This is a genomic window from Microbacterium sp. R1 (genome assembly GCF_015159725.1).
Taxonomy (GTDB): domain Bacteria; phylum Actinomycetota; class Actinomycetes; order Actinomycetales; family Microbacteriaceae; genus Microbacterium; species Microbacterium oxydans.
On record NZ_JADDUD010000004.1, the window covers coordinates 1 to 111,639 of the forward strand.

At 68.1% G+C, this 111,639-nt stretch carries 105 protein-coding genes, 3 rRNA genes and 1 pseudogene (1 of these 109 only partly in view); 63 read left to right on the forward strand and 46 right to left on the reverse strand.

The window, feature by feature from the left end; translation table 11 throughout:
- Positions 1-97 precede the first annotated feature (97 nt).
- The 3 genes from ILP86_RS15350 to rrf all read left to right on the forward strand — a co-directional run bounded on the left by ILP86_RS15350 (position 98) and on the right by rrf (position 5,378).
- Positions 98-1,621 (forward strand): 16S ribosomal RNA (locus ILP86_RS15350).
- 427 nt (positions 1,622-2,048) lie between these two features.
- Positions 2,049-5,153 (forward strand): 23S ribosomal RNA (locus tag ILP86_RS15355).
- A gap of 108 nt (positions 5,154-5,261) precedes the next feature.
- A 5S ribosomal RNA gene (gene rrf, locus ILP86_RS15360) occupies positions 5,262-5,378 on the forward strand.
- The 16S, 23S and 5S rRNA genes sit together here, the layout of an rRNA operon.
- Positions 5,379-5,449: 71 nt before the next feature.
- On the opposite strand, the gene ILP86_RS15365 is transcribed toward rrf, so the two are convergent.
- The gene (locus ILP86_RS15365; RefSeq protein ID WP_227751320.1) at positions 5,450-6,259 is read right to left on the reverse strand and encodes an IclR family transcriptional regulator; all 810 of its coding nucleotides are present in this window, start codon (positions 6,257-6,259) and stop codon (positions 5,450-5,452) included.
- A 76-nt stretch (positions 6,260-6,335) separates the two neighbouring features.
- Between ILP86_RS15365 and hutH the strand changes: the two genes are divergently transcribed.
- The 3 genes from hutH to hutI are packed head-to-tail and all read left to right on the forward strand — an operon-like array spanning position 6,336 to position 10,725.
- Positions 6,336-7,877 (forward strand): histidine ammonia-lyase, encoded by a 1,542-nt coding sequence (gene hutH / locus ILP86_RS15370; protein ID WP_193762366.1) that lies wholly within the window; start codon positions 6,336-6,338, stop codon positions 7,875-7,877.
- Complete coding sequence (hutU, locus tag ILP86_RS15375; RefSeq protein ID WP_193762367.1) at positions 7,870-9,549, forward strand: urocanate hydratase; 1,680 nt, start codon at positions 7,870-7,872, stop codon at positions 9,547-9,549. Before hutH ends, hutU begins: the two co-directional genes overlap by 8 nt.
- Before the next feature lie 12 nt (positions 9,550-9,561).
- On the forward strand, positions 9,562-10,725 hold the full coding sequence (hutI, locus tag ILP86_RS15380) for an imidazolonepropionase (protein WP_193762368.1): 1,164 nt from the start codon (positions 9,562-9,564) through the stop codon (positions 10,723-10,725).
- Positions 10,726-10,767: 42 nt separating this feature from the next.
- Here hutI and ILP86_RS15385 read toward each other — a convergent pair whose 3' ends face one another.
- From ILP86_RS15385 to ILP86_RS15400, 4 genes are read right to left on the reverse strand one after another with little or no spacing between them, the layout of a single operon-like run.
- A complete protein-coding gene (locus ILP86_RS15385) occupies positions 10,768-12,633 on the reverse strand; it encodes a glycogen debranching N-terminal domain-containing protein (RefSeq protein WP_193762369.1) in 1,866 nt (621 codons plus the stop codon).
- Complete coding sequence (locus ILP86_RS15390) at positions 12,630-13,472, reverse strand: carbohydrate ABC transporter permease (RefSeq protein WP_113680247.1); 843 nt, start codon at positions 13,470-13,472, stop codon at positions 12,630-12,632. The genes ILP86_RS15385 and ILP86_RS15390 overlap by 4 nt, the downstream gene beginning before the upstream one ends.
- On the reverse strand, positions 13,469-14,563 hold the full coding sequence (locus tag ILP86_RS15395) for a carbohydrate ABC transporter permease (RefSeq protein ID WP_045262335.1): 1,095 nt from the start codon (positions 14,561-14,563) through the stop codon (positions 13,469-13,471). Before ILP86_RS15395 ends, ILP86_RS15390 begins: the two co-directional genes overlap by 4 nt.
- A gap of 2 nt (positions 14,564-14,565) precedes the next feature.
- Entirely contained in the window at positions 14,566-15,816 is a 1,251-nt protein-coding gene (locus ILP86_RS15400; protein WP_193762370.1) for an extracellular solute-binding protein, read from the reverse strand.
- 166 nt (positions 15,817-15,982) lie between these two features.
- Here ILP86_RS15400 and ILP86_RS15405 point away from each other — a divergent pair, with 166 nt between their 5' ends.
- Positions 15,983-16,987 (forward strand): LacI family DNA-binding transcriptional regulator, encoded by a 1,005-nt coding sequence (locus ILP86_RS15405; protein ID WP_127011588.1) that lies wholly within the window; start codon positions 15,983-15,985, stop codon positions 16,985-16,987.
- 15 nt (positions 16,988-17,002) lie between these two features.
- Here ILP86_RS15405 and ILP86_RS15410 read toward each other — a convergent pair whose 3' ends face one another.
- The gene (locus tag ILP86_RS15410; protein WP_179516267.1) at positions 17,003-18,238 is read right to left on the reverse strand and encodes an MFS transporter; all 1,236 of its coding nucleotides are present in this window, start codon (positions 18,236-18,238) and stop codon (positions 17,003-17,005) included.
- Positions 18,239-18,320: 82 nt separating this feature from the next.
- Here ILP86_RS15410 and ILP86_RS15415 point away from each other — a divergent pair, with 82 nt between their 5' ends.
- The 7 genes from ILP86_RS15415 to ILP86_RS15445 all read left to right on the forward strand — a co-directional run bounded on the left by ILP86_RS15415 (position 18,321) and on the right by ILP86_RS15445 (position 24,870).
- Positions 18,321-18,626 (forward strand): helix-turn-helix transcriptional regulator, encoded by a 306-nt coding sequence (locus ILP86_RS15415; protein WP_045262331.1) that lies wholly within the window; start codon positions 18,321-18,323, stop codon positions 18,624-18,626.
- Positions 18,627-18,685: 59 nt separating this feature from the next.
- Positions 18,686-19,252 (forward strand): TetR/AcrR family transcriptional regulator, encoded by a 567-nt coding sequence (locus ILP86_RS15420; protein WP_193762371.1) that lies wholly within the window; start codon positions 18,686-18,688, stop codon positions 19,250-19,252.
- Positions 19,253-19,359: 107 nt separating this feature from the next.
- On the forward strand, positions 19,360-20,784 hold the full coding sequence (locus ILP86_RS15425) for a DHA2 family efflux MFS transporter permease subunit (RefSeq protein ID WP_193762372.1): 1,425 nt from the start codon (positions 19,360-19,362) through the stop codon (positions 20,782-20,784).
- A gap of 218 nt (positions 20,785-21,002) precedes the next feature.
- A complete protein-coding gene (locus tag ILP86_RS15430; RefSeq protein WP_193762373.1) occupies positions 21,003-21,779 on the forward strand; it encodes a DUF2520 domain-containing protein in 777 nt (258 codons plus the stop codon).
- Entirely contained in the window at positions 21,776-22,660 is an 885-nt protein-coding gene (gene panC / locus ILP86_RS15435; RefSeq protein ID WP_193762374.1) for a pantoate--beta-alanine ligase, read from the forward strand. The genes ILP86_RS15430 and panC overlap by 4 nt, the downstream gene beginning before the upstream one ends.
- The gene (panB, locus tag ILP86_RS15440) at positions 22,657-23,526 is read left to right on the forward strand and encodes a 3-methyl-2-oxobutanoate hydroxymethyltransferase (protein ID WP_113680252.1); all 870 of its coding nucleotides are present in this window, start codon (positions 22,657-22,659) and stop codon (positions 23,524-23,526) included. Before panC ends, panB begins: the two co-directional genes overlap by 4 nt.
- A gap of 123 nt (positions 23,527-23,649) precedes the next feature.
- A complete protein-coding gene (locus ILP86_RS15445; protein ID WP_193762375.1) occupies positions 23,650-24,870 on the forward strand; it encodes a hypothetical protein in 1,221 nt (406 codons plus the stop codon).
- A gap of 76 nt (positions 24,871-24,946) precedes the next feature.
- Here ILP86_RS15445 and ILP86_RS15450 read toward each other — a convergent pair whose 3' ends face one another.
- Complete coding sequence (locus ILP86_RS15450) at positions 24,947-26,557, reverse strand: glycosyltransferase family A protein (RefSeq protein WP_193762376.1); 1,611 nt, start codon at positions 26,555-26,557, stop codon at positions 24,947-24,949.
- Positions 26,558-26,782: 225 nt separating this feature from the next.
- Between ILP86_RS15450 and ILP86_RS15455 the strand changes: the two genes are divergently transcribed.
- The 3 genes from ILP86_RS15455 to ILP86_RS15465 all read left to right on the forward strand — a co-directional run bounded on the left by ILP86_RS15455 (position 26,783) and on the right by ILP86_RS15465 (position 31,285).
- Positions 26,783-27,418, forward strand: coding sequence for a PadR family transcriptional regulator (locus tag ILP86_RS15455; protein ID WP_174799801.1), 636 nt, complete (start codon positions 26,783-26,785; stop codon positions 27,416-27,418).
- 45 nt (positions 27,419-27,463) lie between these two features.
- Entirely contained in the window at positions 27,464-29,158 is a 1,695-nt protein-coding gene (locus ILP86_RS15460; protein WP_193762377.1) for an AarF/ABC1/UbiB kinase family protein, read from the forward strand.
- Positions 29,159-29,293: 135 nt separating this feature from the next.
- Positions 29,294-31,285: a BCCT family transporter gene (locus tag ILP86_RS15465; protein ID WP_193762378.1), complete on the forward strand. Its 1,992-nt coding sequence runs from the start codon at positions 29,294-29,296 to the stop codon at positions 31,283-31,285.
- A 39-nt stretch (positions 31,286-31,324) separates the two neighbouring features.
- Here the strand turns inward: ILP86_RS15465 and ILP86_RS15470 are convergent, their stop codons facing one another.
- Positions 31,325-33,004 (reverse strand): SDR family oxidoreductase, encoded by a 1,680-nt coding sequence (locus ILP86_RS15470; RefSeq protein ID WP_193762379.1) that lies wholly within the window; start codon positions 33,002-33,004, stop codon positions 31,325-31,327.
- Between the two features lie 150 nt (positions 33,005-33,154).
- Here ILP86_RS15470 and ILP86_RS15475 point away from each other — a divergent pair, with 150 nt between their 5' ends.
- The 3 genes from ILP86_RS15475 to ILP86_RS15485 all read left to right on the forward strand — a co-directional run bounded on the left by ILP86_RS15475 (position 33,155) and on the right by ILP86_RS15485 (position 35,467).
- A complete protein-coding gene (locus ILP86_RS15475) occupies positions 33,155-34,378 on the forward strand; it encodes an MFS transporter (protein ID WP_193762380.1) in 1,224 nt (407 codons plus the stop codon).
- Positions 34,379-34,670: 292 nt separating this feature from the next.
- Positions 34,671-35,153, forward strand: a complete 483-nt coding sequence (locus ILP86_RS15480; RefSeq protein WP_046746947.1) for an SRPBCC domain-containing protein — start codon at positions 34,671-34,673, stop codon at positions 35,151-35,153.
- Positions 35,150-35,467, forward strand: a complete 318-nt coding sequence (locus tag ILP86_RS15485; protein WP_045262318.1) for a metalloregulator ArsR/SmtB family transcription factor — start codon at positions 35,150-35,152, stop codon at positions 35,465-35,467. The genes ILP86_RS15480 and ILP86_RS15485 overlap by 4 nt, the downstream gene beginning before the upstream one ends.
- An 8-nt stretch (positions 35,468-35,475) precedes the next feature.
- On the opposite strand, the gene ILP86_RS15490 is transcribed toward ILP86_RS15485, so the two are convergent.
- Both ILP86_RS15490 and ILP86_RS15495 read right to left on the reverse strand, forming a co-directional pair.
- Positions 35,476-36,030, reverse strand: coding sequence for a MarR family winged helix-turn-helix transcriptional regulator (locus ILP86_RS15490; protein WP_046746946.1), 555 nt, complete (start codon positions 36,028-36,030; stop codon positions 35,476-35,478).
- Positions 36,030-36,269: a hypothetical protein gene (locus ILP86_RS15495; protein WP_193762381.1), complete on the reverse strand. Its 240-nt coding sequence runs from the start codon at positions 36,267-36,269 to the stop codon at positions 36,030-36,032. The genes ILP86_RS15490 and ILP86_RS15495 overlap by 1 nt, the downstream gene beginning before the upstream one ends.
- Before the next feature lie 149 nt (positions 36,270-36,418).
- Here ILP86_RS15495 and ILP86_RS15500 point away from each other — a divergent pair, with 149 nt between their 5' ends.
- Complete coding sequence (locus tag ILP86_RS15500; RefSeq protein WP_227751321.1) at positions 36,419-36,841, forward strand: MarR family winged helix-turn-helix transcriptional regulator; 423 nt, start codon at positions 36,419-36,421, stop codon at positions 36,839-36,841.
- A gap of 71 nt (positions 36,842-36,912) precedes the next feature.
- Positions 36,913-37,239 (forward strand): hypothetical protein, encoded by a 327-nt coding sequence (locus ILP86_RS15505; RefSeq protein WP_046746943.1) that lies wholly within the window; start codon positions 36,913-36,915, stop codon positions 37,237-37,239.
- 147 nt (positions 37,240-37,386) lie between these two features.
- Here the strand turns inward: ILP86_RS15505 and ILP86_RS15510 are convergent, their stop codons facing one another.
- Together ILP86_RS15510 and ILP86_RS15515 are read right to left on the reverse strand one after the other, a co-directional pair.
- Positions 37,387-38,139, reverse strand: coding sequence for an SDR family NAD(P)-dependent oxidoreductase (locus tag ILP86_RS15510; RefSeq protein WP_058632779.1), 753 nt, complete (start codon positions 38,137-38,139; stop codon positions 37,387-37,389).
- Between the two features lie 107 nt (positions 38,140-38,246).
- On the reverse strand, positions 38,247-38,753 hold the full coding sequence (locus ILP86_RS15515; RefSeq protein WP_193762382.1) for a MarR family winged helix-turn-helix transcriptional regulator: 507 nt from the start codon (positions 38,751-38,753) through the stop codon (positions 38,247-38,249).
- Between the two features lie 161 nt (positions 38,754-38,914).
- Between ILP86_RS15515 and ILP86_RS15520 the strand changes: the two genes are divergently transcribed.
- The gene (locus ILP86_RS15520) at positions 38,915-39,673 is read left to right on the forward strand and encodes an SDR family oxidoreductase (protein ID WP_308431968.1); all 759 of its coding nucleotides are present in this window, start codon (positions 38,915-38,917) and stop codon (positions 39,671-39,673) included.
- Between the two features lie 60 nt (positions 39,674-39,733).
- Here the strand turns inward: ILP86_RS15520 and ILP86_RS15525 are convergent, their stop codons facing one another.
- The 4 genes from ILP86_RS15525 to ILP86_RS15540 all read right to left on the reverse strand — a co-directional run bounded on the left by ILP86_RS15525 (position 39,734) and on the right by ILP86_RS15540 (position 43,302).
- A complete protein-coding gene (locus tag ILP86_RS15525) occupies positions 39,734-40,876 on the reverse strand; it encodes an epoxide hydrolase family protein (protein ID WP_193762383.1) in 1,143 nt (380 codons plus the stop codon).
- 120 nt (positions 40,877-40,996) lie between these two features.
- Entirely contained in the window at positions 40,997-42,232 is a 1,236-nt protein-coding gene (locus ILP86_RS15530; protein WP_193762384.1) for an RNA polymerase sigma factor, read from the reverse strand.
- Positions 42,229-42,597 (reverse strand): YciI family protein, encoded by a 369-nt coding sequence (locus ILP86_RS15535; protein WP_058632735.1) that lies wholly within the window; start codon positions 42,595-42,597, stop codon positions 42,229-42,231. The genes ILP86_RS15530 and ILP86_RS15535 overlap by 4 nt, the downstream gene beginning before the upstream one ends.
- 33 nt (positions 42,598-42,630) lie before the next feature.
- Positions 42,631-43,302, reverse strand: a complete 672-nt coding sequence (locus ILP86_RS15540) for a DUF998 domain-containing protein (protein WP_308431958.1) — start codon at positions 43,300-43,302, stop codon at positions 42,631-42,633.
- Positions 43,303-43,516: 214 nt separating this feature from the next.
- Here ILP86_RS15540 and ILP86_RS15545 point away from each other — a divergent pair, with 214 nt between their 5' ends.
- The 3 genes from ILP86_RS15545 to ILP86_RS15555 are packed head-to-tail and all read left to right on the forward strand — an operon-like array spanning position 43,517 to position 45,231.
- Positions 43,517-43,996 carry a hypothetical protein gene (locus ILP86_RS15545; protein ID WP_193762386.1) on the forward strand — a complete coding sequence of 160 codons (480 nt, stop codon included), beginning with the start codon at positions 43,517-43,519 and terminating at the stop codon, positions 43,994-43,996.
- A gap of 31 nt (positions 43,997-44,027) precedes the next feature.
- The gene (locus ILP86_RS15550; protein ID WP_193762387.1) at positions 44,028-44,870 is read left to right on the forward strand and encodes an alpha/beta fold hydrolase; all 843 of its coding nucleotides are present in this window, start codon (positions 44,028-44,030) and stop codon (positions 44,868-44,870) included.
- A gap of 34 nt (positions 44,871-44,904) precedes the next feature.
- Positions 44,905-45,231, forward strand: coding sequence for a helix-turn-helix transcriptional regulator (locus tag ILP86_RS15555; RefSeq protein WP_193762388.1), 327 nt, complete (start codon positions 44,905-44,907; stop codon positions 45,229-45,231).
- Positions 45,232-45,781: 550 nt separating this feature from the next.
- Here the strand turns inward: ILP86_RS15555 and ILP86_RS15560 are convergent.
- From ILP86_RS15560 to ILP86_RS15580, 5 genes and pseudogenes are all read right to left on the reverse strand, one after another.
- The gene (locus ILP86_RS15560; RefSeq protein ID WP_193762389.1) at positions 45,782-46,417 is read right to left on the reverse strand and encodes an RES family NAD+ phosphorylase; all 636 of its coding nucleotides are present in this window, start codon (positions 46,415-46,417) and stop codon (positions 45,782-45,784) included.
- On the reverse strand, positions 46,414-47,160 hold the full coding sequence (locus ILP86_RS15565; RefSeq protein WP_193762390.1) for a hypothetical protein: 747 nt from the start codon (positions 47,158-47,160) through the stop codon (positions 46,414-46,416). Before ILP86_RS15565 ends, ILP86_RS15560 begins: the two co-directional genes overlap by 4 nt.
- 113 nt (positions 47,161-47,273) lie before the next feature.
- A complete protein-coding gene (locus tag ILP86_RS15570; protein ID WP_193762391.1) occupies positions 47,274-47,555 on the reverse strand; it encodes a hypothetical protein in 282 nt (93 codons plus the stop codon).
- 85 nt (positions 47,556-47,640) lie between these two features.
- A pseudogene (locus ILP86_RS15575) lies at positions 47,641-47,885 on the reverse strand (DUF3039 domain-containing protein); the annotation flags it as partial.
- 76 nt (positions 47,886-47,961) lie between these two features.
- Positions 47,962-48,249, reverse strand: coding sequence for a hypothetical protein (locus ILP86_RS15580; RefSeq protein WP_193762393.1), 288 nt, complete (start codon positions 48,247-48,249; stop codon positions 47,962-47,964).
- Between the two features lie 71 nt (positions 48,250-48,320).
- On the opposite strand from ILP86_RS15580, the gene ILP86_RS15585 reads away from it, so the two are divergent.
- From ILP86_RS15585 to ILP86_RS19930, 6 genes are all read left to right on the forward strand, one after another.
- Positions 48,321-48,872: a hypothetical protein gene (locus ILP86_RS15585; RefSeq protein WP_193762394.1), complete on the forward strand. Its 552-nt coding sequence runs from the start codon at positions 48,321-48,323 to the stop codon at positions 48,870-48,872.
- Positions 48,873-49,177: 305 nt separating this feature from the next.
- The gene (locus tag ILP86_RS15590) at positions 49,178-50,140 is read left to right on the forward strand and encodes a nucleotidyltransferase domain-containing protein (protein WP_193762395.1); all 963 of its coding nucleotides are present in this window, start codon (positions 49,178-49,180) and stop codon (positions 50,138-50,140) included.
- Positions 50,137-50,655, forward strand: coding sequence for a hypothetical protein (locus ILP86_RS15595; RefSeq protein ID WP_227751322.1), 519 nt, complete (start codon positions 50,137-50,139; stop codon positions 50,653-50,655). The genes ILP86_RS15590 and ILP86_RS15595 overlap by 4 nt, the downstream gene beginning before the upstream one ends.
- A 1-nt stretch (position 50,656) precedes the next feature.
- Positions 50,657-51,949: a ThiF family adenylyltransferase gene (locus ILP86_RS15600; protein ID WP_308431959.1), complete on the forward strand. Its 1,293-nt coding sequence runs from the start codon at positions 50,657-50,659 to the stop codon at positions 51,947-51,949.
- 50 nt (positions 51,950-51,999) lie between these two features.
- A complete protein-coding gene (locus ILP86_RS20035) occupies positions 52,000-52,437 on the forward strand; it encodes a Mov34/MPN/PAD-1 family protein (protein ID WP_227751342.1) in 438 nt (145 codons plus the stop codon).
- Positions 52,434-53,732, forward strand: a complete 1,299-nt coding sequence (locus tag ILP86_RS19930; RefSeq protein ID WP_308431960.1) for an SAVED domain-containing protein — start codon at positions 52,434-52,436, stop codon at positions 53,730-53,732. Before ILP86_RS20035 ends, ILP86_RS19930 begins: the two co-directional genes overlap by 4 nt.
- A gap of 209 nt (positions 53,733-53,941) precedes the next feature.
- Here ILP86_RS19930 and ILP86_RS15615 read toward each other — a convergent pair whose 3' ends face one another.
- The gene (locus tag ILP86_RS15615) at positions 53,942-54,616 is read right to left on the reverse strand and encodes a TnsA-like heteromeric transposase endonuclease subunit (RefSeq protein ID WP_193762397.1); all 675 of its coding nucleotides are present in this window, start codon (positions 54,614-54,616) and stop codon (positions 53,942-53,944) included.
- Between the two features lie 371 nt (positions 54,617-54,987).
- Between ILP86_RS15615 and ILP86_RS15620 the strand changes: the two genes are divergently transcribed.
- The 3 genes from ILP86_RS15620 to ILP86_RS15630 all read left to right on the forward strand — a co-directional run bounded on the left by ILP86_RS15620 (position 54,988) and on the right by ILP86_RS15630 (position 57,868).
- Complete coding sequence (locus tag ILP86_RS15620) at positions 54,988-55,377, forward strand: helix-turn-helix transcriptional regulator (RefSeq protein ID WP_058632728.1); 390 nt, start codon at positions 54,988-54,990, stop codon at positions 55,375-55,377.
- A 2-nt stretch (positions 55,378-55,379) separates the two neighbouring features.
- Complete coding sequence (locus ILP86_RS15625; protein WP_193762398.1) at positions 55,380-56,357, forward strand: SRPBCC family protein; 978 nt, start codon at positions 55,380-55,382, stop codon at positions 56,355-56,357.
- Between the two features lie 158 nt (positions 56,358-56,515).
- A complete protein-coding gene (locus ILP86_RS15630) occupies positions 56,516-57,868 on the forward strand; it encodes an NAD(P)/FAD-dependent oxidoreductase (protein WP_193762399.1) in 1,353 nt (450 codons plus the stop codon).
- Here ILP86_RS15630 and ILP86_RS15635 read toward each other — a convergent pair.
- From ILP86_RS15635 to ILP86_RS15655, 5 genes are all read right to left on the reverse strand, one after another.
- On the reverse strand, positions 57,859-58,584 hold the full coding sequence (locus ILP86_RS15635; RefSeq protein ID WP_046746938.1) for a Pr6Pr family membrane protein: 726 nt from the start codon (positions 58,582-58,584) through the stop codon (positions 57,859-57,861). The two genes, ILP86_RS15630 and ILP86_RS15635, sit on opposite strands and share 10 nt — an antisense overlap.
- A gap of 80 nt (positions 58,585-58,664) precedes the next feature.
- Positions 58,665-59,054, reverse strand: a complete 390-nt coding sequence (locus tag ILP86_RS15640; protein WP_046746984.1) for a DoxX family membrane protein — start codon at positions 59,052-59,054, stop codon at positions 58,665-58,667.
- A gap of 29 nt (positions 59,055-59,083) precedes the next feature.
- A complete protein-coding gene (locus ILP86_RS15645; RefSeq protein WP_061015394.1) occupies positions 59,084-59,812 on the reverse strand; it encodes a ribonuclease H in 729 nt (242 codons plus the stop codon).
- A 34-nt stretch (positions 59,813-59,846) separates the two neighbouring features.
- Positions 59,847-60,629, reverse strand: coding sequence for an ABC transporter ATP-binding protein (locus ILP86_RS15650; RefSeq protein WP_046746936.1), 783 nt, complete (start codon positions 60,627-60,629; stop codon positions 59,847-59,849).
- A 78-nt stretch (positions 60,630-60,707) separates the two neighbouring features.
- Positions 60,708-61,661, reverse strand: a complete 954-nt coding sequence (locus tag ILP86_RS15655) for an ABC transporter substrate-binding protein (protein ID WP_058632060.1) — start codon at positions 61,659-61,661, stop codon at positions 60,708-60,710.
- A 40-nt stretch (positions 61,662-61,701) separates the two neighbouring features.
- On the opposite strand from ILP86_RS15655, the gene ILP86_RS15660 reads away from it, so the two are divergent.
- From ILP86_RS15660 to ILP86_RS19935, 3 genes are read left to right on the forward strand one after another with little or no spacing between them, the layout of a single operon-like run.
- Positions 61,702-62,751, forward strand: coding sequence for an iron ABC transporter permease (locus ILP86_RS15660; RefSeq protein ID WP_061015396.1), 1,050 nt, complete (start codon positions 61,702-61,704; stop codon positions 62,749-62,751).
- Positions 62,748-63,797, forward strand: coding sequence for an iron chelate uptake ABC transporter family permease subunit (locus ILP86_RS15665; RefSeq protein ID WP_061015397.1), 1,050 nt, complete (start codon positions 62,748-62,750; stop codon positions 63,795-63,797). Before ILP86_RS15660 ends, ILP86_RS15665 begins: the two co-directional genes overlap by 4 nt.
- Positions 63,790-64,596 (forward strand): siderophore-interacting protein, encoded by an 807-nt coding sequence (locus tag ILP86_RS19935; RefSeq protein ID WP_061015398.1) that lies wholly within the window; start codon positions 63,790-63,792, stop codon positions 64,594-64,596. The genes ILP86_RS15665 and ILP86_RS19935 overlap by 8 nt, the downstream gene beginning before the upstream one ends.
- A gap of 23 nt (positions 64,597-64,619) precedes the next feature.
- On the opposite strand, the gene ILP86_RS15675 is transcribed toward ILP86_RS19935, so the two are convergent.
- From ILP86_RS15675 to ILP86_RS15690, 4 genes are all read right to left on the reverse strand, one after another.
- The gene (locus ILP86_RS15675) at positions 64,620-64,865 is read right to left on the reverse strand and encodes a hypothetical protein (RefSeq protein ID WP_061015399.1); all 246 of its coding nucleotides are present in this window, start codon (positions 64,863-64,865) and stop codon (positions 64,620-64,622) included.
- A gap of 81 nt (positions 64,866-64,946) precedes the next feature.
- A complete protein-coding gene (locus ILP86_RS15680; RefSeq protein ID WP_193762400.1) occupies positions 64,947-65,252 on the reverse strand; it encodes a protealysin inhibitor emfourin in 306 nt (101 codons plus the stop codon).
- Positions 65,227-66,297 (reverse strand): M4 family metallopeptidase, encoded by a 1,071-nt coding sequence (locus ILP86_RS15685; RefSeq protein ID WP_227751323.1) that lies wholly within the window; start codon positions 66,295-66,297, stop codon positions 65,227-65,229. Before ILP86_RS15685 ends, ILP86_RS15680 begins: the two co-directional genes overlap by 26 nt.
- Positions 66,298-66,480: 183 nt before the next feature.
- Entirely contained in the window at positions 66,481-66,924 is a 444-nt protein-coding gene (locus tag ILP86_RS15690) for a hypothetical protein (protein ID WP_227751324.1), read from the reverse strand.
- Between the two features lie 161 nt (positions 66,925-67,085).
- Here ILP86_RS15690 and ILP86_RS15695 point away from each other — a divergent pair, with 161 nt between their 5' ends.
- Genes ILP86_RS15695 through ILP86_RS15715 form a run of 5 tightly spaced genes read left to right on the forward strand, consistent with a single transcriptional unit; the run spans position 67,086 to position 72,500 of the window.
- Positions 67,086-68,402: a sugar ABC transporter substrate-binding protein gene (locus ILP86_RS15695; RefSeq protein WP_193762401.1), complete on the forward strand. Its 1,317-nt coding sequence runs from the start codon at positions 67,086-67,088 to the stop codon at positions 68,400-68,402.
- A gap of 2 nt (positions 68,403-68,404) precedes the next feature.
- Entirely contained in the window at positions 68,405-69,367 is a 963-nt protein-coding gene (locus tag ILP86_RS15700; protein WP_061015403.1) for a carbohydrate ABC transporter permease, read from the forward strand.
- Entirely contained in the window at positions 69,364-70,308 is a 945-nt protein-coding gene (locus ILP86_RS15705) for a carbohydrate ABC transporter permease (protein ID WP_193762402.1), read from the forward strand. Before ILP86_RS15700 ends, ILP86_RS15705 begins: the two co-directional genes overlap by 4 nt.
- Entirely contained in the window at positions 70,308-71,942 is a 1,635-nt protein-coding gene (locus tag ILP86_RS15710) for an amylo-alpha-1,6-glucosidase (RefSeq protein WP_193762403.1), read from the forward strand. Before ILP86_RS15705 ends, ILP86_RS15710 begins: the two co-directional genes overlap by 1 nt.
- Positions 71,943-71,990: 48 nt before the next feature.
- Positions 71,991-72,500, forward strand: coding sequence for a GNAT family N-acetyltransferase (locus ILP86_RS15715; protein ID WP_113680296.1), 510 nt, complete (start codon positions 71,991-71,993; stop codon positions 72,498-72,500).
- A 38-nt stretch (positions 72,501-72,538) separates the two neighbouring features.
- On the opposite strand, the gene ILP86_RS15720 is transcribed toward ILP86_RS15715, so the two are convergent.
- The 4 genes from ILP86_RS15720 to ILP86_RS15735 all read right to left on the reverse strand — a co-directional run bounded on the left by ILP86_RS15720 (position 72,539) and on the right by ILP86_RS15735 (position 74,916).
- Complete coding sequence (locus tag ILP86_RS15720) at positions 72,539-72,811, reverse strand: DUF6510 family protein (RefSeq protein ID WP_113680297.1); 273 nt, start codon at positions 72,809-72,811, stop codon at positions 72,539-72,541.
- Positions 72,811-73,536, reverse strand: coding sequence for a ferredoxin reductase (locus ILP86_RS15725; RefSeq protein WP_193762404.1), 726 nt, complete (start codon positions 73,534-73,536; stop codon positions 72,811-72,813). The genes ILP86_RS15720 and ILP86_RS15725 overlap by 1 nt, the downstream gene beginning before the upstream one ends.
- Positions 73,533-74,126 carry a sulfite oxidase-like oxidoreductase gene (locus ILP86_RS15730; RefSeq protein ID WP_193762405.1) on the reverse strand — a complete coding sequence of 198 codons (594 nt, stop codon included), beginning with the start codon at positions 74,124-74,126 and terminating at the stop codon, positions 73,533-73,535. The genes ILP86_RS15725 and ILP86_RS15730 overlap by 4 nt, the downstream gene beginning before the upstream one ends.
- A 133-nt stretch (positions 74,127-74,259) precedes the next feature.
- A complete protein-coding gene (locus tag ILP86_RS15735) occupies positions 74,260-74,916 on the reverse strand; it encodes a GntR family transcriptional regulator (protein ID WP_061015407.1) in 657 nt (218 codons plus the stop codon).
- Positions 74,917-75,065: 149 nt separating this feature from the next.
- Between ILP86_RS15735 and ILP86_RS15740 the strand changes: the two genes are divergently transcribed.
- From ILP86_RS15740 to ILP86_RS15760, 5 genes are read left to right on the forward strand one after another with little or no spacing between them, the layout of a single operon-like run.
- Positions 75,066-77,165, forward strand: a complete 2,100-nt coding sequence (locus ILP86_RS15740; RefSeq protein ID WP_193762406.1) for a beta-galactosidase — start codon at positions 75,066-75,068, stop codon at positions 77,163-77,165.
- On the forward strand, positions 77,162-78,541 hold the full coding sequence (gcvPA, locus tag ILP86_RS15745; protein ID WP_193762407.1) for an aminomethyl-transferring glycine dehydrogenase subunit GcvPA: 1,380 nt from the start codon (positions 77,162-77,164) through the stop codon (positions 78,539-78,541). The genes ILP86_RS15740 and gcvPA overlap by 4 nt, the downstream gene beginning before the upstream one ends.
- On the forward strand, positions 78,538-80,124 hold the full coding sequence (gene gcvPB, locus ILP86_RS15750) for an aminomethyl-transferring glycine dehydrogenase subunit GcvPB (protein WP_061018660.1): 1,587 nt from the start codon (positions 78,538-78,540) through the stop codon (positions 80,122-80,124). Before gcvPA ends, gcvPB begins: the two co-directional genes overlap by 4 nt.
- Positions 80,125-80,129: 5 nt before the next feature.
- Entirely contained in the window at positions 80,130-81,392 is a 1,263-nt protein-coding gene (locus ILP86_RS15755; protein ID WP_179516282.1) for an ATP-NAD kinase family protein, read from the forward strand.
- 50 nt (positions 81,393-81,442) lie between these two features.
- The gene (locus ILP86_RS15760) at positions 81,443-82,201 is read left to right on the forward strand and encodes an SDR family NAD(P)-dependent oxidoreductase (protein WP_046746910.1); all 759 of its coding nucleotides are present in this window, start codon (positions 81,443-81,445) and stop codon (positions 82,199-82,201) included.
- Here the strand turns inward: ILP86_RS15760 and ILP86_RS15765 are convergent.
- Positions 82,198-82,599, reverse strand: coding sequence for a VOC family protein (locus tag ILP86_RS15765; RefSeq protein ID WP_113681689.1), 402 nt, complete (start codon positions 82,597-82,599; stop codon positions 82,198-82,200). The two genes, ILP86_RS15760 and ILP86_RS15765, sit on opposite strands and share 4 nt — an antisense overlap.
- A complete protein-coding gene (locus ILP86_RS15770) occupies positions 82,596-82,877 on the reverse strand; it encodes a helix-turn-helix transcriptional regulator (protein ID WP_171010931.1) in 282 nt (93 codons plus the stop codon). The genes ILP86_RS15765 and ILP86_RS15770 overlap by 4 nt, the downstream gene beginning before the upstream one ends.
- 70 nt (positions 82,878-82,947) lie before the next feature.
- On the opposite strand from ILP86_RS15770, the gene ILP86_RS15775 reads away from it, so the two are divergent.
- Positions 82,948-84,468 (forward strand): SDR family NAD(P)-dependent oxidoreductase, encoded by a 1,521-nt coding sequence (locus ILP86_RS15775; RefSeq protein WP_113681690.1) that lies wholly within the window; start codon positions 82,948-82,950, stop codon positions 84,466-84,468.
- 32 nt (positions 84,469-84,500) lie between these two features.
- A complete protein-coding gene (locus ILP86_RS15780) occupies positions 84,501-87,365 on the forward strand; it encodes a tetratricopeptide repeat protein (RefSeq protein WP_193762408.1) in 2,865 nt (954 codons plus the stop codon).
- 8 nt (positions 87,366-87,373) lie between these two features.
- Here the strand turns inward: ILP86_RS15780 and ILP86_RS15785 are convergent, their stop codons facing one another.
- Complete coding sequence (locus tag ILP86_RS15785; RefSeq protein ID WP_113681692.1) at positions 87,374-87,712, reverse strand: helix-turn-helix domain-containing protein; 339 nt, start codon at positions 87,710-87,712, stop codon at positions 87,374-87,376.
- Positions 87,713-87,789: 77 nt separating this feature from the next.
- Between ILP86_RS15785 and ILP86_RS15790 the strand changes: the two genes are divergently transcribed.
- Entirely contained in the window at positions 87,790-88,446 is a 657-nt protein-coding gene (locus tag ILP86_RS15790) for an FMN-dependent NADH-azoreductase (RefSeq protein ID WP_046746906.1), read from the forward strand.
- Positions 88,447-88,527: 81 nt separating this feature from the next.
- Here ILP86_RS15790 and ILP86_RS15795 read toward each other — a convergent pair whose 3' ends face one another.
- Together ILP86_RS15795 and ILP86_RS15800 are read right to left on the reverse strand one after the other, a co-directional pair.
- Positions 88,528-89,607 carry a HAMP domain-containing sensor histidine kinase gene (locus ILP86_RS15795; protein WP_046746905.1) on the reverse strand — a complete coding sequence of 360 codons (1,080 nt, stop codon included), beginning with the start codon at positions 89,605-89,607 and terminating at the stop codon, positions 88,528-88,530.
- Positions 89,608-89,617: 10 nt separating this feature from the next.
- A complete protein-coding gene (locus ILP86_RS15800) occupies positions 89,618-90,289 on the reverse strand; it encodes a response regulator transcription factor (protein ID WP_046746904.1) in 672 nt (223 codons plus the stop codon).
- Positions 90,290-90,376: 87 nt separating this feature from the next.
- On the opposite strand from ILP86_RS15800, the gene ILP86_RS15805 reads away from it, so the two are divergent.
- The 4 genes from ILP86_RS15805 to ILP86_RS15820 are packed head-to-tail and all read left to right on the forward strand — an operon-like array spanning position 90,377 to position 93,547.
- Positions 90,377-91,039 (forward strand): M15 family metallopeptidase, encoded by a 663-nt coding sequence (locus ILP86_RS15805; protein ID WP_113681694.1) that lies wholly within the window; start codon positions 90,377-90,379, stop codon positions 91,037-91,039.
- A complete protein-coding gene (alr, locus tag ILP86_RS15810; protein WP_193762409.1) occupies positions 91,036-92,160 on the forward strand; it encodes an alanine racemase in 1,125 nt (374 codons plus the stop codon). The genes ILP86_RS15805 and alr overlap by 4 nt, the downstream gene beginning before the upstream one ends.
- Complete coding sequence (locus ILP86_RS15815) at positions 92,157-93,104, forward strand: D-alanine--D-alanine ligase (protein ID WP_061018644.1); 948 nt, start codon at positions 92,157-92,159, stop codon at positions 93,102-93,104. The genes alr and ILP86_RS15815 overlap by 4 nt, the downstream gene beginning before the upstream one ends.
- Positions 93,105-93,157: 53 nt before the next feature.
- Positions 93,158-93,547 carry a VOC family protein gene (locus tag ILP86_RS15820; protein ID WP_193762410.1) on the forward strand — a complete coding sequence of 130 codons (390 nt, stop codon included), beginning with the start codon at positions 93,158-93,160 and terminating at the stop codon, positions 93,545-93,547.
- A 79-nt stretch (positions 93,548-93,626) separates the two neighbouring features.
- On the opposite strand, the gene ILP86_RS15825 is transcribed toward ILP86_RS15820, so the two are convergent.
- Genes ILP86_RS15825 through ILP86_RS15845 form a run of 5 tightly spaced genes read right to left on the reverse strand, consistent with a single transcriptional unit; the run spans position 93,627 to position 99,564 of the window.
- A complete protein-coding gene (locus ILP86_RS15825) occupies positions 93,627-94,643 on the reverse strand; it encodes an ABC transporter substrate-binding protein (RefSeq protein ID WP_046746898.1) in 1,017 nt (338 codons plus the stop codon).
- Between the two features lie 10 nt (positions 94,644-94,653).
- A complete protein-coding gene (locus ILP86_RS15830; RefSeq protein WP_193762411.1) occupies positions 94,654-95,436 on the reverse strand; it encodes an ABC transporter ATP-binding protein in 783 nt (260 codons plus the stop codon).
- Positions 95,433-96,578, reverse strand: a complete 1,146-nt coding sequence (locus ILP86_RS15835) for an iron ABC transporter permease (protein WP_197077665.1) — start codon at positions 96,576-96,578, stop codon at positions 95,433-95,435. The genes ILP86_RS15830 and ILP86_RS15835 overlap by 4 nt, the downstream gene beginning before the upstream one ends.
- A complete protein-coding gene (locus tag ILP86_RS15840) occupies positions 96,575-98,365 on the reverse strand; it encodes a prolyl oligopeptidase family serine peptidase (protein WP_193762412.1) in 1,791 nt (596 codons plus the stop codon). The genes ILP86_RS15835 and ILP86_RS15840 overlap by 4 nt, the downstream gene beginning before the upstream one ends.
- Positions 98,362-99,564 carry a hypothetical protein gene (locus tag ILP86_RS15845; RefSeq protein ID WP_193762413.1) on the reverse strand — a complete coding sequence of 401 codons (1,203 nt, stop codon included), beginning with the start codon at positions 99,562-99,564 and terminating at the stop codon, positions 98,362-98,364. Before ILP86_RS15845 ends, ILP86_RS15840 begins: the two co-directional genes overlap by 4 nt.
- 110 nt (positions 99,565-99,674) lie before the next feature.
- Between ILP86_RS15845 and amiA the strand changes: the two genes are divergently transcribed.
- From amiA to ILP86_RS15875, 7 genes are all read left to right on the forward strand, one after another.
- Positions 99,675-99,773, forward strand: a complete 99-nt coding sequence (amiA, locus tag ILP86_RS19830; protein ID WP_017831216.1) for a streptamidine family RiPP — start codon at positions 99,675-99,677, stop codon at positions 99,771-99,773.
- Between the two features lie 85 nt (positions 99,774-99,858).
- The gene (locus ILP86_RS15850; RefSeq protein ID WP_141370776.1) at positions 99,859-100,668 is read left to right on the forward strand and encodes a hypothetical protein; all 810 of its coding nucleotides are present in this window, start codon (positions 99,859-99,861) and stop codon (positions 100,666-100,668) included.
- The gene (locus ILP86_RS15855) at positions 100,665-101,654 is read left to right on the forward strand and encodes a CocE/NonD family hydrolase (protein WP_058632034.1); all 990 of its coding nucleotides are present in this window, start codon (positions 100,665-100,667) and stop codon (positions 101,652-101,654) included. The genes ILP86_RS15850 and ILP86_RS15855 overlap by 4 nt, the downstream gene beginning before the upstream one ends.
- A complete protein-coding gene (locus ILP86_RS15860; protein WP_193762414.1) occupies positions 101,651-103,054 on the forward strand; it encodes a YcaO-like family protein in 1,404 nt (467 codons plus the stop codon). Before ILP86_RS15855 ends, ILP86_RS15860 begins: the two co-directional genes overlap by 4 nt.
- A gap of 38 nt (positions 103,055-103,092) precedes the next feature.
- Positions 103,093-104,097, forward strand: coding sequence for a hypothetical protein (locus ILP86_RS15865; RefSeq protein WP_193762415.1), 1,005 nt, complete (start codon positions 103,093-103,095; stop codon positions 104,095-104,097).
- Positions 104,094-105,737 (forward strand): ATP-binding cassette domain-containing protein, encoded by a 1,644-nt coding sequence (locus ILP86_RS15870; RefSeq protein WP_193762416.1) that lies wholly within the window; start codon positions 104,094-104,096, stop codon positions 105,735-105,737. Before ILP86_RS15865 ends, ILP86_RS15870 begins: the two co-directional genes overlap by 4 nt.
- Entirely contained in the window at positions 105,734-107,452 is a 1,719-nt protein-coding gene (locus ILP86_RS15875) for an ABC transporter ATP-binding protein (protein ID WP_193762417.1), read from the forward strand. Before ILP86_RS15870 ends, ILP86_RS15875 begins: the two co-directional genes overlap by 4 nt.
- Here ILP86_RS15875 and ILP86_RS15880 read toward each other — a convergent pair.
- Positions 107,430-109,964, reverse strand: a complete 2,535-nt coding sequence (locus ILP86_RS15880; RefSeq protein ID WP_193762418.1) for an RNA helicase — start codon at positions 109,962-109,964, stop codon at positions 107,430-107,432. The genes ILP86_RS15875 and ILP86_RS15880 overlap by 23 nt on opposite strands.
- A gap of 169 nt (positions 109,965-110,133) precedes the next feature.
- Here ILP86_RS15880 and putP point away from each other — a divergent pair, with 169 nt between their 5' ends.
- A protein-coding gene (gene putP / locus ILP86_RS15885) for a sodium/proline symporter PutP (RefSeq protein WP_193762419.1) crosses the window boundary here: on the forward strand, positions 110,134-111,639 show its 5' portion. It continues 6 nt past the right edge of the window; 1,506 of the gene's 1,512 nt are visible here — the first part of the coding sequence; its start codon is at positions 110,134-110,136; its stop codon lies off the right edge, out of view.

A 111,639-nucleotide genomic window follows, 5' to 3' on the forward strand; every position in this document is an offset into this window, starting at 1 on the left:
GGGGTTGGCAATGGATGAAGTCAGCAATGAATTTGTCTCTTTGGTCAGCATCAAACTCGCTGCGTCACCGTTTTCCCGGTGGGGTATGCATTTCTTTTTTACGGAGAGTTTGATCCTGGCTCAGGATGAACGCTGGCGGCGTGCTTAACACATGCAAGTCGAACGGTGAACACGGAGCTTGCTCTGTGGGATCAGTGGCGAACGGGTGAGTAACACGTGAGCAACCTGCCCCTGACTCTGGGATAAGCGCTGGAAACGGCGTCTAATACTGGATATGTGACGTGACCGCATGGTCTGCGTCTGGAAAGAATTTCGGTTGGGGATGGGCTCGCGGCCTATCAGCTTGTTGGTGAGGTAATGGCTCACCAAGGCGTCGACGGGTAGCCGGCCTGAGAGGGTGACCGGCCACACTGGGACTGAGACACGGCCCAGACTCCTACGGGAGGCAGCAGTGGGGAATATTGCACAATGGGCGCAAGCCTGATGCAGCAACGCCGCGTGAGGGACGACGGCCTTCGGGTTGTAAACCTCTTTTAGCAGGGAAGAAGCGAAAGTGACGGTACCTGCAGAAAAAGCGCCGGCTAACTACGTGCCAGCAGCCGCGGTAATACGTAGGGCGCAAGCGTTATCCGGAATTATTGGGCGTAAAGAGCTCGTAGGCGGTTTGTCGCGTCTGCTGTGAAATCCGGAGGCTCAACCTCCGGCCTGCAGTGGGTACGGGCAGACTAGAGTGCGGTAGGGGAGATTGGAATTCCTGGTGTAGCGGTGGAATGCGCAGATATCAGGAGGAACACCGATGGCGAAGGCAGATCTCTGGGCCGTAACTGACGCTGAGGAGCGAAAGGGTGGGGAGCAAACAGGCTTAGATACCCTGGTAGTCCACCCCGTAAACGTTGGGAACTAGTTGTGGGGTCCATTCCACGGATTCCGTGACGCAGCTAACGCATTAAGTTCCCCGCCTGGGGAGTACGGCCGCAAGGCTAAAACTCAAAGGAATTGACGGGGACCCGCACAAGCGGCGGAGCATGCGGATTAATTCGATGCAACGCGAAGAACCTTACCAAGGCTTGACATATACGAGAACGGGCCAGAAATGGTCAACTCTTTGGACACTCGTAAACAGGTGGTGCATGGTTGTCGTCAGCTCGTGTCGTGAGATGTTGGGTTAAGTCCCGCAACGAGCGCAACCCTCGTTCTATGTTGCCAGCACGTAATGGTGGGAACTCATGGGATACTGCCGGGGTCAACTCGGAGGAAGGTGGGGATGACGTCAAATCATCATGCCCCTTATGTCTTGGGCTTCACGCATGCTACAATGGCCGGTACAAAGGGCTGCAATACCGCGAGGTGGAGCGAATCCCAAAAAGCCGGTCCCAGTTCGGATTGAGGTCTGCAACTCGACCTCATGAAGTCGGAGTCGCTAGTAATCGCAGATCAGCAACGCTGCGGTGAATACGTTCCCGGGTCTTGTACACACCGCCCGTCAAGTCATGAAAGTCGGTAACACCTGAAGCCGGTGGCCTAACCCTTGTGGAGGGAGCCGTCGAAGGTGGGATCGGTAATTAGGACTAAGTCGTAACAAGGTAGCCGTACCGGAAGGTGCGGCTGGATCACCTCCTTTCTAAGGAGCATCTGACACCTCAGGGTGTCCAGAACCCAGATCGAAGGCATACGTTCTTCGCTGGGAGCTCATGGGTGGAACATTTGACATGGTGCGAGGGATGTTGTTCTTCTCCAGTACGCCGCTTCGGTGGTTGGAACGGGGAGGGTGACGGATGTCGCACCTGCACGCTGTTGGGTCCTGAGGGACCGGATGCGCTTTGACCTTTCGGGGTTGGAAGCATTTGGTTACTCTGGGCCTCTTTCTGTTTCCCCCGTGTTTGTGGGGTTGTGGATTGGGGTACCGCCCGTACTTTGAGAACTACACAGTGGACGCGAGCATCTTGCAACAGCCTTCGGGTTGTTGCACAAGATGATCTTAAAGATCATTAGTCAATTTCTGATCCCGCCTTCGGGTGGGGTCGAGTTTTTGATTCAAACTCATGTGATTTCAAGTCTTTAAGAGCAAACGGTGGATGCCTTGGCATCTGGAGCCGAAGAAGGACGTAGCAATCTGCGATAAGCCTCGGGGAACTGATAAGCAAGTTTTGATCCGAGGGTGTCCGAATGGGGAAACCCCGCTGGGCGGCGTGCCGACCTAGTGACTCCCGCCTGAATATATAGGGCGGGTAGAGGGAACGTGGGGAAGTGAAACATCTCAGTACCCACAGGAAGAGAAAGCAACCGCGATTCCGTTAGTAGTGGCGAGCGAAACCGGATCAGGCTAAACCTAGCGTGTGTGATAGCCGGCAGGCGTTGCACGTTGGGGGTTGTGGGACTTTTCAGTCATCTCTGCCGAGGTGGCGGCGTTACAAGAAGGTATAGACGAACGGTCTTGAAAGGCCGGTCATAGAGGGTGCCAACCCCGTAGTCGAAATGCCTCTCTTGGCGCGAAGAGTATCCCAAGTAGCACGGGGCCCGTGAAATCCCGTGTGAATCTGTCAGGACCACCTGATAAGCCTAAATACTCCCAGATGACCGATAGCGGACAAGTACCGTGAGGGAAAGGTGAAAAGTACCCCGGGAGGGGAGTGAAATAGTACCTGAAACCGTTTGCTTACAAACCGTTGGAGCCTCCTTAGTAGGGGTGACAGCGTGCCTTTTGAAGAATGAGCCTGCGAGTTAGCGATATGTGGCGAGGTTAACCCGTGTGGGGTAGCCGTAGCGAAAGCGAGTCTGAATAGGGCGATTCAGTCGCATGTCCTAGACCCGAAGCGAAGTGATCTATCCATGGCCAGGTTGAAGCACGTGTAAGAGCGTGTGGAGGACCGAACCCACTTAGGTTGAAAACTGAGGGGATGAGCTGTGGATAGGGGTGAAAGGCCAATCAAACTTCGTGATAGCTGGTTCTCTCCGAAATGCATTTAGGTGCAGCGTTGCGTGTTTCTTGCCGGAGGTAGAGCTACTGGATGGCCGATGGGCCCTACAAGGTTACTGACGTCAGCCAAACTCCGAATGCCGGTAAGTGAGAGCGCAGCAGTGAGACTGTGGGGGATAAGCTTCATAGTCGAGAGGGAAACAACCCAGACCACCAACTAAGGTCCCAAAGCGCGTGCTAAGTGGGAAAGGATGTGGAGTTGCTGTGACAACCAGGAGGTTGGCTTAGAAGCAGCCACCCTTGAAAGAGTGCGTAATAGCTCACTGGTCAAGTGATTCCGCGCCGACAATGTAACGGGGCTCAAGCACGCCACCGAAGTTGTGGCATTGACATTATTGGTAGGCCTTCGTGGTCCAGCCGTGTTGATGGGTAGGAGAGCGTCGTGTGGCCAGCGAAGCGGCGGTGTAAACCAGCCGTGGAGGCTACACGAGTGAGAATGCAGGCATGAGTAGCGAATGACGTGTGAGAAACACGTCCTCCGAAAGACCAAGGGTTCCAGGGTCAAGCTAATCTTCCCTGGGTAAGTCGGGACCTAAGGCGAGGCCGACAGGCGTAGTCGATGGACAACGGGTTGATATTCCCGTACCGGCGAAGAACCGCCCAAGCTAATCCAGTAGTGCTAAGTGTCTGAATCCCAGTGACTGATCCCTTCGGGGTGACGCTCTGGGCCTAGCGCACGACCCCATTCTGGTGCGGTTAGCGTATTAACAGGTGTGACGCAGGAAGGTAGCCCAAGCCAGGCGATGGTTGTCCTGGTGCAAGTGCGTAGGCCGAGTCGTAGGCAAATCCGCGATTCACATAGGCTGAGACACGATGCGGATAAAAAGTGGGTGATCCTATGCTGCCAAGAAAAGCATCGACGCGAGGTTCTAGCCGCCCGTACCCCAAACCGACTCAGGTGGTCAGGTAGAGAATACCAAGGAGATCGAGAGAATCGTGGTTAAGGAACTCGGCAAAATGCCCCCGTAACTTCGGGAGAAGGGGGGCCATCCACTTATACGGATTTACTCCGAAAAGGGTGTGGTGGCCGCAGAGACTAGTGGGTAGCGACTGTTTACTAAAAACACAGGTCCGTGCCAAGTCGCAAGACGATGTATACGGACTGACGCCTGCCCGGTGCTGGAAGGTTAAGAGGACCGGTTAGCCGCAAGGCGAAGCTGAGAATTTAAGCCCCAGTAAACGGCGGTGGTAACTATAACCATCCTAAGGTAGCGAAATTCCTTGTCGGGTAAGTTCCGACCTGCACGAATGGCGTAACGACTTCCCAACTGTCTCAACCGCGAACTCGGCGAAATTGCATTACGAGTAAAGATGCTCGTTACGCGCAGCAGGACGGAAAGACCCCGTGACCTTTACTACAGCTTGGTATTGGTGTTCGGTGTGGCTTGTGTAGGATAGGTGGGAGACTTTGAAGCATGGACGCTAGTTCGTGTGGAGTCATTGTTGAAATACCACTCTGGTCACTCTGGATATCTAACTTCGAACCGTAATCCGGTTCAGGGACAGTGCCTGGTGGGTAGTTTAACTGGGGCGGTTGCCTCCCAAAAAGTAACGGAGGCGCCCAAAGGTTCCCTCAACCTGGTTGGCAATCAGGTGTCGAGTGTAAGTGCACAAGGGAGCTTGACTGTGAGACTGACAGGTCGAGCAGGGACGAAAGTCGGGACTAGTGATCCGGCAGTGGCTTGTGGAAGCGCTGTCGCTCAACGGATAAAAGGTACCTCGGGGATAACAGGCTGATCTTGCCCAAGAGTCCATATCGACGGCATGGTTTGGCACCTCGATGTCGGCTCGTCGCATCCTGGGGCTGGAGTAGGTCCCAAGGGTTGGGCTGTTCGCCCATTAAAGCGGTACGCGAGCTGGGTTTAGAACGTCGTGAGACAGTTCGGTCCCTATCCGCTGCGCGCGTAGGAAATTTGAGAGGATCTGACCCTAGTACGAGAGGACCGGGTTGGACGAACCTCTGGTGTGTCAGTTGTTCCGCCAGGAGCACCGCTGATTAGCTACGTTCGGGATGGATAACCGCTGAAAGCATCTAAGCGGGAAGCCGGCCTCAAGATGAGATTTCCATACCTTCGGGTGAGAGGCTCCCAGCCAGACTACTGGGTTGATAGGCCAGATGTGGAAGTGCAGTAATGCATGCAGCTGACTGGTACTAATAAGCCGATGACTTGATAACACACCGTTTGTTGGTGCTACGCGTCCACTGAGTGGTTCTCGATGTACGGTCGAGAACCGCATAACAACAATGACTTTGTTATGTGTTTGATTGAAACATCAATAGTGTTTCGGCGGCCATAGCGTGAGGGAAACGCCCGGTTACATTCCGAACCCGGAAGCTAAGCCTCACAGCGCCGATGGTACTGCAGGGGGGACCCTGTGGGAGAGTAGGACACCGCCGGACTCCTTTTAAGCACGAAGAGCCATCCCTCGCGGGGTGGCTCTTCTGCGTTAACGCGACCGTGGCCGCACGGCTCAGCGCTTCAAGCGCGCCTCGAGCATGGCGGCGCACTCCCGCACAACGGCAGCGAGCAGCTCCTCATCAAGATCCGCACGGCCCCACGTCACCGCCACCGCTGCAACAGGCCAGCCCGCGGCATCGAGGACCGCGGCGCCCACACTGCGCAGTCCGTCCGCGATCTCACTGTTCTCTGTCGCATACCCCCGTGCCCGGACATCCCGGAGAAGCTCACGCAGTTCGCGGGGTGTCCGCGGGCCGAGGCCGGTGCGGTCGGGGAATGCCGAGACGTCCGGGTAGAGCGCCCGCACCTGTTCCCGGGGGAGCGCTGCCAGCATCGCGCGGCCCGAAGCCGTGAGGTGCGCCGGAAGACGCACGCCCACGTCCGTCACCAACGCGGGCCTCCGAGGTGCGCGTTCCTCGACGATGTACAGCACGTCCCCGCCACTCATCACCGCCAGGTGCGCGCTCTCCCCCAGCCGGTCCGAAAGAGCAGCCACCAAAGGTCGGCCTCGTCGCGCCAGGGGCTGTTGCCGGGTGTACCCGCCGGCGAGCTCGAAAGCCGAAGTACCCAGCCCCCAGCGTCTCTCTTCGCGCAGGTGCAGCACGAAGCCGTGAGCGGCCAAGGTGGTCAGCAGGTGATAGACCGTCGACCGCGGCAGCTCGAGCTCGCGCGCGATCGCCGACGCCGCCACGGGGGCCGGCCGTCCGGCGAGATAGCTCAGGATGCGGAGCGTGTTCTCCGCCGCAGGCACCTGCGCGGTCGGCGCGTCGGACACCGGGACGTCCGCCACCCGTGCCTGCGTCCCCGGTGCCTGAGCGCTCATCGTTTTGTCTGGGATCACAGACAAAGCATCGCACGAACGGGTGTCTCACACGACGCGTCGGGTGTGGAATCGAACCATGACCGAACTCGCCCCCGTGCTGGTCGGAGCGGCCCCGCTGTCGCTCGCCGATGTCGTCGCCGTCGTCCGTCACGATGCCCCCGTGCAGCTCGACGCCGAAGCCCTCGCCCGCGTCGCCGACACCCGCCGTGTGATCGACGGCCTCGCCGCCGACCCGAACCCGCACTACGGTGTCTCCACCGGATTCGGTGCTCTGGCGACCACCTTCATCGCCCCCGACCGTCGCCTGCAGCTGCAGGCCAGTCTGATCCGCTCGCACGCCGCGGGCACCGGCGCCGAGGTCGAGCGCGAGGTCGTCCGCGGACTCCAGTTGCTGCGCCTGCAGACCCTCGCTTCCGGGCGAACCGGCGTGCGCCCGGTCGTGGTCGAGACCTACGCCGCCCTGCTCAACGAGGGCATCACCCCCGTCGTGCGCGAGTACGGCTCGCTCGGTTGCTCGGGCGACCTGGCCCCTCTCGCGCACATCGCCCTGGCCGCGATGGGCGAAGGCGACGTGCGTGACGCATCCGGCGCACTGGTTCCCGCAGCCGAGGCACTGGTCGCCGCGGGCATCGAGCCGCTCACCCTCGTCGAGAAGGAGGGGCTCGCGCTCATCAACGGCACCGACGGCATGCTGGGCATGCTGGTGCTCGCACTCCACGACCTCGAGACGCTCCTGCTCACCGCCGACATCGCCGCGGCCATGTCGGTCGAGTCGCAGCTCGGCACCGACGCCGTGTTCGCCGCTGACCTGATGGCCCTCCGCGCACAGACGGGCCAGGCCGAGTCCGCGGCCAATCTCCGCGCCTTCCTCGGCGACTCCCCCATGGTCGCGAGCCACATGGGCCCGGATGACGGCCGCGTGCAGGACGCCTACTCGCTGCGCTGCTCGCCCCAGGTGCACGGCGCCGCCCGCGACACCCTCGCCCACGCGACGCTGATCGCCGGACGCGAGCTCGCCAGCGTGATCGACAACCCCGTCATCACCTTCGACGGGCGCATCGAGTCGAACGGCAACTTCCACGGGGCTCCGGTCGCCGCTGTGCTCGACTTCCTCGCGATCTCGGTCGCCGACGTCGCCTCGGTCTCCGAGCGTCGCACCGACCGCGCACTCGACCCGGCCCGCAGCCACGGACTCCCGCCGTTCCTCGCGGACGAGGTCGGCGTCGACTCCGGCCTCATGATCGCGCAGTACGCGGCAGCCGGCATCGTCTCCGAGCTCAAGCGTCTCGCCGTCCCCGCCTCGGTCGACTCGATCCCGTCGTCCGCCATGCAGGAGGACCACGTGTCGATGGGATGGGCCGCCGCCCGCAAGCTGCGCCGCGCGATCGACGGCCTCGGCCGCGTGCTCGCCATCGAGATCCTCACCGGCGCCCGCGCCCTCGATCTGCGCGCGCCGTTGCAGGCGGGGCCCGCGACCGGAGCCGTTCGTGACCTGGTCCGCACCGTCGCCGCAGGTCCTGGACCCGACCGCTTCCTGTCCCCGGACATGGAAGCCGTCACCGCCCTCGTCCAGTCGGGCGACGTCGCCCGCATCGCAAAGGAGCACACTCATGGCTGAGAACGTCTCATCAGAAAGCACCGCTTCCGGATCGCGAGTCGTCCGCGCTGCCCGTGGCAACCAGCGCACCGCGAAGAGCTGGGGCGCCGAAGCCGCCAAGCGCATGCTCATGAACAACCTCGACCCCGAGGTCGCCGAGCACCCGGAAGACCTGGTCGTCTACGGCGGCACGGGCAAGGCCGCCCGCAGCTGGGAGGCCTACGACGCGATCGTGCGCACCCTCGACGAGCTCGAACCGGACGAGACCCTGCTCGTGCAGTCGGGCAAGCCGGTCGGCGTGTTCCGCACCCACGAGTGGGCCCCGCGCGTGCTCATCGCCAACTCGAACCTGGTCGGCGACTGGGCGACGTGGCCCGAGTTCCGCAAGCTCGAAGAGCTGGGACTCATCATGTACGGGCAGATGACCGCCGGCTCGTGGATCTACATCGGCACGCAGGGCATCCTGCAGGGCACGTACGAGACCTTCGCCGCCGTGGCCCGCTCGCTCGGCCGCGACTCGCTGCGCGGCACCCTGACCCTCACCGGCGGCGCCGGGGGAATGGGCGGCGCTCAGCCGCTCGCGGTGACCCTGAACGACGGGGCGGTTCTGATCGTCGACGTCGACGAGTCGCGCCTCGCTCGCCGCGTGGAACACGGCTACCTCGACGAGTACACGACCGATCTCGACGCGGCCGTCGCCCGCGTGGTCGCCGCCAAGGACGCCGGGGAGGCCCTCTCGGTCGGTGTCGTCGGCAACGCGGCCGAGGTGTTCCCCGAGCTGCTGCGCCGCGGGGTGCCGATCGACATCGTGACCGACCAGACCAGCGCCCACGACCCGCTCGCCTACCTCCCGCTCGGCACCTCGGTGGCGGACTGGAAGGCCGAGGCCGAGCGCGACCCGGAGGACTTCACCCGCCGCTCCCGCGCATCGATGGCAGCGCACGTGGAGGCGATGGTCGCGTTCCAGGACGCGGGCGCCGCGGTGTTCGACTACGGCAACTCGATCCGCGCCGAAGCGCAGCTGGGCGGGTTCGACCGGGCATTCGAGTTCCCCGGATTCGTGCCGGCCTACATTCGCCCGCAGTTCGAAGAGGGACGAGGGCCGTTCCGCTGGGCTGCGCTCTCGGGTGACCCGGAAGACATCTACAAGACCGACCGGGCGATCGCCGAGCTCTTCCCCGAAGACGCCGCCCTGCACCGCTGGCTCGAGAAAGCCGGGGAGAAGGTGCACTTCGAAGGGCTTCCCGCCCGCATCTGCTGGCTCGGCTACAAGGAGCGCCACCTCGCCGGACTCAAGTTCAACGAGATGGTCGCTTCGGGCGAGCTCTCGGCTCCTATCGTGATCGGTCGCGATCACCTCGACTCCGGCTCGGTCGCCTCGCCCTACCGCGAGACCGAGGCGATGAAGGACGGCTCCGACGCCATCGCCGACTGGCCCCTGCTGAACGCCCTGCTCAACACGGCGTCCGGTGCCTCCTGGGTGTCGCTGCACCACGGCGGCGGCGTCGGCATCGGCCGCTCGATCCACGCCGGTCAGGTGACGGTGGCCGACGGTTCTGACCTCGCCGCCCAGAAGCTGGAGCGCGTGCTGACGAACGACCCCGGCACCGGTGTGATGCGCCACGTCGACGCCGGCTACGAGCACGCCCGCGAGGTCGCCCGCGAGCGCGGCCTGAACGTGCCGATGCTCTGAGAGGGTGAGGACATGTCGACGCTCATCACGAACATCGCGGAACTGACGACGAACGTCGCGACAGCTGATGACCGCACCGGGACGCTGGCCGACGCAGCGGTGCTGATCGAGGGCGAGCGAATCGCCTGGGTGGGTGCCGCAGCAGAGGCACCGGAAGCCGACGAGGTCGTGGACGCCGCCGGGCGTGCGATGATTCCCGGATTCGTCGACAGCCACAGCCACCTCGTCTTCGGGGGCGACCGCGCCGTCGAGTTCGAGGCGCGCATGGCGGGGCAGAAGTACGCGGCCGGCGGCATCCGCTCGACCGTCGCGGCCACCCGCGCCGCGAGCGACGACGAGCTGCGCGCGCGACTGCGCGGCTTCCTCGACGAGATGCTCGCGCAGGGCACGACGACCGTCGAGATCAAGAGCGGCTACGGCCTGAGCGTCGCCGACGAGGAGCGACTGGTGCGCCTGGCGGCAGAGGTGACGCCCGAGGTGACCTTCCTCGGCGCACACGTCGTGCCCGCCGAGTACGCCGACCGCTCGGACGAGTACGTCGACCTGGTGACCGGGCCCATGCTCGATGCGTGCGCCCCGCGCTCGAAGTGGATCGACGTGTTCTGCGAGACCGGCGCCTTCACGGTCGCGCAGTCGCGGCGGGTACTGGAAGCCGGCATCGCGCGCGGACTCGCCCCCCGCGTGCATGCGAGCCAGCTCGGTCCAGGAGAGGGCGTGCGTCTGGCCGTCGAGCTCGGTGCGGCCTCGATCGACCACGGCACCTATCTGACGGACGCCGACATCGACGCGATCGCCGGCTCCGACACCGTGCTCACCCTGCTGCCGGGGGTGGAGTTCTCGACGCGGCAGCCGTATCCGAACGCTCGACGCCTGATCGACGCCGGAGTGACCGTGGCGCTGGCCTGCGACACGAACCCGGGGTCGAGCTTCACCTCGTCGATGCCGTTCTGCATCGCCGTGGCCGTGCGCGACATGGGGATGACCCCGGCCGAGGCCGTCTGGGCCGCGACGGCGGGCGGGGCGAAGGCACTGCGCCGCGAAGACGTCGGCGTGATCGCGTCCGGGGCCAGAGCCGACCTCGTGCTGCTGAAGGCGCCGACCCGCATCCACCTCGCCTATCGGCCGGGCGTTCCGCTCGTCGACACCGTCTGGAAGGACGGACGAGCGATCGACTGAGGCCGCGGGCGCTCAGCCGATCGCTCGTCCGATCCGTCCGGGTCAGCCCAGGGCTTGCGTCACGACGACGGCCGCGGCCGCCGACCACGCTTGCGGGCGGCACGCGGCGGGGTAGGGAAGGGGCGCGCCTCCGGGCACGCGCGCATCGCCTGCGTGCAGCTCGGGCACGCGGTAGCCGAACCCCTCCGCCAGGTCGAGCAACTGCTCGGCGACCACGCGTGCTTCGGCATCGAGCCCGGCGCGGATCATGCCGTGCACGGCGATCGCGGTGTCGTGCGCCCACACGCTGCCACCGTGATAGCTGAGCGGCCAGTATCCGGCAGCGTCGGTCGACATGGTGCGGATGCCGTAGCCGCTCGACATGCTCGGCGCGGTCAGCAGCGCGGCGCAGGCCCGCTCCTCCTCGGGGTCGAGGATGCCGGTGCCGATCAGGTGTCCGATGTTGCTGGTGAGGGTGTCGACCGGGGCGCCGTGGGCGTCGAGGGCGATCGCGGGGTAGCGGCCCTCTGGCGTGGTGATCCAGTACGCAGCGCGGAAACGTTCGCGCAGGTCGGCAGCCCACGCCCGCAGCTCAGCGCCGCCGGGTTCGCCGAACGTGTCGAGCAGATCCGCGCCGCGCACAGCAGCCTCGTACGCATAGCCCTGCACCTCGCTGAGCGCGATGGGGCCCTCGGCCAAGCGCCCGTCGCGCCACTGGATCGAGTCGCCGGAGTCCTTCCAGCCCTGGTTCGCGAGTCCGTGGCCCGACTCGTCCGCATAGTCGATGAAGCCGCTGCCCGAGGCATCGCCGTGCACCGTCATCCAGGTCAACGCGGCGCGAAGTGCCGGGAGCAGTGCCCGCACCTCTCGCTCGGGCATGCCCTCGGCGTGGGCGTCGGCGAGCAGACAGATCCAGAGCGGGGTCGCATCCACCGTGCCGTAGTAGAGCGGCGGCAGGTGCACGCCCTCGTTCGGCAACGACAGGGCGCCGCTGCGCAGCTCATGCGCGATCTTGCCCGGAGCCTCGGCCGTCGAGGCGTCGTGCCCGGTGCCCTGGAGCCGGGCCAGCACCCGCAGCGTCGAGGCCGCCATGTCGGGGTCGACCGCGAGGGCGAGGCGGGCTGCCCAGAGCGAGTCCCGACCGAAGAGAGTGAAGAACCAGGGGGCTCCTGCGGCGTAGAACGCGTCGTCCGGATGGTCGGGCAGCGCGAGGCGGAGCGCAGAGAGGTCGGCGGTCGCCTGCGCCATCCAGCGGGCAGCGCGCGAATCCGCGGGGACGGCGGGCTGCGGAGCCCGCGACGGACGGGCAGCGGTGACGACGAGCGTCGGGTCGTCGAGGTCGACCGCCCAGCCGAGGGCGACGGATCCGCGTGGCGGCACCACCGCATCCCACCGCAGCACCAGGGCCTCCCCGTCCTGCGTCACCGCGGCTTCGGGAGCGGTGAGCGTGAACGACGCCTCGCCTGCACGGCAGATGGATCCGTCCCAGCTCCACGTCGCCTCGGTACCCAGCCCCGCCTTGACCTCCTGCATCGGCGCGAAGTCCGGGAGCACCCGCACTGTCACCGCTGCGGCGACCGGTGCGTCGAGGTGGGAGGTGATCGTGATCCGCTCCGAGAACGCACCGGCGGCGACCCGGCGATCACGGTCCATCCGCACCTTCGGGTCGGCCGATTCGTCGTCGAGCCCGCGCAGCAGGTCGGTCAGCACCGTCTGCTGCGGCACCGCCGACACGCACCCGATGGACTCGAGCGCGGTGCCGTCGACGGTGATCTCGATGCTCCGGATGTGCCGGACGTCGCCGTGGTAGATCCCGTGGATCGGTGCGGTACCCATGCGGCCGATGTCGTCGGACCAGGCCTGGGTCGGCGCCTCGAGCATGATCACGGCGTCGTCCAGCAGCGGCTGGAGGGGCGGGGTGGGGGTCATTCCTTGACGGCTCCTTCTGTGGAGTTCATGATGCGGCGCTGGAAGACGAAGAACATCACGGCGACGGGGATCGTCATGATGAGCGCGGCCGCCAGCTTGAGCGGATACTGGGTGCCCTGGCTGAGTCCACCGCTGGCGAGGGACGCGACGCCCTTGGTCAGGGTGGTCAGGGCAGGGTCGTTGGTCGACACGATGAAGTGGCTGAGCTCGTTCCAGGAACCCTGGAACGACAGGATCACGATCGTCACGAGCGCGGGCGTCGCCATCGGCAGCACCACCGACCAGAACAGTCGGAACGTGCCGGCGCCGTCGATGCGCGCCTGCTCCTCGACCGACTCGGGGATGGACTCGAAGAAGTTCTTCATGATGAACACCCCTGCCGCATCGACGAGCAGCGGCAGGATCATCCCGGCGTAGGAGTTGAAGATGCCGAGCTGGTTGATCACGAGGAACTTGGGGATGAGCAGCACCACGGTGGGAACCGACATCACCGCCACGAGTGCCGCGAAGACGACACCGCGTCCACGGAAGCGCAGTCGGGCGAGTGCGTACCCGGCGAGCGAGTTGAAGAACACCCGGCCCGCGGTGACGAAGATCGTCACGATCGCGCTGTTCACGAACCACGACGGGAAGTCGGAGTTGCGGAACAGGCGCTCGTACGCCGCGAACGTCCAGACGTCGGGGATCAGCGTGATCCCGCTGGACGCGGCATCCTCATCGGTCTTGAAGCTCGTCGCGACCTGGATCAGGAACGGGTAGATGTAGATGATCGCGAGGATGATCAACAGCGCGTAGAGGGCGATCTGCCAGGTCAGCTGCTTCGACGAGAGCCGTCTCATGACGATGCTCCCTTCGACGACTGGTACGCGCGGATGCGACGCTTCGACACCGGCCGGTCGCGCAGCACCCAGCGCTGCAGGAGCGTGAAGATCACGATGATGACGAACAGGATGAACGCGATCGCCGCACCCTGCCCCCACTCCTGGTTCTGGAACGCGGTCTGGTACGAGAGGTAGGCGGGGGTGAGCGTGGTCTTGCTCGGCGCACCCCGCGTGCCCGTGTAGATCTGGTCGAACACCTGCCAGCAGCCGATGAGGCCGAGGGTCAGCACGGTGAACAGGGTCGGGCGCAGCTGCGGGAGCGTGATGCGCCAGAAGCGCTGCCAGCCGTTCGCGCCGTCCATCATGGCCGCTTCATCGACGTCGGCGCCGAGGTTCTGCAGACCGGCGAGGAAGATGAGCATGAACGTGCCGGAGGTCGTGAAGATGGCCATCAGGATGTACGCGCTCATCGCGACGGACGGACCGGCGAGCCACTCCCACCACGACACTCCGAGTGTGCCGCCCTGGGTGAGCGCCGCGGGACCGGCATCGACGCCGACCGTGCCGAGTGCCAGATGCAGGATGCCGCGCGGATCGTTGAACCAGTTGGGCCCGTTGATGCCGAACCAGGAGAGCACGTCGTTGACGGCGCCGCTGGAGGTGAAGAGGAACATCCACAGCACCGTGATCGCGACGGTGCTGGTCACGGAGGGGAAGTAGTAGGCGGTGCGGAAGAAGCCGCGGCCGCGGAGCATGGCGCGGTTGACGAGGATCGCGAGGAACAGGGCGAGCGCGGTCTGCAGCGGGACCACGAGCAGCACGTACCAGGCGTTGTTGCGCAGTGCGGTGCCGAAGTCCTTGGTCGCGAGACCGCCGTCGGTGAGGACGGCCGAGAAGTTGTCGGCGCCGACGAACGAGACCGATCCGGAGAGGGGGCTGCCGCGGCCGCCCCAGTCGGAGACGCTCACCCACAGCGCCATGAGCACCGGGATGAGGAGGAAGACACCGAGGATCACGATCACCGGCGCCGTGAACAGCCATCCGGCTGCCGCCTCGCCGCGGCGGAGCCCGGAGGCCCCACCGCGGCGAGACGCTGCCTTGACCGCCATGGTTACTCGACGACCGCTTCGAGGTTCGACTGCACGGAGTCGAGGATCGTCTTCGGGTCGGCTGTCTTCAGCGACTCGAGCTGCGAGTTGAAGTCGGCGATCACGTCGGCGGTGCCGGCCTGGTTCGGGGGGAACTGGGCATAATCCGCACCGGCGAGGAACGGGGCGAGCTCGGGGTTCGCGGCGGTCCACTCGTCGGCGGCCGACTTGATCGACGGCATCGGGCCGAACGCCTTCGAGAACGCCAGCTGGCTGTCGGCGCTCGTCAGGTACTCGACCAGTTCGAGGGCGGCCTGCTGGTTCGGGCTGTCGGCAGCCATGCCCCAGCAGTTCGTGAACTGCAGCGTGCCCTTGCCGCCCGCGCCCTCGGGGAGCTCGGCGACCGTGTACTCGAGGCTGCTGTAGTCGTTCGACAGCGCTCCGGTGATCCAGTTGCCCTCGATGACCATCGCGGCGGACTGCTTGCCCAGGGCCTCGCCGCCCCAGCCGCCCCCGACGTCCTTGGCGTAGGCGAAGGTGCCGTCGACCAGGTGCGACTTCACGTAGTCGAGGGCCTCGACGTTGGCGGCGTCGTCGGCGATGACCGTGCCGTCGTCGACGAGACCGCCACCGGCCTGGGCCATGAAGACGCCGACGCGCTGGTACTCGGCGCCGAAGGCCAGGCCCACGTGATCGGCGGTCGTGAGCTTCTGCGCCACGGCGGAGAGGTCGTCCCAGGTCTTCGGGAGGTCGGCGTCGGTGAGGCCGGCGTCGGTCCACATCTGCGTGTTGATGATGAGCGACAGCGTCGAGAAGTCCTTGGGTGCGCAGTAGAACGTGCCGTCGACCGTGAAGTTCTCGACGAGCGACGGGTAGAAGTCGTCCTTGTTGGAGAGCTGGTCGCCGTAGGCCTTGAGCGATCCGTTCGCGGCGTAGCCGGAGGCCTGGTCGGTGGAGAGGTAGAACAGGTCGGCGGGGTCGCCGGCGGCGAAGCCCTGCGACAGCTCCTGGTCGAGGTTGCTCGCGGTCTGCAGCTTCACCTTCGTGCCGGACTCGGCCGACCACGCGTCGACAGCCGACTGCACGGCCGCGGTCTCGGCGTCGCCGGAGGAGCCGATCAGCACCGTGAGCGCGTCGTCGGAGGAGGTGAGCCCCTCGCCGTCGGCCTTGGTGTCGTCTCCGGCGAAACCGGAGCCGCAGCCGGTGAGCACGAGCGCGCTCGTGAGCAGCACCGCCCCGGTGCCGAGGACTGCGCGAGTGGTGTGCCGTGTCATGGTCTCTCTCCTTTGATGAGTCACTGCGGGTTCGATGGATCTCTGGCGACGGTCTCGGGAGGACCGTGCGGGATTAGCGCAGAAATTTGAACGATCAAACTCTGCGTGGAATAGGCTAAGCGGGAGTCGCGGGAAGTGTCAACCCGGACACGGATGAGGAGGTGCGATGGCGAAGGCGCCGACCGTCGAAGACGTCGCCGAGCGCGCTGGCGTCTCGCGGCAGACCGTCTCGAACGTGCTCAACACCCCGGACATCGTCCGCCCGGCGACCAGGGAGCGCGTCCTCACGGCGATCCACGACCTCGGCTATCGCCGCCATGCGGCCGCCCGACGACTGCGGCTGCGACGCAGCTCGACCATCGGGATCCGTCTCGATCCGTATCTCGGTGGCATCTCGGGTGTCGTGCTCGACCGTTTCGTGCACGCCGTCACCGAGCGGGCGAGCGAGCGCGGCATGCGCATGCTCGTCTACGCCGCACGTACGCGGGAAGAGGAGATCCAGCGGCTGTCGGAGCTGTGGGAGGGGTCGGAGATCGACGCCGCGATCATCACCGGCACCTCGCGCGACGATCCGCGCGTGCGCAGCCTCGACCAGGACGGACTGCCCTTCATCTCGTTCGGCCGACCGTGGGGTGAAGACGACATCGCCGATCCGCGCCACCTCTGGGTCGACGTCGACGGCGCCGCGGGAACACGGGCGGCGACCGAGCACGCACTGACGCACGGCCGACGGGTGGCGTTCCTCGGATGGCCGACGGGCTCGGGAACCGGCGACGACCGTGAGCGCGGCTGGCGTGAGGCCATGGCTGCGGCCGGAGCGCAGGGCGAACGGCTCACCGCGGAGGAGGGGGTTCCCCTCGGGCGTGCCTGTGTCGACGCGGCGCTCGCCGCGGGGCATGTGCCCGACGCTCTCGTCTGCGCCAGCGACTCACTCGCGGTCGGTGCGCTGCTGGCTGTCGCCGCTGCCGGACTCTCACTTCCCGTGATCGGCTTCGACAACACGCCGACGGCCGAGGCGCTGGGCTTCTCGAGCGTCGAGCAACGGCCCGAGGATGTGGCGACGGCCGTCCTCGAACTCCTCATGGGCCCGACGGGGGAGATCGTCGCCCCGCGCACCCTTCAGGCCGGCTCTGCGCACGCGCTGATCACGCCCGAGCTCGTCGTGCGCTGACGCGCTCCTCCGCTTCTATGCCGCGCGGCGCATACGCAGCGTGAACGCGATACCTGCCAGTGCGATGACGACGATCCCGTAGCCCACGCACACCGCCTCCAAGCCGACGACTCCGACCAGCGCACCCGCGATGACGGCCGGTACGCCGAAGGCCAGATACGCCAGCAGGTAGATCACGGCGAAGGTGTCGGCGCGCTGGGTCGCCGGGATCCGCGGGGCCAGCGAGGCGACGACTCCCGAGAACGCGGTGCCGAACCCCATACCGGTCACGGCGGCCGCGACGAGGTAGAACGGCAGTGAGCCGATGCCGAGGGCTATGAGCGACAGCAGGGTTCCGGTCGCCAGGGCCGCCGTGCCGAACAGCACCATCGACCGTGCAGCGAGCTTCCGGAGAGTGAACGCGGTCAGGGCTCCGACGCCGGCGAGCAGCACCACACCGAGCCCCTGCCAGACATGCGCCTCGCCGCCGAGCTCGCCTCGGACGATGTTGGCTCCGAGCGACAGGAACAGTCCACCCGTGGCCCACCCCGCGATGACCGCCGGAGCGCCCCGCCAGAAGTCGGCCCTGATCGCGGTCGGGATCGACAACCGGAAGCTCAGTGACGCCCAGACGCCCGGCTTGCGCGGTGCGGTCTCCGGAACGAGGAAGAACAGTGCCGCGAGCACGATGTACGCCGTGCTCAGCGGCGCGAAGACATCGAGCAGGGCCTCACCGCTGACGTCGAGCATCACTCCGGAGGCGAGGGCCCCGAGCGCGAGACCGATCCCGGGGCTGAGTGCATTCCACAGCGCGGCGGTACCCGCGCGGCCGCCCGGCGCGAAGTCGAGCACCGTGGCCGAGAGGGCCGAGATGAGCAGCCCGCTCGCGATGCCCTGCAGGATGCGCGCGAGGAACAGCGTCGCCACGGCATCCGCATGCCAGAACAGGAACATGCTTCCGGCGAGCAGTAAGAACCCCGCGATCACGACGGGTCGGCGTCCGACATGGTCCGACAGGGAACCGGCGGTGAGGAGCGTGAGCAGCAGCGCCACCGCGTAGACCGCGAACACGGCACTGATCACGACGGGGGCGAAACCGATCTGCTGCGCCAGCACCGGATAGAACGGCGACGGCGCGCTCGCACCGACCATCATCAGGATCTGCGCGATGATCGCCAGCACGAACCCGAAGCGGGCGCGCGTCTGCGGGGTGGTCGTCGGCAGGGTGGTCGTCGATAGGGGGACGGCGACGATCGGCTCAGTGGTGGTCATGGCGTCTCCTCGTTCGGTTCGAGAATCATCGAACTATCGGAGCGTACGCGCGTTTCGCCAATTGTTCAACTATTATCGAACCATGCCTGGCGACCTTCCTCACCCGGAGCGCTCCGAGATCCAGCTCACCGACGTGCTCTTCGCGCTCAGCGACCCCGAGCGTCTCGCCATCACGCGACAGCTCGCGGACGGCCCTCTCGACATGGCCGCCTGTCATGCCACCGACCCCAACCTCCCGAAGTCGACCAAGTCGCACTTCATGAAGGTGCTGCGCGAAGCGGGTGTCATCCGCAACGAGCCGAACGGGCGCCGGCGGATGCTCACGCTGCGGCGTGACGACCTCGACGCCCTGTTCCCTGGGCTGCTGGACTCGGTGCTGCGCGACTGACTCTGCCTCGGATTGGAAGACTCTTGCCGACTCGAGAGAGTGAGTGTACAGTCACTCATATGTCCACGACCCGCAGCTCGATCCTCTCCACGGCAGACGCCCGCAAGCCCGTCGTCGCCGCGGCGGCACTGGCGGCCTTCGCTCGAGGCGGGTATCACGGCACGACCGTCGCCGATGTCGCACGCGAGGCCAAGATCTCGCCGGCCTACGTCTTCAAGCTCTACTCGGGTAAGGAGGCGCTGTTCGTCGTCGCCCTGGAAGCCTGCTTCGATGCGATCCTCGTCGCCCTCGAAGAAGGCGCGGATGCCGCGGGCGACACCTCGCCCGAGGGTCTGCTCGACGCGATGGGGGATGCCTACGCGCACCTGATCTCCGACCGGAAGCTGCTCATGCTGCAGGTGCATGCGCAGTCGGTGGCGGAGATCCCGGCCATCGGCGAGGCGCTTCGCGCGGGGCTCGAGCGCATCACCGTCTTCGCCCGACAGCGCTCTCGCGCCGAGGATGGCGCCGTGCAGCGGTTCATCGCCTACGGGCAGCTCTGCCACCTGATCGTCACCACGCAGCTCGACGGGCGCCCGGGGGATTGGGTCGCCCTGCTGACCAAGGGGATCACCCACCCCGATTGACGTCGGTCCCTAGAGAGGGCGCTTTCGCTTGCCGTCAACAGTGAGTGAGCAGTCACTCATTCGCGTCGCCGAACCGAATCAACCACCCACAAGAACAGGAGCATCCCATGACCTCTCCCACCGCCACCGCGACACGAGCCACCGCCGCGCCGCGCAGCTCCAGGCGTTGGCTCGCACTCAGCGTGCTCGCCCTCGCGCAGTTCCTCGTCGTGCTCGACGCCTCGATCGTGAACATCGCCCTCCCCGTGCTCGGTGCCCAGCTCCGCATGAGCACGGCCGCCCTCGCCTGGGTGATCACCGCCTATGTGCTGGCCTTCGGCGGACTCCTCCTCCTCGGCGGACGTCTCGCCGACCGTTACGGACACCGCCGCGTGTTCCTGATCGGCACGGGCGGCTTCGTCGCGGCCTCCGCGCTCGCCGGCCTCTCCATGTCGAGCGAGATGCTCCTCGGCGCGAGGGCTCTCCAGGGTGCTTCGGCCGCGCTCCTCGCCCCCGCGGCGCTCGCACTGCTCACCCATCTCTTCCCTGACGACAAGGAGCGCACGAAGGCCCTCGGCGTATGGGGAGCCGTCGCCGGGATCGGGTCGGCGGCCGGAGTCCTGCTCGGCGGTGTGCTCACGGCCACCCTCGGCTGGCAGTGGGTGTTCTTCGTCAACGTCCCTGTGGGCGCGCTCGTGCTGATCGCGATCCCGTTGCTCATCACCCGCGACGGCGCCCGCACGCCTGGGCGTCTGGATGCGGTGGGTGCCGTCACCGTCACGTCGGCTCTGGTGGCTCTGGTCGGCGCCCTCAGTGCTGTCGAGCAGCTCGGATTCGTGCACCCGCTGCCGATGATCCTGTTCGCAGCGGCGCTCGCGCTGGGTGTCGCGTTCGTCCTGATCGAGCGGCGCGCTGCAGAGCCCCTGGTGCCGCTGGCGGTCTTCCGCAACCGCAACCTGGCGCTCGGGAACATCGTGATGCTGCTCGGCGGGGCGGCGATGGTGGCGCTCTTCTTCGCTCTCTCCGTCTACATGCAGGCCGTGCTCCACTACGACGCGCTCGCTGCCGGCCTGTCGCAGCTGCCGCTCGCGGGTGTGCTCGTGCTCGTCGCGGGAGGTGCACCCGCCCTCATCGCGCGCGTCGGCACCCGCCCGGTCCTGATCGGCTCTCTGCTCGTCCTGGCCGGAGGGCTCGCCTGGCTCGCAGCCGCGCCGTCCGATGCCACGTTCCTCGCGCAGCTGCTCGGGCCGACGATCCTGGTCGGAGTCGGTCTCGGCGGGGCTGTCGTGGCGACGACCCAGCTCGCGGTGGACGGCGTCGACGGCGGGGAATCGGGTCTCGCCGGGGGTCTGATCAACACGAGTCAGCAGATCGGTGGCGCGGTCGGACTCGCCGTTCTCGGGACCGTCGCCGGTCTGCGCACCGCGGCGCTGTCCGCGGAGGGAGCCTCCGAGGCGACTGCCCTCACCGGTGGATTCTCCTGGCTCTTCCTCGGCGCGGCGGCGCTCGCCGTCATCGGAGCGGGGATCGTCGTGGTCTGGCCGCGCGACTGAGCTCGGCGGGCGGGAGGCCCCTGGGGTGCGTCCTCGCACCTCACGGTTTCGTCGATTCCGCCGGAGAGCGAATAGACCCGCAAAAGTTGACAAGAGTAACCAGAATGCCATATGTATGTGGTACTCACGTACGCACTCTGCTCTCTGATTTGGATCGTATGCGGTGCCGGGCGGATACTTCTGGCACCCGCGCCGCGTGACCCGGCCCGGCAATCGACATGCACACATCCGCCTCTCTCGCACCAGGGACGACCATCGCCATCGTCGGCGCCGGCCGTCTCGGAGGCGTACTCGCGCGGGCTCTGCGGGCAGCGGATTTCGGCGTCGTCGGACCCCTCGGGCGGGACGAGCGGATTCCGGATGTGGATGTCGTCCTCCTCAGCGTTCCGGACGCGGCCATCGCCGAGGCTGCGGCCATCGCCCGGCCCCATGCGCGCTTCCTCGGACATGTATCCGGTGCGACCGCGCTCACCGATGTGGATTTCAGCCTCCATCCGCTGCAGACCTTCACCGGCGACGAGCCCGCCGAGGTGTTCCGTGGCATCGGTGCCGCGATCGCCGGTCATACGCCCGCAGCTCGTGAGGCCGCGGAGCAGCTCGCCCTCGCTCTCGGTGCACGCCCGTTCGAGGTCGACGACGCACACCGTGCGAGCTATCACGCGGCCGCGTCGTCCGCCTCGAACTTCGTCCTCACCGTGCTCGACGCGGCGGAGGACCTGGCTTCGAATGCGGGGATTCCTCGCGACGTCGCCCGGTCGCTCCTGGCTCCGCTCGTACGTCAGACGGTCGAGAACTGGGCGAAGGACGGCGCTGCCGCTGTGCTGACCGGGCCCATCGCCCGCGGCGACGAGGAGACGGTCGCACGCCAGCGTGCTGTCGCCGAAGGGCTGGAACTCGACGACCTGTTCGACGCGCTCGCCGCAGCCACGCGCGAGGTCGCTGCCCGACCCGCCGCCACCGCATCCGCCACCGCGCTCGAGGAGCCCCCGGCATGAGAATCCTCCGCACGATCCGCGAGGTCCGCGCCGCGATCCGAGAAGCCAGAGCCGCGGGTGGGACCATCGGCCTCGTGCCCACAATGGGCGCCTTCCACGATGGCCATCTCTCCCTCATGCGCGCTGCGCGCGAGGCGTCCGACCTCGTCGTCGTGTCGCTCTTCGTCAACCCGACCCAGTTCGGCGCCAACGAAGACCTCAGCGCGTATCCGCGCGACGAGGCCCGCGACGCCGGAATCGCGGAGGCCGCGGGCGTCGACATCCTCTTCGCTCCCACCGCGTCCGAGATCTATCCCGACGGGTTCGCGACGAACATCCACGTCGCCGGTCTCACCGACGTGCTCGATGGCGCGAGTCGTGGGGCGCACCACTTCGACGGCGTCGCCACGGTCGTCACCAAGCTGTTCGCGATCGTCCGACCGGACGCCGCGTACTTCGGGCAGAAGGATGCGCAGCAGGTGCTCGTCGTCCGCCGGGTCGTGCGGGACCTCGACCTCGACGTGCGGATCGTCGTCTGTCCGATCGTGCGCGAAGCGGACGGCCTCGCCATGAGCTCCCGGAACGTCTACCTCGACGTCGAGGCGCGCGTGCAGGCCTCCGCTCTGAACCGGGCGCTCGATGCCGGGGCTGCGGTGCTTGAGGCGGGTGATCCGAACGCGGGGAGCATCCTCTCCTCGGCGAGACGAGTGCTCGCCGATGCCGGGATCGACCCCGAGTACCTCGAGCTCCGAGATGCCGAGACGCTGCGCCCCCTCGCCCGCGTCGATCGTGACGCCCTGCTCGCGGTCGCCGCACACATCGGGGCGGCCCGCCTGATCGACAACCACGTCCTGCACGTCGCCGATGCCTCGGCGACAACCGATACGGAGGTCAGCGCATGAGCGCTCATGCCGCTCCCCGCACCCAGGTCACCCTCGCCGCCCTCGGGGCGAAGAAGGCGGCCGGTGAGCCCATCGTCATGGTCACCGCGTACGACCACCCGGGCGCACAGATCGTCGAGGCCGCCGGCGTCGACGTGGTGCTCGTCGGCGACTCGGCCGCGATGACCGTCCTGGGCTACGACAGCACGGTGCCGGTCACGCTCGACGAGATGCTGATGCTGACCAAGGCGGTGCGGCGGGGGCTCACAGTGCCTCTCCTCGTCGGCGACCTGCCCTTCGGCTCGTACGAGGCCTCCGACGAGCTCGCCATCGCCACCGCGCAGCGCTTCATCAAGGAAGCCGGCTGCGACCTCGTGAAGATCGAGCGCGGCGGGACGACGGTCCAGCGCGCCAGGGCGCTCGTGCAGGCGGGCATCCCGGTCGTCGGGCATGTCGGTCTCACGCCGCAGACCGCCACCGCGCTCGGGGGCTACCGTGCGCAGGGGCGCTCCGCCGAGGCCGCGCTGGCCGTGATCGAGGATGCGCTCGCGTTGCAGGATGCCGGGTGCTCGATGATCGTCGTCGAGGCGGTGCCGTCCGAGGTGACGGCTGCGCTCATGCCGCTGCTGGACGTCCCCGTGATCGGTATCGGAGCGGGTGGCGCGGCCGACGGACAGGTGCTCGTCTTCCACGATCTGCTCGGACTCTTCGACGGGTCGGCCGCCAGGTTCGTCAAGCGGTATGCCGAGCTGCGGACGGACGCCATCGCGGGGGTCGGGGCGTACGCATCGGAGGTGCGCAGCGGCGCTTACCCCGCGCCCGAGCACGGATACGCGATGGCGCAGGGGGAGGCCGCGCGTCTCGAGGAGCTGCTCGCGCGCCGGTAGTTCGCGCCCCGCCGACGGCTCGTGTTCGCAACTCTTCTGCACCGAAGACGGCTTCATCGAGTTCTCGACAATCGGTGGCTTCGAGTCCTGGGGTGATGCCGGGGACGACCTAGCGTTGCGCGGATGGAACTCTCCGAGCACGTCCACGTCACGTGGGCACTTCATTTCGAGATGTCGGTCTCAGGATGCCCCGAGCTCACCCGCGTCATCGGTGTGCCGCGCGATGCTCCCTCCTATTGGCTGATCGAGGCCTATCGCTTGAGCCTCGGGCTCGAGCCGGAGGTGACCGAGTCCGACGCGGACGCGGATCGGTCGCTGCACATCGACCTGTGTCCCTGGCGGGCCCCGACGCAGCAGGTGTCGGTCCCCGGTGTCGCCGATGTGGTCGACGTGGTGATCAGCGGGCCCTACGCGACACGGATGGGCGACCCGCGGGTCACCGTCGTCGACGCGGAGTCCGTCCCGGTGCTCCCGTCGCCGGTGGGAAGCTGGCAGACACAGCGACCTGCATTCCGCGCAGAGCATGTGGGGTTCGAGCTCGCCCAGCGGTTCGGCCTGGTGCAGCCGCGCCTCGACCCTGCGGCTTGCGGGGTCGGCGGCGATGCTCTCCGTCCGTTCTCACCGCTGGCGGCATTGTGCCAAGGGCTCTCCCCGGTGCGTCGTCTCGCCCTCCTCGCGCACCTCGACGACGCGGAGCTCAACGACCCGGTGCCCTTCGAGGAGACCCCGGCGGGCTCGGAGTTCGCGGAGTCGGCGACGGCCGGCATCCGGATGCTCGTCGCTCGGATCGGCCCCGATGGTGTCGATCAGGATCCGACCGATGGGTGGCTGCCCCGCGCGATCGTCTCCGATGCCGTCGACGCCCTCGACTGGCCGGACACGGCGGTGCCGGGCCTTCCCGACCCTGCCGATGCTCTCGCGTCGCTCGCACGTCGGACCAAAGCGGTGCGCAGGCTGCGCGGGCATGTCGTGGTCACGAACCTCGGACGCGGGCTGGCGGACGGTGAGGTGCGGGCATTCCTACGGATCATCGACGGCGTGCGGGCGCTGGGGAGAGAGAGGTTGTTCCCCAGCGCCTGGCCGCGTGCCGTGACCCTCGCCCTCCTGGCTGTCGCCGATGGATCCGCCTCGACCTTCGACGAGCTGGTCGGCGTCGTCGCGCGCGGTGAGGCTGCGTTGGAGGAAGGGCCGGGCGACGGAAGGTTCTCCGAGTGGTCGCCTCGGTCAGGCGACGTGTCAGCGGTGCAGCGAGTGGTCGAGAGTCTGTGTGCGCTCTCGTCGCCGAGCGCGTTCGGCTCGATCACCCCCGCGATGCGCGCCGTCGCGCGGGCGGCGCTCCAGTGACACGGCGGGCGTGTGTCGACGGCAGTGGGCGCGTGCGGATGCGCGGCGTCAGCCGGTCCGTGTCAGCTCTTGCGAGTCAGCTCTTCCTCGTGAGGGCGCGCACGCGGCGGACAGCACGTCCGGCGAGGTCCTTCAGCCGGCCGCCGGGCCACTCGCGGTGCAGTTCGACCGTGCCCTGGTCGGTCGCCACGAGGGTGCAGGAGCGGCCCGCGAGGAGCGGCGACCGTCCGGCGCGGGCAAGCACGGCAGGGGAGGCTTCGAGCGGGGTCTCGAAAGTCCACCCCGCATGTCGGACCTTCACGGTCAGCGCGCCTCCGCGGGAGTCGTCGTCGGGACCGAACACCTTGACGGGGTCGATCGCCACGCGGGCGGAGTCGAGCTTGCGGGGAAGTCGACCTCCGAGACGGCGCTCGGCACCGGTGTCGCGGTCGCGGAGGAAGAGGTCAACCCGGTCGTTGCGCAGCTCGCGGTTGGCGACCACGAGGTTCTCCGGGAGTCCCTCGGTCGTCGAGGCCGGGAGCGAGATGAGTCGCGTCACCTTCTTGGGGCGTGCGGATCCGGACTCGGCGTCCGCCGACTCTTCGACCGCGGATGCGAAGACGAACGCGTCCTGGCCGCTCCTCGTGAGGGTCACGCGGATCGTGAAGTGCAGACCGCCACCGCGAGACCAGTTCACCTCGGTCACGACGGCGCGACAGGTGATCTCGGATTCGAAACGCGCGAGCTCCAACAGGTCGTCACGTCGCCCGGCGCGCAGCAGAGCGGCGCGGATCCGATGCGGGAATCCCAGGCCGGCATCGACGCCGGGGCCGAAATGCTCCTGGGTCAGGGGCGTGACCACATCGAGCAGGCGTTCACGATAGTCGTCGGGGTACCTGGCCATCTGTCGGCCCGAGAGCCGCTTGAGGATCTTGCCTCGGAACCAGTGCCGCAGAAGACGATCGCGCAGCTTTCCCGGCTCGGTGTGAGCTTCGACGAGATCGAGCACCGTTTCGAGGTGCGGGAAGTACGACTCGGGGTCGATGCGCGAAGAGCTCGCGCTGCCCGGCTCCTTCACCCAGGCGTAGCACGGCTCGCTCGCCAGGACCGAGATCCTCGACGCCGCGAAGTACGCCTGCATCACGAAGAGATGGTCTTCCAGCCGCACCTTGCCCTCGGGGAAGCGGATGCCGTTGGCCCGAAGGAAAGAGGTGCGGAACATCTTGTGCGGTGTCAGCATCTCGAGCAGCGGGTCGGTTCCGAGGACCGCATCCGGGATGTCGTGGCTGAAGATCCGACTCGGAAGGCGGCGGCCGATGCCCACCTCCTTGCCGATGATCACATCGGAGGAGTGCAGGTCGGCGTAGTCGCACAGCTTCTCGAGTGCACGGTCGAACAGATAGTCGTCCTGATCGACGAACTGCACGTACGTCCCGCGAGCCGCATCGACGCCGTGGTTGCGCGGCATGCCGGGCCACCCGGAGTGCGCCAGCGACAGCACGCGTACGTGGGGGCGGTCGCGGGCGATGTCGGCCAGCCGAGCAGAGGTGGGCTCGCCGGATCCGTCGTCGCACAGAAGCACTTCGAACGACGCAGTGCCAAGACTCTGGCGATCGAGTGACGCGATGAGATCGTCGAACGAGGGGCCAGGTCGCCACACCGGTACGATCACGCTCACACGGATGGTGCCCGCGTCGCTGCTGCTCATCTCCGGTCGATCACTCTGTGACAAACGTCTCACTCCCCCAAGTCGACAACTCCCAGAGCTAACCACGTCTTCCTGTGTGCGTCACCGGGCTTGCGCGACGGCCGGGCGTGTGGTGCGCAACAGGTGGAAGTCATCCACGGGTCGAACGATCGAAGACTCCCACCCCACGCCCAGGGTTAACGATATATCGTTGAGTATCGTTCACACCTACAGCAGGAGGTCATCATGAGCAACGCATTCCCCTCCAACCCGTTCGGCGGCAACGGCGGTTCCGGCAGCAGCGGCGGATCCGGCGGGTTGTTCGGCGGACCCGGCTTCGGCGCCGGCTCCGGTGGCCCGGCATCCGCGATCTTCGAGGCGATGGATCAGCTCCGTAAGTCCTTCGAGTCCCGCCCCTCCGGTGGTTCGCGCATGGCCCGCGGTGACGTCCGCACTGCCGTGCTCTCCCTGCTGGCCGAGAAGCCGATGCACGGTTACCAGATCATCAACGAGATCGCCGAGCGCAGCGGCGGCACGTGGAAGCCGAGCGCCGGTTCCGTGTACCCGACGCTGCAGCTGCTCGCCGACGAAGGGCTGATCGAGGCGGAGGAGCAGAACGGCCGCAAGACCTACTCGCTCACCGAAGCCGGCCGCGCGGTCGCCGACGAGAGCTCGGAGACCCCAGCCCCCTGGGTCTCGTCGAACGGCAAGGACGGTCAGCGCGACAACGCCCGCTTCCACGCGCTGCCGAAGGCGGGCGTCGACCTCGCCGCCGCGGCCGCCCAGGTGGGTCGCAGCGGGTCCGCCGAGCAGGTGCAGCAGACGATCGAGGTCCTCGACGAGGCCCGCCGTAAGCTGTACACGATCCTCGCGCAGGACTGACCGCGCAGTGCGGCATCGGGTGGGGGTCTGCGAAGGGACCACGCGATGACGGATGCTGCGGCACACGGCGTGCACCGCGCCAGGTACCGTCGCATCCTGTCGTTCGCCGGTCGCGAGTTCTTCAAGATCTGGTGGTTCGAACTCGTCCTGCCCCGCTTCGGCATGAGCCGAATCGCGGAGCGGACACGCGGTCAGCGGATGCAGACGTTCGCTCGTCGGTTCCATGTGCTCGCCGTGGAACTCGGCGGACTCATGATCAAGGTGGGACAGTTCATGTCGTCGCGCCTCGACGTGCTGCCGCCGGAGATCACGAAGGAGCTCGAGGGGCTGCAGGACGAGGTTCCGCCCGTGCCCACGCCGGCGATCCGTGCGCTCGCCGAAGCCGAGCTCGGGATCCCGCTCGAACGTGCCTATGCCTGGTTCGATGAGAACCCCGTCGCGGCGGCTTCCCTCGGGCAGGTGCATCGCGCCCGACTGTCGGCGCTCGATGCGGCGGACACCGGGCTCGGCGAGGTCGTGGTCAAGGTCCAGCGCCCCGGCATCGATGAGATCGTGGCGGTCGACCTCGCGGCGCTCCGCCGGGTCGCGCGGTGGCTGACGCGCGTGCGCATCGTCGCCGACCGGGTGGATGCGCCCGCGCTCGTGGAGGAGTTCGCCGCGACCAGCCTCGAGGAGATCGACTACCTGTACGAGGCCGCGAGCGCGGAACGCTTCCGCGAGAACTTCGCCGCCGATCCCCGCGTCGACACCCCGGAGATCGTCTGGGAGCGCTCGACCCGTCGGGTGCTGACTCTCTCGGACGTCACGGCCATCAAGATCAACGACATCGAGGCCCTCCGCGCCGCAGGAATCGATCCGTCCGAGGTCGCCGCGGTGTTCGCCGAGGTCATGTTCGATCAGGTGTTCACGCACAGTTTCGTGCATGCCGACCCCCACCCCGGCAACATCTTCGTCACGCCTTCGCCGGTGGTCGAGGGCGGCACGGGGCGCGGTTTCCGCCTCACGTTCATCGACTTCGGCATGATGGCCGAGATCCCCGCGAGCCTCCGCGACGGATTGCGCACACTCCTGATCGCGGTGGCCGGCCGAGACAGTCGTGGCCTCGTCGCCGCCGCGCAGGAGATCGGCGTGCTGCTGCCTTCCGCCGACACGGCCGAGCTCGAGCGCGCGCTCACCACGTTGTTCGCCCGTTTCGGCGGCATGGGGTTCGCTGAGTTGAGCAAGGTCGATCCGCGCGAGTTCCGTGACTTCGCCGAGGAGTTCGGCGACATGGTGCGCTCGCTCCCGCTCCAGCTGCCCGAGAACATGCTGCTGCTCATCCGTGCCGTCTCACTGACCTCCGGCATGTGCAGCGGCCTCGATCCCGCGTTCAACGTGTGGGATGCGGCAGAGCCCTACGCCGGCCGTCTGCTTCGCGACGAGAGCGGCAACATCGTGCAGGCCTTCGCGAACCAGGCGATGGGCACGATGTCCACGACCTGGGCGTTGCCCGGCCGCATCGACAAGATCATCACGCGCCTCGACGACGGCAACGTCACCTTCGACACCTCACGACTCGAACGTCGCCTGGACCGGCTCGAGGGCATCGCGCGCCGCATCGGCTCCGGCGTCCTGTTCGCGGCGTTCCTGGTCGGCGGTGCGCTGCTCGTGCCGTCGGTGCCGCCCCTGGGAATCACCCTGGTCTGTGTCTCCGCCCTCCCGCTGCTGCACTCGCTGTTCGGGGGGCGCCGCTCGCGCTAGCTGCGACGCGCCCGAAAACCCAGAGCAGGCAGCGTCCGCCCGGCGCGTCGCTGCCCTACGCGCCGCGGTTCGCGCGGACCCCCTGGGTTTCGGCCCCGACACGGTCGGACACCTCGCATGACAAAATGGACTCTCATGGACACTCCTGACGAGAAGCCCGACGAACGCTCCGCAGGATCGAACCCTCCGCGTCCGCGCACGGACACAGTCGGAACCGGTGCCAACCGCCTCCCGGCCAAGGCTTCGGAGACTGCCCGCAAGATCGTCCGCGACATCACGACCGTCCCGCCGCGCAGCGTGCACCCGGCGCTCGTTCCCGGTGTCTCGGTCGAGGAGACGGGGCGCACCTACCGCACCGACCCGCTCGTCTTCGGTGTCGCCGCCGCGTTCGCCCTCGGCTTCATCGCCTGGGGTGTGTTCGCGGGCGACAACCTCGCCGGCACCACGAGCACGGTCCTCGCCTGGGTGGTGGAGTACTTCGGCTTCTTCTTCACGACGATCGCCACGATCATCCTCGTGTTCATGCTGTTCGTCGGCTTCAGCAAGTACGGGCGCATCCCGCTCGGCCGTGACGACGAGGAGCCCGAGTTCTCGATGTTCTCGTGGATCTCCATGCTCTTCGCGGCCGGCATGGGCATCGGCCTGGTGTTCTGGGGTGCCGCTGAGCCGCTGACGTTCTTCGAGAACCCGCCGCCCGGCACCGTCGAGGCGAACACCCTCGAGGCCATGCACACCGCGCAGACCCAGGTGCTCTATCACTGGGGTCCGCAGGCCTGGGCGTTCTACGCGCTCGTCGGTGGAGCCATCGCGTACGGCGCCTACCGCCGCGGCCGCACGCCGCTGATCTCGTCGATCTTCGCTCCGCTGCTCGGCGAGAACCGCACCACGGGTCCGGTAGGCCGCACGATCGACATCTTCTCCATCATCGTGACGTTGTTCGGCACGGCAGCCTCCCTCGGACTCGGAGCGCTGCAGATCGGTCACGGTGTCGAGCTCGTCAGCGGCATCGGCCCACTCGGCAACGGCATCCTCATCGCGGTGATCGCGGTGCTCACGGCCTGCTTCATCGCCTCCGCGGTGTCCGGAGTCTCGAAGGGCATCCGCGCACTGTCGAACATCAACGCCGTGGTCGCGATCCTGCTCGCCTTCTTCGTGTTCTTCGTCGGTCCGACGCTGCTGATCCTCAACGTGATCCCGTCGGTCGCCGTGCAGTTCATCGGCGATCTGCCGACCATGATCGGCCGCTCCGCGTCGCAGGGTGAGACCGCGCAGGCCTTCCTGTCGAGCTGGACGATCTTCTACTGGGCGTGGTGGATCTCCTGGTCGCCGTTCGTCGGCATGTTCATCGCGAAGATCTCCCGCGGGCGCACGCTCCGTCAGTTCGTGTCGGTCGTCATCGTGGTGCCTTCCGCCATCTCGCTCGTGTGGTTCGCGATCTTCGGCACGACGGCGATCCAGCAGCAGATGGACGGCGCAGGCCTCACCGTCGACCCGCCGGAGGAGGTGCTGTTCGGGGTGCTGGAGAACCTGCCGTTCCCGCTCATCACCAGCATCGTGCTCATCCTCCTCATCGCGATCTTCTTCATCACCGGGGCTGATTCCGCCTCACTCGTCATGGGCACGCTGTCCCAGCAGGGCCGCCCGGAGCCGTCGCGGTGGGTCGCGGTGGTGTGGGGAGTGCTGGTCGGCGTGATCGCCGCGGTGCTGCTCGTGAGCGGATCGGAGGGCAGCGGGCTGCAGTCGCTGCAGAACGCGACGATCATCGCGGCGCTGCCGTTCGCGATCATCATGACGTTCATGATGATCGCGTTCATGAAGGACCTGCGGCGGGATCCGCTGATCCTGCGCGACCGGTATGCCCGCGCCGCCGTCCGCCACAGCGTCATGGCCGGGCTCGAGGAGTACGGCGACGACTTCGCCCTCGTGCCTGTCGAGTACGACCACTCGGAGGACGACCTCGCCTGGATCGACGAGGACACCGTCGACGACACGTTGGCCGAGGTATATGAGGCTGCGACCGAGGCGATCGACATCATCCCTCCCGCGGAAGTGGATGCCGTTGTCGATGCCGCGTTGGAAGACGGCCCGAACGACCCGGAACCCGCCCCGCAGCCGCGCGCGGATTGAGGGTACCCCGGCATCGTCTGGGGGCGTCGGGTTAGGCGTTCACGCGGGATCAGGCGACTTCGCGGTGAAGTCGCCTGATCCGGCGGGTTCGCCTGGGACGGCGGGTTCGCCTGGGACGGTGAGTTCGCCTGGGACGGCGGGGTCGCTGGTCTCCGCGGGGTGGGGCGGCGCCGATGGAGAGGTCTCGAGGTCCTCGGCGGCGGCCGTGATGCGTGCTGCCATGCCCGCGAAGATCGCGCCGTGGAAGGGCAGCACGGCGAGCCAGTAGAGGCGTCCGGTGAGACCGCGCGGGAAGAAGATCGCGCGCTGCTCGTAGCGGGCGCCCTTCGCATCGGGCACGGCACGCAACTCGAGCCATGCCTCTCCCGGCACCTTCATCTCGGCGCGGAGGCGCAGCAGCGATCCGGCATCCGTGGTCTCCACCGCTTCGACGCGCCAGAAGTCGATCGCGTCGCCCACGCGTGCGGCGGTACGGCTGCGGCGCCCGCGGCTGAGGCCTACGCCGCCCACGATGCGGTCCATCCAACCGCGCACCGCCCACAACAGGGGCGAGGAGTACCAGCCGTTCTCTCCGCCGATGCCGAGGATCACGCGCCACAGCTCTGTGGGTGACGCGGTCGTCGTGACCGAACGGGAGTCGGTGAACACGGTGCGTCCCGCCCAGTCGGGATCGCTCGGCAGCGGGTCGCTCGGAGCGCCCGAGACCTCGGAGTCCTGCCAACTGGTCTCGATGGTGTCGCCTCGCACACGGCCGAGCGCCAGGTCGACCGCGCGCCGATACGGGGTCAGACCGCCTTCGGGCTGGGGGATCAGCTCGTCGATGGCGTGATCCTTCATGATGCACTCGTTCTGCAGCGACGCCACGAGCGGGCGGGCGATCGACCGCGGGACCGGCGTCACGAGATTCACCCAGTGCGAAGCGAGGCCCGGAGTCAGCACGGGGAGGGCGGCGATGGCCCGCTGGCGCAGTCCCGCCTCCACCGCGTAGCCGTTCATCATCTGGCCGTAGCGCAGCACGTCGGGGCCGCCGATATCGACAGCGCGGTTCACGTCGGAAGCCACCTGCGCTGCCCCGAGGAGGTAATGCAGCACGTCGCGCACAGCGATGGGCTGGATCCGGTTGCGCACCCACTTCGGCGCCGGCATGTACGGCAGCACGTCGGTGAGGTGGCGGATCATCTCGAACGACGCCGATCCCGACCCGATCACGACGCCCGCCTGCAGCACGAGTGTCGGCACTCCCGAGTCCAGGAAGATCTCGCCGACCCGCACACGCGAGCGCAGATGCGGGGAGAGCTGTGCATCATCCGGATGCAGACCGCCGAGGTAGACGATCCGCCGCACACCCGCTCGCGCAGCCGCCTCTGCCACCGTCTGCGCCGCGCGCTCGTCGCTCTCCTCGAAGCCCTTGCCGGCCGACATCGAGTGGATCAGGTAGTAGACGACGTCGACGTCGTCCATGGCCGCGGCGACGGCATCCGCATCATCCGCCGACCCCTCGACGATCTCGCAGTCGGCGCCCCACGGGAACGACGCCGCCCGCGCCGCGTCCCGTGCCAGCACACGCACGCGGTATCCGGCGTTCAGCAGCCGCGGAGTCAGTCGACCGCCGATGTAGCCGGTCGCCCCGAGCACCAGAGCACGCGGGGGAGTCCCGTCGTCGCGGGGGATGGCGCGCAGAGCCTCTTCACGACCGGTGGGCTGGGTGAGTTCGGACATGGCACGAGCGTAGGCCCGAGGATGCGCGCGCGGAAACGGGGTTGCGGCCTGCGTCGGGGATGAGTAGAGCTGCGGCGGAGGGAGCACTGTCGGGGGGCACATGCGTGATCGTGTCGGTCGCGGCCTGCTGTGCACCGTACGATCGTAGACATGGCCTCCATCGAATCGATTCGACGACCTGTGCCCGACCAGGCATCCCGCCGCGCGCGCATCGCCGTCTCCGCGCTCTTCCTGACCAATGGGGCGCTGTTCGCGAACATCCTCCCGCGGTACCCGGAGATCAAGTCCGCTCTGGGGCTGGACAACCTCGGGTACGGATTCGCGATCGCGGCATTCCCCGCCGGAGCCATCGCCGCCGGCCTTCTGGCCGCAGTACTCATCCGTCGGTTCGGTTCCGCTCGCATCGCCGTGATCGGCACCGTGTTGACGAGCTTGGGTCTACTGTCGGCGGCCCTCGCTCCGTCGGGACTGCTGTTCGCGGTCGCCCTGTTCCTCGGCGGAGCGTCCGACGCGATCACCGATGTCGCCCAGAACGCCCACGGCCTGCGGGTGCAGCGTCGCTACGGGCGGTCGATCATCAACGGCTTCCACGCCATCTGGTCGATCGGCGCGGTGCTGGGTGGGGCGATGGCTGCAGTGGCGATCGCGCTGGAGCTGCCGCTGGCCGTGCACCTGGGCATCTCGACGGCCGTGTTCGCCACGGTCGCGCTCGTCGCCCTGCGCTTCTGCCTCCCCGGCCGTGACGACGAGGTCGACGAGGAGGCCACGGCCGAGCCGGCCGAGCTCGCCGGAACACTCCGCCGCGGAGTGACGCCGTGTACCGTCATCGCGATCATCGCCCTGACTCTCATCGCCATGGCCGGCGCCGTCGCCGAGGATGCGGGCAACTCCTGGGCGACTCTGTATCTCGCCGACTCGCTCGGAGCCGCTGCGGCGATCGCTCCTCTCGGTTTCATCGCCCTGGTCGGTGCGCAGTTCATCGGTCGGATCATCGGCGATCCGCTCACGGACCGCTTCGGACAGAGGTGGGTCGCGCGGGTCGGCGGCGCCATCGCGGCGGTCGGCATGACGCTGGCGCTCGCGTATCCGTCGGTGCCCGGCACGATCCTGGGGTTCGCGGCCGCCGGCTTCGGCATCGCCACGCTCATCCCCGCAGCGATGCATGCCGCGGACGAACTGCCGGGACTGCGGCCGGGCGTGGGGCTCACGGTCGTGTCGTGGCTGCTGCGCCTCGGGTTCCTGCTGTCTCCGCCGTTCGTGGGGTACATCGCCGAGAACGAGAGCTTGCGGGCGGGGCTCCTCGTCGCGCCGGTGGCCGCCCTCGTCGCCGTGGTGCTGGCGGGCTTCCTCGAGAAGCGGCGTCCCCGCGTCTGAGTCCGGCACGGGGTGCTGCGGCTGGGGTGCCGGTGTGCCCTTGCGTTCCGCGGGTTCCGGATGGCGGAAGAAAACACGGATGCCGGGCGGTCTTCCTGCGATTCCTCATGCATTCGTGATTTCCTCCGACAGGTGACGCCGACGTGAGGCGCGATGCAGAGTGAGCGATATGGGGTGAGCAGTGGCGTACTGCAACTCTAGGTTTGCGCATGGAGTCGAGAGGTGCAACTCTGGAGTTGCAGTCGGCTGATCCGGCCGGCGGGACATGCAGGAAATCCCGAAAGGACCCATCATGGTGAACATGACCCACAACGAGGCATCCGTCGTCGACGAGGAGACATTCTCGGTGCGGCGGAGCATCCAGATCGCGGCACCCGTCGACAAGGTGTGGCGAGCCGTGGCAGAGCCGCAGCACATCTCGCGCTGGTTCGGGCGCACGGTGCTCGAGGGCAGCGGCGTCGGAGCGATCGGCACGATGACGTTCCCCGACTACGACGTGATCCCCCTCCGGGTCGAGGAATTCGACGAGCCGCGGCGCATCACGTACCGATGGAACAATGACGATGCCCTCGGCGCGCTGCCGGACAGCATCGACGAGTCGACCTCGACCGTCTTCACCTTCACGCTCGAGGAGGCGGATGGCGGCACGCGGCTCACGGTCGTCGAGAGCGGGTTCGAGCGCACCTCCGACCCCAGGGCCAACCTCGAGTCGCACCGTACCGGCTGGGATCTGGAGCTCGACAAGATGGTCGCGCTCGTGGAAGGCGAAGCGTGACGACCGAGACACTGCTTCCCGTGTTCGCGGCACTCGCGGACGAGACGCGCTGGAGCATCCTGACGGCACTCGGCGAGGGGGATGCCTCGGCATCCGCCCTCGCCGGGCGCCTTCCGGTGTCCCGTCAGGCGATCGCCAAGCACCTCGCCGTGCTGCAGGAGGTGGGACTCGTCGAGCCGGTTCGGGTGGGGCGCGAGGTGCGCTTCCGCGTCGTCGGTGCCGAGCTCTCCGCGACGGCCGCAAAGCTCGACGTGATCGGACGCGAGTGGGACCGCCGCCTCGCTGCGATCAAGGAGATCGCGGAAGGGCTGTAGCGCGGGGATCACTCCGCCGCGTGGGGGCCCTTCTCGTCCCGGATCACATTCCGGAGCTCCTGGTCGAGGTCGGATGCCTCTTCGATCGACGCGGTCATACCGGCGAGGAACCGTGTGACCACGGCCCGCTCCTGGTCGGAGAGCTCGTCGACCAGGGTGAGCATGCGGCGATGCATGGCACCGAGGGTGGCCCTGACCTCCTCGTCGCTGCTCACGCTCGGAACCACGACTCCGGCGCGGCGGTCCGTCGGATGCGCCTCGCGACGGACGTGTCCGCCCTTCTCGAGGCGGTCGATGAGAGTGGTCGTCGAAGCGGTGGAGATGTCGAGCATCCTGGCGATGTCGATCGGACGGACGATGCGGCCCGCGCGCTGCTCGCGCAGCAGGAAGCGCAGCGCCATCAGGTCGGTCTCGTTCATGCCCATCGAAGCGCGGGTGCGCGCACGCATCGCGGTCTCGGCCGCGCGGTAACGCCGCAGCATGTTCAGGACATCGACGGTGCTGGCGCTCTCGGCGTCGGGGTACCAGTACCCCGAGCGTGCGTACTCCTGGGGCTCGGTCATCAGGCCACCGCCTCTCCGTCTGCCACGGGAGAGGACTCCCGCGTCAGCATCTCGATCGCACCTGTCGCGACCCCGGCGGGGACGATCAGGAGGAAGCCGCCCGTGATCGCGTCGTTCTCGGCCACGATGATCTGCTCGATCCGATCGCGCGGGACGGTGGGGAACTCTCGTTCCAGGCGCTCGAGGAGAGCGGCGTAGTCGATGTACTTCTCGTCATCGAGTGCGGATCGCTCGACCATGACGTCCTTTCTTGCGGTGTATCCATCCTCTCACCCGTGCGACAGTGTGATGCACGCAGGATTTTGCTAGTCAGACAGATAAAAAGACTTCCGAGCTAAGATGGGTTTCGGAATCGATGAGGGGTGTGATGGGGAACAGTCTGGGGGTCATGGCGTCTCGGCTCGACCGCGACGTCGATGAACTGCTGCGCGTGGAGGCGCGGCTCGCGCGGCGCCTCGTGGCGGGGCGCCAGCCCAACGAGACCGACCGCTCGGCCCTTCGCTTCATCGCAGCGGCCCCGGTCGATGCGCCCGTGACTCCGAGTGATCTCGCCGCTCACCTGGGGGTCAGTACTGCGGCGATCACCTCCGTGATCAGGCGTCTGTCCGATCGCGCCCAGATCGTGGTGACGGCGCATCCGGACGACAGGCGCTCGAAGGTGATCCGTCCTTCACTCCGCGACATCAACTCGCCCGCGGACGAGGTCTCGCGGCGGGTGGCGCGGGTGGAAGAGGAGTTCACCTCCGCCGAGCTCGCCGTGATCTCGAGGTTCCTGCGGCGGCTCACGGCGGAGATCGATGCGATCGAATAGTCCCGTTTGCCATTTAGCTAGCTAAACTAGTAATCTAATTCCTGTACAAAACGCACAGGAATGAGGGACTCATGGGCCAGCTCAGTTACGCCGGGGAATCGCAGATCGTGGAGATCGACGATGCGACACTCGCCCACCTTCGACTCGTCACCGTGACCAAGCTCCGCCGAGGAGAGTCGTTCCCGCTCACCCTGCGCACGTCGCGATCGGGCACGGAGACGCTGTGGATGCACGCCTCGATTCCCGTGCGCTTCGCCGTCGCGGAGGAGATCGAGCTTCAGCGCCCGCTGCTGGTCAAGATGATGGCCGCAGCGAGTTCTGCGCACGGTCTGGACCTGACGGACATGGAGCTGGCGCCGCTCCTCTCTCCGGCGCCTGCGATGCACGCGGTCGCCTGATAACTCGCCTCCGCCGCCGACGTGCTCCTGGGCAAGGCGTGCGCGACGACGGCCGAGGCTCGCAGCGACGACATCGGGGGGTGTCTGCGTCGCTGCTGATGGCATCTGACCACCGGGAATCGGGTCCCGGGGTCGGATGCCATTCGTTCAGAGGGCGGTGTAGCCGCCGTCGACCAGGTGGTAGCTGCCGGTGATGAAGCTCGCGGCGTCGCTGGCGAGGAACGCGATGAGGTTCGCGACCTCGTCGGCCTGCCCCAGGCGTCCGATCGGGTGCTTCGAAACGAGGAAGTCCTTCGCCTCGGGTCCCATGTTCGCGAGCAGCGGGGTGTCGATGAACCCGGGGCCTACGGAGTTCACGCGCACGCCCTGTGCCGAGTACTCGAGTGCCGCCGACTTGGTCATGCCGACGACGCCGTGCTTGGCGGTGACGTAGGCGGGGGAGTTGGCGAACCCGACGCTGCCGAGGATCGACGCGATGTTCACGACCGAGCCCCCGCCGTTCGCGAGGATCGAGGGGATCTGCGCCTTCATGTTGCGGAAGACCGCGTTGAGGTTGATCGCGATGACCTTGTCCCAGGCCTCGTCCTCGTACTCGGCCGTCGGAGCGGACGCTCCACCGATGCCGGCGTTGTTGACGCCGATGCGCAGCGGGGCGAGGGAGTTCGCCAGCTCGATCGAAGAAGCGATCCACGAGGCATCGGTTGCATCGCCGACCGAGGCCTCGGCCGTGCCGCCGGCGGCGCGGATCTCCTGGACGACCGCGTTCGCGTGATCCGCGTTCAGGTCGTTGACCACGACGGATGCACCGTTCTTCGCCAGCAGGAGGGCGGTCGAGCGACCGATTCCGCTGCCTGCTCCCGTCACGATCGCCGAGCGGTTCGAGACGTCGTACTGAGCCACGAGAGACTCCACTTCCGGGCGGGCACGGTGCCGGGAGATCTTCTCGGACGGTCCGTCCTTCACTCCAGCCTACGCCTGAAACGCGGGGGTGGATTCACGTGAATGGACTAGTCGCGCCCGGAATCGCCCGCTCCCGGTGTCCAGATCGGATCAGGACTGATCGCCGCGGAGATACGGGTGCTGATCGACCCCAGCTGTCGCGCCTGCGCGGCGGTGAGCGTGTCGAAGACGAGGCGCTGCACCAGCCCCTGATGGCCCGGCGTGGACTCGGCGACCTTCGCGTGGCCTTCGTCCGTCAGTATGCCGAGGGTGAATCGCCCGTCGGTCGCGTCGATCTCCCGTCGCACCCATCCCTTGGATTCCAGTCGCGAGATCGCGCGCGACAGGCGTGACAGTGTGCAGCTCGCATAGGTGGCGAGGGTGCTCAGGCGAAGGCGACGATCCGGTGCGGAATCGAGCGCGAAGAGGATGCCGTGCTCGAAGTGCGTGAGGCCGCTGTCGCGCTGCAGCTGCGCATCGAGAGCTGTGGGGAGGCGCTCCAACAGCGTGGCGACGGAGGACCAGATCGCCAGCTGATCGTCGCTCAGGTGCGGGGCATTCGGCCGCTCGGACATGCCTTCAGGATAGGGCATTCGGGCTCGGGTCTCCGCGGACCTTCACTTTCCCAAGCAAGCAAAAAGACGTAGAGTGACTTTCCTGAGCAAGTAAAGCGACGTCTTCGGCGTCGGAAGGAGGAAGCGGAGTGGATCTGTAACTGCAGGGCAGGACGGCGTTCATCAGTGGCTCGAGTCGAGGGATCGGATATGCGATCGCCGATGCGCTCGCCGTCGAGGGCGTGCGAGTGATCCTGAACGGACGCGACGCCGCGGCAGTCGATGCGGCCGTCGGGCGGCTGCGAGCCGCGCACCCAGGGGTGACCGCGTCGGGGATCGTCGCGGACTTCGCGAATGCGGAGGACATCGCGAGACTCCTCGATGAATTGGGAGACGTCGACATCCTCGTCAACAACGTGGGCCTGTTCGGGCTCGCGGAGTTCGAGGCCGTCGACGACGCCGGGTGGCAGCGCTACTTCGAGGTCAACGTGATGAGCGGAGTCCGGCTTGCACGACACCTGCTGGGCGGGATGATCGAGCGAGGATGGGGCCGGATGATCTTCGTCAGCAGCGAGTCGGGGGTGAATGTCCCCGCGGACATGGTGCATTACGGCGTGACCAAGGCGGCGATGATCGCTCTCGGCAACGGTCTGTCGAAGCTCACCCGCGGCACCTCGGTCACGGTGAACACGGTCCTGGGTGGGCCGACCTATTCCGATGGGGTCGCTGCGGCGGTCGAGGCTGTGGCGCAGGTGCAGGATCTGTCGCCGGAGGCCATGAAGCAGGTCATCATCGGCCAGAACCGCACCACTCTGCTGGAGCGGTTCCTCGACCCGACCGAGGTGGCCGACCTGGTCGCATACCTTGCGAGTCCCCGCGCGTCGGCCACGAACGGGGCGGCTGTGCGCGCGGACGGCGGGGTGCTCACGTCGATGCTGTGACCAGTCGATGCGGTGGTCGACGGCCGCGGCTCCGGGTGCACGGCGGTGGCGGAGGTGGATTCACGCGGGGGATGCGTGCGGCAGTGAGCGTGCGAATGCGGAGATGTCATCGGCGAGCAGGGCCGGCTCCTCGTGTGGTGCGAAATGACCCCCGCGTGGCATCCGGGTGTAGCGGACGAGGTTGTACGTGCGTTCGATCCAGCTCCGCGGCGGCGACGCCAGGTCGTGCGGGAACAGGGCGACGGCGGTCGGCACCTCCACCCGTTCTATGCGTGAGGTCAATCCCGCGGCGTGCTCGTAGTAGGGGCGGAACGACGTGCCGATCGAGTTCGTGAACCAGTACACGGACGCCAGCGTCAGCAGGTAGTCGTCGCTGAAGCGGGAGGAGATGTCGCCGCCGCAGTCGCTCCAGGATCGATGCTTCTCCAGGATCCACGACAGCAATCCGACAGGGGAGTCCGAGACGGCTGGCGCCAGTGTGAGCGGCCGCGTCTGCTGCTGATGCTGATATCCGCCTTCGGACGCCGACCACTCCTGTACCCGGTCGAGGTGAGCCTGCTCTTCGGCGGTGATCGACTCCTCGTCCACGTGTGCGGGAGCGGCTGTGGACAGCAAGTGGATGCCGACCACCTCGTCGGGGTATGCCTGCGCGAGACGAGAGGTGATCCCCGCTCCCAGGTCGCCGCCGTGCGCGAGGTATCGGGGGAAGGCGAGATGATCCGTCATCAGCAGGTGCCACAGGTCGTGCGTCTGCACGCCGAGTCGGGGGCGTTGCGGTGAGAACGGCAGTCCGGGAAGCGCGGGCACGATCACCGTGGCGGCGTGGGCAGGATCGCCCCCGAAACGCGACGGCGTCGCGAGGCCCCGAGCAACATCCACGAGTTCGAGTGCTGTGCTCGGCCAGCCGTTGGTGAGCAGAACGGGAACCCCGGTCCCTCCCTGCTCGGCATCGAAGCGGAGATAAGCGACAGGCGTCCCGTCGATGTCTGCGTGCCGCCAGGGCAGCTCCTCGATCTGTTGTTGCTGCGCGCGCCAGTCGAAGCCGTTCAGCCACACGTCGACGAGCCGGCGAAGCTCCGCCTGCTCGGTGCCCGCCTCCCAGCCCTCCACGGGCCACGGCTCGGCCCAGCGCGTGTTGCGCAGCCGCCGGCGCAGATCCTCGAGGTCATGCTCGCCGACGTCGAGGAGGGAGTGTCGGGACACGGGAGACCTCTTCCGGGACGGCGTGGGCTGTGATGCGACGCTATCGCGGGGCACCGACACCGAGGCGCGATTCACGAAACCCCCGGGAGCGTATTGAGATGGCACCGAATGCGGTCGGCGTCAGTCGCCGAGGGCCTTCCGGAAGAGGTAGCGGGACTCGGGTTCGTTCGTCGTCATCTCGGCGGCGGCGAGGAAGTCCCCTTTCGCCTTCGGATCACCCTCCGCTTCACGCAGGTGGGCACGGATCGCATGGGCCCGGTGCCGGGTCAAGGGGTGCTGGAGGAGTCCATGCTCGCGATCCAGTTCCTCGAGCAAGGCGCTGGCGCGCGCGTGCCCGAAGGCATGGGCTACGGCGACGACCCGTGCAAGCATGACCAGACCGCTCGGTTCGACCTGCTCGAGCGCCAGATACAGAGCGGCGATCTGTGCCCAGTCCGTCTGCTCGGCGACCGCTGCGGACGCATGCACGGCGGCTATCGCGGCTTGCAGTCGGTACGTCCCCACGTTCCCCCTCGACCATGCGGCACGGATGAGATCCGATCCCTCTCGGATGCACTCCTGATCCCACCGAGTGCGGTCCTGATCCGGAAGAGGGATGAGCTCGCCATCCGCGCCGGCTCGCGTGGCCCGACGCGAATCGATCAGCAGCATGAGGGCGAGGAGGCCCGTCGGTTCCGGGTCATCGGGGACGAGTGCGTGGAGCAGCCGGGTGAGTCGGATAGCCTCGCCGGTCAGGTCGGTTCGGGTGAGATCGGTGCCGGTGGTCACCGTGTATCCCTCGTTGAAGATCAGATACAGCACCCGCATGACCGCGGAGAGGCGGCCGGGGAAGTCCTCATCGGGCCCCCACTCGAATCGGGCACCGCTCTTGCGGATCTGCTGCTTCGAACGGCTGATCCGCACCGCCATCGTCTGCTCGGTCACCCCGTAGGCATGTGCGATCTCGGCGGTGGTCAACCCGCCCACGGCTCGCAGGGTCAACGCGACACGGGAGGCGGACGACAGGGCGGGGTGACAACACAGCAGCAGGAGATTCAGGCTGTCGTCGTGGTCCGCCGGGGCCAGGTGCGACGAGGGCGGGTTCGGTTCGGAGGCCACGTACTGCTCCTCGCGCCGGCGGTCAGCCGATTCGGCGCGCAGCGCATCGATCATGCGGCGGTAGGCGACACGGATCAGCCAGGATCGGGGCTGATCGGGGATCGCGTCCGGGCGCCACTGCCGGCTTGCGGCGAGCAGTGCGTCCTGAGTGGCTTCCTCGGCGATGTCGAAGTGACCGAAGCGACGCACCAGGGCCCCGAGGACCTGCGGTGCCTCCGTGCGCAGCAGGTCCTCGATGGCGTCAGGCCGGGCGGTCACGCGAAGTCGTCACCCATGATGGGACGGATCTCCATCGGTTCGCCGAGCATGTCGACCATCCGCGCGACGATGTCCTGCGCACGCTCCACGCCCGACACGTCGATGACGGCGAACGACGCGAGGACCTCCTTGAGCTCCGCGAAGGGACCGTCGGTCATGACGATCCCTCCGTCGACCTTGCGGACGGTCGTCGACATGGCGGGGTGCCCGAGCCCCTCGGTGCTGACGAACTCCCCGCTGGCACGCAGCTCGGCTTCGAACTGCTGATACGCGGCGAAGGCGGCAAGCGCGTCCTCGGTGGGGGCATCCGCGGTGGCGGCGTCCCAGCTGCTGCTCGGCGTGTAGCCGAGAATGAGGAACTTCACGATCTCATCTCCTCGAGTCGGTGGCAGTCCAGGCTAGCGAGGAGCACGCGGCGACCGCAGCAGGGAGACGGCGGTCGCGGAGCACCAACCGAAGGCGAAGAGTCCCGCGACCGCCACCTGGATACTCGCGGTCTCGGGAACGACGGGAGCAAGCAGGGCGATCGCCACGATCCCGCTCCCGATCGCTGCGGCCACACGCCGTTCGCGGATGGCGCGGATGAGCGCGACGATGGCCGCCACCGCCAGGGCGGTGAACGCGATGATCGCCGCCGCCATGTGGATGACGGCAGTCGCCGTGGGCTCGGCCGCGGGGCCGTCGGCGACCCCGAGGGGAAAGCCGTTAGCGGGGTCCTGCCGAAAGAGGCCGGCGGCGATGAAGCCCACCCCACTGATCGCGATGAGGATCGGGATGGCAGCGCGACCGAGCCCGTCGGTCACGATCCGCCGGTGACCGATCGCGAGGCAGATCAAGCCCAGTCCCGCCAGAACGAAAGTGAGGACCTGGATCCAGCCGAGGTCTCCGGTGGAGAGCTGGCTGATCGGGTGGATGCGGATATCGAAGCCGGGACGCGTCAGCATCTGAGCGAGTGCGGACACGTAGAACAGCGGTCCCGCGAGGGCTCCTGCGAGGAGGATGAGGCGGGTCGAACGCGGAAGGGTCTGGACCTCTCTGTGTGCGCGGTGGGTCGTCGAGTTCGTGATCACTGGGCGTGCTCCTCTTCTGGGTCTTCTGCGGCGAGTGCTTCTGCACTGATACCTCGGAGCCGCGCGGCGAACTTTGACATCACACTGTCGCGCCGTCCACTGGGCGCGCCCGAGGTGGAATCCGGCGAGGTCACGCGCGGATGTCAATGTGCAGGATTCGGTTCCGAGGTATCTGAGAACGCGGCCCGCCGGGCTGCCGGAGAAAGGACGTCTCATGAACGAGAACCCGCTGGAGAACATCACTGCCGAGCAGATCGACGCCTACGGGCTCGGAGAGCAGGCCACGCCTGGCAGTGCCGTCGCGGCGCTCGACCGGCTCGTCGGCGAGTGGAAGGTCACTGGTGGCGCCGAGGGCGTCATCCGCTACGAGTGGATGGGCGGACGGTTCTTCCTGCTCCAGCACGTCGAGCTCGAACAGTTCGGCCAGGCGATCACCGGTCTCGAGGTCATCGGTCAACTACGTCCGTTCGGCGAGCCCGCCGGCACCGACGTCGTCTCCCGGTTCTACGACTCGCTGGGCAACACACTCGACTACGTCTACGAACTCGAGGAAGACACGCTGACCATCTGGGCGGGATCGAAGGGGAGCCCTGCGTACTTCTCCGGCACATTCAGTGACGACGATCGTGTGCTCGACGGTGCCTGGGTATACCCGGGCGACGGCGGCTATCCGTCCACGATGACCCGCCGTTGAGTCGTCTCCTTCCGAAGAGAGCGGAACCAGCATGCCGAAGAAGTCCTCCTCCGATCGTTCGCTGCACCAGGTCGTCTCTGCGGATGGCACGGAGATCTCGTATGAACGGCACGGGGAGGGCCCGGTGGTCATCCTGGTCGCGCAGGCCCTCTCCGATCTCCGGGACAATCGTCGCCTCGCCGGGCTGCTCGCCGACGATCACACGGTCGTGAACCACGACCGTCGTGGCCGCGGCGGCAGCGGCGACGCCGGAGCATGGAGTGTGGCTCGCGAGATCGGAGACATCGAGGCGCTCATCGACGCCCACGGTGGCAGAGCGTCACTTCTCGGCACCTCATCCGGCGCGGTCCTCGCGTTGGATGCTGCCGCCGCTCTTCCTGACAAGGTCGAGGCCGTGATCGCCTTCGAGCCGCCGGTGATCGTGGACGATCGCCGCCCACCCGTGCCTCGCGACCTCGCCGACCGTCTCGGGAAGCTCGTCGATGAGGGGAGGGGCTCGGATGCCGTTCGCGAGTTCACCCGCGTCGCCCTGGGCGCATCCCCACTCATGATCGGTGCGATGCGCCTCATGATCGGCCCCTGGCGGAGCATGGTCGCGATGGCCAGGACGACGGTGTACGACACGCGTCTCTGCGCGGGCCTGCAGGACGGAGAACCTCTGACCGGCGAACGGTGGAGCCGGCTCCGGGCACCCTCTCTCGTGCTCGTCGGGAGCAGGAGCGAACCGTTCGTGCAGAGCGGCACCCGGGAGCTGTCGTCGCTGATCGGAGCCCGCTACGAGTCGATCGAAGGGGCGCACCACGCGACGCCGATGATGAAGCCGGCCGCCCTGATCCCGTCCATGGTGTCGTTCCTCGGTGAGGTCCGCTCTTGATCATCTCCGGGGCTGAGCCCGTCGCGAAGTGTCGATGTCCGTGATTCCCGACGGGCTCGGCCCCGGAGACGCGGACAGGGTCTTCCGAGCCCTGGGCGATGCCACACGTCGCGACATCCTCGCACGCACGGTTCTCGAGGAGCAGTCGGTGACGGAGCTCGCGCGCCGCTACGACATGAGTCATACGGCGGTGCAGAAGCATGTCGCTGTGCTCGAACGCGCGGGACTCATCGTCAGGCACGCGCGTGGGCGGGAGCGCGTCGTGCGCGCAGACCAGGAGAGGATCCGGAGCGTGTCTCGGGTTCTCGTCAGTCTGGGCTGCTGTCGGAATCGCGGTGAAATCGGACTAAGTCCGATGTAAAGCGACACCTCTGCTCGATCTGAGGCCGGGTGCGTGGTCAGACGAGTATATGAGTAGGGTCTGACATCGCTGCCGCGCACGGAACTGCGTGCCGTCGCGCACCCGTTCCACTGACCTGCGCCGGTTGCAGCAGCCGAAACACAGGGCGAACCATCACCCGGTCACGGGGAAGGAAGACGGGGCACTAGCTGCTGACACGAGAAGCCTCCGTGTAATCGTGCTGCAGCTAGACCTCGCGGAGGGTTCCGCTTTGTCGGCAACGACCCGTCGAAGCTCGCTCAATCACTCAGTCGATAACCGCGTACGGCGCCCTTACCCGTGCGGCCTCGAGCAGTTGTGCTCGAAGGTGCTCGTCAGATGTTGCGTCGATCACCATGCCGGCGACCGCAGCGCGGCTGCAGACGCACTCGTGCTCACCCCCGCGCAGGGCCGCAACGGCGTGCTGGTGGGCTTCGACATGACGAACACGGGCGACAAGCCCGGCAGCTCCAGCGAAAACGAAACCCCCGCCAGCCGAAGGCTGCGGGGGTTTCGTCGTAGAGGGTGCGCCCTATCGACCGACGCGATAGTTCAGCCGCTTGATCGCCTTCGTGAGGTACACATTCGCACCAGGGCTATCCAAACGCGTATGCACGCTCGGCAGCGCAGGAAAGGAGTCGGCAGCCGGCGTGAAGAGGGTGATCATCGGGGCGCTGTTGATCGACGACAGGTGGTACAGGCCGTCGACCTGGTCACCCAGCTGCTCATGGATCTCGTGTGCCCAGTTTCGCGTGTGACGCTTCGCGCCCATCTGGATCGCGGCCGTCGTTCCGTTCACCACCGGCCAGTCACCACTGAGGTCGAGGAGCGTCAGCTCCCGAGTAGGTATCCAGCCGGCGAGGGTGTTCCCGCGAGCAGTCCGGCTCACCACTCGACGACCCTGGAACACCTCGCCGAAGGCAGTGTGCGAATTCAGCGCCGTGTACATGACGCTGTAGTCGTCATGCTCGCGTTTCGGAGGTGGATGCGGATCGAATCGCATAGTCGCGATCGGCCCCACGTGACGCATCTGGTCCCACACCTGCGGGTGGGCACCCTTCGTGCCGAAGATGCGCCAGAGCACACCTTGATACTGCTTCAGGTGGCTCGAATCGAGCGTCAGCGGCGCTGGTGGCTTGGCGGGGATCTTCGCGTACCTCGGACTCACGCGAACTCGTCCTCTTCAAGGATGGAAACGACCGCGGCCGGGTCCTTCAGCGCTGCGAGCCATTCGATCGGCGTCAGCCACTCATCTGGCTCAACGGCCTCGTCGGACGGCCGAAGGTCGTCTTGCGGCGTGGTCATGAAGCCTTCCACGTCAGCGGGTCCCCAATCCTTGGGGATTGCAGGAACGACATCCACGAGGTTCGGAACCAGCATGACCTTCTCATCGCTCGGGATGAACTGCCACTTCGGATACAGCCGATTCCGTCCAGCCATGAAGCTGTAGAGCTTGCTCTTCCCCTGACGAGGGCGTAGTGACGACGCATCCATCTTGAGCAGACTTGCGGCCTCGGCGGAGGTGTACGTGTCCGCGATAGCGCGCAAGTGCGTGTGGTGCTCCATCCGCTCGAGACCGCCACTGGTGATGAAGTCCGCGGCCTCCTTCAACTCGTCCTGCGTGAACTCACCCGATTCGAGGAGGAAGTCCGCCTCGGACGCAGTGAGACCGACGTCGCGTGACTGACGGTTCTCGAGCAGATCGACGACGTCCAGGACGATGGCTTCGTACACGTCTCGAGCGATGTTCGAGGTCTTGGCAGCCTCCGTGATTCTGGACGCGCCCGCCGACAGTTCCTTTTCAGAAGGCATGGCGAGGGCGCTTTTGATCTGACGGTCGCGTGCGATGAGAAACTGCTGCTTTGACACCCGGGCGGACCGAGCAGCGACGCTCCTCTTCTTCAGGACCATGGTGCCTCCGTCGGTAAGGTGATGGTTAGTGCGTACACGCATAATACTACGCGCGTTTTTGCGTGTACGCGCTATCGAATCCCTCAGAACTGATGGGACGTACGGCATTCGGGCTACGCCGACGCCTCACTGCGCACGAGGTTCGCGATGGCCTGCCCGTATCCCTGCAGCGCCTGCTTGACGTCGGCCTGCTCCTGCAGATGGTGCCGGCCGGGGACGTCTTCAGCCTCGTCCATCGCGATGATCGCGGCGACGAGATCGAGTCGCGCCATCGACGAGGCGTGCTTCAGTTCGGGGGACTGCTCGCCCGAGTTCACGAGACGGAACGCGGCGCCGACGCGGGCGGCTTCCACCCCGAGGTCGACGACGGGTGCGGTGGGGGTCTGGCTGGTCATGGCGCCTCCTCGGCGGGTGATGTGTCGATGTCGGAAGAGTGGAAGGGGCGGCCGAAGCCGCCTCCTTGACACTCAGCTGGCTGGTCATTGCCTCGTAGCGCTCCTTGCACTCGGGCAGACCGGGAACTTCTCGGGGTCACGACCCGGCATCCACTTCTTGCCGCAGAGCGCCTTCACGGGGATGCCGCTGACGGCGGACTCGAGGATCTTGGTCTTGTTCACGTGGTGCGAGAAGCGCTCGTGGTCGCCGTCTTCGATGAAGTGCTGGTTGTTCAGCGACGTCGTCTCGTCCAGCGTGGTGGTCGGTTCTTCCAGCAGCGTCGGTGCCATGTCGGATGCTCCCTCAGGGTGACGATCGTGGTCTTGGGAAGACTCCCGCGGCGGCGGATGCCGCCGGTACTGCAGGTCAGCTCTCTGGAACCTCAGCTGGCTCTCCGTCGCCGAGCCAGGCGGTGAGCGCGTCGCGGAGTGCCCGCAACTGCTCCTCGCCGAGATGGGCGCGATTCATCAGCATCGGCTCCTCGTTCGGCGTGAGCGGGACGTACAGCTCGTCAGGACCGATCCAGAGCTTGCGTGCCGACGCGATGCTCGACTCCTGGACTTCCATGTTCCGCTCGGGCGTGTGGCTGTAGTCCCGGAACGGGATTGTCACCTTCGCGAATCCGCGATGGGTGGTGGTGCGTACTGCGGCCATGAAAGGGCCCTTCTGTGGAGAGAGGTACGGACGTGCGTATGCGCGGCCGGATCGGGCGTTACGGTGATGCCATGAATCTGGATCTGCTTTGGCCGGCACTTCTCACCGGTACCGTCATCGGTGCGATCGTGACCGGCCTGTTCTCCCTGGCGAAGCCATGGATCGACTACTGGGTCTCCAATCTGTCTCGCCGAGTCGACAAGAAGGAGCAGCGCAAGGTTGTCGTCGAAGGCGTGGCCGAGCGGCTCCGCGAGCTGCGGATCGAGCACCAGCTCGCCTCGCGTGAAAGTCGCTCGATGGATTTCGGTATGGTCCTCGAGGCGTCCGACTCCGCACTGCTGATCCACGACCGGGGCTTCGCGAAGTACCTCGCTCTGGATATCGAGAACGTCCAGGGCTTCGACCACCTCAACGACTGGTACGAGCAGAACTCGGCCGAGACCCCAAAAGGTGGCGCACGGGCAGCGGCACGTGACCAGCGCTACGAGCACCTCAAGCGGCTCGTGGCGCGCGCTTCCGAGTACGCCGTGACTGGCAAGTGGGAGAAGACGTGGATGGAGGAGGCCGAGAAGCTCGCCGCGGAGATGAAGCTTGCGGATGACGAGCTATACCCGGCCTCCTGAGTTCTTAGTCGGAGCGAGCAGCCGTCGGAGGCTTGCCAGTCTCAGCACGCTGCGCTGGATTATGAGGATGCGGCCGAGCCAGTTGTCGGCAACATGCGATGTTCTACAGTGCGAAGTTCCTCAGTCACGATCGTCCGCCGACTTCGCTGATGCATCCGTGCCGAAGGCGGACCTCCCAGAGTCTTGATTCTGACCATGCTCCTACGCCATGACGACCGCAATGTCGGAGGCCGAAAGTATCGTGGTACTGCACATCGGAACACCGGTGGGCTACTGGGGTAGGGCCAACTAGGGGATGGGGATCCATGAGCGTTCTAGATGCATTCAGCGACTTCCAGAAGGTCGTGAATGCCGATGCTGACGCGGTCGCGGAAGCACGGCGCCGTCGAGACATCTTCCGAGGTGCCTTCGGGGCAGAGCACGATGTCGTGGAAGTAATCCCGTCTGGCTCTTTGGCCCGCGGGACGCAGAAGGATCCGATCCATGATGTCGATCTGGTCATCGTCTACAACGCCGAGGATCACCCCGAATGGGGTGAGCGCGGGCAGTCTGCCAGCGACGCCCTGGACTACGTTCGCGGGCGCGTCAATGCTCTGCTAGGTGCCACGAACGGCAGCGTTGAGCAGGTGGTGCGACTTGCGCGTTGGCGCAACCATGCGGTCAAGTGCTTCCTCGATGATCCGGATGACCCGAACGCATTCACTGTTGATGCGATGCCGGCACTGCGCCGCGGTGATCACCTCCTGATCCCGGAGGTCCTTTCGGAGGACTGGGTGGAATGCGATCCAGAGTCTCTTATCGCATCGGTCGCCGAGAAGCATTCTGACTGGAACAAGTTCGCCGGCACTGTGCGCATGCTGAAGAGATGGGCTTCAGATCAGGACATCAAGGTCAAGTCACTCGTCATGGAAGTGCTTGCGCTGGAGCACCTTCCCACCCACTTGAATCAGCCCGCTGCGCTGAAGCAGTTCTTCGTTGCAGCAACCTACGCTGTTGAGGGCGGCGAGGTCGTGACTGACCCGGCGGGTTACTGCGGCCCGATCCAAGACGAGCTGGACTACGAGAAGTTCGCTGAACGTCTGCGGGACGCGCGGGACAATGCCAGCCGGGCTACACAGGCTTCGATCAACAATGACGCTGCGGGCGCGTTGTGGCATTGGGGTCAAGTGTTCGGGGCGGAGTTCCCGCACGACCCAGATCCGAGCAACAAGCCGACACCCGCCGCCGCTCCCGAACCGCGCAAAGTGAAGGACACCCCGCAGGGATGAGCGCCCGCAGTCAACCCATCTCTTGGTTCATTCAGGACCCTGCACGTCTGCAGCGAGACAAGGATGAGGTTGGTGTCTTCGCTCCGGATCTCACGTTCGTTGAGCCCGGCGCGGAACTCGAAGACGGTGGTTGGGCGGGCACTCTCCCACTGTGGCCCTTCGATCGTGAGCGCCCTACGGGCCTCGACGACGTGGTTCCGCGAGGCCTGGAGATTGTCGTCGAGTACACGGCGGCTTATCCGATGGTGCCGCCCAAAGTGCATCCGATAAGCCCCAGGCCCGAGATTTACGAGCGCAGTCAGTCGGACTGGCATGTGTTGCCAAGCGGTCCGCTGTGTCTGTTTCAGAGCACCGGGCAGTGGCGCCCTGAGGCGAGTTTGACGGAGCTTCTTCTCAAGGCCGCGGGGTGGAACCTCGAGTACTTCCTGATGAAAGCAGAGCTGATTCCTCGCATGACAGAGAGTGGGATCGTGAGTTCGGCAGAACTGGACCCTCTGCTATCGGGGGCGGCGTAGCGTGACGACCAAAGGTGACATCTTCGTCCCAGTAGACGCCCTAGCCAAGATCGCGTCTTCCAACGAAGTCCACGGCAAGCTTGTGCTGAGGTACGTGGCTTCCGATGAGATCTTCGTCGTCCACGGTGTCGAGACATCTCGTGGGGTGCGGCGCCAGGTCGATATCGCACGCGAGTATCACGCGCTGCGTGCGGGCAATGGATCCTACGAGGGACGGTGGATCGAAAGTCCTAATGGCGCTCTACATGTGGTGCATGCGGAACTGAGGCGAAGGCCAGGAGCGATGATGACTCCCGCGGATTTCAAAGAACTCTCGGGTGTTCGCCTCGACGCCGGAATGAAGACTCTCATCGTCGTCACGCATGATGCGGGTGTGTCTGCAGACCTGCGAGCCGGAGGAGTGGAGACCTATGCGGGGTGGCATCTCACGCGCGAAGGCGCAACGCCCGCCTCGATAGCTATCGAACCGGCAACTCATGGACTGAGTCAGCTCGAGGGTCGGTGGCCCCTCTCGGAACTTAGCGACATGAACATTGCCGTCGTAGGCTGCGGGAGCATTGGTAGTGCAGCGGCCGAAGCGCTGGCGGGCTACGGCGTGGGTTCTCTGCAACTCATTGACCCCGACAGGTTGCAGTGGCACAACCTGGTGAGGCATTCCCTCGATCGAGGAAGCGTCGGAAGAAGCAAGGCTATTGCCCTTGCGGAGAGCCTCACGCAACGTTGGCAGCGGAAGTCGTACTTCGCTCACGACCTGGACGTAGTTCGTGACGCTGGAGTTTTCCGTGCTCTGACGTCTGACGCCGATCTCGTCTTGTGTACGGCCGATGGGATCGCTCCTCGGAGGGTGGTCAGTCACGTAGCACGTCGCGCGAAGATTCCAGCAATCGTCGCTTGCGTCCTGGATGGTGGCGCCATCGGAGAAGTCCTCAGGCTGCGCCCGACTCCCCGATTCGGTTGCCTCTTGTGCGTGCGAGCGCATATGGAGGAGCAGGGAGCCATCGACGCGGAAGCCGATCAAGAGCTGGCATACGGCACGGGCACGTCTCATCTACCTATGACCGCTGTACCGAGCGACTTGAAGTTCGTCGGCGTTCTGGCAGCGAAGGCAGCGGTAGCGACTCTCCTCGAATCTCGCTTCGGGGATGCGGCTCAACGCCTTCCCAGCGAGCACGCGGTCATCGGTCTTCGCCCCGCGGGCGATCTCAGCGCGCCCTTCGATGTGAATCACGCCGCGGATGTCGTCTGGCGCTCAATACCGGCACCTCGCCCGGAATGCGTCACGTGCAACCCATGACCGATGTTGCAACGACGCCAACCATTATTCTCGCGGCCACAGCGCTACGGATGATCAGTGCTGAGGCGATAATCTCGCTGGACGGAGCGGAAACGGGCGGTATCTTGCTCGGCCCCACACCCTCAGATGACTCCGAGGTCGTCGTTCAGCACGCCGGTGGGCCGGGTCCGGACGCATTCCGAGCACCCACCCGATTCGATCGAGACCTGCGCTACGCGCAGCGTCTCGCAGACTATGCGTGGCACGTAGATGGAAGCCAATGGGTTGGGGAATGGCATACCCACCCAACCGGCCCGATGACGCCCAGCGACCGTGACCTTGCGTCGTACTACGCCCATCTCTCTGATGCCGAGCTCGGATTTCGACAGTTCGTGTGTGTGATCGTGGCAATCCGGGACGACCGCAGCGCGACTCTGTCCGGCTGGATCGTGCGGCCGGCTGGGGTCCTCGCCGCTAGATTGATCGCAGGAGGGACATCGTCGACGTGAACGCAGCCCAAGATGTAAAGCCGAGGGATCCGGTGTTCGTGTCATACCGCCATTCCGACGGGTTCGAGATTGCAACGATGCTGGCATGGTCGCTCCGCGCTGCCGGCATCCCGGTCTGGCGTGATGTCGACGACCTTCCGCCTGGAGACACCGACGCACGGCTTGAACAGGCCATCGATGAGGGCATATCCGGCGCGGTCATCGTGGTGACGCCGGACGTCGCGAAGAGCCGAGTCGTGCGTGAGGTGGAAGCGCCTCGTCTCCTTCGGCTTCATCGTGACTATCCCGCCTTCGCGCTGGCGATCGTCAACGCCGTCACATTGCCGAACGGTCATATCGACTACGCCGCGCCAGACCGAGTGCTCGATCTCGCCCAACCAGAGCTCGTTGGAGTGGATCAGCGCAGTGCCGATGGCGAAGGGCTTCAGGCGACTACGCGTCAAATACTCTGGCACCGAATCGCAGCCATCCGGCGTGAGATGTCCGGACCTGAGGGCGAGTTGCGAGTTTCAATTCAGACTCGGAACACGCCCCAGGTATACGACAGGACAGACGCTGACCTCGACGTTCGGCTCCGGCCGTCCGCGCATGAGAAGCTGCCGAGCGCTCAGGGTCTGAAGGAACTCGGTAAGGCATTGCGCCTGCTGCCCGACGCGGTCACCAGGGCGGGTGTCACTGCGGTGAGAATCGAAGGTGGCGCGCACCTCTCAGTCGCACTCGCTGTCGGAGCTGGCATCCCATCAACCCGAGCTGGTCGGATGGTGGTTGTCGACGGTCGGGGATCGCGCTGGCAGAGCACATCGGAGGCGCAGCTGTTCGAACCGCCGCGACTACGTGTCTTGCGAGAGGAAGTCAGCGATGCGACGCCACGCACTGAGCGAACTGAAGTGGCCGTCTATGTTGATCTGCAACTTCCGCGCAGCGATACCGCATTCGATCACTTCATCGAAGCGAATGGCGGCCGTCTTGTCGCCTGGCAGCATCTCACCTCTACGTCGACTGGACTGCTGGACGCCGAGGACGGCGGAAATCTGGCGGCCGAAGCGGCCGCTCGGGTTCGCGATCTTTCAATGAGCCATGCAAATGCTCTCATTCACCTCATCTATCGCGGCCCCTTCGGCGTAGCGGTACTTATCGGGCGCTTGACTAACAGTCTGCGATTCATCGCCTACGAGTGGACAGACTCAGACGCGGATGATGGCACTTACCTCGGCCCGCGATACGAGGCGGTTGGCATGGTTCGAGCCTCGACGCCGACGGGCGCGCTCGAGAAGGTGATCCTCGAACCAGCCTGACTTGACACCTTCCGTCGGGTCGCAGAGAGACCGCGCTGTCGCGATGAGCCGTACCCGCGTGGCTGAGGAACTCGTCGACGGACATGATCAGCTGTCGATCCGGCGTGCTCTCGGACCGGAGCTTCACCCCCAGCCCAGGGACGATGTGGTCCCAGATCCACACCTCGCCATCGATCTCGAAGGAGTCGCCGAGCTTGAGCTTGCGTTCGTCAGGCATGGATTCTCCCTGTCGGCGTGTGGCGAGCCGTCGTCAAGAGCGCGTTGCTGCTGAAGACGGCCGACAGATCGAGTTTGAGTAGTCCGCGCCACGCAAGGTTGTCTACCCAAGCGCAGGCCAGAGGCGGGCACCCCGGTGATGCTAACTCGCACAGTTCCAAGCGTGTTCTGCCCTGAGTTGCCGCGTCGAGGATCTTGTTCTCGATGTCAGCTGGAGGTCGGCAGCGGTCATGGCGCGAGGCCGACAACCACTCGATGACGCGAGTAGCGTGGACACTGTGTCCGGAGAGCGCCTGATAAGACCAGCCGAGATTCGCTGAGACTCGCGCCGTCTCATCGAACATCAACTGGGCGTAGTCGTCGATCCGTTCCCGGGGTTTCACGTCTCGAAGGGTGTAGGAGACGTCCACCATCTGCAGCAAGAAATCGGGCACGTGCCAGTGGCCCGCGAGCGGCGAGCGTACGCCGAACACAACACCGAAGGGCTGCGACCACACCCTGCGCACCTGGCCGCCAAAGTCGAGCCACATCAACTCGTCTCGCTCGAACTGAGATTCACACCAGACGTGGGAGCCGGTGCGACTCCAGAAGTACTCGCACCCCGTATAGAAGTGACTGGCGCCCTTCGACACCCGAACCTTCATAGGGTCAATGACCGACCACTCCATGCGCCCCAAGCTTCTGTCAACCGGAGCGAAGGTAGTGCTATCGGAGTATCCCGACGGCGAACCGTGATCGCGTGGTACCCAATGAAGCTCCGAATCCTTCGAGAAGTGTCGTCGAGCAATCAACCGTGCGATCTCAGCTGGCTTCATTACCACTCCAAGCGGAGGCGGAGGGCCCAAACAGGCACATCGTTGTCGCCTACAGCGAGGGTCACGCCGTCAAGGCTCGATGGTGGCGCGACACTCCGCCTTGCATCGGATTTTGTCCGGTTTCGCCGTGGGAAATCCGATGTAAAGCGTGCAATCCGATTTGAAGACGCAAACCACAGCTGCCCCCTTGACACACCCGCCGCACAGGCATAACGTACAACCAAATGGTTGCACAAAGAGAACTGAGCGAAGCGGAGGTCGACCGTGTCTTCCACGCACTGGCGACGTCGACCCGGCGCGACATCCTGCGCCGGACGATCGAGCGGGAGCAGTCGGTCTCGACCCTCGCCTCCGAATACGAGATGTCGTTCGCCGCGGTGCAGAAGCACGTCGCCGTGCTCGAGGCCGCGAACCTCATCGTCAAGCGCGCCGAGGGACGCGAGCGGCTCGTCCGCGCGAACCCCGAGATGATCGCCCGCGCCAGGGCGCTCCTCGCCCGATACGAAGAGCTGTGGCGGTCGCGCATCGCCCGACTCGACGATCTGCTGGCCGAGACTGCTCGGTCCAACTCGTCCGACAACAGCGACAGCACGAACACTGAACAAGGAGACTGAACATGCCTGTCACCGACGTCATCACCGATGCCGACAACCTGACCATGACCGTGGTCGCCGACTTCGCCGCCCCCATCGAGAGGGTGTGGAGCGCCTACTCCGACCCGCGGCAGCTCGAGCGCTTCTGGGGCCCTCCCGGATGGCCGGCCACCTTCACCGCGTGGGACCACACCGTCGGCGGTCGTGCGCAGTACTCGATGAACGGTCCGCGCGGGGAGAAGTCGTCCGGGTCGTGGGAGTTCATCTCGATCGATGCGCCGAACGCGTTCGAGGTCATCGACTCGTTCGTCGACGAGAACGGCACACCGCTCGACGGCTTCCCCGCCCAGCGGATGACCTTCGCCTTCGAGTCCACCGCCGACGGCACCCGCATGATCACAACGAGCCACTTCGACTCGGTCGACGCCCTCGAGCAGGTCGTCGAGATGGGCCAGGTCGAGGGGATCAAGATGGCGATGGCGCAGCTCGACACCGTGCTGCAGGACCTCCGCGACTACGCGCAGGGCAAGGGCACGCGACTGGAACTGCTCGACGACACGCACGTGCGCATCACCCGCCTGGTCGATGGGCCGCGCGAGCTGGTGTGGCGCGCGCACTTCGAGCCCGATCTCATCCGCAAGTGGATGCTCGGGCCCGACGGGTGGGAGATGACGGAGTGCGTCGCCGCCACCGAGGTCGGCCAGTCGTACCGGAACTCGTGGACGCCGGTCGGCGACACCGAGGGGCAGCCGTTCGGATTCGAGGGGGAGGCGCTCCTGATCGATGCTCCGCGCCGCGCAGTGACCACCGAGCGGATGCAGGGCCTGCCGACCGAGACCCTCAACGATCTGAACCTGTATGAGGAGGACGGCGCGACCCTCGTCACTCTGCTCATCGAGTACCCCGACAAGGAGACGCGCGACATGATCCTCGCCACCGGCATGGTGGACGGCATGGAGTCGTCGTTCGCCCGTCTGGAGCGGGAGCTGCTCGCCGTCTGAGTGTGAACAACTCCTCAGGACCGGCCGGACCCCCGCGGTCCGGCCGGTTCTCCGGCTCTCGGCGCACTGTTCTTGAGGAGTTGTCCACGCGCCGCCTGCCGCACCCGACGCGGAGTCGGCAGGCGGAACCCGATGAGGCGGGATAGGGTGGCGTCACGATGAGGATCACGCGCCGCACTCTGCTCCTCGGCGCCGGAGCCGGTGTCGCTTCGGTGCTGCTCGTCTCCTGTACCCCCGAACCTGCGCCCACGCCCACCCCCACCCGCACGCGTGAGCCGGAGCCTCCGCCCGGGGTTCCCGCCGCGGCAGGGAGCGTGCGCAGCACCTGGACAACGGACCCGTACTCTCTCGGCGCCGTCAGCTTCACCCCGGTCGGTGTGCTGTCCGATACCCGCTCCGCCTTGGCGCGACCCGTCGGCAAGCGGCTGTTCTTCGCGGGCGAGGCGACAGACGTCGACGCTCCCGGCTCGGTGCGCGGAGCCATCGCCTCGGGCACCCGCGCCGCCGAAGAAGTCATGGTCCCGGCGACCTCGGGCGAACGCATCGCGGTGGTGGGCGCAGGACTCGCCGGCGCGACGGTCGCCGCGCTCCTCGCCGAGGGCGGCATGGAGGTCACGGTCTTCGAGGCACGAGACCGTGTCGGCGGGAGGATCCACTCGCGCCTCGACGACTCCTGGCCCGTACCGGCGCAGCTCGGGGCCTGGCTTTTCAACGCGGACGACAGCGAGGTGCTCGATCGCCTGAGCAGCGGGGAGGTCGGGATCGTCGATCTCTCCGGCGAACTCTGGCGTGGAGCCGACGGCGACATCGACCCGGTCGACCCGCAGCCTTTCGACGCCGCGATCACGACGGCCCAGGCTGCTCCCGAAGACACCTCCGTGGCCGACGCGCTGACCGCCGCGGGTATCGACCCTGCTGACCCCGCGACCGCCGCATTGCTCGCGATCCTCGCCGCCCGCACCGGAGCCGGCGCCGACGAACTCTCGAGCTGGTTCGCGCCGCCGTTGCCCACAGGAGACCCGAAGGCGGCGACGGGCGACCTCACGCCGTTCATCGAGAAGACGCTCGACGGCGTCACCGTCGGCCTCAACTCGCCCGTCGCGAGACTGGCGTACGACGACTCGGGGGTGAGCGTGCGTCTCGGTACCGGGGAGGCGCTGTCGTTCGACCGGGTCGTCGTCACCGTGCCGCTCGGGGTGCTGCAGGACCGGAGCATCGAGTTCGACCCGCCCCTGCCCTTCTCCAACCGCGGCGCGGTCTCCGCTCTCGGCATGGGCGCGATCGAGACGGTGTGGCTGCGCTGGGACGAGGCGTTCTGGGACAGCGAGGAGGCGATCTGGCACTCTGTCGGTGCCGACGTGGCGATCCCGACCTGGATCAACCTGCGACCCGCGACCGGGGAGAACGTGCTCGTGGGGATCGTGGGCGGAGCGGCTGCCGCCGACTTCGCGCAACTCGACGAGGACGAGGCCATCGAAGCCGCCCTCGCCTCGCTCTCCCTCTACGTCTGACCGACGCGCTCGTCTATCGAGGCCTGCACGACCGTCGGAGTCTCCGCGCTCTGCTCGCCCTCCCTGCGCAGCGTTCGCGGCAGCGGCATGCGGCTGATGAGCACGAGCACCGAGGCGACCAGGGCGAACGTCGCGAGGGCGATCGCGGACGACACGAGGAACTCCAGCGGCCCGCTCACCTGTCGCGGGTCGAGGAAGTAGTAGGGGTACCAGCCGATCAGTGGCCCACGGATCATCGTGAACACGCCCCAGAGCACGGGATAGGCGAGCGTCACCGGCACCACCCGCCATGGGACGGAACGGTGCCCGGGGGCGAGTGCCCATGCCGCCACCGTCACTGCGGGCAGCCAGAAGTGGAGCACCTGATCCGACCACGGGACGTCGATGCGGATACCGCGGACCCCGGCCTGCCAGACGAGGATGGCGAACACGAGTCCAGCCGTGATCGTCCAGGTCAGCACGAGAGCCAGCGCGACCGTGAGCCAGCGCGGATCGCGTGCCGTGCGCAGGGCGATCACGCCCGCGATGCTCAACAGCACCACGAACGCGATGTTCGACTGGTTGGTCAGATAGGCGAAGAAGTTCTGGCTGGCGATGGTGTTCGACGCCAGGCCCCAGGCGAGTCGATGGATGAGCGCCACGAGGCAGACGGCGGCGGCGCCGAGGCGGAGCAGGCCGAAGACGGTGCGGGCCTTCACCGCTGCGTCACCACCCATTCCGTCATCCGCCGAGTCTACGGACCGCTCCTCGGAGGAGCCGCCGTGCCGCAGCGGGCGCCCTCACCCGCGACGGTCGCTCAGCGCCGCGGCTCCCGGGTCGACCACAGCGCCAGAGCGACGAGCACGGGCTGGAAGAACAGTCTGACGAAGCGCTTCATGTCGGTGTCGAGACCGAATCCGTCGCGGTGGTGCATCCACTGCGCCACGTTGCCGGGGAACACGGCGACGAAGAACAGGGCGGCGATCGTGCCGACGGTGCGCCGACGGCGGCGTGCCAGCAGCAGAGCGGAACCGAGCGCGACCTCGGCCACGCCGGAGGCCAGCACCGTGGTGTCGGGGTCGAGGGGCAGCGACTCCGGCACCTGCGCCTGGAACTCCTCGCGCGCCACCGTGAGGTGGGAGACGCCGGCGAAGACGAGCGATGCGCCGAGGAAGATACGGCCGATGGTGCGGGCAGGAGTCGACATGGTGCGAGTGTACGCCTCCGCCACTGCGCTCAGATCAGCCGGCGGAGCGCCTCTTCGAGCGAGACGCCCTGAGCCTCTGCACGGTCTCGCAGCCTCGCGTGCTCGTCGGACGACAGCGGGATGCGCAGCTCGATCGGGTCGTCCTCCGGCGCATCCAGCCCGTCGAGGAGATCGGAGGCCTCGGCCCACAGGGTCTCTGCGCCGGGCGCCGGTGTTGTGGGAGTGGAGGCCGGAGCCGAGGGGGCGGACGCGGCGACCGCAGCTGAGGCGGCGACCGCAGCTCCGGCATCCGTCGCCATCGTGAAGCCCGGTCCTCGCCGCGGTTCCTGCTCGGCCTGGTACGCCTTCGCTGCCGCGTTCGCCCGCTCGTCGGCGGCCTCGTTCAGGGGGTGACCTGCGTGGCCCTTGACCCAGGAGAACTCGACGTCACGGCCGCGGATGGCTTCGTCGATGCCCTCCAGCAGGTCGCGGTTCAGCACCGGTCCGCCGTCGGACTTGCGCCAGCCCTTGCGCTTCCACCCCGGCATCCACTTGGTCACGGAGTCGATCACGTACCGGCTGTCGCACTCGATCAGCAGCTTCTCGTCGGTGCCGGCCGTCGCGCGCAGCAGTTCCAGCACGGCGCGCAGCTCGCCCTGGTTGTTGGTGCCGTGTGGCGAACCGCCGGCCGCCCAGTTCGCGTCGTCGATGTACCAGGCCCAGCCGTTGGGGCCGGGGTTGCCCAGGGCGGAGCCGTCTGCGGCGGCGGTGATCGTCATCCTTCAACCGTAACGGTGGGGGACGACGCGGAACTCACCGCCGGACCACCATCGGGGTGCCGGTGACCGGATCGGGTGTCACCACCGCGTCGATGCCGAAGACGTCGCCGACGCGCTCTGCCGTGATGAGTTCGGACGGGGTGCCGGTGGCGATCACGTGCCCCTCCTTCATGAGCACGAGGTTGTCCGCATACCGAGCCGCCTGGTTGAGGTCGTGCAGCACCGCGATGACGGTCTTGCCCTGCGTGTTGAGGTCCCGCAGCAGATCGAGCAGCTCGTACTGGTGCGCGATGTCGAGGAAGGTCGTCGGCTCGTCGAGCAGCATCACCGGTGTCTGCTGGGCGAGCAGGAGCGCGACCCAGACGCGTTGCCGCTGCCCACCGGACAGCTGGTCCACGTAGCGCTCGGCGAGGTCGGTGGTGTTGGTCGCGGCGAGAGCCTCGCGCGTGGCGGTGTCATCGGTGGACGTCCACCGCTGCAGTGCGGAGTGGTGCGGATACCTGCCGCGCGAGACCAGGTCGGCGACGCGCATCCCCTCGGGGGCGATGGCGTCCTGCGGCAGGAGTCCCATCCTGCGGGCGAGCTCCTTGGAGCCGTACTCGCCGAGCGCGCGGCCGTCGAACAGTACGTCGCCTGATTCGGGCTTCAGCACCCGGGCGAGGGCGCGCAGCACGGTGGACTTGCCCGAGGCGTTCGGCCCGAGGATCACGGTGAACGACCCCTCCGGCAGCGCCAGATCGACGCCGTCTACGACGACCTTGCCGTCGTAGGCGACGACGAGTCCACGGGCTTCGAGTGCCGGGTGCGGCGTGGTCATTGTTCCTCCGGGTGTTCGAATCGCCCGAATGGTTCCGTTTCCGGGTGGAATGGAACCAATCGAGCGATTCGAAAGGGGTCAGCCGAGCAGGTCTTCGACCTGGTCGATGACAAGGTTGGCACCGATCACGCCGATGCCCACCATCCAGGTGTCGTCCTCCACCTCGAAGGCCTTGTCGCCGGAGGGGCCGGGCTGGGCGCCCCACAGTCCGGTGATCCGCTCCTGCGTGGTCGCGGTGGGGTCTCCGCCGGGGCTCATGTAGAACACCACGTCGCCATCGATCTGCTCGTAGAGCTCGGGGCTGAGCTCCATCATCGAGTACTCGTTCCAGTCGCGGTCGGCTCCCAGGTCGAACCCCATGTCGGTGAGCAGCGAGCCCGAGAACGTGCCGGGCCCGTACAGGCGGAAGTTGTCGGCGCGGAAGCGCACGATCGATGCGGTGGTGCCGTCGGCTTCGACCGCCGAGCCGACCTCGGATGCGCGGTCCTCGACGCCCTTGATGAGCTCGTCCATCTTGTCGCTCTGGTCCACGGCGGCGGCGGTCAGCACGGCCTGCTCGGTCCAGTTGGTGCCGGTGTCCTCCGAGAAGACGGTGGGCGCGATGGCCGACAGCTCCTCGTAGAGCGCCTCGTGCCGCACCTTCGAGCCGATGATCAGGTCGGGGGCGAGGTTCGCGATCGCGTCGACGTCGGGCTCGGCGATGAAGCCGATCGATTCGGTGCCGTCGAGATCATCGGCGAGGTAGGCCGGGAAACCGCGTCCGGCCCCGATCTCCGGTGCGCCGACCGGAGTGATGCCCAGGGCGACCAGCGCGTCCATCTGCGGGGAGTCGAGCACGACGATCCGCTCGGGTACCGACTCGAACTCCGTCTCGCCCATCGCGTGCTCCACGGTATAGCTCGTGTCCGTGGCGGGAGCGGATTCCTCCGCTGCGGGGGTGCTCGAGCATCCTGTGGCGATCAGGGTGATCGCGGCCAGAGAGGCGACAGCGGTGGCGAGCGGACGGAAGCGCGTTCGATGAGGTCTGTTCACGTCTCACAACCCTAGTGATGTTTGGTTAGGCTATCCAAATATGAGTTCCGAACCGGTCGTCGTCGCGCGTCGTCGTGCCCCGCTCGCGGCATCCCGCTTCCCCGTGTGGTTCGGCATCGCCCTGGTCGTGGCCGTGCTGGCGATCTCGCTGGCATTGAGCCTCGCCGTCGGTGCGCGGTTCGTGCCCCTCGGTGAGGTGGTGCTCTCGCTGTTCGGCACGGGGGACCAGAACGTCCTGAACATCGTCGGCGAGCTGCGCGTGACCCGCACCGTCAACGCGGTCATCTGCGGCGTCGCGCTGGGTGCTGCCGGTGTGCTGATGCAGGCGCTCACCCGCAACCCGATCGCGGACCCCGGGATGCTGGGGGTCAGCGCCGGCGCCTCGTTCGGCGTGGTCGCCGGCATGAGCGTGCTGGGCGCCCTCGGCGTCGGCGGCACGATCTGGCTCGCGCTCGCCGGAGCCGCTCTCGCTTCTGCGGTGATCTTCTGGTTCTCGGGCACCCGGTTCGCCTCCGGTTCGCCCGTGCGACTGATCCTCGCCGGCGTCGCGTTCTCGGCCATCCTGGCCGGGCTCTCGCAAGCGATCGTGCTGACGGATGAGACGGTGCTCGACGCGTTCCGCTTCTGGCGAGTCGGCTCCCTCACCGCCCGACCTGTGGAAGAAGCGCTGCCGCTGGTCGTCTTCATCATCGTCGGCGTGATCCTCGCTCTGCTGCTCGGGCCCGCACTGAACCTGATGGCACTCGGCGACGACAGCGCGATCGCCCTCGGGGTGAAGCCCGGTGTCGTGCGCGCGCTCGTGCTCCTCGCCGTCACGCTGCTGTGCGGCACGGCGACCGCGATCGCCGGTCCCATCGCGTTCGTCGGTCTCGTCATCCCGCATCTGCTCCGTCGCCTCGTCGGACCCGACCTCCGCATCGTGCTGCCGCTGTCGCTGCTCGCGGCCCCGGCGATGCTGCTTCTGGCCGACACCCTCGGCCGCGTGATCGGCGGAGGCGGCGAGGTGCAGGTCGGCATCGTCACGGCTCTGATCGGCGGCCCGCTGCTCATCGCCTTCGTGGTCGGCAGGCGGACGGCGGGGATCTCATGAGCCTGCGCACCGTCGCGCTGACGTCCGACGACCGTGTCCTCCGCGGAGAGCGCTGGTCCTTCCGGTTCAGCCATCGCACGGCCCTCGTGTGCGGCATCCTCGCCGGCGTCCTGCTGGTGCTGCTGGTCGCCGCGCTCATGATCGGCGAGTACATCGTCACCCCGGCCGCACTGATCGAGACGCTCCTCGGTCGCCCGCCGGAGCGACTCGACGAGTTCTTCGTCCTCGGGCGCCGCCTGCCGCGAAGCCTCGTCGCGATCGTCGTCGGCGCGAGCCTGGCCGTCGCCGGGGCCGTGTTCCAGAGCCTGACCCGCAACCCGCTCGCCAGCCCCGACGTGATCGGCATCAGCAGCGGTGCCTCGGTCGGCGCGGTGGTCGTGATGCTCGTGCTGGGCGGATCCCTGGCGCAGGCGGCCCTCGGAGCGGTCATCGGTTCCCTCGTGATCGCGGGCGTGATCGTCGTGTTCACCGCGCGTTCCGGGCTCCACGGCGTGCAGCTGATCCTCACCGGTGTCGCGCTGTCGGCCACCGCCATGGCCGTGGTCGACTACGTGCTGACGCAGGTGTTCGTCGCGAGCGCGACCACGGCGCAGACCTGGTTGATCGGATCGCTGCAGGGCCGGGGATGGGGTGATCTGCTGCCTGCGCTGATCGCGTTGCTCCTGATCATCCCGCTCCTCGTCTGGGCGGCGCCGGCTGCGCGGATGATGGCACTCGGCGACAGTGTCTCGACCGCACTGGGCGTGCGGACGGTGCGGGCGCGATGGATCCTGCTCGTCGCCGCGACCCTGCTCGTGGCGGTCGCCGTCGCCACGGCCGGGCCGATCTCGTTCGTCGCGCTGATCGCCCCGCACATCGCCCGGCGTCTGACCGGTGCGACGAGCTTCCTCGCCTCGGGGCTCGTGGGGGCGCTGCTGCTGCTCACGAGCGACCTGCTCGCGCAGAACATCTTCCCGGCGCCGATCCCGGTCGGCGTCGTCACCATCACCGTCGGCGGCGCATTCTTCCTGTGGCTGCTCTGGAGAGAGGGGGCTCGGCGTGGCTGAGCACACCATCGACCGCGTCCGTCCTCCACAGCGTCCTCGCCGTTCCGGAGCTCGCGTCTTCGCCGCCCGCGTCACGGCCGTGCGCGATCTCACCCCGCACATGCGGCGGCTCACCATCTCCGCGGCGGAGTTCGCCGACTACGCGCCCGCGGGACCGGACGAGTACCTCGGTCTGCTGCTGCCCCGCGACGAGAGCGTTCCGCTCGTGCTGCCCGCGAACGATGGGACGGAGAACATCCGTGCGGCTGTCGCGGCCATCCCCGACGAGGAGCGGCCGGATCTGCGGTGGTACACGTTGCGCGACCACCGCCCCGAGGCTCGCGAGATCGACGTCGACTTCGTCGTGCACGGCGACGAGGGCCCAGGAACCCGATTCGCCGGACGAGCGCGCGCCGGGTCGGCCCTCGGCATCCGCGAGTGCACGGCCTTGTATGCCCCACTGCCCGAGACCCGCGCCCGAGTGATCATCGGCGACGAGTCGTCACTACCCGCGATCGCCCGCATCCTCGAGGCGACGGAAGCTGCGGAGACGCATGTCTTCATCGAGATCGCGGATGCCGCGGAGAAACAGGATCTCGCGGGCGCCGTCACCTGGGTCGAGCGCCGGGGTGAGCTGCCCGGTGCGCGACTGCAGCAGGCGGTACGGGCTGCTGCGCTGCCCGAGGTGATCGACTATGCGTGGGTGTGCGGAGAGCGACTCGCGGTGCAGGAGCTGCGCCGTCACCTGGTCGACCGTGGCGTCTCGAAGGACCGGATCACGTTCTCGGGCTACTGGCGGCTGGGTGAGGCGCGGGGCTGAGGTCGGCGGCTCCGGCCGGTCTGTCAGTCCTTCTCCGGGTCGTCGTCCTGGGGCTCCCGGTTCTCGGTCGCGGTGGCTTCCGGCACGGGAGGGGCGACCGGGAAAAGGACCGAGCTCAGGTCACCGCTGGTCTCTGCGCCGAGTCCGATCGACAGCGGATCGACGACGGGTGCCGTGTCGAGGACTTCCGATTCGGAGCGCTCGAGCGGTTCCGAGGGCAGCACCCACTGGTTCTCTTCTTCTTCAGGCTTCTGCTGGAACAGTCCCATGGGGTCCATTGTGACCCCGTGCGGCCGAGACAGGGCCGGATTCACACGCGATTGATCGGATGCCGCCGCGCGCCGGGCGTGTCAGGTGGAGGCCGCGCGCACGGCGTCGACGAGCGCGCGCCAGGGGCCGTCGAGCGCGGAGTCCGGCAGCTCGCGTTCGCGTCTCTCGGACGGCGTGCGCGCTCGGATGCTCCACATGAACCGGTCGGCACCGACGCTGCCGTCCGGTTCCTGGTCCCACGGGCAGCGGTCGATCAGATCGATCCACTCCACGGCGTCGTCGGGTTCCGCTTCCACCCGCCATTGGCGACGGATACCGGCGATGCCGCCGGTGCGCACCACCGCGATGACGACCTGTGCGTCAGTCGGTGGAGGGGACTCGCTCATCCCCATAGACTCCCACGGTCGTCCACGCCCGTCGAGCGGCTGCGGCTGTGGCGGCGTCGATGGTCGTGGCCGCGGCGACGGTGGCGTCGGCGAACTGCGTGAAGTTCGCGGTGCTCGACAGGCCTCCGGTGAGGGCGCGATACCAGACGGTTCCCGCGCGCTCCCAGGCGTTGCCGCCGAGGTCGGTGGCGAAGAGGGCGAACGCACGGTTGGGGATGCCGGAATTGATGTGCACCCCGCCGTTGTCTTCGGTGGTGCGGACGAAGCCGCTCATGTGGTCGGGCTGCGGATCGCGGCCGAGTTCGTCGTCGTCGTAGGCGGTGCCGGGCGCGATCATCGAGCGCAGCGCCGCGCCTTCGACCGCATCGGTGAAGATCTCGGCGCCGATGAGCCAGGTCGCCTGGTCGGCCGTCTGGCCGAGGGCGTACTGCTCGGTCAGGGCGCCGAACACGTCGGCGATCGACTCGTTCAGGGCGCCGGGCTGCCCCTGGTACTCGAGGTCGGCGGTGTGCTGCACCACGCCGTGGGCGAGCTCGTGGCCGATGACGGTGAGCGAGCCGGTGAAGTGCTGGAACACCTCGCCGTCTCCGTCGCCGAAGACCATGCGCTCGCCGTCCCAGAACGCGTTGTCATAATCGACGCCGTAGTGCACGGTCGCATCCAGCGGGGCTCCAGCGTCGTCGAGGGAGTTGCGACCGAACGCTGCCAGGAGCATCTCGAAGGTGGCCCCGAGCCCGTCGTAGGCCTCGTTCACCGCGGTGTCTTCGACCGGGGCGTCGTCTTCGCCGCGCACGACAGCGCCGGGCAGCTGCTGAGTGTTGCCCGCGTCGCTGATGGTGCGGTTGGGGGCGTCGGACAGCTGCGCGACGAGATCGCCGTTCTCGTCGATCGACAGGTCGATGCGGGCGCGGAACGGCGGACGCCCGGCGGTCAGGGTCTGTCGCGCGGCAGCTGCGGCCTTCGGGAAGCGGCCAGACTCGGCCAGACGCGCGAGCAGATAGGAGGGGACCACTCCATGACGTTCTCCGGATGCTGTGCTGCTCATGGTGCGACCCTACGCCGGGGTGCCGACGTTCGGGAGCGTCCCACTCCCGGCGCGGTCAGTCGCGAGCGGGATCAGGCAGACGCGTCGAAACAGGCAGTTCCGACGCAGGACGGCCAGTTCTCGCGTGTTGGCCTGTGTTCGCGAGAGCCCTGCGGGCAGCGCTCGCCCCTCGCGGTCCTCGTCTCAGTCGCGCTCGATGCTCAGCACTGTCGTGCGCAGGCCGTCGGATTCGAACTGCACCGGCATGCCGGGGTGGTCGACCGAGAACCAGAAGACACCGTCGACGGTGTCGTACCTGCGGCAGGTGAGAGCGCCGAGGGGAGTCGTCAGGCTCACCGTCGACACACTCGTGGTCTCGGGATCGAACGCGGAGTGGCCCTGGAGTTCGAGCCAGGTCACCCGGTTCGAGACGACCGCCTTCGGGTCCTCGATCGACCAGCGGTCGAGCGTCGCGCCCTCGTCGTCCACGTCGTGATAGCGGTTGACGTGCTCGCCGAGCGGGCCGTCCGGACCTTCCAGGAGCAGGTGGATCGTCGTGCCGTTTCCGATGGCGTCGCGGATCTCCGCGGCGGTGAACGGCGTCGGAAGGAGCGCGGGGTCGATCAGGTGCGGATCAGGATCGGTCATGGAGCCAGTCTGCGTCATGCCCCGCTCGTTCGTCACGGGATGGTCTCGATGGCGCGGTCCCCACCACCATTCCTTGACAGGATTGCGTTCTGTATACAGAATACCAGTACGCCCGAAGGGTGTTCCCGACCTGATCTTCCAATGATGAAAGAGGTAGCGAGATGGCACGTGCGAACGTGACGCGGTTTCTGGCACTGGGGGCCGCCGGCGCTCTGGCACTCGGACTCGCCGCGTGCAGCGGTGGAGGTGGAGGAGGCGGTGGGGGCGTCAACGCCGACGGCAACGCCACCGTCGTCTGGTCGACCTGGGGCACGGCCGACGAGCTCACGCGCTATGAGGAGTTCAACAAGGACTTCATGGAGCGCCACCCCGACATCAAGGTCAAGCTGCAGCCCGTGGCGGACTACGGCGACTACCACTCCAAGCTGCTCGCTCAGCTCACCAGCAACACCGCCCCCGACGTGTTCTACGTGGGCGACGACAAGATCGGCCAGTTCGTCGACTCGAACCGGCTCATGCCGCTCAGCGACCTGATGGACTCGAAGGAGAGCAAGACGAAGAAGGACGACTTCTTCCCCGGGCTCTTCGGCGCTGCCGAGAACGACGGCGAGGTGTACGCCGCCCCGAACGACTCGAACCCCGACGTGTTCTGGTACGACAAGCAGGCGCTCGCCGCCGCCGGCATCACCGAAGACCCGGCGACCCTGGCCGAGAACGGCGAGTGGACGACCGACAAGTTCCTCGAGATGAACAAGAAGCTCCACGACGCGGGCCTGACGGGAACGATGTACTGGAACTACTGGGCGACGCACTGGAGCTGGCTGTCTTCACAGGGCCTCGACGCCCCGTACGACGACTCCGGTGCGTTCGTCGCGAACAAGGATGCCGACACCGTCGAGTCCGTGCAGCAGCTCGGCGACCTGTTCGAAGACGGCACCTTCGTCGTCGCGGACACCCTGCCGGACGGTGCCGGGGCCGACAGCGTGTTCGTGACGCACAAGGCCGGCTTCTTCGTGCAGGGCCGCTACACGATCGGCACGGTGAGCGCGACGGGCGAGCAGGACAGCTACGACATCGTGCAGTGGCCGACTCCCGACGGCGAAGCCGCTCCGACCGGAGTCGCGACCAGCTTCCTCGCCATCAACGGCAAGACCAAGGTGAAGGACGCCGCGTTCACGTTCTGGACCGAGTTCCTCTCGGCGGAGGGGCAGACCTTCCGTCTGCAGGGCGGCGGCAATGCCGTCCCGTCGATCAAGGGCGCCGATGATGTGGTGCTCGAGGGCGACTACCCCGCGCATGCGCAGACCTTCCTCGACATGCGTGACATCGGATTCGAGGACTACCCCGCCGAGGCGCGCGTGCCTGGCCTGCCGACCGCGATCGCGGACGAGTTCCTGAAGCTCTACCAGGGCAAGACCGACGCGCAGGCCACACTCGACACGATCGCCGACGTGGTCAAGGACCGGTCGGAGAAGTAGGCGTGAGCACTGTCACCGAGAACGGGCGGATGCCGCAGGCCACCCCTGCGGCATCCGCCCCGCCCCTGCGCAAGGAGGCGCTCTGGCGCCGCCGTGATCGGCGGTGGGGGTACGTCTTCGTCGGCCCGCAGCTGATCGGCATGGGCCTGTTCGTCGTCCTGCCGTTCGCCGCCAGCCTGGTGCTGGCGTTCGCCGACTGGGACGGTCTGTCCGACCTCACGTGGGTGGGGTTCGCGAACTTCGCCGACCAGTTGACGGATCCGCTGCTGTGGCGAGCGATCATCAACACGCTCATCATCGCGATCGTCACGGTCCCCATCGGTCTCGGCCTCTCGGTGATCGTCGCGGTCGCGCTCGAGAAGCTCAAGACGCGCACGCTCTACCTGATCCTGTTCTTCGCGCCCGTGGTGACCTCGACGGTTGCCGTGGCGATGATCTGGCAGCAGATGTTCCGCTCCGACGGCCTGCTCTCCACGACGATCTCGAAGGTCTTCGGGGTCACCCCGCCCGACTGGCTGCAGGATCCGAAGCTCGCCCTCCTCGCCGTCTGCATCGTCACGATCTGGTCGTCGATGGGCCTGAACGTCGTGATCTTCCTCGCCGGGCTGCAGAACATCTCGCCCTCGGTGATCGAGGCCGCGCGCATCGACGGCGCCGGTCCCTGGCGGTTGTTCACCAGCATCCGTCTGCCGCTGCTCTCGCCGATCGTGTTCTTCTCGTCGGTCGTCGCGTTCATCTCCTCCCTGCAGACATTCGACACGGTCTACGTGCTCGTGCAGGACGCGGGCCCCGACAACGCGACCCGCACGATCGTCTACCACATCTTCGATCTGGGCTTCGGGCGGTTCGAGTTCGGTCCGTCCAGTGCCGCGAGCATCATCCTGCTCGTGCTGACCCTCGTCATCACCGCGGTGCAGTTCGGCGCGCAGAAGAAGTTCGTCCACTACGAGGATGACCCCGCATGAGCATCCAGACGCCTCCCCTCACCGGCCCCGCTCCGGCGACCGACTCCACCGTCGCGATCACCGCGCCCGGCTACCGTTCGCGTGGCCATGGTGGTCCTGCCGCCGATCGCGCGCGCCGCCGGCTCGGGTCGACCGCGTTGCACGTCGTGCTCGTCATCGCCGGGATCGCGATGGTGTTCCCGTTCATCTGGATGCTGCTGACCTCGTTCAAGACGCTGCCGCAGCTGCTGAAGAACCCCCTGCAGTTCCTGCCAGACCCCTGGACCTTCGACAACTACACCGAGGCGTGGAACGCGGTGCCGTTCGGACAGGCCTACCTGAACAGCGGCTACATCGCGATCCTCGTGGTGGTGGGCACCCTGCTCACGGCCTCGATGGCCGGCTACGCGTTCGCGCGCATCCGATTCCGCGGCAGCAAGGTGCTCTTCATTGTCTTCCTGGCGACGCAGATGATCCCGAAGCAGGTGACGCTGATCCCGTTCTACCTGCTGATGTCGAACCTCGGCTGGGTCGACTCGCATCTCGCGCTGATCGTGCCGGGGATCATGGCGAACCCGTTCGCGGTGTTCCTGATGCGTCAGTTCGTGCTGGCGCTGCCGCGCGAACTCGAAGAGGCGGCCATCGTCGACGGCGCCGGCCGCTGGCGCATCTTCTGGAGCGTCGTGCTCCCGAACCTCAAGCCCGGTCTCGCAGCCCTCAGCATCATCGTGGCGCTCGACGTGTGGAATGCCTTCCTGTTCCCGCTGGTGCTGCTGAACTCGCCCGACCTGTTCACGGTGCCGCTGCTGCTGAACGCGTTCGAGAGCCAGCAGGGGTCGGTCAACTACGGACTCGTGATGGCGGCCTCCGCGATCGCCACCGTGCCGATGCTGATCGTGTTCGTGATCGGCCAGCGCAAGATCCTCAACAGCATGGCCGCGTCGGGTCTCGGAGGACGATGATGACGGATGCCGCAGCGCTCGCCGGGCGTCACCTCGACCTCGTCACCGCCCCCTTCACGCTGCCCCGCTCGCGGGTGCTCGTGTTTCGCGCGGAACACGGGGAGGGCGTGCGCGTGCACACCTCGGAGTACGAGAGGCGGCTGTCGGAGTGCCGGGTGCTGGACGCGCTCGTTGTGGTGGATGCCGCGGGAGCGGTGCTTCCGGTGACCGACGTGCACCCGGCGCGGGTGACGTTCGGTGATGCGGCGGCGACGCTGACGTTCGCCGACCCGTCGACGCTGAGCCTCGGGGGAGAACCCGGGTTGCGGGTGCGGTTGCGGCGACCGGACGGGCGTGTGGATGAGCATCCGCTCGGTGACGGGCTTCGACTCCGCATCGATGCCGATCGTGCCGTCGTCGTCGAGCCCGGCGACCATGCTGCCGCGCTCGCCGCGACGGAGGAGATCTGGGCCGACTGGTTCGCGAAGTGCCCGACCGTCCGCGACGACCTGCAGGAGATGACCGCGTTCTGCTGGTGGGTGCTCGGGGCGAACGTCGTCGAGCTGCCCTCTCTCGGCGACGCCAGGGCGATCGTCCCGTCGAAGATCGGATATGTCGGCCTGTGGCAGTGGGATGCGTACTTCATCGCCGTCGGGTTGCGACACGGCGACCCGGAGCTCGCGCGCGAACAGCTCGACCTCGCCTTCCGGTTCGCCCAGTCAGACGGGCAGCTGCCCGACGTGGTGCACGAGCTCGGGGTGCTGGCCACCAGCGATGACCTGCCCGAGAGTGACCGCGCCAACCTGCGTCGCGCCGGCTCGCAGATCGCCGATCCGAGTGCCCCGGTGCCGCTGACGAAGCCGCCGCTCGCCGCCTGGGCGCTGCGCAAGGTGCTCGAGGCCGAGGACGCCCCCGACTACGCGAGGACGCAGCTGGCGCGCATCGCCCGCTCGCAGGACTGGTGGTTCGCGGGAAGCGACCTCGACCACGACGGGATGCCCGAGTACGGTCACCCGTACTCCTCCGGCCTCGACGACAGCCCGATCTTCGACGGTCCGTTGCCGACCGCGGCCCCCGACCTCGGGGCGTACCTCGTGCGCCAGGATCGGGAACTCGCGTCGCTGCTGGAGAGGTACGAGCCGGATGCCGACGTGTCGCGGTACCGGGAGCGGGCTGTCGCCACGCAGGAGCTGCTGCTGCGCATGTGGGATCCCGAGCGTGCTCGCTTCCTCGCGTTCGGCGGAGGGGAGGTGCAGCTCAGCGACACCGTCGTCGGGTTGATGCCGCTGCTCACGGGCACGCTGCCGACGTCGATCGCCGAGGCGTTGCGCGCAGCCGTCGACGACCCCGAACGCTTCCGCCTGCCCTGGGGTCTGCCCACGGTCGCGGCCTCTGACCCGGACTTCTCGGACGAGCGCATGTGGCGTGGCCCGGTGTGGGTCAACACGAGCACGCTCATCGCGGAAGGGCTCGAGGCTTCGGGCTACGCCGATCGGGCGCGGGAGCTGCGGGAGCAGACCGTGGCGCTCGTGATCCACGGCGGTGGTCCGCACGAGTACTTCAACCCGCGCACAGGTCAGAAGGCGCGCACGGCCACCACCGCGTTCGGCTGGTCGGCTGCGCTCTTCATCGACCTCGCCGTGCAGCTCAGCTGAGCGCCTTCGGCGTCGTTCCGCCACGCCGGGGCCTGGTTAGCTGTTGTGATGCACGAACCGCGCACGATCACGCTCGAAGACCCGCGCTCGCCGGAAGGTCGAGGGATCCTGGAGTCCTTCTTCGCGGAAGTCATCGGGCGGTACTGGGATCGGCCGGCCACGGCGGCGGAGGTGGAGCAGGAGATGGAGAGCGACCCGAGCGACGACCTCCGGGATGACACCGGGTTCCTGCTCGTCGTTCGAGACGGCGCGCAGGCGGTCGGCTGCGGAGGCGTTCGATTCGTCGGACCGGGAGCAGGCGAGATCACGCGGGTGTACATCGCCCCCGCCGCGCGCGGGCGTGGTGTCGGCCGCTCCCTGATCCGCGAACTCGAATCGATGAGTGCCGAGCGCGGCCTGCACACTCTCCGGCTGACCGTGCGCCGCGACCTCGCCGAGGCACACCGGCTCTACCAGCGACTCGGATATGAACCGGTCGCGCCCTTCTCCGACTCGCCCTACGCCCACCACCAGTTGGCGAAGAAGCTGGATGCGCCGTCCCCGTCGGGAGATCGATGACGGGCTCCCGTCATCGGGAGCGGGGTGCCCCGGGGGTGCTAACCGGAGGAGTGGACCGCGTGCAACAGTCCGACGCGCATCGACGTGCCGTCGGAGGACTGCAGCACGGTGAAGAGCGTGCGGGTGCACGTGCGGCACCGCACGATGGCGGCGTGACGATCGAGCTCGACCACGGTCTCGGCGAGGGGCGCGAGCGCGCCGCAACCGCCGCAGGTGCCGACCAGCGCGGTGACGTCGGCGCCGAAGAGGTCCCAGAGCATGCCGGCGATCGCGTTTCCGTCGACGGTCTGTGCGGGGGCGGCAGCATCCATCACTTTCCTCCGAATCGTTCGGTGCGCACACGTTCCGGCGCATGCCCGAGGCCGACCAGCAGGTCGGCCACATGTTCGACGAACCCGGTCGGCCCGCACACGAAGACCAGGGGAGCGCGTTCCGCTGGCCAGGTGGCATCTCGGAGCACCTCTTCGGTGACGCGCCCGACAGCGCCCGCCCATCCGTCAGGACCAGAACGGGTGAACGCCCATCGCACATCCGCGGCGGCCCCTGCGGGTGCTGCCTCGAGCTCACTGCGGTAGAGGGCTTCGTGCGGAGCCCTCACCGAGTAGAGCAACCTCACCGAGTCGGTCGCCCCTGCGGCCTGAGCCGCCCGCACCATCGACATCAGCGGCACGATGCCGGATCCGCCGGCGATGAGCTGCACAGGGCCGGGAGTCTCCGGACGCCACACGAAGTATCTCCCCAGTGGGCCCTTCACCTCGAGCTCATCGCCGACGCGGACGTCCCGCACCAGGTACGGGGAGACCTCCCCGTCGGGGATCTCGTCGACCGCGAGTTCGATCGTCTCGCTGTCGCCGAAAGAGGCGAGCGAGTAGGAGCGGACCGCCTGGTAGCCGTCTTCGGCGGTGAGCCGGATATCGACGTGCTGTCCTGGATCGCTCCCCGGCCAGCCCGGCACGCTGAGTCGGATCGTGCGGGCCGAATCGGTCTCCGCGTGCGCGCCCGTCACCCGCGCCTCACGCCAGCCGCCGACCGTCACCAATAGCGTTCCTCCGTCCACGGATCGCCGTGCATGTTGTAGCCGTTCTGCTCCCAGAAGCCCGGGGCGTCCTCCTCCATCAGGGTGAGTGCCCTGAGCCACTTCGCGCTCTTCCAGAAATAGAGGTGCGGCACGATCAGCCGAGCGGGGCCGCCGTGCTCCGGGGCGAGCGGCTCACCCTCGAACTCGAATGCGATCCAAGACTGCCCGCCCAGCAGATCGTCGAGGGGGATGTTCGTCGTGTATCCGCCGTAGGAATGGGCCATCGCGAAGGAGGCGGCGGTGTCGATCCCCTCGAAGAGCGTGTCGAGAGAGACTCCGCGCCAGGAGGTGCCGAGCTTCGACCATCGCGTCACGCAGTGGATATCGGTGTGCACGTCTTCGATGGGCAGCTCGTGCAGTTGATCCCACGTCCAGGAGACGACCTCGCCGGCCTCGTTGCAGATGCCGAAGCTCCACTCCGACATGTGGATGTTCGGTGTCGGCCCGGCGGAGAGCACGGGGAAGTCCTCGGTGAGGTACTGCCCTGGCGGGAGTTCCGGGGTGCTCTCCCTGCGTCGAGCACCGAAACCTCGGGAAATCACGGCCATGATCTTGCTCCTGTCGGTGGATGCGACCCTGCGCGTCAGGCGTAGTGGTTCAGACGGTACTCCGCGGAGGGTGCCCAGGGCGAGGAAGAGTCGCGTCCGGACGGGAACAGAAGGACGTGCGGGTGGAGCAGGACTACGCCGTGAAGTAAGAGCTCGTGGCGTTGTCGAGGATGCGCTGCATGCCGTGCATCCAGTTGAGCTTGAGCGCTTCGACCGCCCCAGGGATATCGCCGTCGGCGAGGTGCCGGGCGATCTCGGCGTGCTCGGCAGCGACGCGTTCGACCTTGACGTCTTCGGGCACGAGGAGCGACTCGTAGCGGTGGAACGAGCTGCGCACGTTGTCGATGACGGCGAGCAGGCGGGCATTCGGGCAGGCCGACAGCATCATGCTGTGCCACTCGTCGTCTTTGGTGATGACGAGCTGATGCTCGACGAGCTCGTCGGCGAAGGCGTCGGCCATCTCCTTGAGCTGCGCGCCGATGCGACGCAGCTCGTCGGGCGGACTCAGCTCGAGTGCGAGGCTCTCGAGGGCCGCCATCACAGGGGCGAGGTCGCGGAACTCCGAGGCGCTGAGCGGGACGAAGCGGAAGCCCTTGCCGTTCTCGCTCTCGATCTGTCCTTCGGATTCGAGGGCGATGAGCGCCTCGCGGAGCGGGGTGCGGCTGACGCCGAGCTCGGTGGCGAGCTGCACCTCATTGATGCCCTCGCCGGGCTGCACGAGTCCGGCGCGCATGCGGGTCAGCAGCTCCTGCCGAACCTGCGAGCGCAGGTTCTTGCGTTCGATCGCCATGCATCCCCTCTTCTGCCGCCTGCCCGTCAGCCTATGGGTTGACGGGCCTCTGACGACGTCTTAGTGTGTGTATACAGAATACAGCCGATCCCGGATTTGCACCAGTGCCCGGCCGGGATCAGCCGGTGATGACTCAGAGAGGAGACTTCGTGCCCGCACCCGGTGGCGACCAGCCCACCCGACGCGTCCGCCTCGACGCCCTCGCCTACGGCGGCGACTACAACCCCGACCAGTGGTCGGAAGCGACCTGGCACGAAGACATCCGTCTGATGCGTGAAGCCGGCGTGAACATGGTGAGCCTGCCGATCTTCAGCTGGCCGCAGCTGGAGCCGGAGCCCGGCATCTTCGACTGGGCCTGGCTCGACCGCATCATCGACCTGCTGTGGGAAGCGGGCATCGCGATCGACCTCGCCACCGCCACCGCGACCCCGCCGTCGTGGCTGCTGCGCGCGCACCCCGAGATGGCGCCGTGGGACGCGGACGGCCACCGGCTCGAGTTCGGATCCCGCCAGACGTACTGTCCCTCATCCCCGATCTGGCGCGAGAACGTCGCCCGTATGGCCAGAGCCATGGCCGAGCGCTACGGCGAGCACCCCGGGCTCGCGATGTGGCACATCTCGAACGAATACGGCGACCACACCTCGCGCTGCTGGTGCCCCGAGTCGGCCCGTCACTTCCGCCGCTGGCTGCGGGACCGCTACGGCGACCTCGACGGCCTGAACGAGGCCTGGGGCGTGAACGTGTGGGGTCAGCGCTACACCTCGTGGGAGCACATCGAGACGCCGAAGAAGGCTCCGGGCCCGGTCAACCCCACCAAGCTGCTCGACTTCGAGCGCTTCTCGTCGGATGCGCTGCTGGAGCTGTTCCAGGTGGAGATCGACGTGCTGCGCGAGGTCACACCCGACATCGCGGTGACCACGAACTTCATGAGCATGTTCCGCGATCTGAACTATTGGGACTTCGCCGCCGTCGAAGACGTCGTGACCGATGACGCCTACCCCGAGCCGGCCGACCCGACCTCGCACGTCGGCGCCGCGCTCAACTACGGGCTGATGCGCTCGCTCAAGGACGGGCAGCCGTGGCTGCTGCTGGAGTCGTCCGCGAGCGCCACGAGCTGGCGCGACGTGAACGTGCCCAAGGCTCCTGGCAAGATCCGCGTCGAGAGCCTGCAGGCCGTCGCCCACGGCTCCGACGCCGTGATGTTCTTCCAGTGGCGTCAGGCGAAGTACGGCCAGGAGAAGTTCCACTCCTCGATGCTCGGCCACAGAGGCGAGCGTTCGCGCAGCTTCCAGGAGACCAAGGCGCTGGGCAATGAGCTCAAGAAGCTCGAGCCGGTGCGTGGGACCCGCGTGCGCTCGCGTGTCGCCCTCGTCGTGGACTGGGACTCGTGGTGGGGCACCGGCGCTGCGGAATCGCTGCCCTCGCAGCGGTTGCAGTGGGCACAGCAGGCCCGCGCCTGGCACCGGGCGCTGTACACGCTCGGCCAGCCGGTGGATGCGGTGCGTGCGACGGGACCGTTCGACCGCTACGACGTGGTCGTGGTGCCGAACCTCTACATCGTGGAGCAGCCGCAGGCCGAGGCGCTGCAGGCGTTCGTCGAACGCGGAGGGCACCTCGTGGTCGGGCCGTTCTCGGGAGTGGTGGATGCCACCGAGAAGGTGCACGACGGCGGAGCGCCAGGACTGCTGCGCGACCTGCTCGGCATCGAGGTCGACGAGCAGTGGCCGATCGCCGACGGGCTGACCGAGAGCATCGACTTCGCGGGCGAGCTCCTGACGGTGCCCTCCTGGAGCGAATGGCTCGAAGCGGATGACGACGTCGAGGCGCGTGCCACGTATGCGAGTGGTGAGCTCGACGGCCTGCCGGCGGTGACCCGTCGCGCGGCGGGGGAAGGGTCGGCCTGGTACGTCAGTGCGATGTTCGAACCGGACGGTCTGCTCACGGTGTTCCGCGACGTGCTGCGCACTGCCGGCCTTCCCGCTCGCGAGCGGACGGACGTCGACGTCGAAGTCGTCACCCGAGCAGACGACGCCACCGACTACACGTTCTATCTGAATCACGGGCGCTCGCCCGTCGCGTTCGAGATCCCGTCGCCGGGCGTTGACCTGCTCACCGGCGTGCGTCATGCGGGCCGTCTGGAGCTCGAACGCTTCGGCGTGGCGGTGCTCGCCGCTCCCCGCGCCGACACCCTCTCTCTTGCCACCCTGACCCCGCCTTCGGGCGCTGATGATGTGAAGGAGGACGCATGACCACTCCGTTCGTGCATCCGTACATCCCCAACACCGCCCCCGAGTCGAGGGCGGCGATGCTCGCGGCCGTCGGCGCCGCGTCGGTCGACGAGTTCTACGCCGATGTGCCGGAGACGCTGCGACTCGGCCGGGCGCTCGACCTGCCGGCACCGTTCGCGGCCGAGCAGGACCTCGCCCGTCACGTGCGCGGACTGCTCGCCAGGAACCGCTCGACAGAGGAACGGCTGAGCTTCCTCGGCGCGGGCACCTACAACCACTACGTGCCCGCCGTGGTGGATGAGGTCATCGGCCGCAGCGAGTTCCTGACCGCCTACGCCGGCGAACCCTACGAGGACCACGGCCGCTTCCAGGCCCTGTTCCAGTACCAGTCGCTGATGGCGGAGCTGTTGGAGATGGACGTCGTGAACGTGCCGGTCTACGACGGTTACCAGGCGACGGCGACCGGTCTCACCATGTCGGGGCGTCTCACCGGCCGCGGGCGCGTGCTGGTGGTCAGCGACGTGCTGCCGGCGAAGCTCGCGAAGGTGCACGACTACGTGCGGGCCCACCTGACGCTCGAGCACGTGCCGCCCGTGAACGGCACGGCGGACGTGGAGGGGATCAGGACCGCACTCGGCGACGATGTCGCCGCCGTGTGGGTCGAGACGCCCAGTGCCACCGGCGCAGTGGAGGCGGCGCTGCAGGAGATCGCGGATGCCGCGCACGCTGCCGGCGCCGTGCTCGTGGTCGGCACCGATCCCATCGGCTACGGGGTGCTCACCCCGCCCTCGGTCTCCGGTGCCGACATCGTCACCGGAGACATCCAGTCCCTCGGCCTGCATCAGTGGTTCGGCGGAGCCCACGGTGGCTTCATCGCCGTGCACGACGACCCCGCTTTCGTGATGGAGATGCCCTCGCGCCTGTTCGGGCTCGCCACCACCGACGTGCCCGGCGAGTACGGCTTCGGCGACGTGGCCTACGACCGCACCTCGTTCGCACACCGCGAGGAGGGGAAGGAATGGGTCGGCACGGCCGCGGCCCTGTGGGGCATCGCCGCCGGTGTCTACCTGGCCCTCATGGGTCCCACCGGCATGGCAGAGCTCGGCGAGGTGCTGCTCGCCCGCACCCGGTACGCGCAGCAGGCGCTCGCCGCCGTTCCCGGTGTCTCTCTCGATGACGACGCCGTGCATCTCCGCGAATTCACGGTGACCCTTCCAGTACCAGCGGCGGAGGTCGTCACGGCGCTCCGCGCCCGGGGTATCGAACCCGGCGTGGTCGTGGGCGAGCACCGCCTGCTCGTCTGCGTCACCGAACTGGTCTCCCAATCCGACATCGACGTCCTGGCCGGCGCGCTCGCCGCAGTCGTCGCCCCCGAACTCGCAGAGGAGCAGAAGTGAGCCTCCCCGTCGCGCCCAAGCCGGCGCTCCGCCGATTCCAGCAGGCCCGCTGGGACGAGCCGATCATCTTCGAGCTGACCACACCAGGTGAACGCGGCGTGCTGGTGTCGCAGGTCGAGCCGGGCGTGCGCGAGGTGGTGGGCGATGTGGTCGCCGCGCTGCCGGACTCCCTGCGTCGCCCGTCTCGTCCCGCGCTGCCCGAGATGGGGCAGATGCGCGTGCTCAAGCACTACCTGCGTCTGTCGCAGGAGAACCTCGGTGCCGATTTCAACGTCGACATCGGACAGGGCACCTGCACCATGAAGTACGCCCCGAAGATCAACGACCAGCTCGCGAACACCCCGCAGCTCACCGCGATGCATCCGCACCAGGATCCGGCCGATGCGCAGGGCGTGCTCGAGATCGTCTGGCAGTTGGAACGGGTGCTCGCCGAGATCTCCGGCATGGACGAGGTGTCGCTGCACACGCAGGGCGGCTCGGCGGCGATCTGGTCGAACATCGCCATGATCCGGGCCTTCCATGAGGCGAACGGCGAAGGCGAGCAGCGCCGCGAGGTCATCACCACGATCTTCAGCCACCCCTCGAACGCGGCCGCGGCGAAGGCGGCAGGCTATGAGGTCATCACGGTCTACCCCGACGCCGAGGGCTATCCGTCGCTCGACGCGTTGAAGGCCGCCCTGTCGCCCCGCACCGCGGCGATCATGGTCACGAACCCGGAGGACACCGGCATCTACAATCCGGCGATCCGGGAGTGGGTCGACGCCGCGCACGCGGTCGGAGCCCTCGCCTCGTACGACCAGGCCAACGCGAACGGCATCCTCGGGGTCACGCGCGCCCGCGACGCCGGCTTCGACGTGTGCCACTTCAACCTGCACAAGACCTTCGGCACCCCGCACGGCTCCGGTGGACCCGGCTCTGGCGCGAACGCCGTGAGCGCGGCGCTCGCCCCGTTCCTGCCGGGACCGCGCGTGGTGCGGGCGGATGACGGGACCTTCGGGGTGGTGGAGGCCGGAGAGCTGTCGATCGGCGCGGTCGGCCCGTTCTTCGGCGTCATCCCCGCGCTCGTGAAGGCCTACTCCTGGATCATGGCACTGGGGGCTCCGGGGCTGCTCGCCGCCGCGGAGACCGCCGTGCTGAACAACAACTACCTGATGGCTCGTGTGCTCGCGATCCCCGGGGCCTCGGCGCCGTACGCCACCGGACGCCGCCGCATCGAGCAGGTGCGCTACTCGTGGGAGGAGCTGTACCAGGAGACCGGCATCTCGTCGGAGGAGATCGGCGTGCGGATGTCCGACTTCGGGATGCACTACTGGACGAGTCACCACCCCTACGTGGTGCCGCAGCCGTTCACGCTGGAGCCCACCGAGTCGTACTCCATGGCGGAGCTCGATGAGTATGCGGCGACCCTCGCCGAGGTGGCACGTGAGGCGCGGGAGACCCCCGAGGTGGTGCGCACCGCCCCGCACAACCAGACCGTGCACCACACGCACCATGACGATCTGGACGACCCGGAGCGGTGGGCGATCACCTGGCGCGCATACCAGCGGAAGTACGCGGTGGAGCTGGCCGCACTGGCGGACTGACCGCGATGCTCGGACTCGTCGTCAACCCTGTCGCCGGAGTCGGAGGGCCCGCGGGGCTCGCCGGCTCCGACGGTGCGGACGTGCAGCGCCTCGCCCTCGCGCGCGGCGCCCGTTCGCGCGTGCAGGAACGGGCGGTCCTCGCCCTGACGACGCTCGCCGAACGGCATCCGGGACTCGTGGTCGCGACGGTGCCCGGTGCCATGGGCGCCGATGCGGTGCGCGCCGCAGGTCTCGTGCCGTGCGTCGTCGGGGCCGGCTCGAGCGATGCGGGCTCGATCGATGCGGGCTCGCGCGGGGCGGGTGTGACCGAGGTGACGCAGGCGGCGGATACCTCGCGTGCGATCGCAGCGTTGGCCGCGGCGGGGGTCGATCTGATCCTCGTCGTGGGAGGCGACGGCACCCTTCGCGACGCGGTCACGGGGCTCGGCGCCGTGGCACGTCCGTCGGGTGAAAAGCCCGATGGCGGAAGGTGCGACGACGGATCCGCGCTCGACGCCGAAAGCTGTCGAGAGGTGCACGGTCTGCCGGCCGTGCTCGGAGTTCCGGCAGGCGTGAAGATGTACTCGCCCGTGTTCGCGGTCAGTCCGCGGGCGGCGGGATCGATCGCCGCGGACTGGATCGAGCACGACGGACTCCCGACCGAGGAGCGTGAGGTGCTCGACATCGACGAGGCCGCGATGCGGCGCGCCCGCGTCGACCCCACGCTGTACGGAATGCTCCGGGTGCCGCATCGTGCGGGCCGCACTCAGGCACGCAAGGCGCCGACGCCGGTCACCGAGGCGGCTGCGGTCGAAGCTGCGGCCCGCGGGGCTGTCTCCCGCATGCGACCGGGCGTGCGCTATCTGCTCGGCCCCGGCGGTACGACCGCGGAGATCGCTCGGCAGCTCGGCGTCGAAGGATCGCCACTCGGCGTCGACGTCGTTCTCGACGGTGCCGTCCTCGTCCACGGTGCGAGTGAGCAGGAGCTGCTCGCCCAGATCGCCGAGGGCCCGGCGCGGGCCGTCGTCACCGTGATCGGCGGGCAGGGGTTCCTGCTCGGGCGCGGCAACCAACAGCTCTCGGCACCCGTTCTTCGTGCGCTCGGCGACGACCCGCTCCTCGTCGTCGCCCCCGAGCAGAAGCTCATCGACCTGCAGGGTCGGCCGCTCCTCGTCGACACCGGCGACCCGGAACTCGATGCGAGACTCGCCGGGCATGTCCGCATCATCACCGGCGTCGGCACCACGAGTCTCTATGCCGTGACCGCACCCGAACTCTCCCTCACCTGACACATCCCGACCCCGACAGACCCGTCTGCACGTACCCGAAAGGACACCCCATGCGTCTCGAGAACAAAAAGGCCATCGTCACCGGAGGTGCCGGCGGCATCGGTCGCGCCACGTCACTCGCACTCGCTGCCGAGGGCGCGGCGGTCGCCGTCGTCGACCTGAACACGGAGGCGGCCGAAGCCGTCGCGGAGGAGATCCGTGCGGCCGGTGGCATGGCCATCGCGATCGCGGCGGATGTGGCGAGCGAGTCCGACATCGAACGGGTGATCGCCACGTCGGTGGCCGAACTCGGCGGAGTGAACGTCGTCTTCAACAACGCCGGGATCATCCGTCGCACCACCGCCGTCGAGACGACCGTCGAGGAGTGGGACCGCGTCTTCGGCGTGAACGTGCGCTCGATCTTCCTGATGTGCAAGCACATCGTTCCGGTCATGGAGGCTGCGGGTGGAGGCTCGATCATCAACACCGGGTCGGGCTGGGGCCTCAAGGGCGGTGGCCAGGCCATCTCCTACTGCGCCTCGAAGGGCGCGGTCGTGAACATGACGCGCGCGCTCGCGATCGACCACGGTCCCGCCGGCATCCGCGTGAACTCGGTCAACCCCGGCGATGTGAACACCGGGATGCTGCGGGAGGAAGCGCGTCAGCTGGCGCAGGACACCAACGCGTTCCTCGCCGAAGCCGCCGATCGCCCGCTGCGCCGCATGGGCGAGCCGAGCGAGGTCGCACAGGCGGTCGTCTGGCTGGCGAGCGACGACTCCTCGTACGTCACCGGCTCGGCCCTCGTCGTGGACGGCGGCGGGATCGCCTAGCCCTGTCCGTCGGCCTTCATCTGGATCAGCTGGATCAGGTTGCCGCACGTGTCGTCGAGAACCGCGACCCAGGCGGCACCGATGTCGGTCGGCGGCTGGGTGAACACGACGCCGAGCCCGGTCAGGCGTGCGTGTTCGGCGGCGAGGCCGTCGACGGCGAACTGCGCGAGTGGGATGCCGTCTTCGACGAGCGCGTCGCGGTAGGGCTTGACCGCGGGGTGCTCCGAAGGCTCGAGCAGGAGCTCGGGTCCGCCGGGCGCTTCGGGCGAGGTCACCGTGAGCCAGGCGGCATCGCCGAGGGGGATGTCATGGTGCTTCGTGAAGCCGAGCACGTCGGTGTAGAAGGAGAGGGCCTTGCGCTGGTCATCGACGAAGATGCTGGTCAGTTCGATTCTCATGGGGTGCTCCGTGTGGTCGGCCACCGCTCGGCGATGCGGGCGATGGGTTCCGGATGGAAGAAGTGGAACTTGGAACGGCCTTGTCGTTCCGTGGAGATCAGTCCGGCGGATTCGAGTACCGCGAGGTGCTGGGAGACCGCCTGCCGGGTCAGCGTCACACCGTGCTGCATCGTCAACGTCGAGCAGATCTCGAAGAGCGTCTGTCCGTCCCGCCGCGACAGCTCATCGAGGATGAGTCGCCTCGTCTCGTCGTCGAGCGCGTGGAACAGATCGGCCATGGGATCACGATAGGCAAGTGGATGCTTGCATATCAAGCCTGTCCCAGGACACTCGCGTAAAATCGGGACAATGACCGACGCCCCCTCCGACGCTGCACCCGACCTCGGACCGGGCGTCGACCCCGAAGATCTCGCCACCACGCTGCGCGTGCTGCGCGAGCTGCACCGGATCGACAACGAGCACCCCGATTTCATCGCGGTACGCCAGGCCACCGCGGCGATGTTCAAAGACGTGAAGCGGGTGCGCCGCAAGCAGATCCGTGACGCGATCGCCGAGGCCGACAAGGCCGTGGTGGCCCGCACCGCCACGGGTGCCCCCGACCGCATCGACGATGAGACCCGTGGCAACGATCTCGCCACCAGCGTCGTCGACGCCCCGATCGCGGGCGAGCTGCTGAAGCCTCGCAACTGCTACATCTGCAAGCAGCCGTACACACAGGTCGACGCTTTCTACCACCAGCTCTGCCCGGACTGCGCCCGCTTCAGCCACGGCAAGCGCAACGCCCGCACCGACCTCACCGGCAAGCGCGCCCTGCTCACGGGTGGCCGCGCGAAGATCGGCATGCACATCGCGCTGCGGCTGCTGCGTGACGGCGCGCACACCACGATCACGACCCGCTTCCCGCGAGACGCCGTGCGGCGCTTCTCGGCCCTGCCCGACTCGGCCGACTGGCTGCACCGCCTGCGCGTGGTCGGCATCGACCTGCGCGACCCTGCTCAGGTGATCGGCTTGGCGGACTCGGTCGCCGCTCAGGGCCCGCTCGACATCCTCATCAACAACGCCGCACAGACCGTACGCCGCTCGCCGGGTGCTTACTCCCTGTTGGCGGATGCCGAGCTGCAGCCCCTCCCCGACGGGCCCCTGCCCGAGATGGAGACCTTCGGGCACACGGCCGACCCGCACCCGCAGGCGCTGCAGGCCTCGGTCGACGCGCATCCGCTGCTCTCGGTCGCGGCCCTCGGCGGCACGGTCGCCGAGCAGGGTGGTCAGGCACTCACGGCCGAAGATCTCGCGCGCCTCGCGATGGCGCCCGGATCGTCGTCGCTCGAGAAGCATGCCGACGGCACCGCGATCGACGCCGGCGGCCTCGTGCCCGACGTGAACCGCGTCAACAGCTGGGTGCAGTCGATCGAGCAGGTCGATCCGCTCGAGATGCTCGAGGTGCAGCTCGCCAACACGACAGCGCCGTTCCTGCTGATCAGCCGTCTGCGCGCTTCGATGGCCGCGTCCGATGCGCACCGCAAGTACGTGGTCAACGTCTCGGCGATGGAGGGACAGTTCTCCCGCCGCTACAAGGGCCCTGGCCACCCGCACACGAACATGGCCAAGGCTGCGCTCAACATGCTCACCCGCACGAGCGCGGGGGAGATGCTCGAGAAGGACGGCATTCTGATGACCGCCGTCGACACCGGATGGATCACCGACGAGCGCCCGCACTACACGAAGGTGCGCCTCGCCGAGGAGGGCTTCCACGCCCCGCTCGACCTGGTCGACGGTGCCGCCCGCGTGTACGACCCGATCGTGCGCGGTGAGGCCGGGGAGGACATCCACGGCGTGTTCCTGAAGGACTACGAGCCCAGCCCCTGGTGACTCCGAAGGTGCGCGCTCGATAGCATCGACCCGTGGATCTGATCTCGGGCGCGGCCAACGTCGTCGGCATCGCCGGCGCTGCTGCGCCCCTCATGCGTCGTGGAGCAGTCGAGCGCGAGGTTCACGAATGTCTCACCCGGGCGCTGACGCAGGGCTTCGCCGAACAGGGTCTCGACAACGACCGAGGCGCGAGCGCCTCCCTCGTCGCTGATGCGGTCAAACCGAAGCGGGCATACTCGCTCCTCGCTCAGCACGACGAGCAGCTCGCGGCGCCCGACCGCGTGGAACGGTGGTCTCGGGTGCTGCAGGAGGTCATCCCCGCCCTCGACGTGCTCGATGATCGAGCGGTCGACATCCCCCGTCTCGCGCGGCAGACCGCGCGTCTGCTGGCGACCGAGATCGACGTGGCGGCCCGACGGCCGGGGAGCGACCTCGCGATGGTACTGCTGCTCGCTCGGTCGGCCCAGACCGCGGCGACGCCGGCGGACACGCGATCCGGTGCGCCGGAGGAGCAGTCGACGTTCGTCCGGTCTTCTTCTGGTGCGGTCTCCAACATCGCGACGCTCCCGTTGAGCGAGCAACCGGTGCCGCGCCCGGAGCAGGGCATCGTGGAGAAGCGCCTCTCCGAACATCGCATCGCCGTCATCGCGGGCGGGCCGGGCGCCGGCAAGAGCGTCCTCGCGGAGATGACCGCGCACGCGCAGGGCACGCGCGACCCGCGTGACCTGCTGTGGTGGGTGAACGCGAAGACCCCGCAACATCTCATCGAGTCATGTGAGGAGATGCTGCTGGAGTTCGGCGAGCAGCCGACGGGAGACCTTCCGATGCAGGTCAGGGCGGTGCTCGCCCGCGTCGAGACGTGGCTCGTCGTCGTCGACGATGCACCGGAGTTCGACGCCATCCGCACGATGATCCCCGCGGAGCATGCGGGCGGCGTGGTTCTGGTGACGACGCGCTCGGCCGCGTCGTTCCCCCGGTACGCGGTCGTGCAGCTCGACACAGCGGAAGACGCCACGCTGCGCGAGATCGCCCGCCGGCGACTTCCGGAGGTGGTGTCGGAAAGGGACATGGACGAGCTGCTCGGTGCCTGTGCCGAGAACCCCCTGATCGTGTCCACGGCGTGCGGGTACCTGGCGGAGACGGGCATCTCCATTCCTTCGATGGTCGCCCTGATGCGATCGAGCCCTACACGCGTCCTTGCTGGAGGGTCGGCGCACTCCGGCTTCGTCGGCGTCCTGTCGGCGGTGCGGGACAATGCCCGCGAACCGCTCAGCTGGGACCTGCTCGTCGCGGTGGCCGTCAGCGGCGGCACCGGTGTGCCCAGGCAGCTGTTCGAGGAGGCGTTCGGAGGGGGCGCCGATGCCTCGACGCGGGTCGACGGCGCCTTCCGCGAGCTCATCGGTATCGGTGTCGTGCGCATTCGCGATTCGCTCGTCCAGAGTCATGCCCTCACGGCTACGGTCGTGGTCGACCTCGCCGAACCGGTGCTGCGGGCCGAATCTGCCGGTCTGCTCATCGAGGCGATTCTGAGCCTCGTCGAGGTCCCCGGCCGGCGGCTGCTCCCCGGCCTTGCCGCAGTGATCGATGCTGTGGAGTCTTCGTTGCCGCCCGCGCATCCGTCCCGTGTCCTGGCGAGGATCCTGCTCGCCGAACGTCTCGCGGAGCAGGGGCTGAGTCAGAGCGCCTACCGGCAGATGGAGATCGCGCGAGCGGTTCCGTTCGTGAGCGGGAGTCCGGATGTTCAGCAAGTCATCCTGCAATCGGAGGCGCGCGTGCATCTGCTCGCCGGCGATTCCGTCGGGGCGAAGCGCGCTGCGGAACGTGTCGCGGCGGATTCGACTGCGCCACGCGCGCTCCGGGCGGCAGCGCACGTGACCCTGGCCTGGGCTGCGGATGCACTCGGAGACCGTGCGGGAGCCCAGGCCAGCATCGCTGAGACGCTGCGTCTCGTGCCGGATGAGCCCGGCGTGCAGGCGTTGCACGATCACTTCTTCATCCTGGACGCTCCCGCCACCGAACGCGTGGACCGTTACCTGACGCTCGCCGAGGAGTCGACCGAGGAGATGCGCGGCCATTTCCTCACGATGGCCTCGCGCAGCTGCATCGACGCAGGCCGACCCGCCGATGCCGTCGCGATCGCGCAGCGCGCCGTGAGCGTAGACCGCGCGGTCGGGGGCGAACGCAGCCTGCACGTCGCTCGCGACCTCAACGATCTCGGCATGGCGCTGATCGCCCACGGACAGCTCGCAGAGGCGGCGGCCGCTCTCGAGGAGTCGATCCAGATCTATCGCGAGGAACACGAGGCGCACAGCCACGTCGCGTTGCCGCTCCTTCATCTCGGCCGAGTGCTCACGCAGCGCGCCCGGGAGACGGACCCGCCGGATGCGGATCTCGTCGCGAAGGCTCGCGGAACTCTGGACGAGGCGATCGCACTCCAGCGCCTTGCGGCGCCGGACAGCGATGATCACGCCAGCCTTCTTTACGCACGCGGAGACGTCCTCTTGCTCTCCGGTGACAACGAGGGCGCGCTGGAGGCATTTCTCGAAGCTGCTCGGATCGATCGAGATGTCTACGGCGACGGACATCCAGAGGTCGGCATCGACGTGGCAAGGGTGATGGACACCCAGCTGATGATGGGTGACCCGGCCGCGGCGCTCCGTTCTCTCGAAACGGTGCGAACCTCTCTGCAGGCGTGGGAGCAGCACCACTCCGACCTCGTGCTCCGCATACTCTGCATGCAGGTGCTGGCGCGGTACGCGCTGTCCGCGGGGCTCGACGCGGAGGCCATCGAGACCGTCGGGCGGATCGAGGTCCTGTCGACCAGACCGGAGATCGCGGACGATCCTCGGTCGTTGGCCGAGAGCATCATCGCCTGGGCGCGGCGCGGGGGTCGGTAGGGTTCGCGTCAGTGAGCGCGCTCGGCGAGGTTCGCCGAGGCCCACTGCCCCAGCTGGTTCAGGATCGGCAGGAGTCCTTCCCCCGCTGGCGTGAGCGCGTACGACACGGTCACCGGCGGGCCGGCCTCGACCGTGCGCGCGACGAGTCCGGCGTCGGCGAGTTCGGCCAGGCGATCGGAGAGCACGGTGTCGCTGATGCCGTCAACGGCGCGGCGCAGCGAGACGAAGGTCATGGGTCCGCCCCCGAGCGACGACACGATCATGCCGTTCCACCGCTTCCCGAGCACGCTGAAGGCCAGTGTGACGGCGGCGTCGCACACCTGACGCCCTTCGGCGGTCCCGGACATCCCCCCATCCTACCCGTGCTACGTTAACCGATGTCGCTAAGAAAAACAGAGCGACTACGAAAACGAGAGGTAGGCCCATGTCCCTGTTCCGCCTGGATGCCAGCATCCTTCCCGCGTCGTCCGCCAGCCGTGCGCTCGCCGACATCGTCGAGGCCGAGTGGACCGCGTCGCACCCCGATTCGACCGTCTTCCGTCGCGATCTGGCGAGCGACCCCGTGCCCGCGACCGCGTGGGCGGATGCCGTGACGGGTGGATTCGTCGACGAGGCCCAGCGGACCCCTGCGCAGAACGAGGCTCGCGCCCTCGCGACGCAGTTCGCCGACGAGCTCATCGGCGCCGACGCTCTGCTGTTCGCGGTGCCGCTCTACAACTACGGCGTCTCGCAGCACTTCAAGACCTGGTTCGATCTCGCCTACACCGACGCACGCATCGATCCGACCGGCACCGCGTTGAACGGCAAGCCGGCGACCCTGGTCACCGTGCTCGGCGGCAACTACGCGCCCGGTTCGCCCAAGGAGGGCTGGGACCACTCGACCGGCTGGCTGCGACGCGTGCTCGAAGACGTCTGGGGTCTCGATCTGCGCGTCGTGCAGCGTCCGTTCACGCTGGTCGGCGTCAACCCGGCGCTCGACGCGTTCGCCGACACCGCGCGCGAGCTCAAGGAGAACGCCGAAGCCGACGCCCGCACCTACGGCCGCGAGCTCGCCGCGACACGCGACCCGCGGGTGGCCTGAGCCCCGTCTTCGAATCGCGCAAATGGTTCCTTCTGGGCCCCGCATCCGACCGTTTGCGCGATTCGAAACACCTGCGGACAGTCAGCCGGGAAGGCCCGTCGGGTAGGGGTGCGGCAGCCACACGGTCACGATCAGACCGCCGTCCGTCCGCGGGGTGAGGACGAGCGTGCCGTTGTGCGCCTGCGTGATGCGGTCGACGATCGCAAGGCCGAGCCCCGCCCCCGCATGGTCGTCGCCGCGGGTGCGCTCCGCCCCGCGCTGGAACGGCTCGACAAGGGTGGCGACCTGATGTGCAGGCAACTGTTCACCGGTGTTCTCCACGACCAGCGCGACCGCGTGCGGCATCGAGTGCGTGCGCACGGCAACGGCCCCGCCGGTCGGAAGGTTGTGCACGATAGCGTTGAGGACGAGGTTCATGACCAGCTGCGGCAGCAGCGCCGCCGACCCGAGCACCGACGCGGGGACGCCGCCGACCTCCAGTGCGACTCCTCGACGGTCGGCGAGGGGAACCAGCGCCTCGACGGCCTCCTCGGCGAGAAGGGAGAGATCGACGATCTCGCGCGGGAACGTCCGGCGATCCGCCCGGCTCAGCAGCAGCAGCGCCTCCGTGAGGTCGATCGCACGCGTGTTCACCCGCTGCAGTCGGGCGATCAGCTCGTCCACGTCGCGGTCCGGGTCGTCACGGGCGACCTCGAGCAGCGCCTGCGAGATCGCGAGGGGAGTGCGCAGCTCGTGCGAGGCGTTCGCGGCGAACCGCTGCTGCTCGGCGACGTGGGCTTCGAGCTGCTCGAGCATCGAGTCGAAGACATCGGCCAGATCGCGGAACTCGTCGCGAGGGCCGGGCAGCGCGATCCGGTGCGAGAGCGAGCCCTGCGCCGCCAGTCGCGCAGCGTCGCCGATGCGTTCCAGAGGTGCCAGCATGCGTCCGGCCAGCAGCCATCCGCCGCCGAGCCCGATGGCCAGCAGTGCCACCATGACCGTCGAGGCGACCGGCACGAACGCCCTGATCAGGTCGGAGCGGTTGGGAACGCGGATGTCCGCGGAGATCTGCACGTCGGGCACGTAGCGCAGCAGGTACAGGGCCACCGCGGCGAGCAGCAGCAGTCCGGAGACCACCACGATGCCCGCATAGCTGAGGGTGAGCTTGAGGCGAGCGCTCATCCCACGGCGCCTAGGCATCGGCATCCGTTCCGATCCGGTATCCGACACCCGGCACGGTGAGGATGATCCACGGCTCGCCCAGGCGTTTGCGCAGCGAGGAGACCGTGATGCGCACGGCGTTCGTGAACGGGTCGGCGTTCTCGTCCCAGGCGCGCTCGAGCAGCTCCTCCGCGCTGACGACACCGCCCTCGGCGTCGACGAGCACCTCCAGCACGGCGAACTGCTTGCGGGTGAGCGCCACGTAGCGGTCGTCGCGGTACACCTCCCGGCGGAACGGATCGAGGCGAAGGCCGGAGACCTCCAGCACGGGAGGCCGACTGCGCTGGCGGCGACGGTCGAGGGCCCGCAGACGCAGCACCAGCTCGCGCATCTCGAACGGCTTGGTGAGGTAGTCGTCCGCACCGATCTCGAAGCCGCTCGCCTTGTCGTCGAGGCGGTCGGCTGCGGTGAGCATGAGGATGGGGATGCCGCTTCCCGACGCGACGATCCAGCGGGCGATGTCGTCGCCGGAGGGCCCGGGCACGTCGCGGTCGAGCACGGCGAGGTCGTAGGAGTTGATGCTCAGCAGCTCCAGCGCCGTGTCGCCGTGGCCCGCGATATCGGCCGCGATCGCCTCGAGGCGCAGCCCATCGCGGATCGCCTCGGCGAGGTAGGGCTCGTCCTCGACGATCAGCACACGCATGGCAGCGATCCTACGCACCCCGGCATATCGCGAGCATATGGAAAAGCGCATACGCCCTGGCAACCGGCTCCCTTCTTCACTGGGAGCATGAACACCAACAGCTCGTCCCTCCCGCTGCGGGCACGTCGTCGCCGTCGGGCCGCCGGCGCCGTGGTCGCGCTCGCCGCCGCCGTGATCCTGGCGTTCGCGGTGCAGCAGTCGTTGTCCGTGGCTTTCGCCGACACGGCGAAGACGTTCCCCACGCCCGTGCCGACCCCGGTGCCCGACGAGGTGCAGCCCGTCGACGTGCCGGGCGACGCCGACGGAGCGATTCGTGACGGGGATCAGCCCACGGTGTTCGACGTGGACCGCGTCGCGGTCGGCAACCTCGACCCCGCGCTGCTCGACGCCCTGCAGCGGGCGGCCTCGGATGCCGAGCGCGACGGCATCACGTTCCTGGTGAACAGCGGATGGCGCTCGCCGGGGCTGCAGGAACGGATGCTCCAGGACGCGATCGTCGATTACGGCTCGGAGGACGAAGCGCGGCGATGGGTGGCGACACCGCAGACGTCGGCGCACGTGTCTGGCGACGCCGTGGATGTCGGTCCGCTGCCCACGCTCGACTGGCTCGCCCAGCACGGCTCCGACTACGGACTGTGCCAGACCTACGCGAACGAGTCATGGCACTACGAGCTGCGCCCCGAGGCGATCGATCAGGGGTGCCCCGAGATGTATGCCGATCCCACCGAAGACCCGAGGATGCAGCGATGACCACCATGACCGCCCCTCGTCCCGCGATCGCCTCGCGCCTGCACGCGCCGACGCTGACCACGCTCCACGACGCCGTCGCCGAGAACCTCCGGATCGTCAGGGCGGCGACTCCGGTGCCGATCATGGCCGTCGTGAAGGCCGACGGCTACGGGCACGGTGCCGTCGTCGTGGCAACGGCTGCGGTCGCGGCGGGCGCCGAGTGGCTCGGGGTGACGCAGGTCGCCGACGGCGTCGCACTCCGCGACGCCGGACTCGCGGTGCCCATCCTCTCCTGGCTGAACCCGGCGGGTATCGACGCCGAGGCGGCGGCGGAGCATCGCATCGACATCGCGGTGGGCTCGGCCGAAGAGCTTCGCCAGCTGAGTGCTGAGACGTCGGGCCCGGTCAGGGTGCACCTGCATCTGGACACCGGGATGGCCCGCGGCGGGTCTCCGCTGGACGAGTGGCCCGAGCTGTTCCGACTGGCGCGCGCCGGCAGAGGGCGGATCGAGGTCGTGGGGGTCATGGGTCATCTACCGCGTTCCGACGAAGGGGATCCGGGCGCGAACGCGGCGGCCGTGCTGCGCATGCGGCAGGGCAGGGATGCGGTCCTGCGTGCCGGCCTCGGACCGGTGCTCGTGCATCTGGCGGCGACGTCGGGGGCGCTGACCGATCCCGCGACCCATTTCGGGATGGTGCGGATCGGCGCAGGACTCGTCGGGATCGACCCCTCGGAGACGACGCCACTGATCGGGGCTTCACGATGGACCGCGCCCGTCGTGCATGGGGCTCTCGCCCCGGCGGGCACGGCTGTCGGGTATGCGGGAACGCATGTCAGCCGTGCGGAGACGCACCTCGCGGTGGTGGGCGTCGGCTACGCGGATGGGATCCCGCGAGAGCTCGCGCCGGGCGCCGGCGTCGAGATCGGCGGCGTGCGGTATCCGATCGTCGGACGGGTGTCGATGGATCAGATCGTGGTGGACACGGGTGCCGCGCTGTTCCCGCGCGGGACGATCGCGACCGTGTTCGGGCCGGACGGGGGCGCGGTGCCCTCGGTGCAGGAGTGGGCGCGGTGGGCGGGGACGATCCCCCACACCATCGTCACCGGGATCGGAGCGCGAGTGCGGAGGAGCGCGGCATGACGAGGGTGCTGGTCATCGGGGGAGGGCAGAACGCCGAGCACGACGTGTCGTTGGCGTCGGCGGCCGCGGTCGGTGCAGCCCTGCGGCTGGGCGGTCACGAGGTGACGTGCGTGACCATCGATCGAGACGGCATCTGGCGCGTCGACGGGCGCCCGAACGGGGGATCCGCCGCCGAGTCGCTGGCGCTCGCGCTTCCGCTGCTCACTCGCACGGACGTGGTCTTCCCGGCCGTACACGGTGCGCTCGGCGAGGACGGGGCGCTGGCGGCTCTCTGCGCCCTCGCCGGAGTGCGCGTGGTGGGCTCGGGGCTGCGCGCCGGTGCGATCGGCATGGACAAATGGACGACGAAGCTGGTGGCGGACGCGGTGGGGATCGGCACCGCCCGCGGGCGGCTGATCACGGCGGACGACATCGGGGATGTGGAGTTCGACGGCGAGGTCGTGGTGAAACCGGTCTCGGCGGGGTCGAGCCACGGCGTGAGTCTCGTGACCCAGGAGGAGGATCTGCTCGCCGCGCTGCACGAGGCCGCGCGCTTCGACCGGCGCATCCTCGTCGAGGAGGTCGTCAGGGCGCGCGAGATCGACGTGGCAGTGCTGCGCGAGAAGGGGGGCATCCGGTGGGCGGCTCCGCCGCTGGAGATCCACGCGACCGGTCTCTTCGACACGGCGACGAAGTACGACGGAAGTGCGCGTTTCACGGTGCCGGCGCAGCTCGACGCGGGCGAGGCGGCGGCCCTCAAGCGCGCTGCGATCGCGATGTTCGACGCCCTGGGGTGCGACGGCGTCGCGCGGATGGACTTCTTCCTCACGGACAGGGGTCCCCTGCTGAACGAGGTGAACACGATGCCGGGGCTGACCGCGGCGTCGCAGGTGCCGCGGATGTTCGCCGCGGCGGGAGTGGATTACGTCGACCTGGTCGGCAGGCTCGTGCGCGCCGCGGGGTGAGAGGGAGCCGAGAAGGCATCGACAAGCGCGCCGAGGAGGCGGATGCTGGAGCCATGGCAGCTTTCACAGCGGACAACGCGTTCAGCGGATTCAGCGTCGACGACATCGACGCGGCGGAGGATTTCTACGGCGCGACGCTCGGGCTCGACGTCGAGCGCAACGCGATGGGGTTCCTCGACCTGCGCCTGCCCCGTGGCGGCTCGATCCTCGTGTACCCGAAGCCGAACCACACCCCGGCGAGCTTCACGATCCTGAACTTCCCGGTGGCGGATGTCGACGCCGCCGTGGACGAGCTCATCGCCCGGGGCGTCCAGACGAAGATCTACAGCGACGAGGAGTTCCCCTCCGACGAGCGCGGCATCGTCCGCGGGAACGGGCGGGGGCCGGACATCGCGTGGTTCCGCGACCCCGCGGGCAACGTCCTCGCCGTCATGCAGGCCTAGCGCGGAGACTGCGCCCCCGGGAGCACAAGAGCTTCCCGGGGGTGCAGCCACGCGGGGGTGCGGGCGGGGGAAGTGATGCTCAGTCGAAGACGACGTCCGGGTGGAGACCCTCGGCGATCAGCCGCACGGCCGAGACGTTCCCGAGTGTGCCGGGGAACAGGTCGGTCGACGGCACCGCGATCAGTCGACCGTCGCGCACGGCGGGCATGTCGGGGAACGTCGCGGCGAGGTAGGAGCGGACGGCCGCCTCGTGCGCGGGGTCGGACACCGCGAAGACGATCGCGTCCGGTGCCTCTGACGCGAGCGACTCCGGGGTGATCTCGGCGGCGAAGAAGTCGGCGAACGCGGGATCGTCCGGCGTGAAGACGTTGTCGGCACCGGCGCGCTTCAGGATGTCGTACTCGATGCCGGCACCGATCGCGGTGAGGGTCGTGCCCTCCACGAAGACCTGGGCGACGCGGGGGCGATCCTTGCCCTCGAGCGCCGCATCGACGGTCGCGAGCTCGGCCTTGGACGACTCGATCAGGTCGTTCGCCTCGTCCTCGACGTGGAAGATCTCGCCGAGGTTCTCGAGGTCGATGAAGAGGTCGTCGACCGTGCCCTCCATGCGCCGGTCGAAGCATCCGCCGGTCGCGGTGTACGCGGCGACGCCGGCCTCGGAGAGCTGCTCGATGCTGGCGAAGCCCTGCTCCGCGGTGAACTCGTAGGTGGTCGGCGAGTAGACGAAGTCGGGTTCGACGGCGAGCAGTTCCTCCCGGCTGGGCGGTGCGTCTCCGCCGATGACGGGCACATCGGCCGCGAGGTCTGCGACGTCGCTCGGCAGCTCGTCCGCGGTGGCCTGCGCCTGTCCGACGAGCGAATCGGCGAGGCCCAGGCGCAGCAGCAGCTCGGTCTGCGAGGGGTGCAGTCCGACGACGGCCGTCGGCGTGGCCGGGATCTCGACCGTGCGGCCGCAGTTCTCGATGCTGATCGCCTCTCCGGAGGAGGCGGGCGCTGCTCCCGTGGAGACTCCGCTCCCGCAGGCGGTGAGGGCGATCGCGCCGAGGCCGACGGAGACGGCGGCGAGCAGGCGGGTGGGTCGGGTACGTGGTGTCATTCTTCTTCTCCTAGGTGAGGGGTCGGGGTTGTCTGGGGTGGAAGGTCATCGCGCGTGCTCCTGTGTCGACCTCGACGGCGATGCGGGCGGTCACATGGAAGACCTCGTCGACGAGCGTGGGGGTGAGCACGGTGTCCGGAGCGCCGAAGGCGACGATCCTGCCCTCGTCGATCACCGCGACGTCATCGCAGAACGCGGCGGCGATGTTGAGATCGTGGAGGGCGGCGATCACGGTCGTGCCGAGTCCGCTCACCACACGCATGAGATCGAGCTGGTGCGCGATGTCGAGGTGGTTCGTCGGTTCATCCAGCACGAGGATCTCGCCGCTCTGCGCGAGGGCTCTGGCGAGCATCACCCGCTGGCGCTGACCGCCCGAGAGTCGACGCACCAGCCGGTCGCCGAGATCGTGCACGTCCGCGGTGCGCAGGGCCTGGTCGACGATGCGCTGATCCTCCGGGGTGTCCCGGCTGAACGGCGGACGGTGGGGTGAGCGGCCCACCAGCACCGTCTCGCGCACGGTCAGATCGAACTCGGACGGGGCGTCCTGGAGCATGACGGACACGGTGCGCGCGAGCGTACGCGGCGGCAGCTGCGAGACGTCGACCCCGTCGATCAGGACACGCCCCCGCTGCGGACGCTGACCCGTGAACAGGGTGCGCAGCAGGGTGGATTTGCCGCTGCCGTTCGGGCCGAGGAGCCCCACGATGCGGCCTGTGCCGACCTCGAGGTCGACCCCGTGCAGCACCGTGCGGCCACCGCGGGCGACACTCACGCCGTCGAAGTGCACGCTCATCGGTCGAACCCCGCCCGATCGCCTCCGCTGCGCATCAACCACAGGAAGAACGGAGCCCCGACGAAGGCGGTGAGGATGCCGAGCGGGATCTCGGTGGGCATCGCGACCGTCCGTGCGAGCAGGTCGGCGACCATCAGGAACAGTGCACCGCCGAGGATCGTGATGGGCAGCATCCGCCGATGGTCGGAGCCCACGAGGAGTCGGGCCATGTGCGGCACGACGAGCCCGACGAATCCGATGCCGCCGCTCACGGCGACGATCGCTCCGGTCAGCAGCGAGGCGAGCACGAGCAGCACGCCGCGCACCCGGGTCGTGCGCACTCCGACGGCCATCGCCGACTCGTCGCCCGCGAGCAGCGCGTTCATGGAGCGGGAGAGTCCGAACACCGCGATGCAGGCGATCGCGAGCGCGACCGCAGGGATCAAGAGCGTCGACATGTCGGCGGCCGACACGCTCCCGAGCAGGAAGAACATCACGCTCACCACGTTCTGGGCGTCGGTGGTGAGGGTGAGGTAGCTGGTCACCGCGCTCAGCAGGGCGCCCAGCGCGACCCCGGCGAGGATCATCCTGGTCGGGGACAGCTCTCCGCGGATGCGCGCGAGCATGGCCACCAGGAGGCAGGCGACCATCGCCCCCACGAACGCCGCACCGCTCATCGACAGACCGAGGAAGGTGGCACCGCCCGAGACGATCACCAGCACGGCGCCGACGCTCGCGCCCGAGGAGACGCCGAGGATGTAAGGCTCGGCGAGGGGATTACGCACGACGGCCTGCATCATCGCTCCGGCGAGAGCCAGTCCCGCTCCCGAGAGTGCGGCCAGGAGCGACCGGGGCACCCGGAACTGCCACACGGCCTGGTCCTGCAGCGGGGTGAGCGTTCCGTCCGTCATCCAGGGCATGCCGGGGATCAGGTGGCCGATCACGATCTTGGCGGCATCGAGGGGGGAGACGGCGACGGGGCCGGTGGCTGCGGAGACCACGAGGACGAGAACGGCGAGCACGGCGATCGTCGTCACGGTCGGGCCTACCGGGAGCACCCGTCGACTTCCTCTGCGGGGCAGAGTGCGCTGTTCGCTCGGCTGCCGTCGGAAGGGCAGGCGTCTGGCGCGTCGTTCGGTGAGAACGGCCGTCGAATCGCTCATCGGGTGCCTCCGGTCGTGCTGCCTGACGCGATGCGCTTCGTGGCCGTGACCGTGACCGATGCTGCGAAGTCGAGCAATGCGAGGCCGAGGTCGTGCAGGGCGACGGACTCGTTCGCGCCGTGGCCTGCCCCCGCTGCCGTCCATGAGCGGGCCGAGCCGCCCGTTCGACGCAGCGACTCGACCATCCGATGCGTGTCGCGTGCGAGGACCCTGGTGTCTTCGCCGAGCACCACTCCCAGGTAGGAGGGGACCGGCGCACCGACCGGAAGCGACTCGGCGCGTGCGAGCGGAGACAGCGCGCCGAGCCGGGCACGGGACGCGGGTGTGCCGTCGTCGCCGAACTCTGCACGCCAGCTCGACCCGAGCGGATGATCGTCGAGGGCGAGCAGGTCGAGCGGGGCCGCTGTGGTCACGAACCCCGCGCACAGCTCCGGATGTTCGAGCGCGCACGCGGCGGCGACGACCCCGCCCAGCGAGGCCCCGGCGAGGACGAGCAGATCCGGGCGGGTGACACCGGCCGCGATGAGACCGCGGGCGACGTCGGCGAGGTCGGCGACCGTGCGGCGCTTGCGCTCGCCGTATCCTGCCTGGCGCCAGGCCTCACCGCGCTCGCCTCCGCCACGGAGCTGTGCGGAGGCGTAGGCACCTCCGAACCCGACCCATGCGGGCACGGTCGGTTCGAACACGGGCAGGTGCGGCACGCCGAAGCCGCCGTAGCAGGTGAGGATCAGCGGCAGCGGGCCCGTCGTCCCCGCGGCCGGGATCCCCTCCGCGGCACTCGGCGACGTCACGTGCACCGTGAGGGTCGCGCCGTCGCCGGCCGGGATGTCGTGGCGCACGGTGGTCGCGCGGGAGGAGGAGGGCGGCAGGATCGTGGTGCCGAGCTGTGCGCGCTCGACGATGCGGAGTGGCGTGAGGGGGCCTTCGACGCCCAGGCGCAGTACGCCGTCGTCGACGCCGATCATCGTCGTGGTGAGCACATCGGCGTCGGAGGAGGCAGGTTCTGTGCGGCCGACCTCGATGCCGTCGTCGAGGTCGATGAGCACGCTCCGCCCTTCCGTGACGGCGAGCACCACCACCCGGTCGTCCTGCACCGCGACGTCGACGATCCGTACATCGGGGTCGTGCCAGTGCCAGGGCGCGCGGTCATCTGCCGCATCGGCTGCGGCGTCGATCAGCACGGCATCCAGACCCCGGTCATGCCATACGAGCACCCCGGTGCCGAGTCGCCAGGCGCGGAACAGCGCGGACCACCGTCCCAGCGGCGTCCCCGTCGCCCGGTCGGTCAGAGTGGTTCCCGCACCGGCGGAGCTGAGGGCGCGCAGGCCGCTCTCTCCTCCGGGGAACAGTCGCAGCCGGCCCTCGCTCGGCAGGGGAGCCACCTCTGTCTCGCCCGTCTCCACGTCGAGGGTCACGAGCCGGCGGTCGCGGCTGGCGACCACGTCGAGGCTCCGCGAATCGGCCGCCCAGAGCACGGTGTCGTACCGGAGACGGATGTCGGGGTGGAGGCGCAGTGTGCCGGCGGCGACATCGACGAGGCCGAAGACGGCATTCTCGTCGGCGGTGGGTGCCCATTCCACCGCGATGCGGCTGCCGTCGGGGGAGGGGAAGATGCGATGGAGGTGGCCGTCCGGCTCGATCACGGTCGAGCCGTCGAGGCGATGGATGCCGCGGCGGCTGCGGTCGGCGGCCCGCCCCAGGGTGAAGCCGCCGACCGGGAGCCCCGGCCGACCGTGGCGTTCGGCGCGCGCGAGGGCATCGTCGAGCACGGCCCGATGCGCGCTCATCGGCCCACCAGGTCGTCGACGCGGTCGCCATCGGACGCCCAGAGCAGATGCCCGCCCTCGTCGAGCGGGGTGGGGAGCTCGACCGTCGAGATCTCGGTTCCGTCGAGGAGGAGGATCGTGCCGTCGCCACCGCTGGTGACCGCGATCGTGCCGCCGACGGGGTCGATCGCGATGGACCGGCGCTGCGCGGGGCGACCGTCGACGCCGTCCCACGGCAGCCGTCCGGCGCGAGGGGGATGCGTCATCGCCGGGATCGGCACGACCCGGGAGACACGTGCCTCCTCGCGATCGATCACGAGCACCGCGTCTCCGTCGGGGTGGATGACCGAGACGGCCGCAACACCCGCAGCCAGCGCGAACCGGAACGCGAGCCCCGGCGGCAGCGGCACGGCGCGGGAGGTTCCGGATGCGAGGTCGATCTCGACGAAGGTGTTCGTCCATTCCGGCCACGATCCCGGCGAGGCCGGCCCCCCGCGCACGATCCCCGTCACCCGCCCGGTGTCACCGGCGAGACGCAGGTAGTACGCCCGTCCGTCGACGGGCCAGGGGACGATGCCGATGGCCCGGGGCGCACCGCCGTCGACGACGAAGCGCTCGAGGCCGCGGCTCGTCGCGATGCCGAGGATGCCGGAGGCGGGGTCGATCACGTCGCCGTGGCCGTCTGCGGCGAGGTCGGTGAGGAGGCCTCCGCGGAGTACCGGCGCGTGGGGGCCGACCGCGAGCGCCGCGGCGAGGGGGATCGTTTCGACGGCTCCCGGTTCGCGGTGACGGAGCACGATCGTCGGTTCGCCCGAGGCCTGGTCGGGAGCCACGACGACCCCGGGTTCGCCGACACGGGCGCGGAACCGCGTGGACGAGTCGGTCGCGAGATCCACGACGGTCACCAGGTCGCTCCAGGCTTCGTCGTTCATGCCCAGGCCGGAGGTGACGACCACGTGACGACCGGACGGGTCGCAGGCGAGGTGCTCGGCGGGGATGGCGATCGGGATGCGTCGTACGGTGCCGCCGCCGACGACCAGAGCGCCGCCGCGGTCGTCGGCGAACGCCCAGCGGTCGTTCGCGCCGGAGGGCAGGCGGAGGAATCCGGCGTGCTCGGCGAGCCAGCTGTCGGCCACCGCGACACGCCGGGAGTCGCCATGAATCTCGAAGACGGTCCCGGCCCGGTGATCAGCGGCGAGGAGGGGGAGGGAGGAAGGCATGTTCGCCAGACTAGTAGATATTGAGAATCATTATCAATTAGGGTCGATCTCGTCCCACCGTGGACCCGCCCCGCACACCGCGGGTCGGAAACTCACTGAAGGAGAACGAAATGGAAAAGCAGATCCTCGCCGAGATCGAAGAGTCCGAGCAGCTGGCGCACCTGTCGGCATCGCACTCCAACGCACTGGTCGAGAACCCCTTCGACTGATCGCGGATCCTTCCGCCGCGCTTTCGAGCGCACTCCAGTCCGGCCGGGCGTTCGCGCCCGGCCGGGCCCTTCACCGAGAGACTCCATGACTTCCGAATCCCGCATCCTGCCGCTCCCCGACTCGGGAGCCCATCTCGTCCTCGGCGCAGACGGTCGCCCCCGGATCCGCCTGCGCACCGGACGGTTCGCCCTGATCGACGCACCACCCGCCGAGCTGTTCGACGCCCTCGAGACTCCGGACGGTGGTTCGGACGGTGCGGCCTCCGCGCTCCTCGACCGCCTGATGCTCGAGGTGCAGGAGCGCGAGTCGGTGGACGCGCTCCGCCGCTGGCCGGACGAGCGCCGCGACGTCTGCGTGCTGGGAGCAGGCGCGTTGGTCGACGGGCTCGAACGCGTCCTCCAGTCCTGGGGTGCGCGGGTCACCGTCCTCGATCCGGAGTCCGCACTGCCCGATGACACCTCCCTCGTCGTCGCCTACGCCGACGACGCGCTCGACCGCCGTCGGTGGTCCGACCTCGACATGCTTCCCCTGCAGGGTGTCGCCTGGCTGCGTGTGCACCGCGAGGGCGAGAGCATCCTGATCGATCCGCTCGCGCTCGACGAGCACGACCCGACCTCGGCCCAGGTATCAGCGCGACGGCTGGCCGCGAGCAGCGCGCCGGCTTCGACCGAGGCATGGCAGAAGTCCGGGCCTGCCCCGGCCACGCCCGTCGACGACGCGACCGCGGTGCTCGTGCTCGCCCGGCTGCTGCAGGTGATCCTCACCTGGGCGCGAGCCGACGCCGACCTCGACCACCTGCGCACGACCCTGTGGAAGCTGGTGCCGTCGACCGGAGCGGTCACCGAGCACACGGTGCTCCCCTTCCCCGCGGCACCGCCGAGGCTGCTCCGATGACCCCGCCGCGCGATGCCCGTCCTCATATCGTCGTCGCCGATGACGGCGCCCTGCTGCGCGGATGGGCCTGGTCGCCCGCAGAGACGCGAGGCGTGGTGGTCATCCGCACTCCCTACGGGGCCTGGCGCCACGCCGACACCGCGCGGGCGTGGGTGAGGCGCGGCTACCGCTGCGTGATCCACGACGTGCGCGGCCGACACTCGTCCGACGGCGAATGGCACCCCTACCTCTCCGAGCGTGCAGACGGCCGCGCGGTGGTCGATGCTGTCAGGGCCGAGAGCCCCGGGCTGCCGCTCGTGCTCTCCGGCGGGTCGTATGCCGCCCACACCGCGCTCGAGGCGGCGAGGTCGGTCGACGTCGATGCACTCGTGCTCCTCGTTCCGGCTCTCGGGCTCGCCGAGACCGCGTGGGACGAGAACGGGCGACCACACCTGCGAGACCGGATCGGGTGGTGGCACCAGCACGGTCGCGGGGCGCGTTCCCTTCCCCCGCTGAGCGATGAGGAGCTCGAGGCCAGGGTGGCGCGGGCATCCGAGGTCGGCGTGCACCGGGCCGCTGCGGAATGGGGGTGGTCGCGGGAGGTGCTCTCCGGCTGGCGTCGCCTGTGGTCAGCGCCCGCCGTCGATCTGCACCGTGCATACGGCGACCTCCGCGTACCCCTGCTGCTCATCCGCGGCGACCACGACTTCTTCTTCACGGATGCGGGCCGGCTCGCCGATGCCTGGCGTGGGCCGCTGCACCTGGTCGACGGGCCCTGGGGCCACCGGCTCGCCGCCGACATCGACGATGACGACGTCCGCTCCCGACTGCGCAGGGCGGGCGGCATCGGCGGGGTGCTGGACACCTGGCTCACCGAGACCGGTCTGCCGTCGGCGGGAACAGCGTCGGCATCCGAGCCCGCAGGCGTCGATCGGCATCCGACCCGCCGCACCAGATCGGCCTTCGAGCCCGAGACCGGTCGCTGGCGCTACGAGAGGACAGCATGAACGCGCACGACACCCCGAATCACCGCACCGCTCGAGCGACCCTGCCTGCCCAGGCGCTCGTCGACGCGGAGGCCGGCATCATCCGCTCCGTGCGCGAGGTTCCGCATCCGATCGGCGCTCCGCACCGGTATCTGGCTCTCACCGCATCAGTGGCCGATGCCCGCCTGCTCGGCGAATGGCCCGCTGATCGGGTCTCGCTCGGCACCTCGTTCGGAGACCCCGCACAGGCGCGCATCGCGGCCATCGGCGAAGGCGTGGAGCGGTACTGCGGCAACTGGCTGCCCGACGTGCTGCCGCCGCACGACCTCCGCGTCGCCTCAGCGGAAGAACTGCGCGCCGACGGGGAGACCGTCATCGACGATGCGGATCTTCCGCGCTTCGCCGATTGGCAGCTCTCCCGTCCGGGCTTCCCCTATCAGCGGCTGGAGGCGTCCACGCCGACGCTGTGGGCGCGCTGCGACGATCTCGACGGGGGCTCGGTGTGGATGCCGGATTCCCTCGTGCACCTGAACTGGCGGCAATCCCGCTTCCGCTCCCTGCCCCGCACGCATCATCTCAACTACGCCGGCATCGCCACGGGGGCGGGTTTCGACGATGCGCGCGACCGCGGGGTGATCGAGGTGATCGAGCGGGATGCGCTCGAGGTGTGGTGGCACCTCGACGGGCCGACGTTCGGCATCGACCCTGCGACGGTCCCGGGCCTCCTCGACGATCTGGAGGGGAGCAGCCTGCGTGTGTGGCTGGTCGCCATGCCGTCGGAATTCGCCCCGGCGATCGGTGCTCTCGTGCACGATCCGGAGCGCGGCCTCTATGCCGCGGGGTTCTCGGCCGCACTCGATCCTGCACGTGCCGCACGGAAGGCCGTGCTGGAAGCCGTGCACACCTGGATCTACACGCAGGGCTGCACGACGGCGGACGGATGGGTGTTCCGCGCCGTCGCCGAGGGATTGATGGCCAAGGGACTCACCCTCGAGTTCCGTGCGGACGCCGACTACACGACCGCGGCCGGAGTCGAGTTCGAGAAGGTGATCGACCTCGGCGCACACGTGCAGGTCTGGCTGGACCCGACCGTGCACGGAGAGGCGCGCCGGTTCCAGGATCCGGTGCAGGGAGTACTCCCGTTGAGCGCAGTGGAACCGGTGACGATGGACGAGGTCCATGCGCGCCTGGCTGATCGCGGCCACCGCGTGCTCACGCGCGACCTCACGACCTCCGACGTGCGGCGCACCGACCTGCGCGTGGTGCGCTCGATCGTGACGGGGCTGGTCCCCAACGCACCGGCGGCGTTCTCGTACCTCGGCATGCCCCGGTTCCGAGAGGCGGCGCAGGAGCGCGGCTGGCGGACGACCTGGAGCGGCGGACCGGAGGACTTCACGCTCCTCCCGGCCCCGCACATGTGAGGCCGACCATGGCGCAGAGCTTGCGGGAAGAGCATGGCGTGTCCGCACCGCTCGACCAGGTGCACTCGACGCTGGTGCCGTCCGGCCCGTTGCCGCCCGGCCCGAGGGTGAACGCCTGGGGACGGACCGGAGCCGTGGCGGACGAACCTCCTGTCGGTGTGCGCGAGCTCGTCGACGGACTGTGGCACCCCGGGGAGTTCCATCGGGTGGAGGACGGCACGGCCACGAGCATCCGCCGTCGCCCGGTGCCCTCAGCCGGGGCGTGCTACCCGGTGCAGACGCACCTCGTCGACGCGGTCGGTGTGCGCTGGGCGATCGACCACGACGGAGGCTTGTTCCTGCGGCGTGATCCGCGTTCCGATCGTGTGGACGGATGGCCGTCGACCACCGCGGGGGACGGCATCGCGCGGGTGGTGTTCACGGTCCAGCCGGGTCGATCCTTCGGCCGCTACCGGCATCGGGCCTGGCCGCTCTGGATCGCCGACACCGCCTACGCGGTGGCCGCGGTGCGCTTCCTGCTGGGTGCGCGGGCGGGGCGCGGGCAGTTCGGGCCGTCGTCCCGGCTGCGCGGACTGCTCGGCGTGCCCCGCGCTTCCGACGTCGACAGCTGGCTGCGGCGGGGGCTCGTCCCCGAGATCCCGCTCGCCGCGGTCGAGCTCCCGCACACCCCGGTGCCGATCGACGCGGCACGTCGTGCTCTCGGCTCCAGGCGCTCGCCGTCCACGTCCGAGTTCCTCGTCCGGACCTCCGCGCGAGATCGCCTGTCCCCGCGCGGGGAGATCGATCGCGTCGCGCGCGCCTCCGGACAAGCCTGGGTGCGGGGTGCGAGCGCCGTCCGCTCCTGGTCCGTGCCGACCACGGCTCCGGCACCGGTCATCGGCACCGCGCTCTGGAACGCCCACCTCACCGCGGCCGGTCTCTGCTACCGCGCGGCCCTCGACGGAGGCTGTGGCGCTCGCCCGGTGTCCGGCTTCTCCTCGACCGGAGGGCGGTGGATCCTCCATGCGATCGCCTTCCTCGACCCTCCCGGAGGCTCACGATGATGATCGTCCCCGAGCTGTGGCGCGAAGCGCGACGGCACCCCTGGCTGCTGGCCTGGAGCACCCTCCTCCTTCTCCTCGTATACGCGACGCACCTGCTGCAGGCGCTGGCTCTCGCGTGGTCGCTCGCTGCTCTCGTGCGCGGTGAGGGGCAGGGCGCGGTCGTCGGCATCGGGGTGATCCTCGTGATCGGAGTGACGCGGATGCTGCTCACCATCGTGCAGGGAGATGCCGCCGCGCGTCTCGGCGGGAGGGTGAGGGAAGACCTTCGGGGCGCGGCCGTCTCCGCGGTACTCGTGCCGAAGCGACTGCATGATGCCGGTCTCAGGGACGGCTCGACGCAGCTCGCGCTCGGCGACGGGATCGACGGCACGGACGCCTATGTGTCGAAGTACATCCCCGCCGTGGTGCAGCTCGTCGTCGGCAGCCTGATCGCCGTGTGCCTCGTGGCGGTGCTGTCCCCGCTGATCGCGCTGTGCGTCGCGGCGGGGATCCTGCTCGCGGTGCTCGGCCCGCTGCTGTGGAAGCGCATGCTCGCCCGTCGAGGCTTCGAGCACTGGGACAGCTACGAGGCTCTCAGCGGCGACCTTCTCGAGTCCCTTCGCGGAATGTCGACGTTGCGCGCACTGGGAGACGTCCCCGCCACACGGGCGCGCCTGCACACGAGATCGGAGGCGCTGCGCCTGGCCACCGAACGCGTGATGCGCACGTCGCTCGCGGAGACGGCCATCACAGACCTCGCCGTGCAGGCCGGCGTGGTGGTCGCCGCGGGGCTCGCGGTCGTCGCGGTCCTGACCGGTGAGCCGCCGGCCGTCGAGGTCTACGCGCTGCTGCTGCTCTCCTCCGAGGCGTTCCGTCCGGTGCGTGAGCTCTCCCGACACTGGCACGCGGGTTTCCTCGGTCTGACTGCTGTTCCCGGGCTCGCGACCCTGGGGGCGTTCCGTCGCTCGCCCGCTCCCGTGCCGGTGCAGGCGGACGCCGATGCGCACGCTCGTCCCGCAGGTCAGGTGCTCCGCATCTCCGGCCTCTCGTACCGCTACCCCGGTGCCGATCGTGACGTCCTCCGCGGTGTCGATCTCCTCGCCGAGCGCGGAGAGGTCCACGCGATCGCCGGGCCTTCGGGCGCAGGCAAGTCCACGCTCTTCGACCTCGTCCTCGGATTCCTGCCCGCGGCAGCGGGAACGGTCGAGCTCGACGGGCGTCCGCTCCAGCCGAGCGATGTGGCGGTCGTCTCGCAGCGGCCCGTCCTCTTCGCCGGCACCATCCGGGAGAACATCGATCTGTTCGGTGCGGATCGGGAGGACGTCGAACGCGCCTGTGCCGCGGCGGGTGTGCTCGACGAGATCAGGGCCATCCCCGGCGGCTTCGAGGCGATGGTGGCGGAGGCCGGGACGAGTCTGTCGGGAGGACAGCGCCAACGCCTCGCCCTCGCCAGAGCGCTGCTGGCCGGTCGTCCCGTGCTGCTCGTCGACGAGCCGACCAGCGCCCTCGACGACCGCAGCGCCCTGACCGTCGCCGAGACGCTCGAACGCGTCGCCGAAGAGAGGATCGTGCTCATGATCAGCCACCGCCCCGAGGCGCTCGCCCGCGTGGCCGACGTGCGGGTGCTCCGTGACGGGGTGCTCGTGGAGGAGGCTCCGTGACCTCGTCATGGGCCATCCTCGCCCGGCTCCTTCCGCCGCTGCGACCGGAATGGCGTCGCATCATCGGCAGCTACCTGATCGCCACCACGAGTCTGTGCGCCCTCGCCGCCATCGGGGTGCTCACCGCACTCGGCGTCGGCGGCGCCGTCGTGCACGGCACCTGGCCTCCGGCTGTCTGGTGGGTGGCGCTCGGTGCCCTCGTGCTGCTGCGCACCTTCCTCACCTGGCGGGAGATGGACGTGTCGCACGCCCTCGCGTACCGGGTGCTGGCGCGGCTGCGGATGGCTCTCTTCGACGCCTACTCCCGGAGCGTTCCGGGGCGGCGCCGGGAGCATTCGGGCCGCGCGGCCTCCGTGGCGATGACCGACATCGAGAAGCTGGAGTTCTTCTACGCGCACACGGTGGCGCAGATCGGAGCCGCGCTCACCCTGTTCCTGGGAGCCGTGGTCTGCGCGTTCGTCGTGATGCCCGTGGCGGCGCTCGTGATGCTCGGCGGAGCGGCAGCCGTTGCGCTCACCGCCTGGGCGGGAGCAGGTCCGGCGCGCCGGGTGGGGGCGCGCGAGCAGCAGGAACGGGAGGATCAGTCGGAACGGCTGGTCGATGCTCTCGGCGCCGTGCGGGAGGTTCTCGCCTACGGCCTGCAGGGTCGCGTCGTGCGCGAGGCGGTCGCCGGTACCCGGAGGTCGGCGGCGCTCAGCCGTCGGAGGGAGGCCATCGCCCATCTCGTCGACGGCACGCGCGAGCTGATCCTCACCGCCGTGGTGATCGGCGTGATCGCGGCGTCCCTCATCCTCGGCGGCACGGCGGGCGGCACGGTCGGCGGCACGGTCGGCGGCACGGTGGGCGGCGCTCAGGCCGCGCTGCTTCCCGCGGTGATCGCTCTCGCGGTCGCCGGGGTGGCCGCGGTGGCAGAGGCTGCCCACACGGTGTCGGAGCTGCACCCGCTGATCGCGAGCGCCGACCGTGTGGGGGCGGGTCTGCACCGTCCTCCGGTCGTGGTGCCGGTCGAGCGCCCGATCGCACTGACCGATGGCCCCGTCGGAGTGCGCTTCGAAGAGGTCTCGTTCTCCTACGACGACAGGACCGACGTGCTCGGAGGGTGGTCGATGGACGTCGATCCGGGGGAGCACATCGGTCTCGCCGGGCCGTCCGGAGCGGGCAAGAGCACGGTCATCGCGCTCGCCGCCCGCCTGTGGGACCCCTCAGCCGGCACCGTCGCGCTCGTCGACGCGGCAGGCGTCGCCTATCCGCTCGGCCGCATCCGCGACGACGAGCTGCGCCGTGTCGTGGCAGTGGTGGAGCAGGACGCCCGTCTCTTCCACGGCACGGTCCGAGAGAACCTGGTGCGCGGAGCGGACCCCCGCACCGACGAGCAGCTGCTCGAAGCGCTCACAGCGGTGGGGGCCGATGACTGGATCACCCTCGATGATGAGCTCGGTGAGCACGGTGCCCGGCTGTCGGGAGGTCAGCGCGCCCGGCTGGCCTTGGCACGGGCACTGTGTCGTGCGCCGCGGGTGCTCATCGTCGACGAGATCACCGCGAGCCTGGACGCCGAGTCAGAGCGCATCATCTCCGACGTGCTCGCACGGTTCGACGGGACCGTGATCGCCGCCTCGCACCGGCGCGAGACGCTGGGGAGGTTCGGCAGGGTCGTCGGTGTGGAGCGGGTGGGGGCAGTGGTCGGGCCTGCGCCTACAGCCGGTCCACTCCGGTGACGGTGACGACGGCCTCGCCCGCCTCGTCGGAGTCGGCGAGATCGATCGTCGCGGAGATGCCCCAGTCGTGGTCGCCTGCCGGGTCGTCGAAGATCTGGCGCGCCGTCCAGACGGTCGGCCCCTCGGTGAGGATCAGCAGCTTCGAGCTGCGTGCATCCGCTCCGGTGAGGATCTCGTCGTGGTCGGCGAAGTATCCGTCGAGCGCGTCCGACCACGCGTCGGCGCCGAACCCCGGATCGAGCTCGGCCAGCGCGTTCACGTCTTCCCTCGCGGCGAGCTGCACCCGGCGGAACAGTTCGTTGCGCACCAGGATGCGGAAGGCGCGGATGTTGCTCGTCAGGCGCTTGGGTGCGGGAGGGACGATCGGCTCGTCCGGTCGATGCGGATCGAAACGGCCGTTATCCACCCCGGCGATCAGCTCCTCCCATTCGTCGAGCAGGCTGGAGTCGACCTGACGGACGAGTTCTCCGAGCCACTCGATGAGGTCGCGGAGGTCTTCGTCCTTGAGTTCCTCCGGGATGGTCTGCGAGGCCGCACGGTAGGCGTCTGAGAGGTAGCGCAGCACGACGCCCTCGGAGCGCGCGATCTTGTAGTAGGCGACATATTCCCCGAAGGACATGGCCCGCTCGTACATGTCGCGCACGACCGACTTCGGGTGCAGCTCGAAGTCGCGGATCCAGGGCTGAGCGGCGCTGAACGTCTCGAAGGCCGCGGTCAGCAGCTCGTCGAGCGGCTTCGGGTACGTGATCTGCTCGAGCAGCTCCATGCGCTCGTCGTACTCGATGCCCTCGGACTTCATGGCGGCGACCGCCTCGCCGCGTGCCAGGAACTCCTGCTGGCTCAGCACGGCGCGGGGATCATCGAGTGTCGACTCCACGATCGAGATCACGTCGAGCGCGTAGGAGCCCGTACCCGTGCCGGCGGCGGGATCGGGGTCGAGCAGTTCGAAGGCCGCGAGGGCGAACGGCGACAGCGGCTGGTTGAGTGCGAAGTTCGGCTGCAGGTCGACCGTGAGGCGGATGTCGCCATCCGGCGTCTTCTCCACGATGCCCGATTCGCGCAGGGTGCGGTAGATGCCGATGGCCCTGAGTGCGAGCTCGCGCTGACGCTTCCGCGGTTCGTGGTTGTCGTATACCAGCGCGCGCATATTGGCGAACACGTCGCCGCCGCGGGCGATCACGTTGAGCATCATGGCGCTCGTGATCTGCATGTGGGAGGTCAGGGTCTCCGGCACGGCGTCGATGAGCTTGCGGAACGAGGGCTCGCCCCACGACACGAAGCCGTCGGGTGCCTTCTTGCGCACGATCTTGCGCTTCTTCTTCGGGTCGTCGCCGGCCTTCTTCACCGCCGCGACGTTCTCGCTCTCGTGCTCGGGAGCCTGGGCCACCACCGTGCCGGCGGTGTCGTATCCCGCACGACCAGCGCGGCCGGCGATCTGATGGAACTCCCGCGCGTTCAGCTGCCGCATCCTGGTGCCGTCGAACTTCGTGAGCGCGGTGAGCAGCACGGTGCGGATCGGTACGTTGATGCCCACGCCGAGAGTGTCGGTGCCGCAGATCACGCGCAGCAGCCCACGCTGGGCGAGCTGTTCGACCAGACGCCGGTACTTCGGCAGCATGCCGGCGTGGTGCACGCCGATGCCCGCACGCAGGAATCGCGAGAGCGTCTTCCCGAACGCGGTCGTGAACCGGAACTCGGCGATCAAGGCGGCGATCTCGTCGCGCTGCTCGCGGGTGGCCACCTTGGTGCTCGACAGTGCCTGGGCGCGTTCCATCGCTGCGGCCTGCGAGAAGTGCACGACGTAGATCGGCGCCTGGCCCGTGTTCAGCAGGTCGTCGATCGTCTCGTGGATCGGAGTCGTCTCGTAGAAGAAGTGCAGGGGGACGGGGCGCTCCACTCCCGTCACGGTGGCCGTCTCACGGCCGGTGCGACGGGTGAGGTCGGCCGCGAGCTCGGTCACATCGCCGAGGGTCGCCGACATCAGGATGAACTGCGCCTGCGGCAGCTCGAGCAGCGGCACCTGCCACGCCCATCCGCGGTCGGGGTCGGCGTAGAAGTGGAACTCGTCCATCACGACCTGCCCGACGTCGGCGTCGGTGCCCTGGCGCAGCGAGAGGTTCGCGAGGATCTCCGCCGTGCAGCAGATGATGGGGGCGTCGGCGTTCACCGATGAGTCGCCCGTGACCATGCCCACGTTCTCGGCGCCGAACACGTCGACCAGGGAGAAGAACTTCTCGCTCACGAGCGCCTTGATCGGTGCCGTGTAGTAGCTGCGACGGCCGGCCACGAGCGCGCTGAAGTGCGCGCCGATCGCCACCAGTGACTTCCCGGTGCCGGTCGGCGTCGACAGGATCAGGTTGTTGCCGGACACGATCTCGATGACCGCCTCGTCCTGCGCGGGATACAGACTGATGCCCGTCGATTCCGCCCATTCGACGAACGCCAGGTAGACGGCGTCCGGATCCGCGGCGTCCGGAACGAGGGCGGGGTCGAGCCGCGGAGGGGTAGTCATGATCCCTCGATCATCCCATCCGCCGATGAGTGCCTGATGCGGCGCGAGGTCAGTTCTTGCCGACCGCGCCGAAGTCACGCCGCGCCGAGGCGCCTCGGGATGCGCGAGGCCGCGCTTGACATCATCGAACGACGACAACCGGAGGCTGCACCGCCCAGGGGGGACGACGATGCCCGACCAGATCTTCACTTTCGCCGCACTCGCGCTGTACTTCGCCGCGATGCTGCTCATCGGCTGGATCGCCTTCCGGCGGACCGGCGACCATGAGGACTACATGCTCGGCGGACGGAACCTTCCGCCGTGGGTGGCCGCCCTCAGCGCGGGAGCCTCCGACATGTCCGGCTGGCTGGTGATGGGACTCCCCGGCGCCATCTACGTCTCGGGACTCATCGAGGCCTGGATCGCGATCGGCCTCACGATCGGCGCCTACCTGAACTGGCTGCTCGTCGCCCCGAGGCTTCGGGCGTACACGCAGGTCTCCCGGAACTCGATCACGGTGCCGAGCTTCTTCGAGAACCGGCTGCGTGACACGACGCGACTCCTGCGGGTGGTCTCCGGAATCGTCATCCTCGTGTTCTTCACGCTGTACATCTCCTCGGGCATGGTAGCCGGCGGAGTCTTCTTCGAGAGCTCGTTCGACGGCGACTACCTGACCGGCATGCTCCTGGTCACGGGCGTCACCCTCGCGTACACGCTCTTCGGAGGGTTCCTCGGCGCATCGCTGACCGACGTGGTGCAGGGTCTCATGATGGTGGTCGCCCTCGTGGTGATCCCGGTCGCGGCGATCGTGGCGATCGGAGGGCTGGCAGAGACGGGGGAGCTGATCAACGAGGTCGCGCCCGACCATCTGTCCCTGCTCTCGGGCACTGCGCTCACCGGCGGCACGATCCTCGCCATCGTCTCGTCGCTCGCCTGGGGACTCGGGTACTTCGGGCAGCCGCACATCATCGTCAGGTTCATGGCACTGCGCTCGCCGCAGGAGGCGAAGAGCGCTCGACGCATCGGCATCTCCTGGATGATCGTCTCCCTCGGCGGCGCGGTGCTGTCGGGCCTGGTCGGCATCGCCTACATCGCCAAGACGGGCGTCGACCTCGCCAACCCCGAGACCGTGGTGCTGCTGATGTCGCAGACGCTGCTGCATCCGTTCGTCGCTGGCCTCGTGCTCGCCGCGGTACTCGCCGCGATCATGAGCACGATTTCCAGTCAGCTCATCGTCTGCTCCTCGGCGCTCGTCGAGGACCTGTACGGGGTGTTCCGCCGGACGCCGCCCTCGCAGAAGACGCTCATGCTGATGGGGCGGCTCGGGGTGCTCGGCGTCGCGATCGTCGCAGCGGTCCTGGCGATCACCCCGAACGACACGATCCTCGGCCTCGTCTCGTTCGCCTGGGCCGGATTCGGCGCCGCGTTCGGGCCGGTCATCCTGCTCAGCCTCTACTGGCGCAAGCTCACCAACTGGGGTGCGCTGGCGGGGATGTTCGTCGGAGCCGCGACGGTGTTCATCTGGAAGGCGCTCGACACCGGGCTCTACGAGCTTCTTCCCGCGTTCGTGTTCGCGATGCTCGCGGCGGTCGTCGTGAGCCTGCTCACATACCGGCACGACGAGGAGATCCAGCAGGAGTTCACCGACACCGGCGCGATGGTGGCGCTGCCGCGTCCGCACGCGGTCGGCGACACC

Bases quoted from the DNA above. Each gene is read 5' to 3' on its own strand.
- ILP86_RS15365 (WP_227751320.1), bottom strand. From the start codon at position 6,259: ATGAGCGCTCAGGCACCGGGGACGCAGGCACGGGTGGCGGACGTCCCG.
- hutH (WP_193762366.1), top strand. From the start codon at position 6,336: ATGACCGAACTCGCCCCCGTGCTGGTCGGAGCGGCCCCGCTGTCGCTC.
- hutU (WP_193762367.1), top strand. From the start codon at position 7,870: ATGGCTGAGAACGTCTCATCAGAAAGCACCGCTTCCGGATCGCGAGTC.
- hutI (WP_193762368.1), top strand. From the start codon at position 9,562: ATGTCGACGCTCATCACGAACATCGCGGAACTGACGACGAACGTCGCG.
- ILP86_RS15385 (WP_193762369.1), bottom strand. From the start codon at position 12,633: ATGACCCCCACCCCGCCCCTCCAGCCGCTGCTGGACGACGCCGTGATC.
- ILP86_RS15390 (WP_113680247.1), bottom strand. From the start codon at position 13,472: ATGAGACGGCTCTCGTCGAAGCAGCTGACCTGGCAGATCGCCCTCTAC.
- ILP86_RS15395 (WP_045262335.1), bottom strand. From the start codon at position 14,563: ATGGCGGTCAAGGCAGCGTCTCGCCGCGGTGGGGCCTCCGGGCTCCGC.
- ILP86_RS15400 (WP_193762370.1), bottom strand. From the start codon at position 15,816: ATGACACGGCACACCACTCGCGCAGTCCTCGGCACCGGGGCGGTGCTG.
- ILP86_RS15405 (WP_127011588.1), top strand. From the start codon at position 15,983: ATGGCGAAGGCGCCGACCGTCGAAGACGTCGCCGAGCGCGCTGGCGTC.
- ILP86_RS15410 (WP_179516267.1), bottom strand. From the start codon at position 18,238: ATGACCACCACTGAGCCGATCGTCGCCGTCCCCCTATCGACGACCACC.
- ILP86_RS15415 (WP_045262331.1), top strand. From the start codon at position 18,321: ATGCCTGGCGACCTTCCTCACCCGGAGCGCTCCGAGATCCAGCTCACC.
- ILP86_RS15420 (WP_193762371.1), top strand. From the start codon at position 18,686: ATGTCCACGACCCGCAGCTCGATCCTCTCCACGGCAGACGCCCGCAAG.
- ILP86_RS15425 (WP_193762372.1), top strand. From the start codon at position 19,360: ATGACCTCTCCCACCGCCACCGCGACACGAGCCACCGCCGCGCCGCGC.
- ILP86_RS15430 (WP_193762373.1), top strand. From the start codon at position 21,003: ATGCACACATCCGCCTCTCTCGCACCAGGGACGACCATCGCCATCGTC.
- panC (WP_193762374.1), top strand. From the start codon at position 21,776: ATGAGAATCCTCCGCACGATCCGCGAGGTCCGCGCCGCGATCCGAGAA.
- panB (WP_113680252.1), top strand. From the start codon at position 22,657: ATGAGCGCTCATGCCGCTCCCCGCACCCAGGTCACCCTCGCCGCCCTC.
- ILP86_RS15445 (WP_193762375.1), top strand. From the start codon at position 23,650: ATGGAACTCTCCGAGCACGTCCACGTCACGTGGGCACTTCATTTCGAG.
- ILP86_RS15450 (WP_193762376.1), bottom strand. From the start codon at position 26,557: ATGAGCAGCAGCGACGCGGGCACCATCCGTGTGAGCGTGATCGTACCG.
- ILP86_RS15455 (WP_174799801.1), top strand. From the start codon at position 26,783: ATGAGCAACGCATTCCCCTCCAACCCGTTCGGCGGCAACGGCGGTTCC.
- ILP86_RS15460 (WP_193762377.1), top strand. From the start codon at position 27,464: ATGACGGATGCTGCGGCACACGGCGTGCACCGCGCCAGGTACCGTCGC.
- ILP86_RS15465 (WP_193762378.1), top strand. From the start codon at position 29,294: ATGGACACTCCTGACGAGAAGCCCGACGAACGCTCCGCAGGATCGAAC.
- ILP86_RS15470 (WP_193762379.1), bottom strand. From the start codon at position 33,004: ATGTCCGAACTCACCCAGCCCACCGGTCGTGAAGAGGCTCTGCGCGCC.
- ILP86_RS15475 (WP_193762380.1), top strand. From the start codon at position 33,155: ATGGCCTCCATCGAATCGATTCGACGACCTGTGCCCGACCAGGCATCC.
- ILP86_RS15480 (WP_046746947.1), top strand. From the start codon at position 34,671: ATGGTGAACATGACCCACAACGAGGCATCCGTCGTCGACGAGGAGACA.
- ILP86_RS15490 (WP_046746946.1), bottom strand. From the start codon at position 36,030: ATGACCGAGCCCCAGGAGTACGCACGCTCGGGGTACTGGTACCCCGAC.
- ILP86_RS15495 (WP_193762381.1), bottom strand. From the start codon at position 36,269: ATGGTCGAGCGATCCGCACTCGATGACGAGAAGTACATCGACTACGCC.
- ILP86_RS15500 (WP_227751321.1), top strand. From the start codon at position 36,419: ATGGCGTCTCGGCTCGACCGCGACGTCGATGAACTGCTGCGCGTGGAG.
- ILP86_RS15505 (WP_046746943.1), top strand. From the start codon at position 36,913: ATGGGCCAGCTCAGTTACGCCGGGGAATCGCAGATCGTGGAGATCGAC.
- ILP86_RS15515 (WP_193762382.1), bottom strand. From the start codon at position 38,753: ATGTCCGAGCGGCCGAATGCCCCGCACCTGAGCGACGATCAGCTGGCG.
- ILP86_RS15545 (WP_193762386.1), top strand. From the start codon at position 43,517: ATGAACGAGAACCCGCTGGAGAACATCACTGCCGAGCAGATCGACGCC.
- ILP86_RS15550 (WP_193762387.1), top strand. From the start codon at position 44,028: ATGCCGAAGAAGTCCTCCTCCGATCGTTCGCTGCACCAGGTCGTCTCT.
- ILP86_RS15555 (WP_193762388.1), top strand. From the start codon at position 44,905: ATGTCCGTGATTCCCGACGGGCTCGGCCCCGGAGACGCGGACAGGGTC.
- ILP86_RS15565 (WP_193762390.1), bottom strand. From the start codon at position 47,160: ATGGTCCTGAAGAAGAGGAGCGTCGCTGCTCGGTCCGCCCGGGTGTCA.
- ILP86_RS15570 (WP_193762391.1), bottom strand. From the start codon at position 47,555: ATGACCAGCCAGACCCCCACCGCACCCGTCGTCGACCTCGGGGTGGAA.
- ILP86_RS15580 (WP_193762393.1), bottom strand. From the start codon at position 48,249: ATGGCCGCAGTACGCACCACCACCCATCGCGGATTCGCGAAGGTGACA.
- ILP86_RS15585 (WP_193762394.1), top strand. From the start codon at position 48,321: ATGAATCTGGATCTGCTTTGGCCGGCACTTCTCACCGGTACCGTCATC.
- ILP86_RS15590 (WP_193762395.1), top strand. From the start codon at position 49,178: ATGAGCGTTCTAGATGCATTCAGCGACTTCCAGAAGGTCGTGAATGCC.
- ILP86_RS15595 (WP_227751322.1), top strand. From the start codon at position 50,137: ATGAGCGCCCGCAGTCAACCCATCTCTTGGTTCATTCAGGACCCTGCA.
- ILP86_RS20035 (WP_227751342.1), top strand. From the start codon at position 52,000: ATGATCAGTGCTGAGGCGATAATCTCGCTGGACGGAGCGGAAACGGGC.
- ILP86_RS15615 (WP_193762397.1), bottom strand. From the start codon at position 54,616: ATGGAGTGGTCGGTCATTGACCCTATGAAGGTTCGGGTGTCGAAGGGC.
- ILP86_RS15620 (WP_058632728.1), top strand. From the start codon at position 54,988: ATGGTTGCACAAAGAGAACTGAGCGAAGCGGAGGTCGACCGTGTCTTC.
- ILP86_RS15625 (WP_193762398.1), top strand. From the start codon at position 55,380: ATGCCTGTCACCGACGTCATCACCGATGCCGACAACCTGACCATGACC.
- ILP86_RS15630 (WP_193762399.1), top strand. From the start codon at position 56,516: ATGAGGATCACGCGCCGCACTCTGCTCCTCGGCGCCGGAGCCGGTGTC.
- ILP86_RS15635 (WP_046746938.1), bottom strand. From the start codon at position 58,584: ATGGGTGGTGACGCAGCGGTGAAGGCCCGCACCGTCTTCGGCCTGCTC.
- ILP86_RS15640 (WP_046746984.1), bottom strand. From the start codon at position 59,054: ATGTCGACTCCTGCCCGCACCATCGGCCGTATCTTCCTCGGCGCATCG.
- ILP86_RS15645 (WP_061015394.1), bottom strand. From the start codon at position 59,812: ATGACGATCACCGCCGCCGCAGACGGCTCCGCCCTGGGCAACCCCGGC.
- ILP86_RS15650 (WP_046746936.1), bottom strand. From the start codon at position 60,629: ATGACCACGCCGCACCCGGCACTCGAAGCCCGTGGACTCGTCGTCGCC.
- ILP86_RS15660 (WP_061015396.1), top strand. From the start codon at position 61,702: ATGAGTTCCGAACCGGTCGTCGTCGCGCGTCGTCGTGCCCCGCTCGCG.
- ILP86_RS15665 (WP_061015397.1), top strand. From the start codon at position 62,748: ATGAGCCTGCGCACCGTCGCGCTGACGTCCGACGACCGTGTCCTCCGC.
- ILP86_RS15675 (WP_061015399.1), bottom strand. From the start codon at position 64,865: ATGGGACTGTTCCAGCAGAAGCCTGAAGAAGAAGAGAACCAGTGGGTG.
- ILP86_RS15680 (WP_193762400.1), bottom strand. From the start codon at position 65,252: ATGAGCGAGTCCCCTCCACCGACTGACGCACAGGTCGTCATCGCGGTG.
- ILP86_RS15685 (WP_227751323.1), bottom strand. From the start codon at position 66,297: ATGAGCAGCACAGCATCCGGAGAACGTCATGGAGTGGTCCCCTCCTAT.
- ILP86_RS15690 (WP_227751324.1), bottom strand. From the start codon at position 66,924: ATGACCGATCCTGATCCGCACCTGATCGACCCCGCGCTCCTTCCGACG.
- ILP86_RS15695 (WP_193762401.1), top strand. From the start codon at position 67,086: ATGGCACGTGCGAACGTGACGCGGTTTCTGGCACTGGGGGCCGCCGGC.
- ILP86_RS15705 (WP_193762402.1), top strand. From the start codon at position 69,364: ATGAGCATCCAGACGCCTCCCCTCACCGGCCCCGCTCCGGCGACCGAC.
- ILP86_RS15710 (WP_193762403.1), top strand. From the start codon at position 70,308: ATGACGGATGCCGCAGCGCTCGCCGGGCGTCACCTCGACCTCGTCACC.
- ILP86_RS15715 (WP_113680296.1), top strand. From the start codon at position 71,991: ATGCACGAACCGCGCACGATCACGCTCGAAGACCCGCGCTCGCCGGAA.
- ILP86_RS15720 (WP_113680297.1), bottom strand. From the start codon at position 72,811: ATGGATGCTGCCGCCCCCGCACAGACCGTCGACGGAAACGCGATCGCC.
- ILP86_RS15730 (WP_193762405.1), bottom strand. From the start codon at position 74,126: ATGGCCGTGATTTCCCGAGGTTTCGGTGCTCGACGCAGGGAGAGCACC.
- ILP86_RS15735 (WP_061015407.1), bottom strand. From the start codon at position 74,916: ATGGCGATCGAACGCAAGAACCTGCGCTCGCAGGTTCGGCAGGAGCTG.
- gcvPA (WP_193762407.1), top strand. From the start codon at position 77,162: ATGACCACTCCGTTCGTGCATCCGTACATCCCCAACACCGCCCCCGAG.
- ILP86_RS15755 (WP_179516282.1), top strand. From the start codon at position 80,130: ATGCTCGGACTCGTCGTCAACCCTGTCGCCGGAGTCGGAGGGCCCGCG.
- ILP86_RS15760 (WP_046746910.1), top strand. From the start codon at position 81,443: ATGCGTCTCGAGAACAAAAAGGCCATCGTCACCGGAGGTGCCGGCGGC.
- ILP86_RS15765 (WP_113681689.1), bottom strand. From the start codon at position 82,599: ATGAGAATCGAACTGACCAGCATCTTCGTCGATGACCAGCGCAAGGCC.
- ILP86_RS15770 (WP_171010931.1), bottom strand. From the start codon at position 82,877: ATGGCCGATCTGTTCCACGCGCTCGACGACGAGACGAGGCGACTCATC.
- ILP86_RS15775 (WP_113681690.1), top strand. From the start codon at position 82,948: ATGACCGACGCCCCCTCCGACGCTGCACCCGACCTCGGACCGGGCGTC.
- ILP86_RS15785 (WP_113681692.1), bottom strand. From the start codon at position 87,712: ATGTCCGGGACCGCCGAAGGGCGTCAGGTGTGCGACGCCGCCGTCACA.
- ILP86_RS15790 (WP_046746906.1), top strand. From the start codon at position 87,790: ATGTCCCTGTTCCGCCTGGATGCCAGCATCCTTCCCGCGTCGTCCGCC.
- ILP86_RS15795 (WP_046746905.1), bottom strand. From the start codon at position 89,607: ATGAGCGCTCGCCTCAAGCTCACCCTCAGCTATGCGGGCATCGTGGTG.
- ILP86_RS15800 (WP_046746904.1), bottom strand. From the start codon at position 90,289: ATGCGTGTGCTGATCGTCGAGGACGAGCCCTACCTCGCCGAGGCGATC.
- ILP86_RS15805 (WP_113681694.1), top strand. From the start codon at position 90,377: ATGAACACCAACAGCTCGTCCCTCCCGCTGCGGGCACGTCGTCGCCGT.
- alr (WP_193762409.1), top strand. From the start codon at position 91,036: ATGACCACCATGACCGCCCCTCGTCCCGCGATCGCCTCGCGCCTGCAC.
- ILP86_RS15815 (WP_061018644.1), top strand. From the start codon at position 92,157: ATGACGAGGGTGCTGGTCATCGGGGGAGGGCAGAACGCCGAGCACGAC.
- ILP86_RS15820 (WP_193762410.1), top strand. From the start codon at position 93,158: ATGGCAGCTTTCACAGCGGACAACGCGTTCAGCGGATTCAGCGTCGAC.
- ILP86_RS15825 (WP_046746898.1), bottom strand. From the start codon at position 94,643: ATGACACCACGTACCCGACCCACCCGCCTGCTCGCCGCCGTCTCCGTC.
- ILP86_RS15830 (WP_193762411.1), bottom strand. From the start codon at position 95,436: ATGAGCGTGCACTTCGACGGCGTGAGTGTCGCCCGCGGTGGCCGCACG.
- ILP86_RS15835 (WP_197077665.1), bottom strand. From the start codon at position 96,578: ATGAGCGATTCGACGGCCGTTCTCACCGAACGACGCGCCAGACGCCTG.
- ILP86_RS15840 (WP_193762412.1), bottom strand. From the start codon at position 98,365: ATGAGCGCGCATCGGGCCGTGCTCGACGATGCCCTCGCGCGCGCCGAA.
- ILP86_RS15845 (WP_193762413.1), bottom strand. From the start codon at position 99,564: ATGCCTTCCTCCCTCCCCCTCCTCGCCGCTGATCACCGGGCCGGGACC.
- amiA (WP_017831216.1), top strand. From the start codon at position 99,675: ATGGAAAAGCAGATCCTCGCCGAGATCGAAGAGTCCGAGCAGCTGGCG.
- ILP86_RS15850 (WP_141370776.1), top strand. From the start codon at position 99,859: ATGACTTCCGAATCCCGCATCCTGCCGCTCCCCGACTCGGGAGCCCAT.
- ILP86_RS15855 (WP_058632034.1), top strand. From the start codon at position 100,665: ATGACCCCGCCGCGCGATGCCCGTCCTCATATCGTCGTCGCCGATGAC.
- ILP86_RS15860 (WP_193762414.1), top strand. From the start codon at position 101,651: ATGAACGCGCACGACACCCCGAATCACCGCACCGCTCGAGCGACCCTG.
- ILP86_RS15870 (WP_193762416.1), top strand. From the start codon at position 104,094: ATGATGATCGTCCCCGAGCTGTGGCGCGAAGCGCGACGGCACCCCTGG.
- ILP86_RS15880 (WP_193762418.1), bottom strand. From the start codon at position 109,964: ATGACTACCCCTCCGCGGCTCGACCCCGCCCTCGTTCCGGACGCCGCG.